The sequence below is a fragment of the Litchfieldia salsa genome, from assembly GCF_900104555.1.
GTDB classification, from domain to species: domain Bacteria; phylum Bacillota; class Bacilli; order Bacillales; family Bacillaceae_L; genus Litchfieldia; species Litchfieldia salsa.
Genome location: NZ_FNJU01000003.1, coordinates 343,943 through 459,285, shown reverse-complemented (window position 1 = coordinate 459,285; position 115,343 = coordinate 343,943). Strand labels below are relative to the sequence as shown.

General features: G+C 34.0%; 126 protein-coding genes and 1 other annotated feature (1 of these 127 cut by a window edge). Of the genes, 88 read left to right on the top strand and 38 right to left on the bottom strand.

Annotation, left to right across the window (positions count from 1 at the left end; all coding sequences use genetic code 11):
- Positions 1-257: 257 nt before the first annotated feature.
- Positions 258-2,906 (bottom strand): EAL domain-containing protein, encoded by a 2,649-nt coding sequence (locus BLQ56_RS09260; protein ID WP_090852681.1) that lies wholly within the window; start codon positions 2,904-2,906, stop codon positions 258-260.
- Between the two features lie 166 nt (positions 2,907-3,072).
- Entirely contained in the window at positions 3,073-3,210 is a 138-nt protein-coding gene (gene sspL, locus BLQ56_RS09255; RefSeq protein WP_090852678.1) for a small, acid-soluble spore protein L, read from the bottom strand.
- 99 nt (positions 3,211-3,309) lie between these two features.
- On the opposite strand from sspL, the gene BLQ56_RS09250 reads away from it, so the two are divergent.
- The 3 genes from BLQ56_RS09250 (at position 3,310) to BLQ56_RS09240 (ending at position 4,745) form a co-directional block, all read left to right on the top strand.
- Positions 3,310-3,765, top strand: coding sequence for a divergent PAP2 family protein (locus BLQ56_RS09250; RefSeq protein WP_090852676.1), 456 nt, complete (start codon positions 3,310-3,312; stop codon positions 3,763-3,765).
- 59 nt (positions 3,766-3,824) lie between these two features.
- Positions 3,825-4,109: a DUF6123 family protein gene (locus tag BLQ56_RS09245; RefSeq protein ID WP_090852982.1), complete on the top strand. Its 285-nt coding sequence runs from the start codon at positions 3,825-3,827 to the stop codon at positions 4,107-4,109.
- Positions 4,110-4,223: 114 nt separating this feature from the next.
- Positions 4,224-4,745, top strand: a complete 522-nt coding sequence (locus BLQ56_RS09240; protein ID WP_090852673.1) for a CBO0543 family protein — start codon at positions 4,224-4,226, stop codon at positions 4,743-4,745.
- Positions 4,746-4,782: 37 nt separating this feature from the next.
- Here BLQ56_RS09240 and BLQ56_RS09235 read toward each other — a convergent pair whose 3' ends face one another.
- Together BLQ56_RS09235 and BLQ56_RS09230 are read right to left on the bottom strand one after the other, a co-directional pair.
- Positions 4,783-5,715, bottom strand: coding sequence for a DMT family transporter (locus BLQ56_RS09235; protein ID WP_090852670.1), 933 nt, complete (start codon positions 5,713-5,715; stop codon positions 4,783-4,785).
- Between the two features lie 16 nt (positions 5,716-5,731).
- Entirely contained in the window at positions 5,732-6,121 is a 390-nt protein-coding gene (locus BLQ56_RS09230; protein ID WP_090852667.1) for a reverse transcriptase-like protein, read from the bottom strand.
- Between the two features lie 176 nt (positions 6,122-6,297).
- Between BLQ56_RS09230 and BLQ56_RS09225 the strand changes: the two genes are divergently transcribed.
- The 4 genes from BLQ56_RS09225 to BLQ56_RS09210 all read left to right on the top strand — a co-directional run bounded on the left by BLQ56_RS09225 (position 6,298) and on the right by BLQ56_RS09210 (position 9,976).
- Complete coding sequence (locus BLQ56_RS09225) at positions 6,298-6,960, top strand: ribonuclease H family protein (protein WP_090852664.1); 663 nt, start codon at positions 6,298-6,300, stop codon at positions 6,958-6,960.
- 68 nt (positions 6,961-7,028) lie between these two features.
- A complete protein-coding gene (locus BLQ56_RS09220; protein WP_090852661.1) occupies positions 7,029-7,205 on the top strand; it encodes a zinc-finger domain-containing protein in 177 nt (58 codons plus the stop codon).
- 158 nt (positions 7,206-7,363) lie between these two features.
- On the top strand, positions 7,364-7,627 hold the full coding sequence (locus tag BLQ56_RS09215) for a hypothetical protein (protein ID WP_090852659.1): 264 nt from the start codon (positions 7,364-7,366) through the stop codon (positions 7,625-7,627).
- Between the two features lie 165 nt (positions 7,628-7,792).
- The gene (locus BLQ56_RS09210; RefSeq protein WP_090852656.1) at positions 7,793-9,976 is read left to right on the top strand and encodes a DNA topoisomerase III; all 2,184 of its coding nucleotides are present in this window, start codon (positions 7,793-7,795) and stop codon (positions 9,974-9,976) included.
- Between the two features lie 32 nt (positions 9,977-10,008).
- On the opposite strand, the gene BLQ56_RS23450 is transcribed toward BLQ56_RS09210, so the two are convergent.
- On the bottom strand, positions 10,009-10,164 hold the full coding sequence (locus BLQ56_RS23450) for a hypothetical protein (protein WP_175490246.1): 156 nt from the start codon (positions 10,162-10,164) through the stop codon (positions 10,009-10,011).
- A gap of 341 nt (positions 10,165-10,505) precedes the next feature.
- Complete coding sequence (metA, locus tag BLQ56_RS09205) at positions 10,506-11,414, bottom strand: homoserine O-acetyltransferase MetA (RefSeq protein WP_090852654.1); 909 nt, start codon at positions 11,412-11,414, stop codon at positions 10,506-10,508.
- Between the two features lie 229 nt (positions 11,415-11,643).
- On the opposite strand from metA, the gene BLQ56_RS09200 reads away from it, so the two are divergent.
- The 5 genes from BLQ56_RS09200 to BLQ56_RS09180 all read left to right on the top strand — a co-directional run bounded on the left by BLQ56_RS09200 (position 11,644) and on the right by BLQ56_RS09180 (position 19,019).
- Entirely contained in the window at positions 11,644-13,332 is a 1,689-nt protein-coding gene (locus BLQ56_RS09200) for a formate--tetrahydrofolate ligase (RefSeq protein WP_090852651.1), read from the top strand.
- The gene (locus BLQ56_RS09195; protein ID WP_090852648.1) at positions 13,332-13,859 is read left to right on the top strand and encodes a hypothetical protein; all 528 of its coding nucleotides are present in this window, start codon (positions 13,332-13,334) and stop codon (positions 13,857-13,859) included. Before BLQ56_RS09200 ends, BLQ56_RS09195 begins: the two co-directional genes overlap by 1 nt.
- Before the next feature lie 191 nt (positions 13,860-14,050).
- Positions 14,051-16,303, top strand: coding sequence for an SH3 domain-containing protein (locus BLQ56_RS09190; RefSeq protein WP_090852646.1), 2,253 nt, complete (start codon positions 14,051-14,053; stop codon positions 16,301-16,303).
- A gap of 185 nt (positions 16,304-16,488) precedes the next feature.
- Positions 16,489-17,139 carry an HD domain-containing protein gene (locus tag BLQ56_RS09185; RefSeq protein ID WP_090852644.1) on the top strand — a complete coding sequence of 217 codons (651 nt, stop codon included), beginning with the start codon at positions 16,489-16,491 and terminating at the stop codon, positions 17,137-17,139.
- Positions 17,136-19,019, top strand: a complete 1,884-nt coding sequence (locus tag BLQ56_RS09180) for an ABC-F family ATP-binding cassette domain-containing protein (RefSeq protein ID WP_090852641.1) — start codon at positions 17,136-17,138, stop codon at positions 19,017-19,019. The genes BLQ56_RS09185 and BLQ56_RS09180 overlap by 4 nt, the downstream gene beginning before the upstream one ends.
- Before the next feature lie 73 nt (positions 19,020-19,092).
- On the opposite strand, the gene BLQ56_RS09175 is transcribed toward BLQ56_RS09180, so the two are convergent.
- Positions 19,093-20,178, bottom strand: a complete 1,086-nt coding sequence (locus tag BLQ56_RS09175; protein ID WP_090852640.1) for a C40 family peptidase — start codon at positions 20,176-20,178, stop codon at positions 19,093-19,095.
- Positions 20,179-20,384: 206 nt separating this feature from the next.
- On the opposite strand from BLQ56_RS09175, the gene BLQ56_RS09170 reads away from it, so the two are divergent.
- From BLQ56_RS09170 to BLQ56_RS09130, 8 genes are all read left to right on the top strand, one after another.
- Entirely contained in the window at positions 20,385-21,503 is a 1,119-nt protein-coding gene (locus BLQ56_RS09170; protein WP_090852637.1) for a conserved virulence factor C family protein, read from the top strand.
- Between the two features lie 21 nt (positions 21,504-21,524).
- Positions 21,525-21,959, top strand: a complete 435-nt coding sequence (locus tag BLQ56_RS09165) for a BrxA/BrxB family bacilliredoxin (protein WP_090852634.1) — start codon at positions 21,525-21,527, stop codon at positions 21,957-21,959.
- Between the two features lie 58 nt (positions 21,960-22,017).
- Positions 22,018-22,797 carry a class I SAM-dependent methyltransferase gene (locus tag BLQ56_RS09160; protein WP_090852630.1) on the top strand — a complete coding sequence of 260 codons (780 nt, stop codon included), beginning with the start codon at positions 22,018-22,020 and terminating at the stop codon, positions 22,795-22,797.
- A gap of 551 nt (positions 22,798-23,348) precedes the next feature.
- Positions 23,349-23,951: a YpjP family protein gene (locus BLQ56_RS09155; RefSeq protein ID WP_090852627.1), complete on the top strand. Its 603-nt coding sequence runs from the start codon at positions 23,349-23,351 to the stop codon at positions 23,949-23,951.
- Positions 23,952-24,002: 51 nt separating this feature from the next.
- The gene (locus BLQ56_RS09150) at positions 24,003-24,509 is read left to right on the top strand and encodes a phosphatidylglycerophosphatase A family protein (protein ID WP_090852979.1); all 507 of its coding nucleotides are present in this window, start codon (positions 24,003-24,005) and stop codon (positions 24,507-24,509) included.
- A 480-nt stretch (positions 24,510-24,989) separates the two neighbouring features.
- On the top strand, positions 24,990-25,718 hold the full coding sequence (locus tag BLQ56_RS09140) for an anthrax toxin lethal factor-related metalloendopeptidase (RefSeq protein ID WP_090852621.1): 729 nt from the start codon (positions 24,990-24,992) through the stop codon (positions 25,716-25,718).
- 128 nt (positions 25,719-25,846) lie between these two features.
- Positions 25,847-26,641 (top strand): thymidylate synthase, encoded by a 795-nt coding sequence (gene thyA, locus BLQ56_RS09135; RefSeq protein ID WP_090852619.1) that lies wholly within the window; start codon positions 25,847-25,849, stop codon positions 26,639-26,641.
- Positions 26,642-26,672: 31 nt separating this feature from the next.
- A complete protein-coding gene (locus BLQ56_RS09130) occupies positions 26,673-27,158 on the top strand; it encodes a dihydrofolate reductase (RefSeq protein WP_090852617.1) in 486 nt (161 codons plus the stop codon).
- Positions 27,159-27,238: 80 nt separating this feature from the next.
- Here BLQ56_RS09130 and trhA read toward each other — a convergent pair whose 3' ends face one another.
- Both trhA and BLQ56_RS09120 read right to left on the bottom strand, forming a co-directional pair.
- Positions 27,239-27,874 (bottom strand): PAQR family membrane homeostasis protein TrhA, encoded by a 636-nt coding sequence (gene trhA / locus BLQ56_RS09125; protein ID WP_090852616.1) that lies wholly within the window; start codon positions 27,872-27,874, stop codon positions 27,239-27,241.
- A gap of 151 nt (positions 27,875-28,025) precedes the next feature.
- Positions 28,026-28,250, bottom strand: a complete 225-nt coding sequence (locus BLQ56_RS09120) for a hypothetical protein (RefSeq protein WP_090852613.1) — start codon at positions 28,248-28,250, stop codon at positions 28,026-28,028.
- A 243-nt stretch (positions 28,251-28,493) separates the two neighbouring features.
- On the opposite strand from BLQ56_RS09120, the gene ilvA reads away from it, so the two are divergent.
- Positions 28,494-29,765 (top strand): threonine ammonia-lyase IlvA, encoded by a 1,272-nt coding sequence (gene ilvA / locus BLQ56_RS09115; protein WP_090852610.1) that lies wholly within the window; start codon positions 28,494-28,496, stop codon positions 29,763-29,765.
- 191 nt (positions 29,766-29,956) lie between these two features.
- Complete coding sequence (locus tag BLQ56_RS09110) at positions 29,957-30,817, top strand: DegV family protein (protein WP_090852607.1); 861 nt, start codon at positions 29,957-29,959, stop codon at positions 30,815-30,817.
- Positions 30,818-30,912: 95 nt separating this feature from the next.
- On the opposite strand, the gene BLQ56_RS09105 is transcribed toward BLQ56_RS09110, so the two are convergent.
- On the bottom strand, positions 30,913-31,197 hold the full coding sequence (locus tag BLQ56_RS09105) for a hypothetical protein (RefSeq protein ID WP_090852604.1): 285 nt from the start codon (positions 31,195-31,197) through the stop codon (positions 30,913-30,915).
- Between the two features lie 23 nt (positions 31,198-31,220).
- Positions 31,221-32,444 carry an MFS transporter gene (locus BLQ56_RS09100; protein WP_238457230.1) on the bottom strand — a complete coding sequence of 408 codons (1,224 nt, stop codon included), beginning with the start codon at positions 32,442-32,444 and terminating at the stop codon, positions 31,221-31,223.
- A gap of 238 nt (positions 32,445-32,682) precedes the next feature.
- Here BLQ56_RS09100 and BLQ56_RS09095 point away from each other — a divergent pair, with 238 nt between their 5' ends.
- Genes BLQ56_RS09095 through cysC form a run of 5 tightly spaced genes read left to right on the top strand, consistent with a single transcriptional unit; the run spans position 32,683 to position 36,520 of the window.
- Entirely contained in the window at positions 32,683-33,453 is a 771-nt protein-coding gene (locus tag BLQ56_RS09095) for a phosphosulfolactate synthase (RefSeq protein WP_090852598.1), read from the top strand.
- Positions 33,435-33,977: a histidine phosphatase family protein gene (locus tag BLQ56_RS09090; protein WP_090852595.1), complete on the top strand. Its 543-nt coding sequence runs from the start codon at positions 33,435-33,437 to the stop codon at positions 33,975-33,977. The genes BLQ56_RS09095 and BLQ56_RS09090 overlap by 19 nt, the downstream gene beginning before the upstream one ends.
- Positions 33,978-34,010: 33 nt before the next feature.
- A complete protein-coding gene (locus tag BLQ56_RS09085; RefSeq protein ID WP_090852592.1) occupies positions 34,011-34,724 on the top strand; it encodes a phosphoadenylyl-sulfate reductase in 714 nt (237 codons plus the stop codon).
- 29 nt (positions 34,725-34,753) lie between these two features.
- Positions 34,754-35,902, top strand: a complete 1,149-nt coding sequence (sat, locus tag BLQ56_RS09080) for a sulfate adenylyltransferase (RefSeq protein WP_238457224.1) — start codon at positions 34,754-34,756, stop codon at positions 35,900-35,902.
- Positions 35,903-35,914: 12 nt separating this feature from the next.
- Positions 35,915-36,520: an adenylyl-sulfate kinase gene (cysC, locus tag BLQ56_RS09075; protein ID WP_090852586.1), complete on the top strand. Its 606-nt coding sequence runs from the start codon at positions 35,915-35,917 to the stop codon at positions 36,518-36,520.
- Positions 36,521-36,534: 14 nt separating this feature from the next.
- Here cysC and BLQ56_RS09070 read toward each other — a convergent pair whose 3' ends face one another.
- Positions 36,535-37,155, bottom strand: a complete 621-nt coding sequence (locus tag BLQ56_RS09070) for a YitT family protein (protein ID WP_338011846.1) — start codon at positions 37,153-37,155, stop codon at positions 36,535-36,537.
- Positions 37,156-37,365: 210 nt separating this feature from the next.
- Here BLQ56_RS09070 and BLQ56_RS09065 point away from each other — a divergent pair, with 210 nt between their 5' ends.
- Positions 37,366-37,920 carry an SCO family protein gene (locus BLQ56_RS09065; RefSeq protein ID WP_090852583.1) on the top strand — a complete coding sequence of 185 codons (555 nt, stop codon included), beginning with the start codon at positions 37,366-37,368 and terminating at the stop codon, positions 37,918-37,920.
- A gap of 64 nt (positions 37,921-37,984) precedes the next feature.
- On the opposite strand, the gene BLQ56_RS23445 is transcribed toward BLQ56_RS09065, so the two are convergent.
- Complete coding sequence (locus tag BLQ56_RS23445; RefSeq protein ID WP_175490245.1) at positions 37,985-38,143, bottom strand: hypothetical protein; 159 nt, start codon at positions 38,141-38,143, stop codon at positions 37,985-37,987.
- A gap of 16 nt (positions 38,144-38,159) precedes the next feature.
- Entirely contained in the window at positions 38,160-39,263 is a 1,104-nt protein-coding gene (locus BLQ56_RS09060; RefSeq protein WP_090852577.1) for an MGDG synthase family glycosyltransferase, read from the bottom strand.
- A 152-nt stretch (positions 39,264-39,415) separates the two neighbouring features.
- Here BLQ56_RS09060 and BLQ56_RS09055 point away from each other — a divergent pair, with 152 nt between their 5' ends.
- From BLQ56_RS09055 to BLQ56_RS09040, 4 genes are all read left to right on the top strand, one after another.
- On the top strand, positions 39,416-39,985 hold the full coding sequence (locus BLQ56_RS09055) for a YkoP family protein (RefSeq protein ID WP_238457223.1): 570 nt from the start codon (positions 39,416-39,418) through the stop codon (positions 39,983-39,985).
- Positions 39,986-40,059: 74 nt separating this feature from the next.
- A complete protein-coding gene (locus BLQ56_RS09050) occupies positions 40,060-40,935 on the top strand; it encodes a metallophosphoesterase (protein WP_090852574.1) in 876 nt (291 codons plus the stop codon).
- Between the two features lie 114 nt (positions 40,936-41,049).
- Positions 41,050-41,829 (top strand): GDSL-type esterase/lipase family protein, encoded by a 780-nt coding sequence (locus BLQ56_RS09045; RefSeq protein ID WP_175490244.1) that lies wholly within the window; start codon positions 41,050-41,052, stop codon positions 41,827-41,829.
- A gap of 27 nt (positions 41,830-41,856) precedes the next feature.
- Complete coding sequence (locus BLQ56_RS09040) at positions 41,857-42,441, top strand: YpmS family protein (protein WP_175490243.1); 585 nt, start codon at positions 41,857-41,859, stop codon at positions 42,439-42,441.
- An 88-nt stretch (positions 42,442-42,529) separates the two neighbouring features.
- On the opposite strand, the gene BLQ56_RS23440 is transcribed toward BLQ56_RS09040, so the two are convergent.
- Complete coding sequence (locus tag BLQ56_RS23440; protein WP_175490242.1) at positions 42,530-42,679, bottom strand: hypothetical protein; 150 nt, start codon at positions 42,677-42,679, stop codon at positions 42,530-42,532.
- Positions 42,680-42,722: 43 nt separating this feature from the next.
- Positions 42,723-42,965 carry a DNA alkylation repair protein gene (locus BLQ56_RS09035; RefSeq protein ID WP_090852566.1) on the bottom strand — a complete coding sequence of 81 codons (243 nt, stop codon included), beginning with the start codon at positions 42,963-42,965 and terminating at the stop codon, positions 42,723-42,725.
- A 199-nt stretch (positions 42,966-43,164) separates the two neighbouring features.
- Here BLQ56_RS09035 and BLQ56_RS09030 point away from each other — a divergent pair, with 199 nt between their 5' ends.
- The 10 genes from BLQ56_RS09030 (at position 43,165) to BLQ56_RS08985 (ending at position 52,743) form a co-directional block, all read left to right on the top strand.
- Positions 43,165-44,088 carry a glycerophosphodiester phosphodiesterase family protein gene (locus BLQ56_RS09030; protein ID WP_175490241.1) on the top strand — a complete coding sequence of 308 codons (924 nt, stop codon included), beginning with the start codon at positions 43,165-43,167 and terminating at the stop codon, positions 44,086-44,088.
- A 125-nt stretch (positions 44,089-44,213) separates the two neighbouring features.
- Positions 44,214-44,702, top strand: a complete 489-nt coding sequence (msrA, locus tag BLQ56_RS09025; protein ID WP_238457229.1) for a peptide-methionine (S)-S-oxide reductase MsrA — start codon at positions 44,214-44,216, stop codon at positions 44,700-44,702.
- Positions 44,699-45,118, top strand: coding sequence for a peptide-methionine (R)-S-oxide reductase MsrB (gene msrB / locus BLQ56_RS09020; RefSeq protein WP_090852558.1), 420 nt, complete (start codon positions 44,699-44,701; stop codon positions 45,116-45,118). The genes msrA and msrB overlap by 4 nt, the downstream gene beginning before the upstream one ends.
- A gap of 311 nt (positions 45,119-45,429) precedes the next feature.
- Positions 45,430-45,630 carry a cold-shock protein CspD gene (cspD, locus tag BLQ56_RS09015; protein ID WP_090852555.1) on the top strand — a complete coding sequence of 67 codons (201 nt, stop codon included), beginning with the start codon at positions 45,430-45,432 and terminating at the stop codon, positions 45,628-45,630.
- A 251-nt stretch (positions 45,631-45,881) separates the two neighbouring features.
- Positions 45,882-47,357 (top strand): NAD(P)/FAD-dependent oxidoreductase, encoded by a 1,476-nt coding sequence (locus tag BLQ56_RS09010; RefSeq protein ID WP_090852552.1) that lies wholly within the window; start codon positions 45,882-45,884, stop codon positions 47,355-47,357.
- A gap of 127 nt (positions 47,358-47,484) precedes the next feature.
- Complete coding sequence (locus tag BLQ56_RS09005) at positions 47,485-48,396, top strand: NAD(P)/FAD-dependent oxidoreductase (protein WP_090852549.1); 912 nt, start codon at positions 47,485-47,487, stop codon at positions 48,394-48,396.
- A 184-nt stretch (positions 48,397-48,580) separates the two neighbouring features.
- Positions 48,581-48,808, top strand: a complete 228-nt coding sequence (locus tag BLQ56_RS09000) for a hypothetical protein (protein ID WP_090852546.1) — start codon at positions 48,581-48,583, stop codon at positions 48,806-48,808.
- Positions 48,809-48,822: 14 nt separating this feature from the next.
- Entirely contained in the window at positions 48,823-49,944 is a 1,122-nt protein-coding gene (locus BLQ56_RS08995) for a GerAB/ArcD/ProY family transporter (protein WP_090852543.1), read from the top strand.
- The gene (locus BLQ56_RS08990; protein WP_090852540.1) at positions 49,937-51,535 is read left to right on the top strand and encodes a spore germination protein; all 1,599 of its coding nucleotides are present in this window, start codon (positions 49,937-49,939) and stop codon (positions 51,533-51,535) included. The genes BLQ56_RS08995 and BLQ56_RS08990 overlap by 8 nt, the downstream gene beginning before the upstream one ends.
- Complete coding sequence (locus tag BLQ56_RS08985; RefSeq protein ID WP_090852538.1) at positions 51,532-52,743, top strand: Ger(x)C family spore germination protein; 1,212 nt, start codon at positions 51,532-51,534, stop codon at positions 52,741-52,743. Before BLQ56_RS08990 ends, BLQ56_RS08985 begins: the two co-directional genes overlap by 4 nt.
- 98 nt (positions 52,744-52,841) lie before the next feature.
- On the opposite strand, the gene BLQ56_RS08980 is transcribed toward BLQ56_RS08985, so the two are convergent.
- From BLQ56_RS08980 to BLQ56_RS08970, 3 genes are read right to left on the bottom strand one after another with little or no spacing between them, the layout of a single operon-like run.
- Entirely contained in the window at positions 52,842-53,654 is an 813-nt protein-coding gene (locus tag BLQ56_RS08980) for a HipA family kinase (RefSeq protein ID WP_090852535.1), read from the bottom strand.
- Positions 53,651-54,754, bottom strand: coding sequence for a glycosyltransferase (locus tag BLQ56_RS08975; RefSeq protein ID WP_090852532.1), 1,104 nt, complete (start codon positions 54,752-54,754; stop codon positions 53,651-53,653). Before BLQ56_RS08975 ends, BLQ56_RS08980 begins: the two co-directional genes overlap by 4 nt.
- Before the next feature lie 3 nt (positions 54,755-54,757).
- Positions 54,758-55,210: an NUDIX hydrolase gene (locus BLQ56_RS08970; protein ID WP_090852530.1), complete on the bottom strand. Its 453-nt coding sequence runs from the start codon at positions 55,208-55,210 to the stop codon at positions 54,758-54,760.
- A 284-nt stretch (positions 55,211-55,494) separates the two neighbouring features.
- Here BLQ56_RS08970 and BLQ56_RS08965 point away from each other — a divergent pair, with 284 nt between their 5' ends.
- The 4 genes from BLQ56_RS08965 to BLQ56_RS08950 all read left to right on the top strand — a co-directional run bounded on the left by BLQ56_RS08965 (position 55,495) and on the right by BLQ56_RS08950 (position 58,685).
- Positions 55,495-56,091: a hypothetical protein gene (locus BLQ56_RS08965; RefSeq protein WP_090852526.1), complete on the top strand. Its 597-nt coding sequence runs from the start codon at positions 55,495-55,497 to the stop codon at positions 56,089-56,091.
- 160 nt (positions 56,092-56,251) lie between these two features.
- Positions 56,252-57,313 carry a M42 family metallopeptidase gene (locus BLQ56_RS08960; RefSeq protein WP_090852523.1) on the top strand — a complete coding sequence of 354 codons (1,062 nt, stop codon included), beginning with the start codon at positions 56,252-56,254 and terminating at the stop codon, positions 57,311-57,313.
- 266 nt (positions 57,314-57,579) lie between these two features.
- Positions 57,580-57,801, top strand: coding sequence for a YozE family protein (locus BLQ56_RS08955; protein WP_090852520.1), 222 nt, complete (start codon positions 57,580-57,582; stop codon positions 57,799-57,801).
- A gap of 176 nt (positions 57,802-57,977) precedes the next feature.
- A complete protein-coding gene (locus BLQ56_RS08950; RefSeq protein ID WP_090852517.1) occupies positions 57,978-58,685 on the top strand; it encodes a hypothetical protein in 708 nt (235 codons plus the stop codon).
- 4 nt (positions 58,686-58,689) lie between these two features.
- On the opposite strand, the gene BLQ56_RS23435 is transcribed toward BLQ56_RS08950, so the two are convergent.
- The gene (locus tag BLQ56_RS23435) at positions 58,690-58,863 is read right to left on the bottom strand and encodes a hypothetical protein (protein WP_175490240.1); all 174 of its coding nucleotides are present in this window, start codon (positions 58,861-58,863) and stop codon (positions 58,690-58,692) included.
- A gap of 177 nt (positions 58,864-59,040) precedes the next feature.
- On the opposite strand from BLQ56_RS23435, the gene BLQ56_RS08945 reads away from it, so the two are divergent.
- Positions 59,041-59,223: a YozD family protein gene (locus BLQ56_RS08945; RefSeq protein ID WP_090852514.1), complete on the top strand. Its 183-nt coding sequence runs from the start codon at positions 59,041-59,043 to the stop codon at positions 59,221-59,223.
- A 157-nt stretch (positions 59,224-59,380) separates the two neighbouring features.
- Here the strand turns inward: BLQ56_RS08945 and BLQ56_RS08940 are convergent, their stop codons facing one another.
- The 4 genes from BLQ56_RS08940 to BLQ56_RS24045 all read right to left on the bottom strand — a co-directional run bounded on the left by BLQ56_RS08940 (position 59,381) and on the right by BLQ56_RS24045 (position 61,790).
- A complete protein-coding gene (locus BLQ56_RS08940) occupies positions 59,381-60,478 on the bottom strand; it encodes a DUF2515 family protein (protein WP_175490239.1) in 1,098 nt (365 codons plus the stop codon).
- A gap of 25 nt (positions 60,479-60,503) precedes the next feature.
- Entirely contained in the window at positions 60,504-61,325 is an 822-nt protein-coding gene (locus tag BLQ56_RS08935) for a glycerophosphodiester phosphodiesterase (RefSeq protein ID WP_090852508.1), read from the bottom strand.
- 192 nt (positions 61,326-61,517) lie between these two features.
- Entirely contained in the window at positions 61,518-61,640 is a 123-nt protein-coding gene (locus BLQ56_RS08930; protein WP_090852504.1) for a hypothetical protein, read from the bottom strand.
- Between the two features lie 24 nt (positions 61,641-61,664).
- Positions 61,665-61,790 (bottom strand): hypothetical protein, encoded by a 126-nt coding sequence (locus BLQ56_RS24045; RefSeq protein ID WP_274380216.1) that lies wholly within the window; start codon positions 61,788-61,790, stop codon positions 61,665-61,667.
- Positions 61,791-61,960: 170 nt separating this feature from the next.
- On the opposite strand from BLQ56_RS24045, the gene deoD reads away from it, so the two are divergent.
- Both deoD and BLQ56_RS08920 read left to right on the top strand, forming a co-directional pair.
- The gene (gene deoD / locus BLQ56_RS08925) at positions 61,961-62,665 is read left to right on the top strand and encodes a purine-nucleoside phosphorylase (RefSeq protein ID WP_090852500.1); all 705 of its coding nucleotides are present in this window, start codon (positions 61,961-61,963) and stop codon (positions 62,663-62,665) included.
- 139 nt (positions 62,666-62,804) lie between these two features.
- Positions 62,805-63,680 carry a M15 family metallopeptidase gene (locus BLQ56_RS08920; RefSeq protein WP_386756484.1) on the top strand — a complete coding sequence of 292 codons (876 nt, stop codon included), beginning with the start codon at positions 62,805-62,807 and terminating at the stop codon, positions 63,678-63,680.
- Between the two features lie 266 nt (positions 63,681-63,946).
- Here BLQ56_RS08920 and BLQ56_RS08915 read toward each other — a convergent pair whose 3' ends face one another.
- The gene (locus BLQ56_RS08915; protein WP_090852494.1) at positions 63,947-64,660 is read right to left on the bottom strand and encodes a class I SAM-dependent methyltransferase; all 714 of its coding nucleotides are present in this window, start codon (positions 64,658-64,660) and stop codon (positions 63,947-63,949) included.
- Positions 64,661-64,871: 211 nt separating this feature from the next.
- Between BLQ56_RS08915 and BLQ56_RS08910 the strand changes: the two genes are divergently transcribed.
- The 6 genes from BLQ56_RS08910 (at position 64,872) to BLQ56_RS08885 (ending at position 69,845) form a co-directional block, all read left to right on the top strand.
- The gene (locus tag BLQ56_RS08910) at positions 64,872-66,026 is read left to right on the top strand and encodes an MFS transporter (RefSeq protein WP_090852492.1); all 1,155 of its coding nucleotides are present in this window, start codon (positions 64,872-64,874) and stop codon (positions 66,024-66,026) included.
- 15 nt (positions 66,027-66,041) lie between these two features.
- Entirely contained in the window at positions 66,042-68,165 is a 2,124-nt protein-coding gene (fdhF, locus tag BLQ56_RS08905) for a formate dehydrogenase subunit alpha (protein WP_090852490.1), read from the top strand.
- Between the two features lie 23 nt (positions 68,166-68,188).
- Positions 68,189-68,731 (top strand): 4Fe-4S dicluster domain-containing protein, encoded by a 543-nt coding sequence (locus tag BLQ56_RS08900; protein WP_090852487.1) that lies wholly within the window; start codon positions 68,189-68,191, stop codon positions 68,729-68,731.
- 42 nt (positions 68,732-68,773) lie between these two features.
- Complete coding sequence (locus tag BLQ56_RS08895; protein ID WP_090852484.1) at positions 68,774-69,307, top strand: Rieske 2Fe-2S domain-containing protein; 534 nt, start codon at positions 68,774-68,776, stop codon at positions 69,305-69,307.
- Complete coding sequence (locus BLQ56_RS08890; RefSeq protein ID WP_090852481.1) at positions 69,300-69,503, top strand: hypothetical protein; 204 nt, start codon at positions 69,300-69,302, stop codon at positions 69,501-69,503. The genes BLQ56_RS08895 and BLQ56_RS08890 overlap by 8 nt, the downstream gene beginning before the upstream one ends.
- 102 nt (positions 69,504-69,605) lie before the next feature.
- The gene (locus BLQ56_RS08885) at positions 69,606-69,845 is read left to right on the top strand and encodes a hypothetical protein (RefSeq protein WP_090852478.1); all 240 of its coding nucleotides are present in this window, start codon (positions 69,606-69,608) and stop codon (positions 69,843-69,845) included.
- A gap of 45 nt (positions 69,846-69,890) precedes the next feature.
- On the opposite strand, the gene BLQ56_RS08880 is transcribed toward BLQ56_RS08885, so the two are convergent.
- Entirely contained in the window at positions 69,891-70,439 is a 549-nt protein-coding gene (locus BLQ56_RS08880) for a hypothetical protein (protein ID WP_090852475.1), read from the bottom strand.
- Between the two features lie 136 nt (positions 70,440-70,575).
- Between BLQ56_RS08880 and BLQ56_RS08875 the strand changes: the two genes are divergently transcribed.
- A complete protein-coding gene (locus BLQ56_RS08875; RefSeq protein WP_090852473.1) occupies positions 70,576-71,388 on the top strand; it encodes an Fpg/Nei family DNA glycosylase in 813 nt (270 codons plus the stop codon).
- Positions 71,389-71,468: 80 nt separating this feature from the next.
- Positions 71,469-71,735, top strand: coding sequence for a phosphocarrier protein HPr (locus BLQ56_RS08870; RefSeq protein WP_090852470.1), 267 nt, complete (start codon positions 71,469-71,471; stop codon positions 71,733-71,735).
- A 157-nt stretch (positions 71,736-71,892) separates the two neighbouring features.
- On the opposite strand, the gene BLQ56_RS08865 is transcribed toward BLQ56_RS08870, so the two are convergent.
- Positions 71,893-72,120, bottom strand: coding sequence for a hypothetical protein (locus tag BLQ56_RS08865; protein WP_090852467.1), 228 nt, complete (start codon positions 72,118-72,120; stop codon positions 71,893-71,895).
- 160 nt (positions 72,121-72,280) lie between these two features.
- Between BLQ56_RS08865 and BLQ56_RS08860 the strand changes: the two genes are divergently transcribed.
- The 7 genes from BLQ56_RS08860 to BLQ56_RS08830 all read left to right on the top strand — a co-directional run bounded on the left by BLQ56_RS08860 (position 72,281) and on the right by BLQ56_RS08830 (position 76,433).
- Entirely contained in the window at positions 72,281-72,625 is a 345-nt protein-coding gene (locus BLQ56_RS08860; RefSeq protein WP_386756479.1) for a YojF family protein, read from the top strand.
- 14 nt (positions 72,626-72,639) lie between these two features.
- A complete protein-coding gene (bshB2, locus tag BLQ56_RS08855; RefSeq protein WP_090852464.1) occupies positions 72,640-73,296 on the top strand; it encodes a bacillithiol biosynthesis deacetylase BshB2 in 657 nt (218 codons plus the stop codon).
- A gap of 88 nt (positions 73,297-73,384) precedes the next feature.
- On the top strand, positions 73,385-74,209 hold the full coding sequence (locus BLQ56_RS08850) for a TerC family protein (protein ID WP_090852461.1): 825 nt from the start codon (positions 73,385-73,387) through the stop codon (positions 74,207-74,209).
- A gap of 43 nt (positions 74,210-74,252) precedes the next feature.
- A complete protein-coding gene (locus BLQ56_RS08845; protein ID WP_090852458.1) occupies positions 74,253-74,522 on the top strand; it encodes a hypothetical protein in 270 nt (89 codons plus the stop codon).
- A 106-nt stretch (positions 74,523-74,628) separates the two neighbouring features.
- Positions 74,629-74,814: a hypothetical protein gene (locus BLQ56_RS08840; RefSeq protein ID WP_090852455.1), complete on the top strand. Its 186-nt coding sequence runs from the start codon at positions 74,629-74,631 to the stop codon at positions 74,812-74,814.
- Between the two features lie 125 nt (positions 74,815-74,939).
- Positions 74,940-75,572, top strand: a complete 633-nt coding sequence (locus BLQ56_RS08835; protein WP_090852452.1) for a TVP38/TMEM64 family protein — start codon at positions 74,940-74,942, stop codon at positions 75,570-75,572.
- 27 nt (positions 75,573-75,599) lie between these two features.
- Positions 75,600-76,433, top strand: coding sequence for a deoxyribonuclease IV (locus tag BLQ56_RS08830; RefSeq protein ID WP_238457222.1), 834 nt, complete (start codon positions 75,600-75,602; stop codon positions 76,431-76,433).
- Between the two features lie 23 nt (positions 76,434-76,456).
- Here the strand turns inward: BLQ56_RS08830 and BLQ56_RS08825 are convergent, their stop codons facing one another.
- Positions 76,457-77,836: an MATE family efflux transporter gene (locus tag BLQ56_RS08825; RefSeq protein WP_090852447.1), complete on the bottom strand. Its 1,380-nt coding sequence runs from the start codon at positions 77,834-77,836 to the stop codon at positions 76,457-76,459.
- Between the two features lie 148 nt (positions 77,837-77,984).
- Between BLQ56_RS08825 and BLQ56_RS08820 the strand changes: the two genes are divergently transcribed.
- The 6 genes from BLQ56_RS08820 (at position 77,985) to BLQ56_RS08795 (ending at position 85,911) form a co-directional block, all read left to right on the top strand.
- Positions 77,985-79,217: an MFS transporter gene (locus BLQ56_RS08820; protein ID WP_090852444.1), complete on the top strand. Its 1,233-nt coding sequence runs from the start codon at positions 77,985-77,987 to the stop codon at positions 79,215-79,217.
- 97 nt (positions 79,218-79,314) lie between these two features.
- Positions 79,315-80,568, top strand: coding sequence for a DHH family phosphoesterase (locus BLQ56_RS08815; RefSeq protein WP_090852441.1), 1,254 nt, complete (start codon positions 79,315-79,317; stop codon positions 80,566-80,568).
- A gap of 262 nt (positions 80,569-80,830) precedes the next feature.
- The gene (locus BLQ56_RS08810; RefSeq protein WP_238457228.1) at positions 80,831-81,673 is read left to right on the top strand and encodes an AAA family ATPase; all 843 of its coding nucleotides are present in this window, start codon (positions 80,831-80,833) and stop codon (positions 81,671-81,673) included.
- Between the two features lie 17 nt (positions 81,674-81,690).
- Entirely contained in the window at positions 81,691-83,604 is a 1,914-nt protein-coding gene (locus BLQ56_RS08805) for a vWA domain-containing protein (protein ID WP_090852435.1), read from the top strand.
- A gap of 152 nt (positions 83,605-83,756) precedes the next feature.
- Complete coding sequence (locus tag BLQ56_RS08800; protein WP_090852430.1) at positions 83,757-84,167, top strand: hypothetical protein; 411 nt, start codon at positions 83,757-83,759, stop codon at positions 84,165-84,167.
- Between the two features lie 118 nt (positions 84,168-84,285).
- A complete protein-coding gene (locus tag BLQ56_RS08795; RefSeq protein ID WP_090852427.1) occupies positions 84,286-85,911 on the top strand; it encodes a thiamine pyrophosphate-binding protein in 1,626 nt (541 codons plus the stop codon).
- 20 nt (positions 85,912-85,931) lie between these two features.
- Here BLQ56_RS08795 and BLQ56_RS08790 read toward each other — a convergent pair whose 3' ends face one another.
- A complete protein-coding gene (locus tag BLQ56_RS08790; protein WP_090852424.1) occupies positions 85,932-86,384 on the bottom strand; it encodes a PNPOx family protein in 453 nt (150 codons plus the stop codon).
- 158 nt (positions 86,385-86,542) lie between these two features.
- On the opposite strand from BLQ56_RS08790, the gene BLQ56_RS08785 reads away from it, so the two are divergent.
- Positions 86,543-86,740, top strand: a complete 198-nt coding sequence (locus tag BLQ56_RS08785; RefSeq protein WP_090852421.1) for a DUF6501 family protein — start codon at positions 86,543-86,545, stop codon at positions 86,738-86,740.
- Between the two features lie 41 nt (positions 86,741-86,781).
- Here the strand turns inward: BLQ56_RS08785 and BLQ56_RS08780 are convergent, their stop codons facing one another.
- On the bottom strand, positions 86,782-87,462 hold the full coding sequence (locus BLQ56_RS08780) for a hypothetical protein (protein ID WP_090852419.1): 681 nt from the start codon (positions 87,460-87,462) through the stop codon (positions 86,782-86,784).
- Between the two features lie 144 nt (positions 87,463-87,606).
- Between BLQ56_RS08780 and BLQ56_RS08775 the strand changes: the two genes are divergently transcribed.
- Positions 87,607-88,698: a nitric oxide synthase oxygenase gene (locus BLQ56_RS08775; protein ID WP_274380215.1), complete on the top strand. Its 1,092-nt coding sequence runs from the start codon at positions 87,607-87,609 to the stop codon at positions 88,696-88,698.
- 168 nt (positions 88,699-88,866) lie between these two features.
- On the top strand, positions 88,867-89,070 hold the full coding sequence (locus tag BLQ56_RS08770; protein WP_090852415.1) for a cold-shock protein: 204 nt from the start codon (positions 88,867-88,869) through the stop codon (positions 89,068-89,070).
- 70 nt (positions 89,071-89,140) lie between these two features.
- On the opposite strand, the gene BLQ56_RS08765 is transcribed toward BLQ56_RS08770, so the two are convergent.
- On the bottom strand, positions 89,141-89,584 hold the full coding sequence (locus BLQ56_RS08765; RefSeq protein WP_090852414.1) for a cupredoxin domain-containing protein: 444 nt from the start codon (positions 89,582-89,584) through the stop codon (positions 89,141-89,143).
- Positions 89,585-89,752: 168 nt separating this feature from the next.
- On the opposite strand from BLQ56_RS08765, the gene BLQ56_RS08760 reads away from it, so the two are divergent.
- A complete protein-coding gene (locus BLQ56_RS08760) occupies positions 89,753-90,922 on the top strand; it encodes an LL-diaminopimelate aminotransferase (protein ID WP_274380214.1) in 1,170 nt (389 codons plus the stop codon).
- A gap of 46 nt (positions 90,923-90,968) precedes the next feature.
- Here the strand turns inward: BLQ56_RS08760 and pepF are convergent, their stop codons facing one another.
- The 3 genes from pepF to BLQ56_RS08745 all read right to left on the bottom strand — a co-directional run bounded on the left by pepF (position 90,969) and on the right by BLQ56_RS08745 (position 95,203).
- Positions 90,969-92,786, bottom strand: a complete 1,818-nt coding sequence (gene pepF, locus BLQ56_RS08755) for an oligoendopeptidase F (RefSeq protein ID WP_090852413.1) — start codon at positions 92,784-92,786, stop codon at positions 90,969-90,971.
- Positions 92,787-92,922: 136 nt separating this feature from the next.
- Positions 92,923-94,233, bottom strand: coding sequence for an MFS transporter (locus BLQ56_RS08750; RefSeq protein ID WP_090852410.1), 1,311 nt, complete (start codon positions 94,231-94,233; stop codon positions 92,923-92,925).
- 190 nt (positions 94,234-94,423) lie between these two features.
- Positions 94,424-95,203, bottom strand: a complete 780-nt coding sequence (locus BLQ56_RS08745; RefSeq protein WP_090852407.1) for a coiled-coil domain-containing protein — start codon at positions 95,201-95,203, stop codon at positions 94,424-94,426.
- Between the two features lie 161 nt (positions 95,204-95,364).
- On the opposite strand from BLQ56_RS08745, the gene BLQ56_RS08740 reads away from it, so the two are divergent.
- The 10 genes from BLQ56_RS08740 to BLQ56_RS08695 all read left to right on the top strand — a co-directional run bounded on the left by BLQ56_RS08740 (position 95,365) and on the right by BLQ56_RS08695 (position 106,861).
- Positions 95,365-96,051, top strand: a complete 687-nt coding sequence (locus tag BLQ56_RS08740) for a hypothetical protein (protein ID WP_090852405.1) — start codon at positions 95,365-95,367, stop codon at positions 96,049-96,051.
- Positions 96,052-96,105: 54 nt separating this feature from the next.
- Entirely contained in the window at positions 96,106-96,402 is a 297-nt protein-coding gene (locus tag BLQ56_RS08735; RefSeq protein WP_090852402.1) for a hypothetical protein, read from the top strand.
- Between the two features lie 139 nt (positions 96,403-96,541).
- Complete coding sequence (gene ade / locus BLQ56_RS08730) at positions 96,542-98,287, top strand: adenine deaminase (protein ID WP_090852399.1); 1,746 nt, start codon at positions 96,542-96,544, stop codon at positions 98,285-98,287.
- Positions 98,288-98,793: 506 nt separating this feature from the next.
- Positions 98,794-100,140 (top strand): 5'-deoxyadenosine deaminase, encoded by a 1,347-nt coding sequence (locus BLQ56_RS08725; protein ID WP_090852396.1) that lies wholly within the window; start codon positions 98,794-98,796, stop codon positions 100,138-100,140.
- Positions 100,141-100,198: 58 nt separating this feature from the next.
- The gene (locus tag BLQ56_RS08720; protein ID WP_090852393.1) at positions 100,199-101,218 is read left to right on the top strand and encodes an XdhC family protein; all 1,020 of its coding nucleotides are present in this window, start codon (positions 100,199-100,201) and stop codon (positions 101,216-101,218) included.
- Positions 101,215-101,868 carry a nucleotidyltransferase family protein gene (locus BLQ56_RS08715; RefSeq protein ID WP_090852389.1) on the top strand — a complete coding sequence of 218 codons (654 nt, stop codon included), beginning with the start codon at positions 101,215-101,217 and terminating at the stop codon, positions 101,866-101,868. Before BLQ56_RS08720 ends, BLQ56_RS08715 begins: the two co-directional genes overlap by 4 nt.
- A gap of 24 nt (positions 101,869-101,892) precedes the next feature.
- Positions 101,893-102,762, top strand: coding sequence for an FAD binding domain-containing protein (locus BLQ56_RS08710; protein WP_090852387.1), 870 nt, complete (start codon positions 101,893-101,895; stop codon positions 102,760-102,762).
- Positions 102,763-102,767: 5 nt separating this feature from the next.
- A complete protein-coding gene (gene pucD, locus BLQ56_RS08705; RefSeq protein WP_090852384.1) occupies positions 102,768-105,083 on the top strand; it encodes a xanthine dehydrogenase subunit D in 2,316 nt (771 codons plus the stop codon).
- A gap of 28 nt (positions 105,084-105,111) precedes the next feature.
- Positions 105,112-105,567: a (2Fe-2S)-binding protein gene (locus BLQ56_RS08700; RefSeq protein WP_090852963.1), complete on the top strand. Its 456-nt coding sequence runs from the start codon at positions 105,112-105,114 to the stop codon at positions 105,565-105,567.
- 214 nt (positions 105,568-105,781) lie between these two features.
- Positions 105,782-106,861 carry a branched-chain amino acid aminotransferase gene (locus BLQ56_RS08695; protein ID WP_090852381.1) on the top strand — a complete coding sequence of 360 codons (1,080 nt, stop codon included), beginning with the start codon at positions 105,782-105,784 and terminating at the stop codon, positions 106,859-106,861.
- A gap of 214 nt (positions 106,862-107,075) precedes the next feature.
- Here BLQ56_RS08695 and BLQ56_RS08690 read toward each other — a convergent pair whose 3' ends face one another.
- Entirely contained in the window at positions 107,076-107,933 is an 858-nt protein-coding gene (locus BLQ56_RS08690) for a dimethylarginine dimethylaminohydrolase family protein (RefSeq protein ID WP_090852378.1), read from the bottom strand.
- Between the two features lie 144 nt (positions 107,934-108,077).
- Positions 108,078-108,288: a binding site (T-box leader), on the top strand.
- A gap of 56 nt (positions 108,289-108,344) precedes the next feature.
- On the opposite strand from BLQ56_RS08690, the gene proB reads away from it, so the two are divergent.
- The 3 genes from proB (at position 108,345) to BLQ56_RS08675 (ending at position 111,489) form a co-directional block, all read left to right on the top strand.
- Positions 108,345-109,460: a glutamate 5-kinase gene (proB, locus tag BLQ56_RS08685; RefSeq protein ID WP_090852374.1), complete on the top strand. Its 1,116-nt coding sequence runs from the start codon at positions 108,345-108,347 to the stop codon at positions 109,458-109,460.
- On the top strand, positions 109,453-110,700 hold the full coding sequence (locus tag BLQ56_RS08680; protein WP_090852371.1) for a glutamate-5-semialdehyde dehydrogenase: 1,248 nt from the start codon (positions 109,453-109,455) through the stop codon (positions 110,698-110,700). Before proB ends, BLQ56_RS08680 begins: the two co-directional genes overlap by 8 nt.
- 114 nt (positions 110,701-110,814) lie before the next feature.
- The gene (locus BLQ56_RS08675) at positions 110,815-111,489 is read left to right on the top strand and encodes an NAD(P)H-dependent oxidoreductase (RefSeq protein ID WP_090852368.1); all 675 of its coding nucleotides are present in this window, start codon (positions 110,815-110,817) and stop codon (positions 111,487-111,489) included.
- Positions 111,490-111,649: 160 nt separating this feature from the next.
- Here BLQ56_RS08675 and BLQ56_RS08670 read toward each other — a convergent pair whose 3' ends face one another.
- Complete coding sequence (locus BLQ56_RS08670) at positions 111,650-112,594, bottom strand: 3'-5' exonuclease (RefSeq protein WP_090852364.1); 945 nt, start codon at positions 112,592-112,594, stop codon at positions 111,650-111,652.
- A 134-nt stretch (positions 112,595-112,728) separates the two neighbouring features.
- Here BLQ56_RS08670 and BLQ56_RS08665 point away from each other — a divergent pair, with 134 nt between their 5' ends.
- A complete protein-coding gene (locus BLQ56_RS08665; protein WP_090852361.1) occupies positions 112,729-113,352 on the top strand; it encodes a hypothetical protein in 624 nt (207 codons plus the stop codon).
- Positions 113,353-113,415: 63 nt separating this feature from the next.
- On the opposite strand, the gene BLQ56_RS08660 is transcribed toward BLQ56_RS08665, so the two are convergent.
- The gene (locus BLQ56_RS08660; RefSeq protein ID WP_090852358.1) at positions 113,416-114,135 is read right to left on the bottom strand and encodes a 3'-5' exonuclease; all 720 of its coding nucleotides are present in this window, start codon (positions 114,133-114,135) and stop codon (positions 113,416-113,418) included.
- Positions 114,136-115,343, bottom strand: the 3' portion of a protein-coding gene (locus BLQ56_RS08655) for a DUF294 nucleotidyltransferase-like domain-containing protein (RefSeq protein WP_090852355.1). Its footprint extends 706 nt past the window's final position; the window shows 1,208 of its 1,914 coding nt (coding positions 707-1,914); its start codon lies beyond the right edge, outside the window; its stop codon occupies positions 114,136-114,138.

The window sequence follows — 115,343 nt, the reverse complement described above, 5'->3', positions numbered from 1 at the left end:
AGACTGTCAGAAAGAAATTTAGACAGTCTTTTTTATATGATTATTTCATATAGATTGGTGCTTTTAAAGCCGCAGGCTGAATACACTTCGCGTCCGGCGGGTGACCAGTGAGCCTCCTCGTCGCTATCTGCTCCTGCGGGGTCTCACTTTGGCCACTGATCCCGCAGGAGTCTACGTGTATTCAGCCTGCTTGTAACTACAATGTTATATGTCTATAACAAAAAACTTTGATAAGACAGTCTTTTTATATTTATTCCTTATTCTAAAAAACAATCATTTTTTAATAATAGTTCCTCTATTTCCTTTGAACTAACTGGTTTGCCAAAATAATAACCTTGCATTCTGTAACATCCCATTTTTTGTAATGATAATAATTGATTACTAGTTTCAACACCTTCAGCAATAATATCAAGTTTAAGATTCTTAGCAAGTGTGATGATTGTATCGATAATGGCATTGTTCGTTTCAACACCTAAGTGGTTCACAAACTCACGCGGTATTTTCAACTCATTTAATGGCAAATTAGACAAGTATGATAATGAAGAATGCCCAGTCCCAAAATCATCAATTGAAATACGGACTCCAATCTGCTGCAACTCTTTTAATTTATCAATTGTTTTATTAATATGATTCATCGCAACAGCTTCTGTTATTTCGAGTAGAAGAAATTCTGAGTTAAAACCAGTTTCTTTGATAACGTCTCTTACCATCTGAACTAATTTAGGTGATTGAAATTGCTTAGGTGAAATGTTTACTGAAATGGTCAAATCTTCAAATCCAAGATCATGTAATTTCTTTCCCTGAGTACATGCTTGTCTTAGAACCCACTCTCCAATGGGTAATATTAAATTGGTTTCTTCAGCAATAGTAATGAAATGTCCGGGACCTAACATCCCTAAATGAGGATGATTCCAGCGGACTAAAGCCTCTAAACCATATATCTTATGATTACTAGATTCAATTTGTGGTTGATAGTATAGTACAAACTCTTCATTTTTTATTGCATGATGAAGTGCACTTTCAATCAATAGTTGATTTGCGGAATCTTGTTCCATTCCAATTTGATAGAAGCTGTATTGATTTTTGCCATTCATCTTAGAAAAATACATAGCCAAATCAGCCTTTTTCATTAAGCTAACCGCAGTATCATGGTCACCTGAATAAAAAGATATTCCGATACTTGGTGTAGTTAAAAAACTATGTCCTTTAATATGGTAAGGATCGTTTAAAGTTAGCATCATTTCATCCATAATTTGAATAATCTCTTTGTGGTTTTTAACGTTCTTTAATAATAGAGTAAATTCATCTCCACCTTGTCTTGCAATAATATCTTTTTTTCTAACAATCGAAAATAGTCTATCAGCAATTGCTTTAAGTAGTTGATCACCAGCATCATGACCAAGGCTATCGTTAATCATTTTAAAACGATCAAAATCGATAAATATAACGGCTAAACCACTTCCGTTCTTTTTTGAGTCGACAATTTCTTTTTCTAAAGAGTCCTCAAAAAATGCCCGATTATGTAAGCCTGTCAGAGAGTCATGGTAAGCTAAGTAGTGAATTTTTTCAGTGTTCTTTTTTAATTCGGTGATGTCTTTGAAAACTCCAAACACCCCAACTACTGTTCCATCTATATACATCGGAATATACGTTACATGTATATAGATGGTCTCCCTTAATTTATCTTTTAGAATCACTTCAAAATTTTGATGCAAACCTTTTTTAGTCTTTAAAAAGTGCCTATTTATTAAATCTCTATCTACTGAAAATAAATTCTCTAAATGTTGACCAATCAGTAAATTTGAAGAAGTATCCATTATCTTGCAAAATTTATTGTTAATACTTGTCAATTGACCATCTAAATTCAAGGAAATAACCGCATCAGGATGATTATCAAATAAGGATTGATATCTTTGTTTACTCTCGTTTAAATGTGTTAAGAGTTGACGATTATTCAGGATAATTATAACTTGTCTTAACATCACCAAAAAGATAGAAAGAAAACCACCAATTGTAAGAACCGTATGTTCACGATCAAACAAAATAATATAAGAAATTAAGGCTAATGAACTAATGTAAGGAAAGGATATCTTTAGAGCATTAATTTTCTTTGAAAAGCTGAATGCTGTTTGAAAGGACACTGTTTGTTCTGCACTTATACCAGAGTAGCCAATTAATAATACTGCAAATGTAAACAAGGGATCTATAAGACTTTCTGCATGATACATATCATTTAGTATAAGATAGAAAAATGAAGAATCAGCAAATGATTGAATAACAATACCACTAAGAATGATAATTAATCCTTTTTTAAACGCTATTCCATTTACACCAAAAATGACAGCCAACACGATAAAAAACAGAAATAAATCACCTATTGGATAACTTAATGAAATGAAAAGGAAGAAGCCAGTTAAAGTGGGATCTGTTATCATTTGTTCGAGTATAAAATAATAGCTAAAAGTTGATAATACAACCATAATTATTAAAATTTCAAAAATAAATTGAATAATTTTAAAGAATTGTTTTCCATTAAAATAGTAAATTGAAAAAGCGAGTAAATAAAAGAACATTTGAAACATATAAAATATATCAGCATAACTTGGAAAAGGAACTTCAATAAGTCGATAACTTTCATAATTCATCCAAATGAGTTCTGCAATGAGATAACTCAAAGTCCCTAAAGATAGTTGTAACCAAAAAACAGCTTCTTTTTGATTGTTAATCCTGCTCTTATAAGTTTGATATATCCACAAAGTTGATACTAGTGCACCTATAATTGAAAGCAGGTTCCCGCTTATTTTAATTAGGCGGACTTCGTGATTTCCAAAGAGAATAATTAAATAATAGAATAGAATATAAATAATGATAAAAGCTAGTGCACTTTGATGTTTTCTCTTTTTCATAGATAATACCTCATTTCACAATAACAAGATAAAAAGTTAGTATAAGGAACCATTGCTTTTATATTATTATATATTAACAAGAGTCAAATTTCGACAAAATTCGCAATCTTGTTAAATCAATCGAGATCATTTACTTTATGGACAAAACAAGAGGGAAAATCCCTCCTTATTTTGTATTCATTTTCTTCGCGCGTTCCTCTAATTTACTTTTTGGATTTTCAGTTAATTCGGCATCCTGACCATAACCTTGAGGATTAACCCCAGGAGCCTTTACTCCACGGTTTTTACCTTGATGTTTTGCCATTTTTAATCACCTCCATTTATTATTCTTTCCATCAATTGTAGTTATATGTTAAGAATAGAAAGCTAATAATACTTGGAAACTATAGTAGAGGTGAAATTTATGAACAAAGCTGTTTATACTGCATTAGTAACTATAGGGCTTGCTCAATTTGTTAAAATTCCAATAAAGAAAGTGAAAACTGGGCAATGGGATTGGGGCACTTTTGTAGAGACAGGTGGAATGCCGAGTTCGCATTCTGCTGGAGTTTCATCTTTGGCTACTTATGTTGCTCTTAAACGAGGAGTCCCAACGATTGATTTTGCGTTATCAACTGTGTTTGGCTTAATTGTAATGTACGATGCGCAAGGTATTAGAAGGCAAGCTGGAGAGATTACCTTAAAGGTCAATGAATTAGATGAGCAAGTAGAAAGACTAAAAGGTAAGGATGATGATCACTTTCATGATCGGAAAGAGAAGAACCTAAAAGAAATGCTAGGACATCAGCCAGAGGAAGTTATTGGGGGAGCACTTTTTGGAATGGCAACAGGTGCACTTGGATACTTCTTAACGAAATAGTCATAGTCATTCGACAAAAAATACGTTAAACTAAAAGTAAGAGTATTTATTTGAGGATGATGACGACATTGTTTAAATCTGTAACAACTGTAGAGCAATATATTGAACACTTAACTTCTAAAGGGTTTACTCTTGGAGAAGATGCACTTGGATTTATCTCGTTTGGCCAGCATTATACAAGTGCTTCTGACGAATTAGTAAATGTAGCAGTGGAAATTACATTAAAAGCACAAAAAGAATTTGATGGTAGTTTCTTTGTATCTTTACTAGAAATATTTAGTGAAAAAAAAGTGATTACGCGAAAAGCAGCAATAGAGCTAGCGCAACTAAGGAATATCATATAAATAAAGCACACTAAGGAAATTACTTAGTGTGCTTTACTTTTATTGCTCTAAATAGGAATAATAAGGAACTTGACAAGGGATATTATAGACAAGACCACTAAGGGGAATATATTTATGCATATCCTTTTATCTATTATTATGATCGCAATCTTATGGAAGTCAGGATTGTGGCGTGATTGGCAAAAATATCATACAGTCATGCTGTATTTTGTAATGGGAAATCTATTATATAATTTTCTTACAGCAAATTATTTTTTGTGGAGATTAGATGCGGACTTTATTAGCAACCATACATTAACAGAAATGCTGTATACATTTATTATCTTTCCAATAACAACGTTATTATTTATGGGTAATTATCCGGTAGGAAAACGAAAAATTCTTTTACATTATCTGTGGTATATTAGTTGGTATGTATTTGTGGAATGGATTTTTTCTAAAGCAGGTTATATCGAGTACCAATATGGTTGGAACATTTTATGGTCAGCTTTTTTTGATTGTTTTATGTTCCCAATGTTACGTTTATTCTATAAGAAACCAATAATAGCATATCTTATATCGATTGTTATTGGAGCTTTCTTCCTTTGGTGGTTTAAGGTGCCAGTACATATCCCCGTCGAGGAAAGAGGGAAGTAATTGTTGATATTTAACAAAAGAGAATTAGGAATATCTCCTAGCTCTCTTTTGTTTTCATATCGTATTTTAGATTAGAATTATGACTCCGAAGTTTTTGAGGGAGTTCTGCCAGAATCATTCCACCTAGTATAAACAAACAGCCAAATAAAGCAGTTATTGATAAACGTTCATTTGCTGCTACAAAACCTGTTAAAGCTGCAAAGACAGGTTCCATTGCAAAGATTAAAGCTACTCTTGTAGGTGTGGTGTATTTTTGGAATTTAGTTTGAATAAAGAATGCAATCGCGGTTGCAAAAAGTGACGTAATAATCAGTGCAAATAGTACCTCGTTTTTTGTAATCACATCTACCTGAAAAACGACCTGCCAATTTTCAAAAAAGAAAGCAGAACCGAAACATAGTATAGAGACAGTGAAAATTTGGGTTACCGTCAACATTAAAGTTGAGTATAAAGAACTGAATTTTCCAGTAAAAATAATATGTAATGCAAACGATATAGCACAGAAGAATACGAGAACATCACCTTGATTTACACCAAATGTATCACCAACTGTTAAGAAATACAGACCAACTGTAGCAATAAATACACCAATTACTGCATTTGGTTTGGGCTTTTGCTTTAATATAAGATATGCAAATAGTGGAACAAGTACTACGCTTAAACCTGTAATAAAACCGGCCTTTGATGATGTCGTATATAAAAGACCAAAAGTTTGCAAAGCATATCCACCAAATAACCATAAACCCATGATTATGCCTGAGAAAAGCAGGCCTTTGTTAAAATTTCCTAACTCTTTTTGTTTAAACAAAACCAGCCATCCAAATAAGATTAATCCAGCTAAGAAAAAGCGAACACCGTTAAAAGTCATCGGTTCTAAAAAGGAGATAGCATTTTGGACTATTACAAATGTCGATCCCCAAATAAATGCAACACATAATAAACTAAACTCTGGAATCAATTTTTTTTTCATTAAACTTCCTCTATCTTTATTTATTTCGAACGATTGCTTCTCTAGCTAATTCATCAGCAACCTTATTTTGACTACTAGGTATCCATTTTATGAAAAAGAGATCTAATTTCTTTGATAAGTCTAGTGCTTTTTCTAGAAGAGGAGCATACCGTTTGTTTTTAACATATTCTTTTTCCATTGCACGATCAACTAACTGAGAATCTGTTCGAAAAGATACAATATTGTATTTTTTATCAATACAAATTTCTAATGCTTTGATCAGAGAGTGATACTCTGCTTCATGGTTACTCATTTCACCAAGTGGGAAAGTGTGTTTTTCGACAATGCCGTTTCCTTTAATAAATACCCCAGCCCCTGATGGCCCAGGATCTCCTGCGCTTGCACCATCAATATATACCTCAATCACCTTTATTTCCTCCTTCACAAAACTATAAGTAGTTTACCACACATAGGGAGTAGGAACCAATCTCAAATAGGAATAGTCAATAAATTTATGATAGTAAAGTATATTTCTCATTTATATAGTAGTATATTGGGAAGAAATAATGGAAAAATGAAGATAACAACTTAGGAGGTAATCAGATGAAAGTATGGATTGAATGGAATTATAAAAGTCCAAAAAACCCAGAGATACTACTTACATCAGAAATTATGCCTGCAACAGAGGCATTAAGAATTTCAGATGATTTTGAAAAAACAGGAAGAGTAAAAGAAATTTTCTTTTATGATGAACAGCATACAAAGTGGAACAAAAAAGAACTTATAAGATTATTAAAAGAGGTAGAGACAGAACCACATGATATTGTTGCCTATTTTGATGGGGGGTTTGATCTTCAAACCAATAAAGCGGGTCTTGGTACAGCAATTTATTACACCCAAAACAATCGAGACTACAGGGTGAGAGCCAACGAGGTATTTAATGAGTTAGAAACTAATAATGAGGCAGAATATGCAGCTTTTTGGTTTATGTTATTAACGTTAGAAGAGATAGGTGTGAAAAATATAGGTGTAGAATTTAAAGGAGATTCACAAGTGGTGTTAAACCAGCTCTCTGGTGAGTGGCCTTGTTTCGAGGATACTTTAAATAAGTGGTTAGATCGAATAGAGGAAAAAATGAAGCATTTAGGTATACACCCCACATACAGTCCAATTGGAAGAAAGCTAAATGGAGAAAGTGATAAGTTAGCAACACAAGCTCTTGAAGGTACTGTCGTATCAAGCAAAATTGAAATAAATGGTAAGTGACTAAGCTATTTCTCATAAGATTAAAAAACAGAAAAGAAAATGAACGAGGTACAGGAGATGGTGTAAGCATGAATAGAAAGAAGTTAATAGAGGAGGTTGGTGAAATACTCGACACCTATTGTAAGGATTGCTTTTTGAAAGCTCAAAATCGAAAAGAATTCGGGAAGGCTTATGCTCAAACATTCTGTATAAATAAATGTACAGTTGGTGAAACATTAAAAGAATATGGAAAGCGATTGTCTTAAGTGAAAAATAGAGAGGCTGATTTAGTTTCAGCCTCACTGAGTATTGGCCAAGTCATGATTCATTGAAGTAACTCAATTTACCTCAACATGTTTTTAGGACTATCTTCATATAATCTAGAAGGATGTATTAAAAATAACTTGTTTTGGGGGGAATCGAGATGCTTCGTCATATAATAAATGGATTTGAAGTTATTATAAGAAGTGCACATAGACTATCTTTAAATCATCTGGAGAAGGAAGAGGTTTACAGAAAAGTACTTAGTGTTGGAAGCGAACTGTTGGACAGGAAGAATGACGCACAATTTATTTTAAGTGATCAAAGTGGTTCTAGTATTATACTAGATATAAAGCATGGTGAAATCGTCGTGATTACGATTGAGTCTATAATAGATGACCAAAATTGTATACTTATTGATGGATAAGTGAAAAAGTGCAGAGAATTATGTATCATTATTGATCCTTCACTTCTGGAAAACGACTCTAAAATTAAATTATTGTCCTTTAACAGATCGTTTGAAATGAAGTATAATAGATTGATTAATAGAGAAGGGGTTCCTTCTCTTATATGAATTTGATGGGGGATTAACTTGAAGGTAATTATCGCTGAAAAGCCTGATCAAGCTTCAAAGCTTGCGTCACCTTTTAAACACAAAAAGAAACAAGGATATATTGAAATATTACCCACTGACCTTTTTCCAGCAGGCGCGTATGTGACTTGGGCAATTGGCCATATATGTGAACTACTCTCTCCGGAAGACTATAACCCTCAATGGAAAAAATGGACTTTACAAACACTTCCAATTATTCCAGAGCAATTTCGCTATCGTGTTAGCAAATCAAAGTCAAAGCAATTCCAAGTGATCAAACAATTGTTAGTAAATCGTGAAGTAAGAGAAATTATACATGCCGGGGATGCAGGACGCGAAGGAGAACTTATTATCCGAACAATTATAGAAACTGCAAACATTAAAAAACCATTAAAAAGATTATGGATTTCCTCGTTGACTGAAAATGCAGTTGTTAAAGGGTTCAACAGTTTACTTGATGAAACAGAAACTAGAAACCTATTCTATGAGGCTCGGTCAAGAGCGTGTGCTGATTGGATTGTAGGAATGAATGCTTCACGAGTGTACACTTTATTACTACAACAACAGGGTTTCTCTGACGTTTTTTCAGTAGGCAGAGTTCAAACACCGACCTTAGCTTTAATTGTAAAAAGAGAAAAAGAAATAGCGAATTTTAAATCAGACCCATTCTGGGAGGTTTTTGCTACCTTCAATATAGACGGGAAAAAATATGAAGGAAAATGGCATAAAGGACAGGAATCTAGAGTGATGGATCAACAAATGGCAGAGAAAATTGCTGCCTTTTGTCAAGGTAAAGATGCAAGGGTCTGTAATTTAGATAAAGAAAGGAAAGAATATCAGCCACCATATTTGTTCAATCTATCTAGCTTACAAGCAACAGCAAATCGTTTATTCAAGTATTCTCCAAAAAAGACTTTGGATATTGCACAAGGACTTTATACAAAAGGTTTTATTTCTTATCCTCGTTCTGATTCAAGCTTTTTAACAAAAGAAGAAGCAAATATGATTCCTGAAATTTTTTCGAAGCTAAGTTTGCAGGAAGCTTTCCAAAAGTATTTACCTGCACCAATACCTTCAATTATGAATAATCGTCGGTATGTAAATGAAAAAAAAGTAACAGATCACTATGCAATCATCCCTACGGAACAAGTACCAATAACAAGCCATTTAAGTGGAGATGAACAAAAAATATACGATTTAATTGCACGTAGACTTATAGCTGCTCATTATGATGTGGCTATCTTTGACTATACGACAGTAACAACACTAGTTGATGAAAGAGCGGAATTTATATCAAAAGGAAAGCAGAAGATTCAAGATGGATGGAGAAAAGTTTTATTTGATGATCAAGATAAAAAGGATAAAGATGTAATTTTGCCAATCCTTATAAATGATGAGAAAGGTGCTGTACAACAAGTAAAAGTGAAAGAAGGAAAAACACAGGCACCGAATCGTTATACAGAAGGTCAATTAATTACGTTAATGAAAACAGCTGGAAAACATCTAAATAATGAAGAATTAGAGAAAGTACTAATGAAAACTGAGGGTTTAGGTACTGAAGCCACAAGGGCTGGCATTATTACGTTGTTAAAGCAGAGAAGCTATATAGATGTAAAACAAAACAAAGTATTTGCAACAGATAAAGCGATATTACTCATTGAAGCAATTGGTGAAAAAATACTATCTTCACCTGAAATGACAGCAAAGTGGGAGCAAAGGTTAAGTGAAATTGGGAAAGGAAAGACACCCCATGAAGTATTCATTGACCAAACAAGGAAGCTTTCCCATAAAATAGTTCAAGATGCAGTTGGACAAGCTACAACATGGGATTTTAAGCATATCGAATTTGAACCAACCAGCTCACTTAAATATAAGCAGGGAGTAGAAGTTGGAAAGTGTTTATTATGTGGAGGACAGGTAGTGGATAAGGGGAAGGTGTATGGCTGTGCTAATTACAGAAAGACAAAATGTGGGTTTATTATTTCAAAACGAATACTTGGTAAAAGTATTTCACAAGCTCAAGTGAAGAAACTATTAATTGAGGGCAAAACGGATCTGATAAAGGGATTTAAAAAAGGAGAAAAAACATTTATTGCTTCACTTCAGTGGAACCACATTGAGCAAAAAGTGTCATTTGTATTTTCAAATGACACTCAAACGAAGCAGGAAAGTCCATCTTCATAAACAGAGTTGGAGAGATTTCCGTCTAGTTAAATTTAATCGTGTAATTCCGTCTTATCTTTCTGATTCTTGTTTCGTTTGTTGCCTTTACTATTATCACCACTTAAATGTTCACTAGAGAATTCTGCATAGTAGTTCCCTTTTTTGGGAGAACTTTGATTACTGTTACCATTGTTGATTTTTTTGGTCATATTATAAACTCCTTTTACTAAAAATAGTCTTATCTTGTTCATATTTAGTGTTGATTTTAAACTGATATTTATACGTTCTTTTAAATGCAAAAAACTACTGTAAACTTACAGTAGTTTTTTACAATGCTGTTTTCGTAAAAATTGTTGCTTAAAGCCGCAGGCTGAATACACTCCGCGTCCGGCGGGTGACCAGTGAGCCTCCTCGTCGCTTAAGGCTCCTGTGGGGTCTCACTTTGGCCACTGGTCCCGCAGGAGTCTACGTGTATTCAGCCTGCTAGGAACACTATTTTATGTTTTATGTCTATAACAACAATCTTTGAGAAGACAGGTTTTACAATTTATCAGCCCCAAATATATGGTGTTTCCTGATAGACATAATAATTTAGCCAGTTAGAGAATAATAAATTTGCATGTGATCTCCATGTATGCCTTGGCTCTTGCAAGGGGTCGTCATTTGGAAAGTAATTAACAGGAAGGGTGATATCCAATCCTTTATTTTGATCTCTAACGTATTCCTCTTGCAAAGTAGTACAGTCATATTCCGGGTGGCCAGTTAAGAAAATTCTTTTTCCATCTTTAGATGATACTAGACAGACACCGGCTTCATCTGAAATGGATAGTAATTGCAATTCCTCTACTGCTTGCACTTCCTCAAGAGAAATAGTTGTATGTCTTGAATGGGGCGCTAAATAATAATCATCGAAGCCTCGAACTAAATTTATATTGCTCTCTATTAACCTATGTTGAAAAATTCCTGCGCATTTTGACGGTAGTTCATATTTATTAATGCCGTAATGGTGAAACAAGCCTGCTTGTGCACCCCAACATATATGTAGTGTTGAAGTAACATTTGATTTTGTCCACTCCATCACCTTCTCTAATTCCTTCCAGTATGTTACTTCGTTAAATGCAAGATGTTCAATTGGTGCACCAGTAATGATCATTCCATCAAACTTTCGATGTCTTATCGCCGAAAAAGTTGTATAGAAAGCCTCTAAGTGATTTTTATTTGTCGTTTTAGCTTCATGAGTTTCAGGACAGATAAAAGTTACATTCACTTGTAGAGGAGAATTCCCTAATAACCTCAATAGTTGAGTTTCAGTTTTTTCTTTTTCTGGCATAATATTAAATATCAATATATTTAATGGTCGGATATCTTGACGATATGCTTGATCCTCATCCATAACGAAAATATTTTCTTTCTCTAATATATTTTTTGCAGGTAAATTATGAGGAATATTTATTGGCACTTTGTCCGCCCCCTTTTAAATATTGGATAAAAATTTTACTTAAAGTGTCTTAACTATTATAGAAAGTATTTTACTATTAATCAATTAGTGAGATTTAAAATATTCTAATAATGCAATCTTTTTTAAAAGCTCTGAAAATCTTTTGTGAAAAAATTGAGGCATTTGTTGTACAATATGGAATGTGAGTTACTAAACATATCCTAACATATAGTTCAGGAGGTATTTATAAATGAAAGTACATAAAGAAGTTAAATCTGATATTGAAATTGCACAAAATGCTAAGATACTACCTATTATTAATATTGCCAAATCAATCGGAATTGAAAAGGTAGATATTGAACCATATGGACATTATAAAGCAAAACTAAGCCTTGATATTTTAAAAAAATTAGAGAATAAACAAAATGGGAAGGTCATCCTTGTGACTGCTGTTAATCCAACTCCAGCGGGTGAAGGCAAATCAACGGTTACTGTTGGCTTAGGACAGGCTTTAGCAAGACTAGACAAAAAGGCGATTATTGCTATGCGTGAGCCTTCTCTTGGACCAACGATGGGTGTAAAAGGAGGGGCAACAGGTGGGGGATATTCACAGGTAATTCCAATGGAAGACATAAATCTTCATTTCACAGGGGATATTCACGCAATAACGACTGCCAACAATGCTCTTTCAGCAATGATTGATAATCATATATACCAAGGAAATGAACTAGAAATTGATGTCAGACGAATTGTGTGGAAAAGAGTAGTAGATTTAAATGATCGTGCCCTTAGGAATGTCATTATTGGTTTAGGAGGTGCCGTCCAAGGAGTACCGCGAGAGGATGGTTTCGATATCACAGTTGCTTCTGAAATCATGGCAATTTTTTGTTTAGCTTCAGATTTACAAAATTTAAAGCATAGGTTGTCTAAAATTGTCGTAGGATATAATTTTAAGAAAGAGCCAATAACAGTTGGGGATTTAGGTGTAGAGGGTTCCTTAACCTTATTATTAAAAGATGCGATTAAACCTAACCTTGTACAGACACTAGAACACACTCCTGCTATTATACATGGTGGGCCGTTTGCTAATATCGCTCATGGTTGTAATAGTGTGCTAGCCACAAAGATGGCTGCAAAACTTGGAGATTATGTTGTTACTGAGGCTGGATTTGGCGCAGACCTAGGAGCGGAAAAGTTCCTTAATATCAAAACACAATCAGCAGAAATTCATCCTTCAGCAGTTGTCATTGTTGCAACAATTAGAGCTCTAAAGATGCATGGTGGAGTAGAAAAACAAGAACTCAACACAGAAAATGTGAATGCACTTACTAGTGGCCTGAAAAATTTACAGAAGCATATAGAAACGATTGAGGAGTTTGGTATTCCTTTTGTAGTGGCAATTAACCGGTTTATTACAGATACGGATAGTGAAGTAATGGCTATTAAAAAGTGGTGCGAAGAACGCAAGTATCCTGTTGCTTTAACCGAAGTATGGGAAAAAGGTGGTGAGGGGGGTATTGATTTAGCTCAAAAGTTGTTAAATGTAATTGAACATGAAAAAAACACATTTAAACCACTTTATAAAAATAAACAGGTTATAGAAGAAAAGATTGAAACAATCGCAAGGAAAGTGTATGGAGCAAGTGGTGTAGAGTTCTCATCGAAGGCGAAAAAACAATTGGTAGAGATAGAAGCTAATGGATGGGGAGAGCTTCCTATATGTATGGCAAAAACGCAATATTCCTTATCAGATAACCCGAAGTTACTTGGAAGACCAGAGAATTTCACTATTACCATCCGAGAGTTGCGTCCAAAAATTGGAGCGGGGTTTATTGTTGCTCTTACAGGTGATGTTATGACAATGCCTGGATTACCAAAGGTGCCAGCTGCGCTGAAAATGGATGTCGATTTATCTGGTCAGGCAGTAGGTTTGTTTTAATGATGTTTGATCCAACGGTATTTGATAACATAAAAGTAGTTATTGAAGGAGCTATTTACGATCTCGATTTGAAGGGTGAACTGGAAGTAGTTGATCGAAAAGACATAATCGATTTGGCTTCATTAAAACGTGAATATCAGGTTTCAATTAAAAACAACTTTGACCAACGTACAATTGAAGGAATAATCACCTTATCAATGGACATTAAAAATCTTTCTGCAGAACTTTTAAGAAAAGATCAATTAGCTGGTTGCATGATTAAAATTCAATTTAATACTACCATTCTAGAATATAATATTACATGTAAAAAGATCGAACAAAAACTCAAGGGAATTTGGGGAGATTATCGCCCTATCAACCAGGAATTATCATTTATGTATGGTGAAGAAAACAAGCAATCTTTTCGAAACATTATTACGATAGAATTTGATAAGCTTATTAGTGAGGAGCATATTGACGATTTACTAGAAATGATTCCTTATATAAATGAAACACTTAATGTATTAAGCGAGATTATTCCAAATTAGTGATGAACGGTACTCATTGAGTATCGTTTTTTATTTTGCCCTTTGTGTACCCTTTTATGCAAAAAAACTCATTATCTTCCATTTTATTTAAATTATTACTCTTATAAAGTAGTAAATTATGTTAAAATTTAAACCATATTAGTAGAAAATGTAAAACTAAGTATTAATTTGGAAAAAATGAGGAGATTTTGATGAAAAAAGTTATTATCCCAACTCTATGTTTTGCAGTGTTATCAACTATTGCTTTTGAAGAAACCATCCAAGCATCTACTGTAGTTAAAGCCACCAATAATAGTAAAATAAATACAAATATAAAAGCTGTTGACATAAAATCTGGTTCTAATCTTAACTTACGTGAAGAACCTTCAATACACTCTCAAATCTTAACAAAACTAAAAAGAGGAAAAGCTGTTAATGTTTATGAGGAATCAAATGGATGGGCAAAAGTGTCCGTAGATGGAAAGGTCGGTTACTTAAGTACGGATTTTCTTACTTTGCTACCAACAAACAAAGTACAGAGTAGCTCTGAATCTACTTTCACAAAATATGTAAATGTTAATGCTGGTTCACATTTAAACGTACGTCATAACCCAACCACTGATTCGAAAATAGTGTCAAAATTATCAAATAATACAATTGTAAATGTTCTAATAGAAAATAATGGGTGGGCAAAGATCAAGTTAGAAAATGGTGTAGAAGGTTTTGTTAGTACACAATACCTTCAAGACAAAAAAACAGTTGATTCGATACCTGAAAAGGATGTAAATATTAGGTCTACTAAGCGTGTAAATGTTTCCTCAAATTCTAGTTTAAATGTTAGAAATAGTCCTACAACTAATAGTTCTATCATCTTTAAGTTGAAAAAGGGTAAAGAGGTAGAGGTTTACTCTGAATCAAAAGGTTGGTCAAAAATTAAGGTTGATGGTGTAGAAGGTTATGTTAGTTCCCAATATCTGGAGGGTGTTAAAATCAATTCTACAATACCTGAAGTTAATAAGAAAATCATTAAATATGTAAATACAGATTCAAATTCGCGTCTTAATGTTCGTTCGAGTCCATCGAATAATGCTTCCATTACGCATAAACTTAAGAGAGGAGTAGAACTACAAATTATTTCGGAATCTAATGGATGGGCAAAAATTCAACTAAGTGGGAAGATCGGCTATGTTAGTAGTCATTACCTAACTAGTAAATCGGATAAAACACAAGAAGTCCCACAAGTTCATAGCGAGAGTGGAAAAGTAGAGGATCAGATTACTACTAGTAAATTTGTAAATGTAGAACAGGGCTCTAGCTTAAAAATGCGTGTAAATCCTTCAACTTCTGCCTCTGTAATCGTGAAAATTGCTAGAGGAGTTAGAGTTGAGGTGCTATCTGAATTAAATGGATGGGCAAAGGTCAATGTATATAATTTCGAGGGTTATGTTAAATCTGAATTTCTGTCATTAACAAAACCTGTATCAATAAGAGAGTCACAAGCATCTCCAAAAGAAAGTAATCATGGTATTTTGAATGGTACAATTGTAAGGAATATTATAAATTATGACTTCTCATTAGAACAATTAACAAATTTACAGATGAAAGTTAATCCTAAAACCGATAAAAAATATCCAGCCTTTATCAGAGAAGATGCCCTCGTATTAAACAATGATGAACTGCCATCATTCGGAACAGTAAACGGTAATAGTTGGAATGTTAGAAGTGGGGCAGGGACTAGTTATAAGGTTATTGGTCAAGTTAAAAATAATCAATCTCTACAAATTCTATCAGAAATGACAGGTCAAGACGGCTATACTTGGTATGAGATTCAAATTGGTAACACATGGAATGATGCACACATTGAGGATGTGAAGTATTTTCTTAATCCAGATCATTTTAGTTCCCATCCGATAGAATCTTTGCAATTCCTAAAACTTTCTGAAACGACGCATTTAAATATAAACGAGGTAAATGATAGAATTCTAAATGGTAGAGGTATTTTAGCAGGACAAGCAGAGACATTTATTGCTGCTGGAGAGATGTATGGAATTAACGAAATATATTTAATTTCTCATGCTTTACTCGAATCCGGAAATGGTCATTCACAGTTAGCTAATGGTGTGTCTATAAATGGAAGAAAAGTATATAATATGTTTGGTATTGGTGCAAATGATGGTAATGCATTATTAAGTGGTGCTGAGTATGCTTACAAGGCTGGTTGGTTTACACCAGAGGCTGCCATTATTGGTGGTGCAGAATTTATTGCTCGAGGATATATTGATGCAGGACAAGATACAATCTACAAAATGAGATGGAATCCAGCAGGTGCAATTACTAATGGTTATGCGCTACATCAGTATGCGACAGATATAGGATGGGCTTCGAAGCAAGTAAATCAAATCTATAAATTATATAGTCTTTTAGATGCGTACAAGATGACATTAGAAATTCCACAATATAAATAATTTTCTAAGAAAAGCCATGCAATACGTTATTGCATGGCTTATTTTCATGATTTTATTGAACCAGATACTATATTTCTTAGGGATAATTTGAATATTTTGCACACTCGTTTTGTTACAAATATATTCAATTACACAATGATACCTTAAATAGTGTAAAATATTTATATTAGAGGGGTGACGATATCTTGGTAGAAAATCATCAGATTATAAGGCGGACTGAAGAATTTGTACATAATCTGTTAAAGAGTGAAAACAGTGGTCATGATTGGTGGCATATCCATCGCGTTCGTTTAACAGCAATTGAAATAGGAAGATTGGAAAATGCAGATTTATTCATTGTTGAAATGTCAGCACTACTTCATGATGTTGCGGATGAAAAGCTAAACGAATCTGAAGAAGCTGGAATTAAAAAAGTTAATGATTGGTTAGACCATATACTACTGGAAAGAACGATTAGTGATAAAATCATCGATATCATATGCACAATCTCTTATAAGGGTGGCAACCAGCCTCCTGTAAAAACGTTGGAAGGGAAAATTGTTCAGGATGCTGATCGATTAGATGCGATTGGTGCAATTGGTATTGCAAGAACTTTTGCTTATGCAGGTGCAAAAGGAGATCTAATTTATGATCCTGAATTACCATATAGACATGAGCTTTCCAAAGAAGAATATCGCTCTGGTCAGTCAACAGCGATTAATCACTTTTATGAGAAGTTACTAAAGCTTTCCTCAACATTAAATACATTAACAGCAAAACAAATTGCTGTAACAAGACATGAATTTATGAACCAATATCTAGATCAATTTTTTAAAGAATGGAATGGGCAGCTATGAAACTTCTAAATGTTGAAAACATATCTAAAAGTTATACAGAAAAGAGATTATTTGATCAGATTTCTTTCAGTATCACTAATAATGAGCGAATCGGTATTATCGGTATAAATGGTACAGGGAAATCTACACTACTCAAAGTGATTGCTGGGATTGAGGAGTTAGATTCAGGTCAAATCACTAATTCGAAGGATTATACGATCACTTATTTAGCACAGCAACCTGAATTTATTGAAAATAATACGGTCCTTGAGCAAGTTTTCCATGGAGAAACACCATTGATTAAGGTTCTCAAGGAATATGAAGAGATGATGTTTCTACTTGAGAACACAGCAACCACTGATAAGATACAAAGTGAATTATATGCTGTACAACAAAAAATGGATGTTATGAATGCATGGGAAGCTAATTCGAATGCAAAGGCTGTTTTAACTAAACTTGGAATTCATGATTTTTCTGCGCGTGTAGGAGAATTATCCGGTGGTCAAAAGAAGCGAATTGCACTTGCACAAAGTTTAATTCAAACCCCCGATTTACTTATTTTAGATGAACCAACAAACCATTTAGACTTTGAAACGATAACTTGGCTTGAAGATTATTTATCTAAGTATAATGGAGCCTTACTTCTAGTAACACATGACCGGTATTTTCTTGACCGTGTTTCGAACCGAATCCTTGAGATTGATAAGGGCCAAATATACAGTTACCAAGGTAATTATGCTGCTTTTTTAGAAGCTAAAGCTATGAGAATGGAACAAGAACTTGCTTCTGAACAAAAACTTCAAAATCTGTATCGCAAGGAACTAGCTTGGATGCGTCGCGGTGCAAAGGCAAGAACCACAAAGCAAAAAGCGAGAATACAACGCTTTGAAGAGATTGAAGACAAATCGCAGGTTTCCCAATCTGAGAAACTAGACCTTTCGCTAAGTGGAAGTAGACTGGGTAAAAAGGTATTCGAATTAAATCATATTTCAAAAAGTTTTGATGAAAAATGTTTAATTAATGATTTTACCTATATTGTTAAACCTAAGGATCGAATTGGAATTGTAGGGAAGAACGGAAGTGGTAAGTCCACTTTATTAAATATACTTGTAGAAGAAATTAATATTGATAGTGGTCATATTGAAATTGGACAAACTGTTAAGATAGGGTATTATACACAGGAAAATAAAGACATGGATTTAAGTAAGCGAATGATTGAGTATATTAAAGAAAGTGCAGAGGCGATTCATACGAATGATGGAAAGTTAGTGTCTGCTGCTCAAATGCTTGAGCGTTTCTTATTTCCAATGAATAGTCATGGAACACCTATTCATAAACTTTCTGGTGGGGAACGAAGACGGCTCTATTTATTAAAAATACTTATGACCGAACCTAACGTCCTATTAATGGATGAACCAACAAATGATTTAGATACAGAGACATTAACAGTCCTTGAAGATTATCTTGATGATTTTCCAGGGGTGGTTATAACCGTTTCCCATGACCGCTATTTTCTTGATAAAGTGGTCGATCAATTATTGGTATTCGGTGAAAATGGTACAATTAATGGCTATATTGGATTATATTCAGAATATCTTGAACAAGCAATGATCAAACAGGATGAACCTGTGAAGAAAGAAATTCCTCAAGTTCCAATTAAGGAAGAAAAGTCGAAGAAAAAAAAGTTATCTTATAATGAACAACGCGAATGGGATGAAATTGAGGATAAAATCGCTGCTCAAGAAGACGTATGTAATAAATTATTACAGGAAATTGATCTTGCGGGTAGTGATTATCAAAAAGCTCAGAGATTAACATTAGAACATGAGCAAGAGAATAAAGTCCTTGAGCAATTAATGGACCGATGGACAGAATTATCTGACATTGTTGAAAGTATGTAAGTTAAGTATGAAAAATAGGCACCTATGGCTAAAATAGATCTATTTTAACCATAGATGCTATTTATATTTAGTGTTATTTATACTGAACTATTCTTTTTGCGCCTAAATATCGGTCTTGCCAATACGACATACTCATATTGGTAACGGTTACACCACGACTAGACTCTGAGTGTATAAATTTGCCATCACCTATGTAAATACCAGCATGTGAAGGTCCTTTTGTATAAGTTTGAAAGAAAACTAAATCACCTACGCTTAATTTTTCAACAGATGTTCCTATATTCCAAATTTCATTAACTGTTCGAGGAATATTAACATTTTTTTGTGAGAATACATATTTTAAGAATCCACTACAGTCAAAACCACCAGGACTCGAACCACCCCAAACATACGGTGTGCCAACATGTTGTATAGCAACCGAGATAATAGTCGAATCTACAGAATAATTTTGTTCCTTTGGAACGGGTTTTTCCTGTGCTTGACTATTACTATTTGAAGTCGTTACAGACATAGTGGAGGTTGAATTTGATTCTCCTTGTCTCTTACTTGCACTAGCAATTGTGTTAATTCTAATGCCTTTCACATTTTTATTCTTGAGTAAATGATGAGTGGTTTCGTCTGTTGCTGTTGCAGTCAAATCTAGTTTGTGCTTTTCTTGATATGATAAAACACTTTTCTCTGTTAATTTCCCAAAAATCCCGTCAATTGGACCATGATAATAACCTAGTCTTTGAAGCCTTGTTTGTAATTGTTCAACCTCTGGTCCTTCGTCTCCGATAGAAAGTATTTCGGGTTTTGGTTTCGTTAAGACATCATTGAGTACTGAAAGTGTTTCTGAACCAGCTACCCCATCAATATTGAGTTTATGTGCTTGTTGAAATTTACGAACGGCTTCTTGTGTGTTTGGACCATAATACCCATCAATTTGTTCAAAATAAAAATTGATTTTCATGAGCTCTAATTGAAGAATTCTAACACTGTGCCCTGTATGACCATACCTTAGTGTACTTTCCGTATCGAAGAAATTATCATAATAGTTTTTAGGTGATAGTTCAGTCTGACTCGTTGCTCCAGTCATTTCTGGAGTTGCAAAAAAGAGACCTGCAGCGGCAACTGATGTAACTAGTAGAGTCTCTTTCGTACGTATGGGCATTCTCATATGATGTATCCTCCTTGGTGAAGAAATAAAATGTAAATCTTTAAATCATATTTCTTAAAAGAAATATTATTCCAATTATTAAAATGTGACAGTTTTATAATTAAAAAAGCACTTTCAAGCGCTAAGATGGAATCATGATTATACCTATGTTAAAATTTATGGATAACTCAAGCTAATTTAGATAGCCATGTTAATAGGAGGACCAAATGAAGATAGTTTCGATTGAACCAACTCCAAGTCCAAATACAATGAAAATTACTTTAAGTAATGAATTACCATTTGGGCAGAGTAATAATTATAAAAGAGATCAAATGGAAGAGGCTCCACCCGTCATTAAGGAAATACTGAAAATAGAAGGGGTAAAAGGGGTTTATCATGTGGCAGACTTTTTAGCAATCGAACGAAATGCTAAATACGATTGGGCAGACATTTTAGCTCAAGTAAGAAAATCCTTTGGGGAGGAAGTTTTCGAATCAGGAACTGAAAAGACTCTTAATGAACATTTCGGCGAAGTGAAAGTGCTTGTCCAAATGTTTAAAGGAATACCAATGCAAGTAAAACTTGTTGATGGAAATGAAGAGCAAAGGGTTGGATTACCAGAACAATTTGCAAAAGCTTCGCTTGAAGCACAGTCATTTTCTACAAATGTTGTAATGGAAAGAGCTTGGCAGGACCAAGGTGTACGCTATGGTTCTTTAAAGGAAATCAGTCAAGAGGTTGTAGAAGAATTATCAGCAGCATATCCAAAGGAAAGACTGGATCGATTAGTTGAAAGCACAAAAAATCAAGAGGCTAGTACAGTAAAAAGATTGACAAGATATAAAGTAACAGAAGAAATGTTGGATAACCCGGAATGGACAAAACGCTATGCTGCTCTCGAACAAATGGACCCAACAGAAGAAGAAATTAACATATTGTCCAAGGCTTTACATGATGAGAAGGCTTCTATTCGAAGACTTGCAACTGTCTACTTGGGTATGATTGAATCTAAGAAAGTACTACCACTATTATATGAGGCTTTAGTGGATAAGTCGGTAACAGTACGAAGAACTGCAGGAGATTGTTTATCTGATATTGGAGATGCAGATGCTATACAACCAATGGTTGCTGCATTAAATGATGCAAATAAGCTTGTTAGATGGAGAGCTGCAATGTTCTTGTATGAAGTAGGAGATGAAAGTGCACTCGATCCACTTAAGAGAGCTCAAGACGATCCGGAATTTGAAGTAAGTATGCAAATTAAACTTGCGATTGAACGTATCGAAGGTGGAGAAGAAGCAAAGGGCTCAGTGTGGAAGCAAATGACAGAAAGTAGAAAATCGTAACTATAACTAGGAGGTATAAAGATGTCAATGGCATATGAGGAATATATGAAACAAGTAGTAGTACCGATGAGACAAGAATTAGTCAATGCTGGATTTGTAGAGTTAACAACTGAAACTCAAGTTGAAGAATTTATGGAAACAGTAAGTGGTACCACTTTGGTTGTTGTAAACTCTGTTTGTGGATGTGCAGCTGGATTGGCTAGACCTGCGGCAACTCAAGCAGTTATCAATTCAGAGAAACAACCTAATCAACTGGTTACTGTATTTGCAGGGCAAGATAAAGAGGCTACGGCAAAAATGAGAGAATATTTCACCGGTTTGGAACCATCTTCACCATCCATGGCGCTATTAAATGGTAAAGAGGTTGTTCATTTTATTCCCCGACATGAGATAGAATCTTTTCCTATGGAACATATAATGGATAATTTATTGCAAGCATTTAAACAATATTGTTAAAACTTATCGAGGGTGTCTTATGGCATCCTTTTTCAATTGAGAGGAAGTAAATCGAATTATGATTGTAACGACAGCAGGCAGGACAAGCCCTGATATGATTAAATATGCAGAAGTTATTGCAAATGATCTTTGTGTTCCATTTAGGGGTAGAAAGAAGCAATCAGTTGAAGAAATACAAAAAATACTGAATGATGACATAATGGTTGTTGGTAAAAATAGGATAGAGATTCATATGAAAAGTAATAGTGAACCGCTTTTTTTTCACCCTAATTCAGCAATGTTTCGAATAAAGCGTATATCTAAAGGTGATCATGATCCTTTCCTTAAAATTACTGATCTTTCAAATGGGGATACGTTATTAGATTGTACATTAGGTCTAGGTTCAGACAGTATTGTTGCATCATATGCAGTGGGAAATACAGGGGGAGTGGTAGGTTTAGAAGCAAATCGTTATGTAGCTTATGTGGTTTCAAAGGGTTTAAAGGAATGGGATAGTGGAAATAAAGGCATGAATGATGCGATGAGTCGAATTAGGGTGTTTAACAAAGACCATTTAAATTTTATGCAAGAATGCGATGATAATAGCTTTGATGTGGTCTATTTTGATCCTATGTTTGAAGAAGGCATATTTGAATCTAATGGAATTAAAGGATTGAATAATCTTGCTATGAAATCAGGTATCACTGCTTCCGTCATAAAAGAAGCAAAAAGAGTAGCAAGAAAACGAATTGTCTTGAAGGACCACTGGAAAAGTCAAAGCTTTCAAGATCTTGGATTTGAGGTCGTGAAAAGAAAATCAGCGAAATTTCACTACGGAAGTATCAGTTTAACTAAATAGAAAGAGAAAAGTCCCAAACTGGTATATTTGGGACTTTTCTCTATGTTGACTGAGCAACGCGCTTGCGCTTTTCTTGGTGTCTAGCTCCAGCGCCTAGCCCCTCGGGGTCATAAGTCAAATCACTTCAGAAATCAAGATTTCCTGCGTGATTCGCCTTATGCCTGTCGGGGCTGAACAAGGCGCTTCCGCTTTTCTTGGTGTCTAGCTCCAGGCGCCATCGGCTCGGGGTCATAAGCCGATAAGCGGGTGCCTTGCGCTTTTCTATTAGTCAGCAAAGTTCAAGAAAATCATGTAACCTAATGTAATGAAGCTGATTGCAATATAAAGAGTATCCATTAAAAAACCACCTTTTCTATGTAAGTACGTTTAATACTATCATAACAAATTGTGAACACTTTATGAATAAATTATTCACGAATGAAACCTTTATATGATTATATACGTAATATAATGTGTTTAAAAATAATTTTTTACTATTTTAATAGTCAAAACTTTTAAATATGGTAGAATAATATTAAAACATTTCACGTGTAATTGAAAGGGAGAGTATGATGCATAAATGGTTTAGAAAAGCATTGGTTGTTTCATTTTCAGTCCTTACCCTTGGTATGATTGCTCCACCCCCTGCTCTTACCATGCAGGACTTAAAATCAGATGAAACGTCAAAACGAAATACATTTGACCAAAACCCCACTAGTAATTACTATTCTATAGATTCGATTGCTACACTTCAAAAAGAAATTGATAAAAGAGAACAATTCATCAATTATGCAATCATACAGGCTGAACAACAATCTTTTCAAAAATTCGGCTCTAAAATTACACCAATTATTGAAGAGGAATTTAATCAACAAATTTTCCCTAAAATCCAAGAAGCTATTTTAGCATTTGCTAAAGCTTATCCTGAAGAAACTTTACATAACTTGGAGATCACCGAAAATCCAAGTGGAGGAATAAGTGAGAAAATTTTTCATATTTATGATAAAACAACCAAAAAGGATCTTTTAAGGTTTCACGTGAGAAGAGATCAACCACCTAATGAGGGTCATTGGTTTAATTTTCATTACCATACTTATCATGACCAATTTCAATCCCATCATGAGTTGGGCGCAATCTTTTGGGATAGAAACACGCCTCCACAATGGCTAAGTTAAAATGTAGACAGGAGTGTGAGACATTTGACTAGAAGTTACTCTTTGGATGAAATGATTATCGAAGTGAAAAAAATGCTAGTAAGTCGCGGTGTTGAAATAATTGATATTGCGAAAATTGTGTTAAAGCTACAAGAAAAATACATTCCGACAATTTCCATTGAAGAATGTATTCATAATGTGGAACGAGTATTAGAGAAAAGAGAAATAATCCATGCGGTCTTAACCGGTCTTTCTTTGGATATTTTAGCCGAAAAAAAAATGTTACCACAGCCGTTACAACATTTAGTCGAAACGGATGAACCTTTATACGGAATTGATGAAATCATTCCATTATCAATTGTAAATGTGTATGGTTCAATTGGTTTAACAAATTTCGGGTATCTTGATAAGGAAAAATTTGGGATTATTAGGGAGTTAGATGAACATGATGGTCAACATGTTCACACGTTTTTAGATGATATTGTTTGTGCATTGGCGGCTGCGGCAGCTAGTCGAATTGCACACAGAGATAAAGATGTAAAAGAAGGTAGAGTAAAAGCATTTGTTTCTGAATTGTAACGGACAGGGCTTTTCAATCGGTTATAAATCCGGTTGATAAGCCTTTTTTCTTACTCATATTTAACCAACCAATCAAAAATTAATGTTATAAATTTATAAAGTAATATAAAACAGAGATAAGTAATAATCCCAATAAAAATAATTAGGTGACTTTTTTGTATATATGAATGAATAATCATTGTTAAGATAAAGGAAATAGTAATTAAATCAGCGTAAATAATACTCTGACAACTTGACACCTCCCTTGCCTCCAACAGAGTACGTTCAGTTTCTTCATCACAGTTTCTGAAATTCAACATTTTTCCTCACCCTAATTTTGTAGCATGGAATAATTTATGAATAAATGTAAAAATTGGTGAATTGTCTTATTAAACCTTTTAGTCTATGTGAAATGTTATAATATTTTCAACATTAAGTTTAATGTTTTCTAAGACTAGTAGATTTTATGAGATTAAACAACTGAGACTGAGGAAGGTATTTATGAATAAAAAGTTATTAGTTCTTCTTCTAATTCTTATCCTTCTTTTGCCAATGGATAAACAAAACCATGGAGATGCTTCCATTCATGGAATTCCTTTAAAAGAATTTATATCTCTTACTATTTTTACTTCAAAACAGATCATTCCTAATTACAACCTCTTGCAAGAGCTAATTTTTTTGCCTGATAATGAGTTTAATGAAACCGAAGTAATGAATATAATTGAGAGAATAAGCCGAATTGACCGTAAAATATTACAAGCACTTGTATGGGAGAATATTCAAATTAGTCTCTTCACAGGACAATTAACAGACCAACCTTCAGCATCCCATCTTAAGGGTATGAAACCTAGGGGCTATAGTGAACATGGTCCGGGTTGGGATGATGTTCCAGGTATTGGAGGAGGTCGGTCAGTTCTAGTGAAAATTGGTCATAGTCACAAAGGAAAAGGACATGGTTCTGAGAACTTAGAACTTCATGAGATTGCTCATACAGTGGATCAGAAGATATTAAATAGGATTAGATACGATGAAGAATTCCAACAAATATGGAGAAAAGAAGCATCGAAGATGTTTCCAAACAATAGCTACTTTATCATTTATTCAGAGGAATATTTTGCAGAATCATTTGTATACTACTTTTTATCGAATGATACGCGTGAGACACTTAAGAAAAACGCCCCCTTAACATACTCATACTTTAACCAGAAGTTCTCTGAAATAAGTAACTAAACTTTTTTCGACATTTATTAAGGAAATAGCTTGATTTTTGTATTTTTATCGTTGAAAATTATATAATGCGAATTTCGATGCATCGATTATTTTTCTTGAAATTAATCACTCAATGGGGGTACCAAATTATGCAGCAATATAAAGACTTGTTAAATGACATTCTACAAAATGGTGTGAAAAAAGAAGACCGAACAGGTACTGGGACACTTTCAGTATTTGGTAGACAGCTTCGTTTTGACTTACAGGAAGGATTTCCACTAGTTACAACAAAAAAACTCCATATCAAATCAATCTTACATGAATTACTTTGGTTTTTAAAAGGTGAGACAAACATCAAGTACCTTAAAGATCATGGTGTTTCAATTTGGGATGAGTGGGCAGACGAAAGCGGAGAACTTGGTCCAGTCTATGGATCTCAATGGAGAAAATGGGAAACAAAGAATGGTGAATTTGTTGATCAAATTGAAAATGTAATTAATCAAATCAAAACAAATCCTGACTCTAGAAGATTAATTGTCAATGCTTGGAACGTTGGGGAAGTCGATCAAATGAAGTTACCTCCATGTCATTATGCATTTCAATTCTATGTAGCTGATGGAAAATTATCATTGATGTGGCAACAACGTTCGGTCGATACTTTCCTAGGACTTCCGTTTAATATCGCAAGTTATGCTTATTTAACATATATGGTAGCACAACAGTGTGACCTTGAAGTAGGAGAGTTAGTTTTTACTGGTGGAGATGTGCATCTTTATCTTAATCACTTAGAACAGGCGAAACTTCAACTAACAAGGGAGCCGAGAGATTTACCGCAACTTATTATTAAGAGAAAACCAGAGTCAATTTTCGATTATAACTTTGAAGATTTTGAAATTATTAATTATAATCCTCATCCACATATTAAAGGGGCAGTTTCTGTATAAAACTTCATTATTAAGGAAATGGGGTAAATGTATGATTTCATTACTTGTAGCAATGGACAAAAATAAGCTTATTGGAAAAGATAATGACCTACCATGGAGGCTACCCGCGGATTTAGCTTACTTCAAAAATCTAACAATGGGTCACCCTATTGTAATGGGTAGAAAAACATATGAATCAATCGGGCGGCCTTTACCAGGACGAGAGAATATTATCATTACTCGTAACCTTTCTTACGCTGTAGAAGGTTGTGAGGTGATTAATTCTACCGAAGAAATCATAGAGCTTAGTAAAACTAAGAAGGAAATATTTGTTATTGGTGGTTCAGAGATCTTTAAAGAAATATTACCTTTCGTCGACAAATTGTATATTACAGAAATAGAAGAAGAGTTTGAGGGGGATACCTTTTTTCCGAATTTTAACTTAGAAAATTGGGACTTGAAAACTAGAGAAAAAGGGATCAAAGATGAGAAGAATCCCTATGAGTACTATTTCTGCTTGTATGAAAAAAAGAAGTAACTAATAAAAAAAGAGACTTCCCAAAAGCCATCATTGATAGGCACTAATGGGACAGTCTCTTTTTTTTAGATTAACGTTTTTTAAACGAGATATAGGACTGAGAAAAAATGAGTAATTGAAGCTGCAAGAACAAATAGATGCCAAATTGCGTGGTGAAATTTGAATCCTCTCCATACGTAGAAAATCGCACCAATTGTATATAGAATCCCACCAGTAACTAATAAAGCAATGCCTGTTGGGTGTACATTTTCAACTAAATTTCCCCAAGCAAATACGATTAACCAACCTAATACAATATATAGAAGTGTTGATACATGCAGAAACTTTTTTACAAAGAAGGCTTTGAAAATAGTTCCTCCTATTGCAAGTCCCCAAACTGTTCCAAATAGAGTCCATCCTAACCATCCATTGACAGCTATAAACATAAAAGGAGTATAGGTCCCTGCAATAAAGAAATAAATCGCAGAGTGATCAAAAATCTCGAATAAGTCTTTTACTTTCCCTGGTGGGAAAGCATGAACAAGAGTAGAGCACAAGTATAGGAGAACCATTGTTACTCCAAATAAAGTAAAGCTTACAACATGCCAAGCAGTACCATGAATTGATGAATGAACAATTAGAATAACAAGAGCTGCTATACTTAAAAGTACACCAATACCATGAATGATTGCATTTGCAATTTCCTCACCTTTAGTGAAAACATGTGTATTTGCCATTTAATCACATTCTTTCTCTTAAATAATCATTTAATACTTATCCATTTAGAATGAATAAGATGTAATTACTTATTTATTATATCATATGGCTTCAAGTTGAGCTTAACATTTAGTCTCACATGAATATTAAAAAATGAATATTTTGTGAAATTTATTTGCCGTAGTTTTCAATCTCTTGCATGAAATTTTCAAATGCTTCTGGATCACGGAAATCTTCTTGTGACCAATTGGACTTGACCCATTTGATTAATTCCATTGGCTCATTAAAAACTTCCCCACTCGTATCTGCTTTCCTAATCATATAGCGACCATTATCCTCGTCGATTGTCACTTCACAAGGGTAAGCACTATCATAGGCTAATAAACTATATTCCATTTTCTTCACCCTTTCAGCATTAGTTTTGATAATTGTATTCTGTTCCATATGATCAATTGTATACAAAAAGTTAGAGATTAAATGATATGTATTTACGGGTAAGAATTTAATATAAATGAGAAATGAAAAAAATTTGAAAATTTTATATATTCGACTTAAATTCATGTTATAATTTACAAATTAAATAAAACTGCATTGCAGTAATAGCTTAAAAACATTTTGAAAGGATTTGGGTGGAATTTTATGACTCAACAAGTAAAACAAACGTCTGTAAAAGTACAGGTTGAAGATATCATTAGAGCTAATCAAACTGTAAAAGACGTTGTAAGCCACACACCTTTACAGAGAAATGAATTATTATCTGAAAGATATGAGTGTAATTTATTATTAAAACGTGAAGATTTACAAGTCGTCCGTTCCTTTAAAATAAGAGGTGCCTACAATAGAATCAAAAACATCCCTACAGAAGAGCTAGTAAATGGAGTTGTTTGTGCAAGTGCCGGAAACCATGCTCAAGGTGTAGCTTATTCTTGCAGAACATTAAAGATTAAAGGGAAAATATTTATGCCATCAACTACACCAAGACAAAAAGTGTCTCAGGTTGAGTTATTTGGTCGGGAATATGTTGAAATAATTCTAGTAGGCGATACTTTTGATGATTCTTATATAGAAGCACTTAAGTGTAGTGAAGAAGAAAAGAGTTCGTTTATTCATCCTTTTGATGACCACGATGTTATTGCAGGACAAGGAACCGTTGCTGTTGAAATTCTTAATGATTGTGAAGAACCAATCGATTTTGTCTTTGCTAGTATCGGTGGAGGAGGTCTCATCTCTGGGGTTAGTACTTATATGAAGAGTATTTCTCCTTTAACTAAGATTATTGGGGTTGAACCTGCTGGTGCTCCGAGTATGAAGAGTTCACTTAAACAAGGCGAATTGATCAGCTTAGATCATATTGATAAATTCGTAGATGGTGCTGCAGTTAAAACTGTTGGAGAGAAAACGTATGAGATTTGTCGGAATGTTTTGGATGATATTCTGCTAGTTCCAGAAGGAAAAGTTTGTACGACAATTCTAGAGTTATATAACGAAAATGCTATTGTTGCAGAACCAGCAGGCGCGTTACCGATAGCTGCATTGGATTTTTATAAAGATGAAATACGAGGGAAAACGGTTGTTTGTATTGTGAGTGGTGGTAATAACGACATAGGTAGAATGCAAGAAATTAAGGAAAGATCGATGATATACGAAGGTCTCCAATATTATTTTATTGTAAATTTCCCTCAAAGAGCAGGTGCATTAAGGGAATTTCTGGACGAGGTTTTAGGACCAACAGATGATATCACTCGTTTTGAATATACAAAAAAGAATAACAAAGATAAAGGTCCTGCATTGGTTGGAATAGAGCTAAAAAAACGTGAAGACTATAGTCAACTTATTCAAAGATTAGTTAAAAAAGGATTTAAATATACTGAAGTGAACAAAGAAAGTATCTTATTTAATTTGCTAATTTAATTTATAAGGCGGAAGACTACGCACCCGCCTACATATAATTGATCTATTATCAAGACTTATCCTGGTCTAGGCTTTGGGTAAGTCTTTTTTTTACTCTTTACTACAAGTTCTTTTTTGGTAGAAAGTTTAAATTTTAATATTTTATAGTATAATGATAGTAAAAAGGCATACTTAGGTAGGGAAGTGGATTTATGAGTAAGGTGAAAATTGTAACTGATTCGACTTCGGATTTATCTCTAGACTTAGCAAAATCATTAAATATAGAGATTGTACCTTTATCTATAACGATTGATAATCAGACCTATTTAGATCGAGTAGACATATCACCGAAAGAATTTATTGAAAAGATGAAGAATAGTGAAGAGTTACCAAAAAGTTCTCAACCAGCTGTTGGTCAGTTCGTTGAAGTTTATGACAGACTAGGGCAGGATGGAAGTGAGATTATTTCAATACATATGACCAGTGGTATGAGTGGAACTGTAAGTTCTGCTGAAAGTGCAGCACAAATCACTGAAACAAAAGTTACGGTGATTGATTCCAAATTTATATCTAAAGCGTTAAGTTATCAAGTGCTTGAGGCTAATAGAATGGCTGAAGATGGTTTTTCAAGTAGAGAAATTATTAAAAAAATCGATGAGATACGAGATAATACTTATTTATTCGTAGTAGTTGATAAGTTGGACAACCTTGTTAAAGGTGGTCGTATTGGTAGAGGGAAAGCGATGATAGGATCACTATTAAATATTAAGCCTATTGCTTCATTAGCTGACGGGGTTTATACTCCGACTGCGAAGGTGCGAAGTCAATCACAAATTGTAAAGTATTTAACTAATCAATTCTCCGAAGATACAAAAGGAAAAGTGATTAAAGCCGTAAGTATTGTACATGCCGAGGCTTATGAACTTGCATCAAAAGTAAAAGAATCGATCTTCGATTTAACTGGGTTTAATGATATAACAATTGAGTATACTACACCGGTAATCAGCACCCATACTGGGGAAGGTGCAATTGGCTTTATGTATTTTGCAGAAGGTGATAACAGTCAAAAGTAACCCAAGGTACTTTTGTTATTAGCCACTATAGAAAGATTGCTTTTTTACTTTTTAATAACATGCTATGGCTGTCAACAATGTGACAGCCATAAGCACTACTTTTCGCTTTTGGAATCCCCAATTTCAAGCTTTTTTCCACCGATTGAAATATAAGAGTATACATCTAATTCAGGTTTCGCCTTTGACATCCCTTGTATATAAGGTTTTATAAGGTCTTTAAAATCCTCACTAACACCTTCTTCTTCACATAGGCCATAAACATACATTTTTTTCTCATCAATCAGGAACGTAACATAGCCAATTGCTTTCTCATTTTGGTTAATTACATTTATAATTTGATATTCTTGTGTCATTAATTCTGGTGATAAAAAGATTTGCACCTTGATTTTCCTCCTTAAAACGACTAAGTAAGTTGTAATTTATTAAAGAGAGAATCCTTAGTATTCTCACTTGGTTTTTTCTTTTTAACGTGAATTAAAGCCATACAAAGCAATCCAACAACTAAGGTCAATGATGCTGTGATTAAGAACATCCCTGTTCGAGACCAGGCCATTAGCCAACCGAAAATAGGAGGTCCAACTGCCACTCCTAGAAATCGTACAGACCCATAAAGAGAAGTCACAAACCCTCTTTTTGATGCATCTACAGACCCTGTAATTAGACTATTTATGCATGGTAATACTAAACCTGTACCGACGCTACTTATGACTAAGATGGCAATGAATGGGACAAGTGACTCAAAAAAGATTAAGGTTGAAAAAGATATTGTCATAAAGCCTAAACCAAATATAATTAACTTTTTCATTAAAGGCATATTCTTCCCAATCTTACTCCCGGTAAAATAGGAGGTTGTTGTCATAAATAGTAAAGGAATTGCAAGAATTGCTCCTTTTATTAAACCGTCAATTTTATGTACGGTTTCGAGAATGTCTGAAAGATAGAATAAAATCCCAAATAAAGTAAATAAACAGGTTGCTCCTGCTAAGTAAGCGGTAAACAGCCATCTTCCTTCGTTTTTAAAGACTGTTATGAGTCCCTTGAAGTATTTTCCGAAAGGAGGCGGTTCTTTTTTTTGGTTCTTTTCTTTTACAAAAAACATTGTAAGTAGGATAGAACCTAAGCAAAAAATAGGAAATGCATAAAATGCAGCATACCAAAATAGCAAGGCCAATAATGAACCGATTATAGGTGATATGACTTTTCCAAACCCATTAGATGCTTCAACGAGTCCTAGAACTTTACTTTGTTGTCCGCCCTTATATAAATCTCCTGTCAAAGCCATAGCGATGGGGGCGGTACCAGCAGCACCAATACCTTGCATGACCCTTCCTACCATGATCCACATAAATGGATTTGAAAACCAAGATGCGGCCATTCCAGCTAATAAGCCACCTACACCATAGAGTGTGAGGGCTGGTACTATTATTGCTTTTCTAGAAAATCTGTCTGAAAGATACCCCAAAATCGGAATTGAAATGGCGGCTGCGACTGAAAATACAGTAATCACTAAACTTACTTGAAATTGACTAATTCCAAGTTCTTTTTGCATTTGCGGTAAAATTGGGATTAACATTGAATTACCTAGTACAAGGATCAGGGGAATTGAGCCAATCGCTACTATTGTCATTCCTGTATTTTTTTGACTGGACAAGTAACTTGCAACTCCTTATACACAAATTTAATACATTTGTATCTTTCCGTTATTGTCTTCCGTCTATACCTCGTTAAAAATCATCTTCTGTTGTAAATTTTGTAAGTTAAAGTTAACAATTGTTTTATTTTTTATTAAAAAAGCCTATTCTATACACCCTTTCCTAGTAGATGAATAACATATGAACTGTAAAGCAAAGGAGGCGCTTATCACGATGGAGTTTTTGGACTTACCAAATAGAACCTTGAAAAATCGATTGTATGGAATAACTTCAATCGCAGATTTTGGAACTCCGATAGGGGAATTAAGAAACATATTAAATGACTTTCACCAATTTATTGATATTGCAAAGATCGGTATAGGTTGCGCATATGTTACACCAAATATTGAAGAAAAAATCAAATTATATAAGGAATATAATATCAAACCTTACTTTGGAGGAACATTATTCGAAAAATGTTACTACCAACAAAGATTGGATGAATATGTAAGTAAATTGAAGATACTGGGAATTGAATGGATTGAAGTCTCCAATGGAACTTTAGACATTTCCCTTAAAGAAAGACTTACATTAATAAATAAACTAAAAAAAGAATTTTATGTTCTTGGTGAAGTAGGATCAAAGGATGCAGAAAAAGATCTTCCTATATCAGAATGGAAGGATGAAATTAATCTTTTATTAGATGCTGGATGTAAATATGTGATTACTGAAGGTAGAGACTCTGGAACAGCTGGTATTTATGATAGGAATGGTAAGGTTAAGGATAAATTAATAGAAGAAATGACCAAAAATGTTGATATAAATAGAGTGATCTTTGAAGCTCCAACACCAAAAAATCAAATGTTCTTTATTAACTCATTTGGTGCTAATGTGAATTTAGGCAATGTAAAACTTCAAGATGCTCTTGTTTTAGAAGCACAAAGAAGAGGATTACGTAGTGAAACATTTTATTTGGAGGATATTCAATGCAAATCGCCGTTATAAGGCACTTGCCTACAGAATGGAATCAAAAAGGGGTACTTCAAGGAAGTCGAAATATCCCTATTTTGCCATTAACAAGCGAAAACCAATATGAAATCGATCAAAATAGGAAGAAGTTAAGCCAGGTTGAACCTGCAGACATTGTTTTAACTAGTTCTTTGATTCGTACCCAGGAAACTGCTGAAAATTATGGGTATACTTCATTTAAAATTGAACCTCTATTGGATGAATTGAATTTTGGTGAATATGAAGGGGTGCCAAAATCTACTCTCTTAAATGACTATCCCGTATTATGGACTGAGGAACCTAAAAAGTTGACCTTGGGAGAATCTTTAATCGATTTTGAAAAGAGAGTTCTTCGTTTTATAGAGGTATATAACGACTATTCGAATGTCATAGTCTTTGGCCACGGCTCATGGATAAGAGCTCTTATTTCGATTAAAACGGTCGGGAGTATTAATTCGATGAATAAAGTAAAGGTCAAAAATAATGATCTTATTCTACTTGATTTTCCACCGCTAAGATGAATTTTAACCTTCAAAGGAAGGAGTGCTTTTTGTTTGAGTGAATTAATTACATTTAATACATGGCAAGAGGAAGAAGTCTCTAATTTAAACCAATCAGTTAAAGACTATTTTCAACTGTTGAAATGGACATATACAACATATGGTGATGAGGATGTTGTATATGCTTGTAGTTTTGGAGCAGAAGGAATGGTGTTAATTGATTTAATATATAAAGTAAAAAAAGATGCTAGAATAGTGTTCCTTGATACAGGGTTACATTTTAAAGAAACCTATAAATTAATCGATCAAGTTAAGAGCAGATATCCAAAACTGAAAATTGAGTTAAAAAAACCGAATTTAACCCTACTAGAACAAAAGAATCAATATGGTGATGAACTTTGGAAAAGTAGACCAGATCTTTGTTGCCAAATAAGAAAAGTAGAACCATTAAAAGAAGTATTATCTGATAATTTGGCATGGGTATCGGGGTTAAGAAAAGATCAATCACCAGCTCGAAAACATTTGCAATTTATCAATAAAGACGAAAAATTTAAACTGGTAAAGATTTGTCCCCTTATTGAATGGACTTGGGACGACGTATGGACATATATTCACTTGAACAACTTACCTTATAATGAATTACATGACAAGAATTACCCGAGTATTGGCTGTGAACCTTGTACACAACCTGTTTTTGATGATAATCTACGCGGGGGAAGATGGTCAAATCATGAAAAAACAGAATGTGGTTTGCATCTTGATAAGTAAAAACTTGAAATTATGAGGAGGTAATGAATGTGACAATAAGTAAACCGCATGGCGGAAGTCTGGTTAACAGAATAAATGAGAGATATAAATTAAAACCAGGGTTACAGCAAATAGAATTAGATGAGATGGCCTTAAGTGATCTTGAATTAATCGCTATTGGAGCATATAGTCCATTAACTGGTTTCTTAGGAAAAAAGGATTATGAAGCAGTTCTAGGGAAAATGAAATTATCAACAGGGGAAGCTTGGTCCATTCCAATTACATTACCTGTCAATGAAATGGTTGCAAAAAATATAGAACTTGGAGATGAAGTACATCTTGTTAAAAATGATGTAATTTATGGGGCATTGACAGTAACAGAAAAATATACTCCAAACAAAGAAATCGAAGCTTTTAAAGTATATCAAACAACTGATAAAGCACACCCGGGTGTCCAAAAATTATATGAGCGAGAGAATGTTTATTTGGCAGGTCCCATTACATTAGTAAAAAGACCAATTAAATCTAAATTCGAGAAATACTATTTAGATCCTAAGCAGACAAGAAGTGTTTTCAACCGATTGGGTTGGAAAACAATCGTTGGTTTCCAAACGAGAAATCCAGTTCATAGAGCACATGAATATATTCAAAAAACTGCTTTAGAAACCGTTGATGGACTATTCTTAAATCCTCTTGTTGGTGAAACGAAACAAGATGATATTCCTAGTGATATAAGAATGGAGAGTTATTTAGTACTTTTAAAAAAGTATTATCCAAGAGACAGAGTATTTCTGTCAGTTTTTCCGGCGGCAATGAGATATGCAGGCCCACGAGAAGCTATTTTCCATGCGATTGTTAGAAAAAACTATGGCTGTACACATTTTATTGTTGGAAGAGATCATGCTGGTGTTGGGAATTACTATGGAACATATGATGCGCAAAAAATCTTTAGTTCATTTTCGGAAAATGAGCTAGGTATCACACCATTATTCTTTGAACATAGTTTTTATTGCTCGAAATGTGAAAATATGGCTTCAGCTAAAACATGTCCACATGATAAAGAAGATCATGTTATATTATCAGGAACAAAAGTCAGAGAAATGTTAAAGAAAGGTCTGGTCCCTCCAAAGGAATTTAGTCGAGCAGAAGTGGTTGAAGTCCTCATAAAAGGGATGCAAAAAACCTATACAAAGATTTAAAGGGTGAAAATCATGAATATAAAAGAAAATATTATTTGGCACAAATCAACAGTCACGAAAGTTGATCGACACCGTTTGAACAATCATAGGAGCTGTGTCCTTTGGTTCACAGGATTATCAGGCTCAGGAAAATCAACCTTAGCAAATGCAATTGATAAAAAATTATATGATTTAAGTGTCAGAAGCTATGTGCTCGACGGAGACAATATTAGACAGGGTCTTAACAAAGGACTTGGTTTTAATAATGATGATCGTAAAGAAAATATACGCAGAATTGGTGAAGTATCTAAGTTATTCGTTGATGGCGGAATGATCGTATCGACGGCATTTATTTCCCCATTTCAAGAAGATAGGGAAACAGTTAGAACAATGTTTAACAATGATGAGTTTATTGAAATCTATGTTAAATGTCCTCTAAATATATGTGAAACTAGAGATCCTAAAGGACTATACAAGAAGGCTAGAAATGGTGAGATTCAACATTTCACTGGAATTGGTTCTCCTTATGAAGAACCTGATTCCCCAGAATTAGTCATCGAAACTGATAAACATAGTCTTAAAGATTCAGTGAATCTAATCATTAATTACCTTATTGATTGTGGTTTATTATGTATCTAATCAGGTAATGTCTTTTATTTTTTCCTCCAGCCAAAACTGTGACTTGCAAATGAAGGAACAGTAAAATGATAAATAAAATCAATAATATTGGTTGAAATTGACTGACAAATGATTGCATACATCACAATTCTTATGTCTACAACAGTAGCTGTAAATAAAAAGATCAAAAAGTTCATCCACAACATTACTCTCCCGGGTGGCCACTGGTATTTATTCGCAATCATTAGAGCGGGTATTACCATGCCACCACTTGATGCTCCATTTCTAATAAGCAAGCCAACACCTATACCGAAAAGAATACTGCCAACTAAAATATCAATGAAGAATATCCTATCATAAGAGAGTATCCCGGAAGTAATCATACTAACAGTTACCGAGGTGATTGTTACTGATAACATCGTTCTTAGTGTCCATGTATATCCAAAATATTGTAATGCCAATATTAAAAAGGCGAAGTTTACAATCCAAAGGGAAAACCCTAATGGTATATGAAACCAATGATTTAGGATAATGGCTAATCCAGCGGCACCACCAGAAGGAATGTTATGTGGAAAGAGAAAAATAGACATAGCAATTCCTTGAAGTATTGCCCCCACAAATATCAATACGAGATTCAGCATAGGTTTGGTCATCATTTTTGTTTGACCTCTTGTTCTATGCTGCACCAGTCACTTTTTGAATTCAATTTATATCCCTCCAATGCATTCCTTGTCCATTATATGAATACAAGATAGGAGATATGTTATCGTTTGGAATCAATGTTGCTAGCATCTTTAGCTTTTAATTACTGCTTAGTTCTGATAAAATCCATAGTAAATGTAAATAGTAGGAGTTGTATCATTATAATGAAAAAATATATTATGTATACTCTTTTTTTGTGCTTGATCTTTCTTTCAGCATGTAATTCAAAGTCACAAGAATATCAAATGAATTTCACGTTCACAGATCAATCTGGAAATGAATTTAGCTCAGATGATTTAGAAGGCAAGGTATGGTTGGCTAATTTCATTTTCACTAATTGTGACACTGTTTGCCCGCCGATGACAGCCCATATGGCAAAACTACAACAAATGTTGGCAGACGAAGGGGTAGAGGCCGAGATTGTTTCGTTTTCAGTCGATCCCAAAACAGATACACCTGAAGTATTGACTGAATTTGCAAGCAAATTTGATGCGGATTTCAGTAATTGGCACTTTTTAACTGGTTATACTCAGGAGGAAATTGAATCTTTTGCAAAAGAAGAATTTGCAACACTAGTTTCTAAGCCAGAAAATCAAGTACAAGTTATGCATGGAACATCATTTTATATCATAGATCAAAATGGAGAAGTGGTCGACAGCTATAGTGGAGTCGAGGATACTCCTTATGATGAAATAGTTAAAAAAATAAAAACTTTATAATTAAAATGAAAAACCAATAATCATTAATTGTTTAAATTAAAGAGATTACTGGTTTTTCTTAGGTTCAGTCATCATTACTCCCAATTACACCATCAACAACAATCATTTCTAATTCATTCCAAAAAAAGTCTTTTCCGAAATAGGTTTCACATTCCAACATTTCATTTAAATCATTGTTCTCCTCTGAAACTTTGTGGTTTGAATGCTCCGGTTTTTTTTGCATGTATTGACTTCCTTTCTTATGAATATAAGATTTCTTTAAGTATAGATTCTAAAGATTGTTTTTCTAGGGTGTCTTGAAATTGTTTTAAATTGTTTGAAAATGTCCGCAAGCCTTGATGTTCTCGAAAGAATTCATAAATTCCTTCCTCAATACTATCCATCTCTTTCCAATGATCAAATTTAAAAACAAGTTGATAAGAACTCAATTCATTAAGGTTAATTTTTTCTTGACCTGGTAAAGTATGGTAAATTAAGGCTGGGATCCCTTTAGTCAAACATTCACTTATAGTAATACCACCAGGTTTGGTAATAACCACATCTGTATTTTCATAAATTTTATTCATTTCTTTTCTATTTGTAATATAACCATAAGCTTTGATTTTTTTATTACCAAGTTTCCTTATCGTTTCAAAAAGCTTTTTATTTTTTCCACATAAAACTGTAAATGTCATATTCTTACTATTTACCAATTTAGGTAATAACTCATCAATCACTCCTACCCCTAGACTTCCTCCCATCACTGTACAATTTCTTAAGGACCTTTTTTCTTTTATCTTTTTATGAAAGGCTGGATGTGTTGGAATGCCTGTAACAAAGATTCTAGTTTTATCAATTCCTTTTTCAAGAAGATGCGTCCTTAAAGAAGAGTGAGAAACAAAATGATAGTCAATATGGCTAGTGCCCCAGAAACTGTGAATGAAATAATCTGTATATACATTGATTACCGGTGTGTCAATCAGTTTATCGTGTTTTAGTTTATTTAACATATAAGAAGGTAAAGCGTGTGAACAAACAATTAAATCTGGTTTAATTTCTCGAATTAACCTTTTTACAAAGGGTAAGAATAGAAATTCATATAAGTGATAATGCTTGTCCTTTTCTAAGTTATCACAAACTAATTTATGGTAAATCCAGTGATATGTTTTCGGAAATGAATGGATCCATTTAATATAAATTTTTGATATCATTCTTTCTACTCTTCCATAGCTATAATTTAGAATATCGACTTTTTCACATTTTATTGATTGATCCATTTTTGAAATAATTTCTGTAAGGGCATCAGCTACTTGATGATGGCCTGAAGGGATTTGTAAAAAAGGCATAAATAGTACCTTTTTCATTAAGATTCTCCTTTTTGAAGTAATAATTATATTTTCAGTTGCAATTGATTAATTTATACTCCCTATAATTCCCTTAAATAATCTAATCGAAAAAATAGATACTTTTAATATCTAGGCTTTCAAAAGTGATTAAGTAAAGGGGTAACAACAAAATGATGGTAAAGATGAGATTATATTTCATTTCTATCTGGACAATTCTTGACCCTATCTATTATTTCTTTACAAGGCTACATTATCTTAATGGGGAAGGAATGGAGCAACCCATTTTTCGTATAAGGTTAACCCGGTATAAAGGACTACCGTTGAAACTTTCTGATGGAACAGTTGTCAATAGAAATGATTTAATGATTAAAATACATTTACATAATGTAAAGTTACTTAAAGAGCTTCATAACATTGAGAGTGAAACGAAAAAAGCCAGACTCATCTATAAAAAAGTACTTGAAGGATTGCCAGATCTAGCCAGTCATCTTAAAAGCCACCCTCGTTATAATGAAATGAAAGGAATCATAGGAATATCGATGCTTAACAAAGGGTGTGAGAGATTAGGTTTTGAAACCTTTTTTATAAATAATAAATGGTATTGTCTTTTAAAACGAATTGTATTTATACCGATGTATCTATTAACAGTAAATCGAATTACAACCAATTCACTATATCGTCCACCAAAATATTTAGTCATGTCAAAAGATGTATTGATAGCTAAGTACAACAAACAGTAGCAAAGCAATATCCATCGATTACCACTGTCATTTCTCCTCTAATTATTTATAATGAGAAAGAGGAGGGATGTACTATGTACACTTCAGTAATTCTAATCGTTCTTTTTATCTTTTCATATATGATTTATATTGCTAATAAAAATACAAAAAATGTTAAAATAAATAGAGTAAGTATAAATACAGAACATCATACGGAATTTATTAAGCCTAGATTATTAACGATTCTTCATCTTTCAGACTTACATCTTGAGAATATATCAATCACTCCGAATGAATTATATCAACTTTTAAGAGATGAAAAAATTGACTTAATTGCATTAACAGGTGACTTTCTTGACCGCAAAAGAAGCATTCCTAAACTAATTCCTTATTTAAATATTTTAAAAAAGTTAGCACCTACACATGGGACATATGCTGTATTTGGTAATCATGATTATGTGCTGAAAGGTAAAAATTTTGAATCGTTAAGAAAAACTTTAGAGGAACATTCATGTAAGACAATGCAAAATGAACATATTAGATTACCAATTGGTGATTCAATTTTAAATATTATTGGAATTGACGATGCAAGCACGAAGAGAAGTAATCTGGAGGCTTCATATAACAATTTAAAACAAGGCTACAATCTTGTTTTAACTCATGATCCAAATATAGTGCTAAATATGAAGAAATATCCTTTTGATTATTTATTATCAGGGCATTTTCATGGTGGTCAAATTCATTGGCCTAAGCCTTACCATCTGGCGAAAATGGGGAAATTAGCAAGGTTAAATATCATTAAAGGTTTACATTATCAAGATGGAAAACCCTATTATATTAGTGAGGGATTAGGACAGACTGGTGTGAATATCAGAGTTGGTAGTAATCCTGAAATTACAATTCACCAAGTTAATTTGACTGCTGCAAATCATATTGAATATACTAAAATGATTAAGAAAACTGGCACCTAATGGTGTCTTTTTTTGATTAATGAAATGAATACTCAAAAAAACTTGTGCTATAATACTATAAAATTAGCTATAGATTGGTTATAGATTGTCAGAATGGTAGGTGACATTATTAAAATGGTACGAATATTCATCATATTCACTGTATTGCTTTTAACCGCTTGTTCTACACAAACTTCAAATAATAATTTCTCAAGGAATGTTTATCATAACGTACTTTTGTTAAAAAAGGATAATGTACCTTCATCTTTTTTTCCAAAGGAAATGGAAATACTCTCTATTGGTGATTCATTAACAGAGGGGGTAGGTGATATAACTAATAATGGGGGTTATACATCATTTTTAAAGCGACATATACAAGGAAGAAATGATATAAGTTCTGTGGAAATTTTTAATTTTGGAGTTGAAGGGCACACTTCTAATGATCTGCTTCAACGAATAAAGAATGACATTCCTACTGAGGTTATTGTTAATTCGGATACTATTATCATTACAATTGGTGGAAATGATATCATGCAAGTGGTCCAGAATAATTTCATGAATTTAACGTATGAACCATTTAATGTTGAACGGAATAATTATGAGCAGCGCTTAAAGCAAATTATCGAAAAAATCAAAAGCATAAATGAAGATTCTCAAATTTATGTCGTTGGGCTTTATAATCCATTTATTCATATCGGTGATATTTTTGGTGATATTGAAAGAGTAATCACAGAATGGAATAAGGTTACACAAGAAGTATTACTGCAATATGATGATACAACTTTTGTTGAGATTGAAGATATTTTTAAGAACAGCAACGAAATCTTATTATATAGTGACGATTTTCATCCGAATACACGTGGCTATGAGTTAATTAGTCAACGAATCCATGAGTATTTGGATCAAGCGAACTAATTGGTTTCGTAAGTAAGGGGTATGATTATGAAAATCAGCTGGAAAAAATTATTTTTAGGAACTATGATTATAAATTCAATGATTATCGGTACATTTATTTTATTTCTCTTCATACCTGAGAAGAAAACTGAGGATTATAATAATTATAGTGAAATTAGTAGTATCAACGATATAGATTTAACAGTTGTCACGAATAAGAAAGACTTAACAAAATTAATCAATCATTATTTAGAAGCTGAGTTTAAAGATCAAATCTTGAACTATAAAGTATTACTTACTGAAAAAGTCATGCTAATAGGATCAATACCTGCATTTGGAAAGGAGATTGATCTTGTTATGACATTTGAACCTATTCCTCAAAAAAATGGTGATTTACTATTAGAACAGGAGTCAATCTCTGTTGGAAATGTTCAATTACCAGTATCATTTGTACTTAGATATATTAGTGACAATTATGCCCTTCCAGGCTGGATAACGATTGATGCTGCGGAGCAATCTGTCTACGCATCAATCACTGATTTACAACTGAAGAGTGATGTAAATGTAAGGGTTGAAACATTCAACTTGAAAAATGATGATATTAGTTTTAGTTTGATTGTCCCAGTTGAATGAGGTAGAATACGATAACTATTTTTAAAAAACAAATAACCAGTACATCGCTTTAAATGGGGTACTGGTTTTTAATGATTACATATTAGTCTTACCCTCTATTTCCACCACTACTACTATTCATTCCTCCGCCATTCCCAGTCGATTCATTCGGTTTCGGTGTATCATTGTTTTCAGCTTGGCAAGCTCCTAATAATAAAATAGATGAAAATATAATAATTAATCTTTTTAACTTTAGCAAATTCATTCACTCCTCTTTTATTATTGAATGATGGAATATGTTCTTATTGGTGGTTTTGGGCCCTTTTTATAAATGAGATCTCATCTTCTACTAACCCACATACCCCACATTGAACCTTATAACTAGGACCACGATATGGCATATGTAATGGACCAATATCTTCTCCGAATTCTTCTAAAATATCTCCTGTTACTTTATCAACTTTTACTGCTTTTGCAACTTGTTGAATAATATTGAATCTTGTTCGATTGGTTTTGCAGTTTGGACATAAATACGCGTTGGACAATGGATTCACCTCCCTTATTTACTATTCCCTAAATCCTATTAATTTATGATGTAACTTGAAAGTAGTAGTTGTTTGTCATAATGCCTTTTTTCTTTCATATTCATAATGTTACATGTTACATAAACTGTGAATTGATATGGACATAATATTTAGCGATTACGACATAATAGACTTAAACTATACTGAATGGAGTCAGAGCATGAAGATTAATCATCGTGTTGGTTTATTTTTACCTTTGCATCGCTTATTGGTAGTATTATTTTTTATAGGTGCTCTGTTTTATATCTTGCAACTTATTCCTGTAAATAAGCAAAGAGAAACGACTTTTAATAAATCTAATGAGACTCCACTAGTTATTGCACACAGGGGTGGGGCAGGAATTGCACCTGAGAATACTTTATACGCCTTTAAAATGGCAGAACGATTGGGCGTTGATGCAATCGAATTAGACGTAAGAATGTCCAAGGATAAAGAGTTAATTGTGATTCATGATGAAACGGTTGACCGAACAACAGATGGAACTGGTCTTGTATCTAATTTGACATTAGATCAACTAAAAGAATTCGACGCGGGTTATCGTCTAAAAATGGAAAAGAGAGGTTATCCTTTTCGAAATCGTGGAATTCAAATACCAACACTTGAAGAAGTGTTTCAGGAAATAAAACATACCTCGTTTGTTATTGAAATAAAAGATACTAATCCAAAAGTCGAGAAAAAGGTTGCCAAATTAATAAAAAAGTATAAATTAAAAAAGAAAGTAATTGTCGGTTCCTTTAATGATGAAAGTATTAAACGTTTCGCCAACAGCACAGAGGGAAAAGTACCTATTGGAACTGGAGCTGAAACTCTTAAATTTTATGTGTTTCTTCATAAACTCCATTTAGATAGAATCTATCCATTAAAGCGGAACGCAGTCCAGATTCCAGTAAAGGCTGGGCATATTGATCTAGCAACTGAAAGATTAGTTAATACAATGCGTGAACGAAATATCGCGATTCACTACTGGACCATTAATGATGAAAAAACAATGAAAGAACTGATTAAATTAAATGTGGATGGAATAATCACGGATTTCCCCAATAAAATGTTACAGCTTATTAATAAAGATGTAGAAGAACTATAAACGAAGCAAAATGATTGGATTGTAAACGTATGAGAATTATAATAGATATACAAGGTATTAAAAAGGAGTGAGTGAAATTGACAAACCTACAACTGGCTACCTTTGCTGGAGGGTGTTTTTGGTGCATGGTAAAACCTTTTGATGAAATGCCTGGTATTCATAAGGTTGTTTCAGGTTATACTGGTGGCTGGAAAGAACACCCAAGCTATGAAGAGGTATGTTCCGAAACAACTGGGCATTTTGAAGCTGTACAAATTACATATAATCCAGATTTATTCCCATACACTGAGCTTCTTAGCCTGTATTGGCAACAAATTGACCCTACTGATGCAGGTGGCCAGTTTTATGATAGAGGTGGGTCTTATAAGACAGCTATTTTCTATCATAATGATGACCAAAAACAACTCGCAGAAGAATCGAAGAAGGAATTAAGTGAGAGCGGCAGATTTTCTAGTCCAATTGCAACCCAAATTTTAGCTGCATCACCCTTTTATGAAGCAGAGGAATATCATCAACACTATTATAAAAAAAATCCTGCCCATTATAATCGGTATAGTATTGGATCAGGGAGAGCAGGTTTCATTGAAAAACATTGGAGGGACGTCAATAGATGAAGACAAACAAAGAAGATTTAACACCGATGCAATATAAAGTTACGCAAGAAAATGGGACAGAACCTCCTTTTCAAAATGAGTTTTGGAATCATGAAGCAGAAGGTATTTATGTTGATATTGTTTCTGGGAAACCGCTGTTTAGTTCTAAAGATAAATATGATGCAGGTTGTGGTTGGCCAAGTTTTACTAAACCTATTGAAGAAGAAGAGGTTGTTGAAAAAAAAGATGTTAGTCATGGTATGATCCGAACAGAGGTACGAAGTAAAGAAGCCGATTCACATCTTGGTCATGTATTTGATGATGGGCCAGGTCCTTCAGGGTTAAGATATTGTATTAATTCTGCTGCACTGCGTTTTATATCAAAGGAAAAACTTGAAGAAGAAGGATATGGGCAATTTCTTCACTTATTTAAATAAAAACATAGGCTAATGGGTCCAGAATTTTGGGCTTATTAGTTTTTTTAATCTTCATCAAACGGCAGGAGAGATACAATGTAACCGATTACTTTTTTGAGTTACCTGGTTGACTCTTCCAATCATGAATGATATGATTAATACGACCGTTTACTACGTTTAGCTTAAAGATAGATAGAATGAAAACGTTTCTTTTGTGTAGCTTATTACATAACAAGTACGTGAATGTATGTATCAAATTATGCGAGTGGTGGAACTGGTTAATTTTTTGAATGCACAAATGAATTGTGTGTTAATTTTAGGAGGCAAAATTCATGCAAAATGGTAAAGTGAAATGGTTTAACAGTGAAAAAGGTTTCGGATTTATCGAAGTAGAAGGCGGAGATGATGTATTCGTACATTTCTCAGCAATCCAAGGAGAAGGTTTTAAATCTCTAGATGAAGGTCAAGAAGTTTCTTTTGAAATCGTTGATGGGAACCGTGGACCACAAGCAGCTAACGTTACAAAATTATAATTAATAGCAAAACCATATAAAAAAAGCAGTCCAATTTTTTGGACTGCTTTTTCATATTTTTATAGATTTCCTTCATATATCTAAAGTAATTCTTATGAAAACCAAGGTTTAACTTTTCAAAACACGAACATTATAATAACTTATATTATAAATGTTCGTAAAAAGTATTGACTAGCATATTTCAATTTGTTATATTAACCAAGGGTTAAAAATGAAGTACTAGTTTATTAGATTTGTATGGGGGAATAATTATGAAACAATCTTATGATGTTATTGTTGTTGGTGCTGGTCCAGCAGGAATCTTCACTTGTTACGAACTTACACTAAAAATGCCATATGCAAATATTTTATTAATAGATAAAGGTCATGACATTTATAAGAGACATTGTCCTATTCTTCAAAAGAAGATTGAAAAATGTCCACCTGCAGCAGGAAGGAAAGAATTCGCAGGGTGTCTTCCAGCTTGTTCAATTACGAATGGTTTTGGTGGTGCTGGAGCATATTCTGATGGAAAGTTTAATATAACGAGTGAATTTGGTGGGTGGATGACGGATTATTTATCTAATTCCGATGTTGTTGAATTAATAAGATATGTAGACAGCATTAATTTAGAGCATGGAGCGACAGAATCAATTACTGACCCTTTAACAGAACAGGTTCGTGATATTGAGAGACGTGGATATGCTGCAGGTTTGAAATTACTTAGAGCACAAGTAAGGCATTTAGGCACAGAACAAAACCTAGAAATCTTAAAGAGCATCTATGAATATTTAGCTCAAAAAATAGATATGAAGTATAAAGCAGAAGTAGAGGATATCATTACTGAAAAAGTGAATGGTCAGCATAAAATCATTGGAATTGAGTTAAAATCTGGGGAAAAGTTAACTGCAGAAAAAGTAGTTGTTTCCCCAGGAAGAGATGGTTCCACCTGGTTGTCTAAAATACTTAAGAAGAGACGTCTAGGTATGATCAATAATCAAGTAGATATCGGTGTTAGGGTTGAGACTTCAAATATCGTTATGGAGGAAATTAACGAACATTTATATGAGGGGAAATTTATATATAACACATCTGTTGGTACTCAGGTTCGCACATTTTGCAGCAATCCTGCTGGTCATGTAGTTGTCGAAAATCACTCTGGGATTATGCTTGCTAATGGTCATGCATATAAAGATCCTAAATTAGGTAGTAACAATACAAATTTCGCTCTTCTAGTTTCACATAAATTTGCTGATCCGTTTGACAAGCCAAACGAATATGCTCATGAAGTTTCTAAGCTTGCAAACAGCCTTTCTAATGGAGGATTGATTGTACAGAAATATGGCGATATTCTTACAGGAAGACGTTCAACAGAAAAAAGAATAAAAGAGGGGTTTTTAGAACCAACACTAAAAGAGGCTGTCCCTGGTGATTTAGGGTTAGTACTTCCATATAATACGATGAAAAGTTTAATTGAAATGACAGAGGCATTAAACCAAGTGTCCCCTGGATTAGCATCAGAACATACATTATTTTATGGTGTAGAAGCGAAGTTTTATTCTGCTAGACCTAAATTAAACGATAAATTCGAAACGGAAATCTCGGGTCTTTATGTTGGCGGGGATGGTGCAGGAATTACTCGCGGACTAGCACAAGCAAGTGCATGTGGTGTATGGATTGCCAGAGACATCATCAAGACAATTAATCAAGAACAAAAAACAATTGATAGACAACAAGTAACTATTTAAGAGGGCTTATGCTCTCTTTTTAGTCTTTTATCGTAAAAATAATCAAGCTTCAGCAGTCTAATATTGTATATCCCTATTTTCTTTTACAGAAGATAAACACATGGTATTAACTAAAAGAGGTGTTTGTATGGAAACAACATATGATTGTATTGTGATTGGTGGAGGAATTGCCGGACTTCAAGCAAGTATTCAACTTGGAAGATATCAGCATAAAACTACAGTAATTGACTCGAATCATGGTAGATCTACATTATGCCGAAACTATCACAATATATTAGGCTGGCCCAATGGTGTGAGTGGTGAAACACTTAGAAGTCTTGGTAGAATGCAGGCTGAGAGCTATGGGGTTAATTTTTTAGCAGATACGGTAACAGCTATCAAGGATCAAAAAGACTTTCTTGAAGTTTCTTGTGAATCAGGGAGGGTTTATAAAGCTAAGAAAGTTTTATTAGCAACTGGTGTAATGGATCGATTACCAGAGATCACTCATATCCTACCTTGTTTAGGCTTATCTATTTATGTTTGTCCAGATTGTGATGGCTATGAAGTGATAAATAAGAGGACTGTAGTTTTAGGTTCCGGCTCAACCGGTGCTAACTTAGCAATTACTTTACTACAATGGACCAATTCTGTAACTTACATAAATCATGATGGAGTTGAAATTAATCAAGAGCTCAAGGAAACCTTAGCAAATAAGGAGATAGAATATATCAACGAACCTATTGAAAGTGTACAACCATCAGAAAACCCAAAAGAGATTGAAAGTGTAACATTGGTCTCAGGTAAAGTAATTAATGCTGAAAAAGGCTTTATTGGCTTTGGGGGAAATAAAGTCAAAACTGATTTGGTTAAAGAACTTTCAGTTGAAAGAATGGAAAACAAGCATATTATTGTGGATTCAAGAACAAAACGAACGAGTCACCCTAGAATTTGGGCTGCTGGTGATATAGCCGTACACTCCGAGCAAGTAACAATCGCCATGGGTGATGGAATGCAAGCCGCTATCTGGATACACAAAAGTTTGTTAAAAGAGGGGTAGTCTTCATACAGAACTTTTAAATCTACCTTCTATTGGGTGTGAAACCTTTTCACGCCTTTTTGTGCTACTTAAATAGGAATAAAGCTGAAGATTTTTCTAGATAGGATTAAAACACATAATACCTTTGGAAGATGGTAATAATTTTAGTAAGAGGGATTTGTTGGATGAAAGGGTTGAGTAACTCTTGGTCACAGTTTCATTTTTATTTATTATTAGTATTTTAACTGTTATTTTAGGAATGATTGATAGTTATTTTTATGAGATTAGCTTATTACAGGCTCTTATGCAAAATATAGTTCCAGAGGCAGAAACTAGACGTTATCTTGTAAGTTACTTTGCTTTTTCAGGATTAGTATATTCAATATTTGTAGATTATCGTTTAAGGAAAAACAAGAAATTGGAACAAGATTGAGTGAGGTATAAAAAATGATACCGAAGTTAACAGAAAAAATCTCTCTATGGCAACTGTTCATCTTGATATTTGTATTTGAGATGGGTAGTGCAGTTGTTGTTGGAATAGGAAATGATGCCAAGCAGGATGCATGGATTGCAATCTTATTATCAACAGGAATTGGAATAGCTATGATTATCTTATATAATTTTATGTTAAAAAAACGAGAAGGTTGTAACCTTTTTGAAATTTTAGAATTTTGCTTTGGAAAGTATGTAAGTAAAGTTTTTTCTATTCTGTACATAATTTATTTCTTTTATATAGCTTCGAGGATTTTAAGAGATTTTGGGGAATTAATCGTTTCAACTATTTTTGAAATAACACCGATCGAAATACTATCGATTACAATCATGTTGGTTATCGTCTATATGCTATATTTGGGAATCGAAGTACTAGGTAGAACATCTGAAATATTCTTACCATATGTATTTTCATTTATTGTACTTGTGGGCTTCTTCATTCTTTTTTCAGGAGAAATGGAATTTGATAACTTATTCCCGATTATGGCAGATGGATTTGGGCCTGTTTTGAAAGCCATTTTCCCTAGTTTAATGACTTTTCCCTTCGGAGAGTTAATCACATTTATGGTCATTATCCCTTATGTATCAAATTTTAAATATGCAAATAAGGTAAGTATCTTTTCTGTAGCATTTTCAGGGTTTATGTTAGCGTTCACTTCGATTATTTTAATTACGACACTAGGCCCTGAAATGAAGACCAGAGCAACATTTCCATTATTATCTGCTGCCCGTGAAATCTCATTGCTGCGTTTTATCGAACGTGTTGATTTGGTCATTGTCTTTGTAGTGATGTTTGGAATTATTGTGAAGGTTAGTATTTTCTTCTTTGCAGGTCTGAAAGGGCTAGAACATGTTTTTTCAATTCCATACCGTATGTTTATCTTTCCCATTGGGACGATTATTGCCTTTACATCTATTACAGTTTCCCATAATTTTGCGGAACATATTGAAGAGGGACTAGTGTTTGTTCCTTTTTACCTTCATATCCCATTTCAATATATATTTCCGATGCTAATTCTTCCTATTTTACTATGGAAGACAAGACGAAAAGATAAGAAGGTGGGGACTGATGAATAACCGAGGAAGTTTATTTAAACGTAGAAAAAATAAACATAGCAACAAGTCAACAGATGAAGAATTAGTTACTAACGATAAACATGAGGAACTATCTTTCAGTATTGAGGAAAATAAAGAGAAAATTAAAAAATCCTTTGGAAATCCTATGGATTTTAAAATTGAGGAAATTACTCTAACTGAAACAAAAGGATTCGTTTGTTATTTAGATACAATGGTAGGTAAAGATAAAGTAACCGACCAAATTTATAAGCCATTAGACCAAGTTAATGAAAATGGTGATGTAAAAATAACTGAAGAAACCATTGAACAATTTCGAAAAGATTTTTTTTCAGGATTAACCTTTGCCTATTGTAAGAATTTACATGAAGTTGTATGGAATATCTTATCAGGTTTTGTTGTCATCATGATTGATGGTGTAAGTACAGCTATCGCATTTGAAGTAGTTAATGAAGATAGAAGATCGATTGAAGAGCCATCAACTCAAACCATTATTAGAGGTCCAAAAGAAGGTTTTACAGAGCTTTTATCAACGAATATTAGCTTAATTAGAAGAAGATTAAAAAACAAAAACCTTCAATTTGAACGATATATCCTTGGCAAGGACACAAGAACAGCTGTAGCAATTGGTTATATCAACGGAATCACAAATGAGGATATTCTTGGAGAAGTAAGAAAGAGAATCAATCAAATTGATGCAGCACTAATACTGGACTCAGGAAATATTGAGGAGTATATTGTTGACAAAACCTTTACACCATTTCCATTAACTTATAGTACTGAAAGACCTGATAGCATTACCGCCCAACTTGTCGAAGGAAAGATTGCGATCATTGTTGATGGAAGTCCTTTCATTCTTGCTGTACCAACAGTATTCACGGATTTCTTCCAGTCATCAGAGGATTTTTATCAACCCTTTTTCATGTCAACTTTTATTAGGTTACTCCGTTATATGTCATTCATGATAGCGCTTGTTTTACCCTCATTATATGTTGCGATTACAACGTTTCATCATGAATTACTTCCAACAGAATTATTAATTAGTGTACAAGCTCAACGGGAGGGAGTTCCATTTCCTGCAGTTGTTGAAATTTTCATAATGGAGCTTACCTTTGAAGTGTTAAGAGAGGCGGGGATAAGAATGCCAAGAGCCGTTGGTCAAACCGTCTCGATTGTAGGTGCATTGGTATTAGGACAAGCAGCAGTTGAAGCAGGACTTGTATCAAACGTTCTGGTTATCATCGTTGCATTTACAGCCATTGCTAGCTTTGTTTCGCCCATTTATAATTTTTCAATTGCAACAAGATTGTTAAGGTTTGTGTTAATTTTGGCTGCTGCATTTTTGGGCTTATATGGTGTGCTTCTTGGCCTTGTATTGATGGTTATACATCTGACTAGCCTTCGTTCATTTGGTATTCCTTACTTAACACCTGTGGCTCCTCTTCTCATGGAAGATCAGCAGGATGTATTTCTCCGACTACCAATTTGGGCAAACAAGAAAAGACCTTCTTACTTAAAAACAAAAGCACCTGTTAAGAAGAAACATGCTGACAACCCTTCACCTCCAAAACCGAAGGAAGGTGGATCTACATGAAGAAGAGAATATTCCTTTTAAATAGCTTATTTTTGTTGTTTTTAACAGGCTGTTGGGACAGTGTGGAATTAAATGAAGTTTCTATTGTAAGTGGGATGGCTATTGAAAAAGGGAAGGAGAAGAAATTTAAGTTATCAGTTGAAGTTATTAACGCATCCGAGTTCGCACATGGCGGTGGAATGGGAGATACACCTGGAATCGTTTATAGTTTGGAAGGTGATTCGATATCAGAATTATCGGATAAAATGAATAAAGGGTTCGTCAGAAAGTTAATTTATTCCCATACACGAGTAGTAATTATTGATGAAAAAATTGCTAAAGAAGGAATTGTAAGCTTTTTTGATTTTTTAGAAAGAAGTGGTGAGATACGAAATGATTTTAATATTATTGTGGCAAAAGGAGTTAAAGCTTCCGACATCATTAAAACAGTCTATCCAGTTCGTAAAAGTCCTTCATTAAAAATTCATTATCAAGCAGAAACGTTTTTCGAAGAATGGGGGGGAGACCCTCATTTGAGACTTACCGACTTTATCGAAGGATTTGTTTCGAAAGGAAGACATCCAGTTGCTGCTGCAGTGACGATAGAAGGAAATCCTGAAAAAGGCTATAGTACAGAAAATAATAAAAAAACGGATTTAGATGCTCAAGTTGTGTTTGAAGGAATGGCTGTGTTCAAAAATGATTCTTTATTAGGATTTTTAGATATAGAAGATACACGTAACTTTCTCTGGGTAAGGGAATTAGAAAAAACAACGGTTACAGTCCCTTGTTCTGAGAAAGAAGAAGATAAAAATAAATATATCGATTTGAAGATTACCCACTCGAAACCCGAAAGAAAGGTCAATTATGAAGGAGATACTCCAGTAATTAATGTTGAAATTAAAGCGGAGGCTAATTTACAAGGTACACAATGTGGAATGTTACTAACAGAAATGAGCACGTATAAAGAACATGAAAAAAGCTTATCGAAATTTATTGAAGAAGAAATTAAAGAAACCATCGAAAAAGTTCAGGATAAATACGGTGTTGATATATTTGGGTTTGGTGAAGACTTAAAACGGAGCGATTATAAAAAGTTTAAAGAAGTAGAAGATAAGTGGGATGAGGAATTTTCTAGAGCGGTTATTAATGTTGAAGCTAAGGCATTTATAAGAAGATCGGGAATTAGAAATGACAGCTTTATAACCGAGATGGAAAAGAAGGAGTGATTTACTCCTTTTTTTATTTGGTGGTAGTTGGCACCACCCAGTATTAATATCCGAGTGGTGCCAGGCACCTTGTTATTGGTCAGCTTGACATTATTCCATTATAGTGTGTTGCGATAAATAGCTATTTTTTCAAGAATATTAGGTAGCTCATCTTTTTGTTTTAATAAAAATATATAGAGAGATTCTCGGTCTTCAGTGTTTACGTCCCATTCTTGGGGGATTGATTGAATAACTTCATAGATTAAGTTATTTGGCATATTAACTATTTTCTTTGCAAACGATGATAGTTCATTGTCATCATGGAGATTACTATATACCCATTTATAAAAAGGCCAATGGAAATTATATTCCGGCATTTGACTAAGCGTTTGAGCAGACCATTGATAACGACCTGGAAAACATCTTCCATGATCAATCATATGGACATAATAACCTCCCTCAACGAGAGGTTCAAATAGGACATTCATTGTTCCTCGGTCACTGTTGTTTACCCATTGGTCAAATACAGTGATTCCGGCAAGCATGTCTCGATTTTTTATTTCAGACTTTGATGGTGGATCTTGTCTTACATCCTCGAACACGAGCGTATTCTCAATATAGATACAAGCATATTGATATCCAGAAAGATAATTATTTTTATTAGATTTTAATTCAGGCGTATTTTCGATAAACTCTTTTGAGATGTAAACAATCTCAAAGGGGATCACTGGAAGAGAGAAAAGTGTTGCTAGTTTACCTATTATATATTCATTGACAACTTCTCTTCCCCTGTCTTTCTTAGTAGCGTTCCACTTAACAACATATTTCTTGCCATCGTTAAAGAGGATCACATGTGCTGTTCCACCTCTTAATGTTTGTATATATTGAACTGGAACTTTTGTATGGTTCTTCGATTCGTTTTCTACTGTCATTCGTCATTTCCACCTCTTCCATCATATTTATTCGTTATTAAGCCATATAACCTCTGCTGTTCCAAGGTTTGTTTTTTTATATCGAATTTTTCTTCAATAACCTTTCTTGCCATTTTTGTGTAATCTTCCCATACACCTGGATTGTTTAAAAAGTATTTAATACCTTGAGCAAGAGATATATAATCTTTTTCAGGTACTAGAAAACCCGTTCTTTTATGGTCAATTAATTCAGGAATTCCACCGTGATAGGTGGATATTACCGGTAATCCGCTTGCCATCGCTTCTTTTAATGCATTAGGAATTCCTTCGACATCCCCATCTAAACCTGTTTCACTTGAAAGGCAAAATAGGTGAGAGTTTCTTAATTCTTTGGATACTTGCCCAGAATCCAACGCTCCCTTAAGAAAAACGCAGTCATTTAATTGATATTCGTTGATACAATTTAAAATCTTTTCTTCTTCTTTACCTGTTCCAATAATAGTAAGAGTTGCTCTTGGGTATTCTTGGTGAATCAAGTTGAATGCCTTTATAAGTGTAAGGAATCCCTTCTTCTCGACAAGTCGGGCAACGGATATAATTCTGATTTCACCTTCATTAGGTATGGAACGTTGAGTAAATGGATATAGATTCAGATCAAGACCACCATATAATACATGGATTTTATTTTCTGGAAATCCTAGTTTTTTTAACTCCTCCGCCAGAAACTGACATACAGCAAAATAACCTGCTCCATGTTGGATTAAAGAATCATAACGTTTCTTATTTTTGAGAAATCTCTTTTCAGTTTGGGTAGAAGAATCACGTCCTCGAAAATGAACAATCAAAGGAATATCATACTTAGTAGCAATTGGAAGTATACTCTTAGAATGTTTACCTTGATGAGCGTGTATAGCAACTACATTTTGTTTATCAAAAAAGGCTTTAAGGTCTTGAATATCACTTAAATTATAATAATCGTTAAACTGATATTGAGTATTATTGTGATTGGAGAATGGGCCTATAACTATTGCACGATATTGGCTCAGTCCGACGATTTGATTGTACATAAACTCTTGGTTTATTTTAATGGGTTCTTCAATATAAAAAGCAACAGTCTCCATAAATTAATTCACATCCTTTCCTTTATAACACTGAAGTATCTCTTTATCTCGTGTACTTAAAGCCTTGGGAAGTGATTCCCAATCGAAAAATTCAACCTGTTGAGTTTCTATTCCATCCGGTTTTAAAGATCCTCCTAGTATGTTCTTAGTTGTGTATGCGATGGTAACAGGATAGTATTCGTCCTCGTTAGGAAGTTTGGTGAAAAAATTCTTCCCAGAAAAAACTCCAAGTAATTGAAGATTATTAATATTCATCCCTGCTTCCTCAGAAATCTCTCTAATTCCAGCTTCTTCAGCAGTTTCTCCCATCTCTATAAATCCACCTGGTATTTTCCACATACCATCGCTTTGTACCATTAACAAGCGCTTGTGTTGATCAAGGACGATTACTGCAACTCCAGTTAAAATGAGAGGTCTAGTTCCTACAAGTTTACGTAAATCTTCAATGTATCCCATCTGATTACCTCCTTTCCTGAGAACTCTCTAAATCTATTGAAATTCTTCTTTGGAAGATTTTTCATTTTACATTACATGCGAATGTATAAGTATCGGAAACGGACAACCACCCTAAACATTTACATAAATTTAATAAATGTGCTAAATTCATTTATTACGGAATTTCAAAGTATATAGTGTTTAGCCATTTTATTGAAAGAGTGCTACTAGTCCAAAACATTTAGTTAAACACTTCATAATATAGAAATATGCTTTTTCAAGTATAAGAAGGGAGGGTATTGATAATGGAAGACTATAAGTTGATCACAGTTCAACGAAAAGAAGAGAATGGAGAAAAGAAGTTAATTATTCACAATCCAACTGATCTAAAACTGATCGGAGAAGGAAGTCAAGGTGCCGTTTTTCAACTTAGCGAAGATTGCTGCGTAAAAATTTATGTTAATCCAAATGCCGCATTAAAAGAAGGAAATGCACTTGACAGAGCAAAGGGTCTCAATATTGTTCCTAAGTTATATGAGGTGGGTACGAATTATGTAATAATGGAATATTTAAGAGGTCCTAATTTAAAAAGTCATTTAAAAAAAATGAAAGAAATCACCCCATCTATCACCAAACAAATCATAATGATCCGAAAAGAGTTAAAAAGAATTGGATTTACTAGAATTAAAACGTCAATTGGCCATTTCATTTTAACAGACGGGAATATTCTGAAGGCTATTGATCATTCAGATGGACTAACGATGAATGACCCACATAATCCTAAAATGTTTTTAGATTTAAAGAAATTAGGTTTACTTGAACAATTCTTAGAACAAGCAAAAGGAATTGACATGGAATCATATGAAGAATGGAGTAAACATATTAATTTTAGGGATTTATAAGCTAAAATAGAGCACAGTACAAAATGAAAAGCAACGCCAGAGAGCCGTTGCTTTTCGTTGATTTCAGTATAGTTTTTGCGAAAAAGGATCTTTTTCATTATACTTAATCTGTGTAACCTATTAACCTGCTAAAGTTAAAATAGAAAGAGGAAGTGCATATATGTTCAATTTATTAAAATCCTTAACAAGTCTACATGGACCAAGTGGTTATGAGCAGCCAGTCTCATATTTTATAAAAGATTACATAAAAGAATTGGTTGATGAAGTAACTATTGATTCAATTGGAAATGTGATTGCTACTAGTAAAGGAAATAAGCCAGGGCCAAAGATGATAGTAACAGCACATATGGATGAAATAGGGTTTATAGTAAAAAAGATAGAAAATAATGGATTATTACGCTTTGAAAAGCTAGGTGGACACGACGATCGGATTTTACTTGCTCAAAAAGTTAAGGTTCGAACAAGTTCTGGTGAATTGCTCGGTGTGATTGGAACAATGTCTGCACATTTTGTGAAATTTGATGACCCTTCAAAAGTGAGAAAACATCAACAGTTATATATTGATATTGGTGCAAAGTCTAAGGAGGATGCCATTTCTCTAGGTGTTCAAATTGGCTCCCCAATCACATGGGCTACTGAATTAGAAATACTCGGAAACGAAAGAACTGGTCGAATAGTTGGAAAAGGTTTGGACGACAGAGCTGGGTGTGCTGTTATTATTAGTCTCTTAGAAGAGCTAAAGAATAAAGATTTTTCTGCTGAAATCGTGGCATTATTTACAGTTCAAGAAGAAGTTGGATTAAGAGGTGCCCAAGTTGCTGCAAGAGGTATAGATGCTGATGTAGCGATTGCAATTGATACAACTGCAGTAAGTGATACACCTGAAGAAACAATGGACCAAACATTACTTTTAGGTGGTGGAACTGGAATTAAAATCATTGATTTTAGTTTAATTGCTCATCCAGCAGTAAAAGATACATTAGTAACAATTGCCCAAGAGAAAGATATTCGGTTTCAGTATGAAGTATTTCCAGGGATAGGTACTGATGGGGGGGCGGTTTCACTTAGCAATAAGGGAATACCAACTGGTGTTCTATCCATACCTTCAAGATATGCACATTCACCCGTTGAAGTAATTGATTTAGAAGATCTTCACGCAACAGTACAACTGCTAACTTCATTTGTGAAAGATTTAAATGAAGAAGCTAGCTTTAAATTTTAGGTTCTTTTCACAAAATATTGTTGCTATTTGACTAGGTTAGGTTGATTTGCACTCCAGGTATGTGCTTTCCGCGGGGCAGGTGATGAGCCTCCTCGTCGCCAAGCTCCTGTGGGGTCTCATCCTTCCTGCGCATCCCGCAGGAGTCACATACCTTCCGTTCCAATCAACGAGCTCTCCAAAATTAAACAAGCCTTAAAACAACAATCTTTTAGAAAAGAGACAAATTTTAAGAGCAATTATTTACTTAGTCTAAAAGGAGTAATTAGATGAGGAAATCATTTTATCATTATATGCTAAGGTATCGAAATGAAAAGGGGAAAGATGACTTAAGTAAATTTGCCAATAATTTGTATCTTGATCACGGCTTTCCAAAAAATATTTATGATTATCATGAAATTAGTACTTATTTAGAATTCAATGGCCATTATCTAGATACAATGACAATCTTTGATCATGCATGGGAGTTATATCAGAACGATCAAGAATAATGCTCTACTAAAAAATATATAATTCTAAACAAAATGGTTGACTTAAGTCAACCTATTTTGTTTTGGTCATTACTTTTTTAAACTGAAAATATAATAAGAAATAATTAGCGTTTTCTTTATGTTTGCATATAATATCATACCACCTTTAATAGAATGATATGAAGGAGGACAGCCGGATGGATGAAAATAAAAAGGAACCACGATTTAAAGTAGGCGATATTGTTGTCATCACACAATATGGAACCGTGGGTACCGTTACTGACATTGAAAAAGTTGATAATCATTATTTTTATAAGGTAAACCATGGACAGCATTTTTACCTTGAATCCAGTCTCAATTCAATTTCAACCTATCAAGGTGGTGAAATTGAAATAGAACAGCTAGAGGTTCAATTTCAATATTATTTTGGAGACTTAGTATTTGTAAAGGGATATGGTGAAGCTATTTTTAAAATTGTTGGAATACGTACAGAAATATGGAGATATAAAGAAGGTTCGTTTGAAGAGATTGTTTACGAGTTATCTAGACTTTCAGATGGTGAATGGCTGGAAGCATCGGAAGAAGAGCTCATTCTTATTGCAGATAGTGAAAACGCAGAGATTTTTCTTCAGAAGCTTACACTGTATTATCTGATAAAAAAAGAAAAAAAGAGTATGGAGTTGCATGCCATCATGGACATGTCGAAAAAAACGGAAAAAGAAATAATAAAATTACAAAAAGAAAAAGAGGAAATTGTTGATGGTTTATTAGATGTGTATAATGACTATAAATATTTATATGAAGTGTTTGGTGATGACAAATATAAAAAGGTTATGGATTTAGCTTTAAAGAATCTTGATAAGTATATACAAAATCACTATTCACTAGATGGAAATAAAGAATGATCAATTAAAATATCCAACTAAAAAGATAAAAAAATAAAGGGATTGCGATAACCATACATGTCGTAAATAAACCATTTGTTATTTTTTTAAGCCAAAGATCAAATAATGGTCCATCTATTAGATCTAAGGTTTTCTTTGTTTGTTTTGAGTGCTGCAGCTCCAATAATCCACGATTCATATTCTTAAATACCTCCTGTTTGTCCAATTTTTATCATTTTATGTATCTAAACTTCTTTTATGACAAGACTTTATAATTAATTAAACGTTACATATTGAAAGTCACTAGGATTAAGAAAAACAACTAGCATATCTAATTCGATTCGAACATAAATCTTTATTAAAGGGGGACGATATTGTGAAAGAAATTGAGGTTGTTATTGATACTGAAGAAATTGCCGAGTTCTTTTACAATGAACTCATTAAAAGAGGTTATGTTCCTGAGGAAGGGGAATTGGACGATTTAGCCGATATCACCTTCGACTATTTACTTGAGAAATGTATTATTGATGAAGAGGAATCTGAGTCTGAGATTGAATAACAAAAGAGCTATTCTATAAGAACTTGAGGCTGTTTCAAAATTCAAATGAGTATCACACTCCCTAAGATAACTTGTTGTTATATTAATTTTTATGACAAGTTATCTTAGATTTTGTGGTCTAGCTTCAATTGGGACAGCCGTAAGAAACTTGTTTATGTTAATTTAAGAAATCAACAAGACTTTCAATTGAGTAAAGAGTTATTAGCTTACTCATATAATCATCCGTTATATCGTATTTGTTTAAAGTAGGAAGTGATTCAAGAGCTTGGTAAATAGAATCATTATGAAACCAATCTGAATGGTCATTATATTTATGATTAAAATTTGACCAAGCATGAGATAAGATTGGACTATGAATTTTTTTACTCGAAGAATTGGATTGTTTAGAAAAAATGCTTGAATAATAATCTGCTCTTGAACCAGTATGTGGTGTATTTGTGGCAAAAGTATATGCTCCTTCTCTTACTTTTTTTATATAAAAAAGGATAGAGTATAAACACTTACCCATGTTGATTCTCTCATTTAATGAAGTGAAATCTTTTACCGTAGAACCAGCAAGCTTAAGATATTTGTCCTTTTTTAAAACAAAAGGGAACAAAACCATGGTGAATCCAAATAATTCTTGCAATTTAAATTGGATAGAGTCAATAACCCCCTTAAATAAAGGATTAGTCATAACTCGTTGTTCAATATAATTTTGCTCATTAATAATTAAAGCGACGGTTAGAAGGTTAGAGTTATTTGTTGAATAGAAATGGTTCCATACAGGAAGCATGAATGATGAGACGTGTAGAGCATTTAACAAATGAAAATATGACTTTTTCTTGTTCTTGCTATATTCATATAATAATAGTTGTGGGAATGCATCATTAAATATAAGAGCATTTGAACGTTCAAGAAAGTTGAAGAAGTTTATCTTCTCTTTTTCAGGGATCAATTCACCGATTATTTCACCTTTAATATCCGTCATATTATATCCTGCATTTCTAGATACCATATGAGCTAGGAATGACCAATGCACTTCAGGATTTCTTTGATAATACTTTAAATAGGCTTCTGTTCGAGTAAGGTTATTAATATTTAAGTTGGCTGTTTTATCTCTAATGGAGTGAACAATTTCCTTCTCTTCTCCTACTAAGAGACTAGGGCCCACATCCTGATCAATCTGCTCATTTAATTGTTGCTTTAGCTTTAGTAATTCATCAGAATTTATAATCTTTCTTAATTTCTTTTTTTTGAAAAATAAACAACACAAAAATGTTACCTCCAGTCTTGTTCTATTAATATATTTTCTGTAGTTTAAATATGATTTCAGGGTAGTCTACTATTGCTCCATCAATACCAAGGTGAAGTAAATACGTTAAATCTCGAAGTTCATTGACAGTCCATGCATAAATTTTTAAATTTAGTTGATGTGCTTGCAAAACGATGTGTCTTGTAATGTATCTTTTTTGCATATTAATAAAGTCTATATCCTTTTCCACTTTTAGTAATTTTCGATAGTTAATCATTCGATTAATAAGGAGCCCGACATCAATTAAAGGTAAATGTTTTTTCAAAGAACGGAGTGAACTAAGGTCAAAGGACTGAACTTTTATACTAGGGTTTTGTTCTGAAAACAGTGAATAATTATTAATGGCATCTGATACCTTTTTTTCTATGCCAGGATATAATGATGGATTCTTAAGCTCAACTAAGAGCCCAACCTTATCGCCATAAACATTTAGAATTTCTTTAAAAGTGGGTATTCTTTCTCCTCTAAATTCCTCACCAAACCAACTTCCAGCATCTAAAGATTTAATTTGACTTAAAGTAAGATCTTTTACAAAGCCTTTTCCATTAGTTGTTCGATTAACTTTTGGGTCATGGATGATTACAAGGTGGTTATCTTTCGTCATTTGAACATCTAATTCAAGGTAATCTACATCCATCTCTATCGCTTTGTCGAAAGCTGCGAATGTATTTTCAGGGGCATAGCCAGAGGCACCACGGTGGGCAATACTTAAGATTTTACTATTAACTTCTTTTACATTTACATAGAAGGGGATCGTACTAAAAATAAATAACATTAAAATAGAAAGGTACAAGACTTGCTCTCGCATATATCAAATCGCTCCCTTTCTTATGGGTATAATTTATCATATGCAGGAAGATTGCTTTATGCACAATAAGATATGTGCAAGGAGCCCGTTTTTCGTCTTTATGACCCTCGCTTATGAGACTATATCTACACTTTCCTATAGAGCAAAAAAAGACTATCCAATATGGATAGCCCTCTCTTATTAGCGTTATCATTATTTCTTTCTTCTGGCAGCAGATTCTTCTTTAGCATGTGCTTCTTCTTCAGCCACAATATCCTTCATCGGAATATGATTATTCTTCTTTTGGGTTAAGCGTTCTCGGTGTTTTTTACCCATCTATTATCTTCCTTTCAATCCTTTTTATGATTCCTGTTTATTCTTTTGGTTTGAATTAGGCAAATGACCGCCTTTTCTTGAACTTGGATTTGTTTCATTTGCATATTCCACAGCTTGTTGTAATTTTTTACTCATTTTTTCCTTTGACATGAGAGAAATCCTCCTTCATTTTTGATACATTTGTATTATCTCCAAGCTTTATTATATAATGTTTAAAAATAAGAGACTTTTTCTTAGTTTATTTGAAACTGAATAAATTTAATGGTATATTTTTTGTTTAGAGGGCTTGTCCCTTTTATAGAAAGAGGAGGAATAAAATTTTGAGTGTACATATTGAAGCAAAACCTAATGAAATTGCAGAAACTATTTTACTGCCTGGAGATCCTCTAAGGGCAAAATATATCGCAGAGACTTTTCTTGAAAATACTACTTGCTATAATAATGTAAGAGGAATGTTAGGGTTTACTGGTACATATAAAGGCGAACGCATTTCTGTTCAAGGTACAGGTATGGGTGTACCCTCCATTTCAATTTATGTGAATGAGCTTATAAATAGCTATAATGTTCAAAATTTAATTCGTGTTGGTACGTGTGGTGCCATTCAAAAGGATGTTAAAGTAAGAGACGTAATTTTAGCGATGACGTCTTCTACAGATTCTCAAATGAATCGTTTAACATTTGGTGGTGTAGATTATGCACCAACAGCATCTTTTGATTTACTAAAAAAAGCGTATGATACTGGTGTTAAAAAAGGGTTGAACTTAAAGGTTGGTAGCGTATTTACTGCTGATCAATTTTACAACGATAATGCAGAATTAGAAAAGTGGGCTTCATATGGGATTCTTGCAGTTGAAATGGAAACAACCGCATTGTACACATTAGCATCAAAATTTAATCGTAAAGCTCTTTCTGTACTGACTGTAAGTGATCATATTTTAACTGGTGAAGAAACTACGTCAGAAGAAAGACAACTGACATTTAATGATATGATTGAAGTAGCTTTAGATGCAGCGATTATGAAATAAACTTCAAAAAATGAATTATTTGCTTCACCCAATTACAGGTGAAGCATTTTCTTTTATACCTTGACTAGAAACTTCCCAGCTGAAATTGAATGAAAACAAAACAGTGATATGGTTTATAAATAACCACCAAAAATTGAAGGTGAAAGAGATGTTAAAAAGGATTACTTACGCTTTATTATTAAATATTACTTTGATTATTATCTTATCAGGGTGCAATCAATTCGATTTAAGTCAATTAATAGAACAGCGTACAGCAGACGAGACTCAAATTAAAAATGAGCAAACAAAAAAAGTAGATGAAATCGGAAAGAATGGCCAAGAAGATTCTAATACCGGAGACGTTAATGATGATTTTAGTGAAAATGAATGGGTATTAGAAGAAGAGTATTTCAATCAAGTTGAGATAAGTGATGGTCTTTCAGTCATTCTAAATCCAGAAAATATTCTTTCATTAGTCAATAAGGAGCATACTTTACCAAGCGTCTATATTCCACCAGATTTAGTTAAACCAAATGTTCCATTTTCATTTGGAGATTTAGATGTTCCTAAACGGTATTTAAGAGTAGAAGCAGGGGAAGCACTCGAAAATCTGTTTATGGGTGCTAAAAAAGATTCAATTCAACTATTCGCTGTTTCAGGTTATCGGTCATATGTTACACAAGAAGCGATTTATCAAGCGCAAATCAGAAAAACAGGTGAGGAAGAACTAGCGAATCAAACGGTTGCAATTCCAGGTCAAAGTGAACATCAGACTGGACTAGCAATTGATGTTAGTAGTCATAGCGCCCAATTACGGTTAGTTGAGAGCTTCGGTGAAACGGAAGAGGGAAGATGGGTTCAAGAACATGCTCATGAATATGGCTTTATTGTTCGCTATCCGAAAGGTAAAGAAGAGATAACTGGTTATCAATATGAGCCATGGCACCTAAGATATGTTGGTGTAGAAATCGCCACTCAAATTTTTACAAATAACCTAACGCTTGAGGAGTTCTTTGGAAAAGTGAAGAAGTTATAAACTTAGAGAAAAAAGCAATTTCTCTAAGTTTTTTTTATGCTACTTTTTTCACATTTTAAGATTACTATGTTTTTTTTCTGACAAAAGTGGTATGATTTCATTGAGGAGTGATAATGTGAAACGAAAAAAATCTATTAGTGAATTAGTTATACAGTTAAGAAAAAGTGGGATCAATGCTAGTCTATGCAAACCTAGGGAAACCGTAACAAACAAAAAAATATATTGTAATAATTACACACAGATTAAACTTACAGTTCAAAGTTAATCTAAATAATACAACGATAAATTCGAAATCCAAGCTTATGCTTATACTTATTTGTCAATTCTTCATGTTGATCAAAAATCTTTACATAACTTTGGGGGATTCCTTGCGATAATTGAAATTCCGTATTATTAAATTCTTCTTCAAGATTGGTTAATAGTGAGTCTGCTTTTCGAATAGAAACGTTTGTAAAACCAGAATCTATAAAAAGTTGTTTCCATTCTTCTTCAGCCAAAATCTTTTTAACTCCGTAAAACTTTTTTATTTCTTCCATTTCAAGAGTGGAAAGATTTTCTTCATTTGTCATTTCAATAGCAATTAATACTCCATCATTAGTTAAAACACGTTTTATTTCACCTAGGGATTTTTCACAATCTGTAAATGATAACACTGATTCTGATAATACATAATCAAACTGATGGTTTTTAAAAGAGAGGTTCTCTGCATCTTCTTGCGATAATTGTAGTGTATATCCAAGTGTCTGGAACCTTTTTTTTGCTTTGTTAATCATGATGGGATGTTTATCAATAGCAGTTACTTCACATTGATATTTACTAATTAAGTGGGCTGCAGTTTGCCCAGTCCCACAACCGATATCTAGTACTTTTGCATTCACAGAAAATCCTTCTTCCTGAAGGATTTTTTTTGTTAAAGGGAACCCTCCTGGATGTGCCCCCCCCACCCCAAATAGAGCCAAGAATTCTAAGTAATCATTCATGATGTCACCTCTTATAAATCGTATCCATCCATCTTATGTTTAATTGTTAATCTTGTGATTTTCAATTAATTTATCCATTCACAAAATCGACAAATCTCGCTGTGACGAACTTCACAGTGCCAGTAATAGTAGTCATTTACAATAATAATAACAAATGATTATTGAAGTGATGAGAATCGAAAACGTCAAATGACTAACTGGAGTGAAAGATATGAAACAACTTGATCGTTCTTTTTATTCAAAAACAAGTATGTATGCTTTTTTTGTAACACTTTTATTATTCCTTTCAATGTGGATAAGTACGGACCGCTTTACAGATATCGATATGGCGTTGTTGGGGTATATGGTTTCGTCCTATATCTTTGCAATTGGATTAACTGTAAGACTTTGTTCCTTTCTTCTTAGACCCGCCACAGCAGAGATTATTAAAAGAAGTATTATAAACCTTAAGAACAAAGAGAGAACAAAAAGAAACATATTATCAATTATTAAAACCCTTATTGATAACATTGTTTTACAGAAATTTATTTTTAAGAGGGGTATCTATAGAGGAGTCCAACATATTCTTATCGCTTGGGGTTGTATTGGTTCCTTTGCAATAACATTTGGACTGACCTTTGGATGGATGAGATTTAATCTTATAGATCCTGAAACTTACCAAATTATCGTATTTAATATACCGACCGTAAAGATGGCAGCACATGGATTAATTGCAGAACTGACATATAACGGATTAAATATTACTGCGTTAATGGTTATGGTTGGAGTATGTATGGCCCTTGCGAGAAGAATTTTTAATCAGGATGTAAAGGTTACTCAGAGAGCTGAATTTGATTTGTTACCACTTTATATCTTATTAGCAGTTACAGTATCTGGATTATTACTAACGGTTTCTTATCACTTTTTAGGTGGTTGGATGCATCATTACTTGACACTTGTCCATCAAGTTACCGTTGTTATTATGCTGATATATTTCCCTTATGGGAAGCTCTTTCATTTACCGGTGAGACCACTTGCTACTGCTGTTCCTATGAACTATCAGGAAGTAGTTAAAATGGATACTCGTTCTTGTCAAAAGTGTGGAACGACTTATAGTAACGATGACCAAATTGCTGATGTGAAGCAAATTCTACATTTACAAAACTTTGATCTTAAAATGGATGATGGCAGCTATCTAGCTGACTATTGTCCATCTTGTCGAAGACGAATTCGTGTGATGAAGCAAATGAATATGGAATCAGTTCAGGGGAATCCATATGAACCTATTAGGACCTTGAACGATATTCATCAATCGGGTTTTGGAAAAAAACGTTCAGAAGAATATTATAATTTACCCAAAAATGATAACGAGAAGATCTTGAAGTAAAAGGGGAGAACGAATATGAGTCAGTATCTAGTTAAAAATGGGGTTAAAAACTTAATTAAACCAGGCGAAAAACTTATTACAACCCATTGTTGTTATTGTGGAATGCAATGTGGAATGCATATTCGAGTAAACGAAAAGAGTGGAAAGGTTGTTGGTGTAGAACCACGTTATGATTGGCCAGTTACTCTTGGGAAAATGTGTCCCAAAGGGGTAACAGCATATCAAACAGTTGAGCATAAAGAGCGTATTCTTAAGCCGCTAATCAAGAAAAATGGAAAGTTTGTTGAGTCAAGTTGGGAAGAAGCCCTAGATGTTATCGAAGTAAATTTCAAGAGATTACAAAAAGAACATGGAAAAGATTCTGTCTCGGTATTTGGTGGAGTTTCAATGACCAATGAAAAATGTTATCTAGTAGGAAAATATGCTCGAGTGGCTCTCGGAACAAGATTTATAGATTATAATGGACGATTTTGTATGAGTTCAGCTGCAGGAGGGGCACTTAAAACCCTTGGAATTGATAGAGGGTCAACCTTACCCTGGACAGAGCTAGAGCACTCAGATTGCTTTTTTATAGCAGGTTCAAACACAGCAGAGTGTCATCCTACAAGTATCCAATGGTTTTGGAAAGCTAAGGACAAAGGCGCGAAATTAATCGTTGCTGACCCAAGGGAAACACCAACAGCTCGTGTTGCAGATGTTCACTTAGATTTAAAGCCTGGAACAGATTCAGCACTAGCAAATGGAATTTTACACTTGCTTGTAAAAGAAGGCTATGTTGATGAAGAGTATGTCAAAGAACGTTGTAATAACTATGAGGAGTTAATAAAATCTGTTGAAATATGGACACCTGAATATACATCACAAATAACTGGTGTAGCTCCTTGGAAAATCACAAAAGCAGCGCATATTTACGGAATGTCACAACGCTCGGTTGTCATGTTTGCTCGTGGAGCAGAGCAACAATCCAAGGGAGTAGATAATGTTGCACTTTATACCTCAATGGCTTTATTAAGAGGACAGATCGGTAAGTTTGCTTCAGGTGTTGCAACTTTCACTGGACAAGGGAATGGGCAAGGTGGACGTGAACATGGACAAAAATCTGATTTGCTTCCAGGCTATAGAAAAATAACAGACCCTGAAGCAGTTGAATACGTTTCCAGTGTTTGGGGAATTGATCCAAAGGATATGCCAAAACCTGGGGTATCTGCATATGAAATGTTTGATGAGATTCAAAATGGTTCAATAAGAGCGATGCATGTAATTTGTAGCAATCCTGCTGTGTCTGCACCGAACGTTGAGTATATATGGAAGGGTTTTGAAAAACTAGATTTTATGGTTGTTAGTGACTTTTTTATGTCAGAAACAGCAGAGTTTGCGGATGTTGTATTACCAGCAACATCATGGGCCGAAGATGAAGGAACGACGACAAATTTAGAAGGAAGAGTTATTAGAATTCGAAAGGTGAGAGAACCATTAGGGGAATCAAAAACAGATTGGGAAATAATTTGTGAAATTGCTAAACGAATGGGGAAAGAGTCCTATTTTCCATATAAGAATGCTAGAGAAATATTTGAAGAGTTCAGAATTGCGACAAAAGGTGGAAAGGCTGATTACTCAGGTATAACCTGGGAGCGAATTGATAAGGAAGATGGCGTGTTTTGGCCATGTCCTTCTGAGGATCATCCTGGTACACCTACAATGTTTAAAGAGAAATTTGGAACCCCTGATGGCAAAGCTAACTTAGCTGTTGTTGATTGGAAGGAACCGGGCGAGACAGTATCAAATGATTTTCCACATATATTAACAACTGGACGTGTTGTTTTCCATTATTTATCTGGAAGTCAAACTCGCCGTGTTGATTTCCTAATGGAGCAGTGTCCATTACCATATGTCGAAATGCATCCTGAGCTTGCAAGTCAATATAATCTATCAAATGGGGAAGAGATTAAGTTAATCACTAGACGTTCAAGCATGACTCTTGAAGTGAAACTAACAAAGGCAATTAGAAAGGATACTGTGTTTGTACCCTACCATTGGGGGAAAGAGCTATCGGTTAATAAGCTTACAAACCCAAGTTTAGACCCAACATCCAGAATGCCTGAATTTAAAGTGTGCGCAGTAAGAATTGAGAAGGTTTAAACGACGAAGAGGAGGGCAAAAACGTGAATAAAATCATGTATTTAGAATTTGAAAGGTGTATTGGTTGCCGATCCTGTCAAGCAGCATGTAGGGAATGTGGAGATCATGATGCTAAGGAAAGAAATTATGTAGAATACGTGGACTTTATGGAAAGTCGCCAAACATTTCCAATGCTTTGTATGCAATGTAAGGACCCTGCATGTGCAAGAGTCTGCCCAGCGAATGCGATTCAAATTACTGAAGAGGGAGTAGTCCTTTCTGCAATGGAAGAAAAATGCATTGGATGCCGTAATTGTACATTTGGATGTCCATTTGGTATTCCTAAGTTCGATTTCGAAGAGAATAAAATGTATAAATGTGATATGTGCTATGATCGTTCAAAACATGATATTGCTCCAATGTGTGCGTCTGTTTGTCCAAGTGATGCGATAAGATTTATTGATTTTGATGAAATGCAGTCTCTAAGAAGAAAAAGAACTCAAATGAACTTGGTTGAGGGGAAGAAACCTCAAGAAGGAAATAAGTGGCAGTATGTTCCTGAGTTCTTTGGTGTATATTCTGATTAACAATTGTCTGCTCATGTACGTAAAAAAGAAGGAGGACATGAGATGAGTAATAAAGAGAAATTAGGTCGTAATCGAAAAGATTCGAATGATGACATGGTTAATTTAGTTGATAATATAGAGCGTCAAAATGACTTGAAATATAATCGTCGTTCATTTTTAAAAACAGCAGTTGCAGCGTCTGTAACATTAGGTGTTGCAACCTTACCTTTTTCGATTAAAGCAATGTTAAATGATGGTGAAGAAGAACAAGTGAAAGTGAAAATAGCAAAGTTATCTGATGTTGCAAAAGGGGAGTCTATCAATTTTAATTACCCAACAGATCAAGAACCAGCTATTTTAGTTCATACGAAAGATGGAGAATTGAAAGCTTATAATAATAAGTGCACACATCTCCAATGTCCGGTATTTTACGAGAAGGAACAAGATATCCTTCTTTGTCCATGCCATCGTGGATTTTTTGATGTAAAAAGTGGCCACCCAGTAGCTGGTCCTCCACAAAGAGAGTTACCATTAATTCAAACAGAGGTCATTAATGACGTGATTTATGCGGTTGGAAGGAAAATACGCCATGGATAAAAAAATCTGTTGGATCATTATCTTTTTTACGATTGCTGTCAATGTAGTGATGTTACAGTTTACGATAGAATCCTACTTTGGTTTGGAATACGAACATGTGTTTAAATACACCGTAATCGGACTAATTTCATCCATATTTGCGATCATAACGTATTTGTATTGGCGAAAACTTGAGTATAACGAAAATAATAAATAGCATTACCATAAGTTGTTCCTTTTAAAAAGTGAACAGCTTTTTATATAAAAAGGTATATATACTTAAGACAAGCTTATGATATCAATAAAAAGGAGTGGTAGCATGAATCATGAAATGGACTATGACAGAGATGATCAACGAGAAGATGTATTGTCTGATGATCCTTTGAAGAACTTTTTAAAAATGTCTTGTGAAACTGAAACGGAGTTAATGAGGAGCTATCTAATAACAGCAGAACGTATACATGATAATGAAGATTTAAAACTAAGACTTCGTAACTTTGCTGAAGGAAACGCAAAGCGGACCAGGCAGCTAATAGATGAAATCAGTCGTTTGATGTAAGAAAGAGAGGAAAGGGAAAGCTCCTAATCCTCTCTTTACATTTACTCACCAACGCTCACTTGGAAAGATAATAAGATGATCATCTTTAAATGTTTTTTCACCAAATAAGGTTATTAATGTACACTCATTAATGTGAAATTGGCCCGTTTCTGATAGTTCAAATTTATAGTCCACCAACAAGCCAGATGAAATTTCTTCATTTTCTTTATTTAAAATACTGACATTATTACCCTCTAAAGTACGATACTTTGCTTTGTTAATAAAAACGATCCACTCATTCCAATTGTTATAAATATAGACTGGTGATTGATTTTCTAGAAAGCCAAGTAAACTATTCTGATCATCTATTTCACCTTCACTAATCATACTGATTTGATGTACAACTTGGTGGATAAGCATATATTCTTCAAATGATAAGCTTTCAGAAAATAAAAAGGTCAAATCATTATTTAACAGCTCTATAGTTGATATTTCTTGGCTTTTATAATTATTTATTGAATATATATCTTTTTTCTTTATGGTCACGTGTTCTAATGTTTGCAAGTGAACATCGATATTAGACATGTTCTTACAATGAATGATTGCTGAAAGCATATGATTCAACTCCTTCTACTGTAATCATAACACCTCAATAAATAGTGGTAAGTGACTATTTTCACAGAGAAGCCAAAAAGATTAGTACATGATAAAAAAAATTTTGTTTATGATAAAGATAAATGGAGGTGTGCTAATGCCAGAACTCCCAGAAATGGAAACATATAAAAAATTATTGTCGGAAAGAGTAATTAATAAACAAATAACTAAGGTTTTGATTAATCGGGAAAAATCAATTAATGTAGAACCAAGCTTATTCACACAAGAAGTACTAAATAGAAAAATAAATAGCATTGAGCGAAGAGGAAAGTATTTGATTTTCCATTTAGACAGCGGCAAGTGCTTTCTTTTGCATCTCATGTTAGGTGGACTTATGTATGTTGGAAAGACAGAAGATGATAGTCCTGCTCGAACAAAACAAATAATCATTCATTTTAATGAAGAACATTTAAGCTTTATTGGTTTGCGTCTTGGATATTTACATTTACATTCATATAAGGAAATAAATGAACTTCTAGATAAATTAGGTCCCAATCCATTATCACCTCAATTCACAATTAATGAATTTACAGGTTTAACAAGACAAAGAAGAGGGATATTAAAAACTACGCTGCAAAATCAGGCATTTCTAGCAGGAATTGGTAATTGTTATACAGACGAAATATGTTTTGAGGCACGATTATTACCTACTAGAAAGCTTAATGAATTAAGTGATGAGGAAACGAATCGATTATTTTCGTCAATAAAAAATGTTCTAAATTTCGCTATTGATTCTGGAGGATATATAGAATTACCTTTATTTACAGGTGACCAACTCACTGGTGGCTATAATTCTTTATGCAAAGTATATGACCGGAATGGTGAAAACTGTGAGAGGTGCGGAGTATTAATCATTAAAGAAAGTATATCGTCAAAAAAGACATATTATTGTTCTAATTGCCAAAAATAAAAATAAAGAATATACTTGCTTAATAAGTTGTTTATTTCGTAATATTAAGTAGAATATAAAAAAAGAAAAGAGGAATCAATATGGCTGAAAAAACATTTAAGATAATTAGTGATTCTGGCTTACACGCTAGACCGGCTACTATGTTAGTTAATAAGGCTGGGCAATTTCAATCAGATATTTCTTTAACATTTAATGGTAGAACTGTGAATTTAAAATCAATTATGGGTGTTATGTCTTTGGGTGTCCCTAAAGGATCTAATATTGTGATCACTGCTGAAGGCAATGATTCAGATGATGCACTTGTAGCATTAGAGGGTGTTTTAAAATCTGAGGGTCTTGGGGAATAAGACAATTTGTTATTCTTAAGCCCATCATGTTAAGCGCTTTATACATAAAAGCATAACAAACAAGTAAAAAAGGGATGACTTTCTTAATTTTACTGATTTCATCTAAAATCAGTAATTTGCAGATTGTCATCTCTTTTTAATAATAAAAATTTTAGTTTCAGGCGGTATCTTCTTGTTCAATTATGACTGTTGGTATGATTAATGCACCAGTGCGAATTAATGATAAAAACTGTAATCTCGGGAAAACACCTCGACTTCTTGCATCCTCCATTTCAATTCTTACAGTTGAATCATTAAAATCAATCACTTTTAATGTTTTTGCATTACAAAAGTTTGGGATGAACTTTTTGGTTAGTTCAAACTCCATATTTTGTTTAAGTTCCATATTTCTACCTCCATTACTAATAATTACCTTTACTTTTACCTTAACTGGACAGAATATACAATACTAGAAAAATTTTTTGACTTTCAAGTTCTTTTCGTAGCAGTTTTTCGCTAAAAACTATAGAATTGGTTAAAGAACAATGTAAATGGAGGCAAGACTATTGAAAACTATTATGATTAATGATGTACAAACCTGTCTTGACGAACGAATAAATGAAGAACTATACCTTCATTTAGAAACAACAAATGGTGCATATGCTGCACATAATGATGAAACAAAAATGAACGTTGGAGCATATATAAGGAACACGATTATTAAATTTTCTTTAGGGAAAATAACAGGTATAGGACCATATAGAGTGGGTCTTAAGACTGAATTAGGGTGGGTTTATGCAGAGGGTCTTACCGACTACCATGTTGATGAAGATGGAAGACTTCTATTGGCAGGACATGATTCAGAGGGTCGCCTTGCAGTCGCTTTACAATTGAGTAAAAATCCATTCTGAAAGGGAGAATGAAAATGAAAGAACATATACTAGTTGTATTTCCTCATCCAGATGATGAAGCATTTGGTACAGCGGGTTTACTTGCCTTAAAGACACAAGAGGGAATACCTATTACATATGCATGTGCTACATTAGGTGAAATGGGTAGGAACATGGGAAAACCTTTTTTTGCTAACAGAGAAACTCTTCCCGCAATCAGACGTAAAGAACTACAAGACGCATGTGATGTATTAGGTATTAAGGACTTAAGGTTATTAGGCCTTCGTGATAAAACGTTGGAATTTGAAGACCTTGAGAACTTGTCAAATCGAATTGAAGAAATTATAAATGAAATAAACCCTTCACTAGTTATTACCTTCTATCCAGGTTATGCTGTACATCCTGATCATGATGCATGTGGGGAAGCAACAATAAACGCTGTTCATCGTCTACCAAAAGATCGCAGACCTCCAATCTATTGTAAAGCTTTTTCAAAAGATACAGTTAAGGACTTAGGAGAACCAGACATCGTATTTGACGTTTCTGAGGTTTTTAGTACAAAAATCGCAGCAATTGCTGCGCACAAGTCTCAAACTGAAGGTTTGATTAAAAGTTTAAATGATAAGATTCATGATATAAATGATGAAGCTTTAAAGTGGTTGATGGAGGAAGGATATTATATCTATAAGTAAATTTTTACTACCTTTATCTTGTATGATAAAGGTTATTTTATTTTATAAATTGTAAAAGATAAGAAAAGCATGATAAGGAGGTTTTCTTGTGGATGTTGGAATGTTGCTGGAATATGGATGGGTTCTTTTAGTCCTTATTGCACTTGAAGGAATGCTAGCAGCTGACAATGCTTTAGTTATGGCGATTATGGTTAAGCACTTACCTGACGACCAAAGAAAAAAAGCATTATTTTATGGACTAGCAGGCGCTTTTGTCTTTAGATTTGGTTCATTATTTGTCATTTCATTTTTAGTTGATGTATGGCAAGTACAAGCCATCGGAGCAGTTTATCTTATTTTCATCTCATTAAATCATATCATAAAAAAGTTTGTTTTAAAGAAAGATTCACATCATGATGAAGCTATAGGTACGAATAAAAAACAATCAGGATTTTGGATGACAGTCTTAAAAGTTGAATTAGCAGACATTGCGTTTGCAGTCGATTCTATCTTAGCTGCTGTAGCACTGGCAGTAACTTTACCATATGCGCCTATTCCAAACATAGGTGGGATGAACGGTGGACACTTTTTGGTCATACTGACAGGAGGAATAATCGGTTTAATAATTATGCGTTTTGCAGCGACCTATTTTGTGAAATTGCTACACAGAAAGCCAGGATTAGAAACGGCAGCATTTTTAATTGTTGGTTGGGTAGGAGTTAAGTTAGCGGTGTATACACTAGCACATCCTTCATTAGGTATTTTGTATGAAGGATTTCCAAAGCTCCCAGCATGGAAAATTACTTTCTGGATTGTTTTAGTTTCTATTGCTATCGGTGGTTGGTTCCTTAGTAAAGATCAAGGACCACTTCCTACAAGCGAGGAAACTGAAGAAGCACTAAAGAGAGAAGAGGAATTACTTAAACAGCGTTAAGGGATACAACTGTATCCCTTAATGTTAGTTTGGAGGAAGTGCTTTGGGTAGGAATTATGATCGTCTGCTTTTTGAATATAAGAAATTATGGAATAATAGGGCACTTGTTGGTAATGATAGTCAAGCGATTCTATTCCTAACGATTGAACGAGATTTAAGGGATGAATTAACCCATCCAAGGGTTCGTAAACAACCTCTAGAAAAGTTTTACCTTGCAATAAAAAGAATAAATGAATCAATAATAGAAGACAAAGATAAATCCGCTCTCATTCAGATTTATATTAATCTCTTAGAAAAGACACAAAATGGTTAAATATTTACTTGAACTTGTAGTTGGTTTTCTTATATAATCTATTATTGTAACATTTGGCTCATTAAAATATCTCAGGATAGGATTCTAATACCGAGGGGGTATTTTTATGAAGATGAACTTATATATGGAAATCTCAGTTATACTAATTTTAATCGTTGGTTTTTCAGTTGCCTATTCGATGCTAAAGGAAGCTCATAAAAAACATATAAAAATCTTTAGCGTTTCTTTTATAAGTGGTATCTCTTTAATGTTAATTTGGCGTACATTTCACTTATTTTCGTATTTCAATTAATTAAATCCTGTATTTGAGCCAAAAGAGCGATTCAATATATCGCTCTTTTTTATTGACCCTAAAATAAATAAATATTAATAATTTTGGGATACTAATAACTAATTATATATACATGAGGTAGAGAGATGAAAAAGTGGATATTCATTGTTATTCTGTATTTCGGATTATTTTTATTACTCAAACAGTATTATAATGAATTTCTTGATTGGATTAATCATAGTACTTATGAACAATTAGCGTGGATGTTTTTCATTTCTATCCTTCTTTCTATCTTTCCGATAATACCTTTTACGTTGTTTGCCGGACTTATGGGGGCAAAATACGGTCTAGTATTAGGTTCATTAGTTAATTGGGTAGGTTCGGTATCAGGTGCTCTAATGATTTATTTGATTGCCAAGTACTCGGTGAAATCATCAATTGAAATATATCTAGCAAAATACCCAAAGCTTGTGAATTTACACATCTTAATTAAGGAGAACGCATTTATTACTCTTCTTTTTGCTCGTCTTATACCTATCTTACCACCCCCAGTTATTACAATATATTCAGGAATAAGTAGAATCCATATAGGTATTTATGTATTAGCAACAATGATTGGTAAAATTCCATCTATGATTCTGTATGCTTATATTGGAAATCAAGTATTGCTTTCTTATAAGATGATTATCTTAGCGCTATTAATTTACAGTTTATTTCTATTCATTGTATTTTTAAATTATCGAAGATGGATGAATAAAAGAACTATTCAACATAGATAAGATTACATAAGCTTAGAAGTTGGTGAGATGATGAGAATAGGTGCACATTTAAGCATACGAAATGGTTACTATCAAGCTGCAGTCACTGCGAAGAGTATAGGGGCGGGTATTTATCAGTATTTTCCGAAAAATCCAAGAAGTTTGTCTGTAAAGGCCTATGATAAGTCAGACACAAGTGCTTGTGCTGAGTTTTGTAAGAAACATAACATCGATAGTGTTGCCCATACCCCATATCCGACCAATTTGTCTGTTGTGGGTGAAGAGAGAGAGCATGTAGTTTTGTCATTACTAAATGATTTAGAAATTGCGGAAGCTTGTAACTCATTTGGTGTAGTTGTCCATTTTGGGGTCTTAAAAACCACGAAAGATCCTCTTGAAGGGTATTTGCGAATGATTGAAACACTCAACCAAGTTTGTAGTAAATGGAATGGGAATTGCTTACTTTTGATCGAAAATAATGCTGGTAAAAGTGGTCCAGAGGGAACTACACTAGAAGAACTTGTTCAAATCAGAAAGTTAGTTGATTACCCTGAAAAAATAGGCTTTTGTTTTGATACATGTCACGGATTTGCAAGTGGTGTGTGGAACGGAGAAAATTGGCTTGAGCTTGAAGAAAAAGGAGCCACACTTCATTATTTTGAGCATCTAAAAGTAGTACATTTAAATAACTCAATGTATCCTACTGGTGCAATGAAGGACAGACATGCAAACATTCATAAAGGACATATTACCTATCATCAGATGAAAACATTCATCAATTCTGCGGTAGTGAAAAGTATACCAATGGTGCTAGAAACACCCTCAACAAATGATTTTACACATAAAGATGAGATAGCATTGATTAATAATGATTACTGTTAATACGACTTAAAAAAGAAGAGGGATTATCCTCTTCTTTTTTCACTTGGTAGAGCATTATTTTCTGTGTACCGTTTTTGTAAAATAACGAGCCTAATCGACAAGCAGATGGCGCCAGCTGCAAGTCCAGCAATTAGTCCAATCCAATATCCGAAAGCACCTAATGATGAGAAAGTCGCTAGCACATATCCAGCCGGTAATCCAATTATCCAGTAGGATATAAAGGACATATACAAGGTGGCATTAACATCTTTATAACCACGTAAAGCACCTTGGATAGGAGCTTGGATTGCATCAGATAGTTGGAAAAATATGGCATATATTAAAAAGTGTTGTGTTAAAATCAATACATCCAAATCAGTAGTATATAGACTCGCCACTTGCACCTTATACAAATAGATAAATCCTGAACTAATGACTGAGATTATAACAGCAACAATAATTCCCATAAAGCTGTATACTTTTGCATCATAATACCGTTTTGAACCAACTTCATAACCGACTACAATTGTTAAAGCCATAGATACACTCAACGGTATCATATATAAAAAAGATGCAAAATTAAGGGCTGCCTGATGCGATGCAATTGTGACAGTATCAAACGAGCTCATCAGTAAGGTTACTGCAGCAAAAATACTCGTTTCAAAGAAAATGGAAAAACCGATAGGAACCCCAATTTTCAAGATTTCTTTCCATCTTGCAAGCGAGAAACGGTGTAAAGTACTGAATATACCATACGTTTTAAAAGGAGTTAACTTATGTATGATTAAAACTGCAAATGCAGTTATACACCAGTAAGTAATAGCAGTTGCGTAACCCGCTCCCACCCCGCCTAAGTTCGGGAATCCAAATTTACCGAAAATGAGTAAATAATTAAACAAAGCATTGATTGGTAATGCTATCAATGTAATGATCATCGTGATTCTGGTTTGAGCGAGTGCATCCATAAAAGCGCGAAGGACAGTATAAACAAACAAAGGAATAATACCAAGGGATAATCCAATTAGATAGTGCTTTGCAATATATTCAACCTCAGGAGCTAGTTTCATATAATCCAAAATAGGGTTTAAGAACAGAGCTCCGACGCCTACGACAACAATTGAAATGATGATAGCTAAATAAATCCCTTGGACAACTGAATGAGGGACGTCTTTCGTCTTCTTGCCTCCGATTAAATGGGCTACTATAGGTGTAATTGCTAATAATATTCCACTTAATCCTGTAAACACTGGAACCCATAGACTTGATCCGATAGCTACACCTGCAAGGTCATTCGCACTAGCCCGACCAGACATCATAACATCGAAGAAATTCATAGCAAATAATCCAAGCTGAGTTATTAAGATTGGAACTAAGATTTTAAAGAATAATAATCCTTTTTGATTTAAAGAAAAAGTTTGATTCATCATGTAGACCTCATATACTTAATTTTGTATAACTTAAAAATTATATCATATTACTAGGTTACCTAGCTATTTCGAGTGGCGAAAAGTTTTAAATGTTGATATGATTAAACTGCAAATTGACAATTAAAGAACGGAGACAACACACACTATGTGGAAAAACAGGAATGTATGGATTATTTTGTTGGGCGAGTTCGTAGCTGGCCTAGGATTATGGGTTGGAATTATTGGGAATTTAGAATTCATGCAAAAATATGTTCCTTCTGACTTTCATAAATCTCTAATTCTATTCGCAGGCTTATTAGCGGGAGTAATGGTTGGACCACTTGCTGGTAGGTTAATAGATTCGGTAAGTAAAAAGAAAGTATTATTATATGCTGGACTTGGACGAATGCTAAGTGTTAGTTTTATGTTTTTTGCTATTTATTATGGGGAAATTTTTTGGATGGTTTTATTTATGATAGCTTTACAATTGTCAGCTGCGTTTTATTTTCCAGCATTGCAATCTGTCATACCTTTAGTAGTAAAGGACAATGACTTATTACAAATGAATGGAATCCACATGAACGTGTCAACAATTGCTCGTGTCTTAGGAACTGCCATTGCAGGAGCGATGTTAGTAGTAATGAGTTTAAACACACTTTATTTACTATCAATGGTAGCATATGGATTGTTATTTTTATCAACTTATCTTCTAACGATTACAGAAGATGATAAAGAAGATAAAGGGAAACAAAAAAATCGTAACAAAAAATCCGGGTTTACTGACATCATTCCCATTATTAGAAATATTCCAATTGCTATGATGGCTCTTATTTTAACTTGTGTACCATTATTATTTATAGGTGGAATTAACTTAATGGTTATTAATATAAGTGAGTTACAAGGTGATCCTACTATTAAAGGGTTATTATATGCAGCAGAAGGTATTTGTTTTATGGCTGGTACTTTTTTAGTTAAGCGAATTTCTGAAGGTAGGAACGAAGTGAAATTAATGTTGGTATTTGCCTTTGTTATTGCAATTGCAGAACTATTATTATTCTTTGGTGATTCAAAAATGATGTCACTCATTTCATTTGGTCTTTTGGGAGTAGGATTGGGATGTTTCTTTCCTATTGCAGCAACCATCTTTCAGACTAGAATTCCCAAAGAATACCACGGAAGATTTTTTTCATTTCGTAACATGCTAGACCGTGTTCTTTTTCAAATTGTATTATTAGGTACTGGCTTATTTTTAGATACAATTGGTCTTCAGAAAATGGTACTCGTCTTTGGAGGGCTATCGCTTTTAATTGTAGTGATCTTTGGGGTAAGATATATAAGGACGCCTTTTGTAGAAGAAACTGAGGAAAATGAAAAGGACGGACTTGTTAGTGCTAAATGATAAAAAGGACGCAATGTCCTTTTCTTTTTTTGCATGCTTTTTAGTATTAAAAATTCACAACAAATAAAGAATATAAGTGAAGGGAGCGAGTTTAAATATGATTATGTTATTTACTGATAGTGATTTAGACGGTTTAGGCTGCGGACTATTAGCTAAGCTGGCATTTGGTGAAAAAGTTAATGTAGCTTACTGTTCTTATCGTAATTTAAATGAGCGTGTATCAAGATTTATTGGAAATCAAGAGAATAAAAATGCAAAAGTATACATAACAGATCTGGCCGTAAATAAAGATGTTGAAAAAAAGTTAGAAAAACGATATAAGAATCAATCCCATGTGCAAATGATTGATCACCATGTAACAGCCATGCATTTTAATGAATATGATTGGGGATTTGTTAAACCAGAATATGATTCTGGTAAGAAAACATCAGCAACTTCGTTGTATTATGAATTCTTAGTCGAAAAAGAAATGATTACTTCAACAAAGGCGCTTGATGAGTTTGTAGAACTTGTAAGGCAATATGATACATGGGAATGGGAAGTAAACGAAAATAAGGATGCAAAGAGGTTAAATGATTTGTTCTTCATTCTTGGTATAGAACATTTCGAAAAAGAAATGTTAGAGCGTGTAAAGAATGCTGAAGGGTTTTCTTTATCAGAAAAAGAGGAACTCATCTTAGATTTAGAAGATAAAAAAATCGAACGTTATATTTTTTCTAAGAATAGACAAATGACTCAAATCTTTGTTGATGAGTATTGTGTTGGAATAATTCATGCTGAACAGTATTTATCAGAACTAGGAAATGCACTTGCAAAGCTGAATCCACACATAGACCTTATTGCTATGGTAAACGTGGGGACAAAGAAGATCGGATTCAGGACTATTTATGATGATGTTGATGTCTCTAAGTTCGCCCAAAAATATGGTGGTGGAGGTCATCCGAAAGCATCAGGTTGTTCATTGGATGAAGGGAATTTTGATGTCTTTGTTAAAGATGTGTTTCCTTTATCATCTATTAAGATTGATGCTCCTAAAAATGAATTAAATATTCGCGAATTAAAAAATGGTTCGTTCTATACAAATAAAACAGATGATCAATCCTTTGTATTCTTTGATGAAAAAGTTGAAAGTTGGAAAGTGTACCATAATAAACAATTTTCAGATCAAAAATTTGATTCATATGAAGAAGCTGAAAAGTATATTAAAAGACACTATTCAACCGGGTTAGCTTTTGATAATGATTTGGTCCGCTTTTTAGCTGAGATGCTAGACAAGAAAGAGCAGGAGATTAGATCTGACATTAACTCAAATAGAGAGTCTGTCGTTAACAAATTGATTTTACAGGCATAATAGTTGATAAACAATGAGACTGTCCTAAGAGCATCAGCAATTACCAGTGAGACAAGGTATTGTACATGCACAAAGGACAGCCTCATTTATTTTATCTTTTAAATTAAAAAAATAGGTGCTTGAGTAAAAATTTTGCTTGAAGGTTACTTCTCTTGTAGAATATTAGAGTGACAAAAAAAAAAGGGCAGATTTATCCTGAAAGGACTTACTATAGATGAATTTAAATATAGATAGCTTACAATTACCAACGAAAATTAAAGAAATGATAGAAGACCGCAAAGCAAAGTTTGAAAACGGGGATGATGAATATTTAATTGGTTCAGGTGGTTATACAGCCTCAACAACAACAATCTTTGCTGATGCAATAATTGCTTTATCGCTAGGGAAAAATGTGTTGTTGAAAGGTCCTACCGGTTCAGGCAAGACTAAATTAGCTGAGACACTTTCCAGCATTTTCTCACAACCAATGTACAGTATCAATTGTTCAGTTGACTTAGACGCAGAAGCACTTTTAGGCTTTAAGACAATTAATGATCAGGCTGGGAAGACTTCGATCGAGTTTGTTCCAGGACCTGTAATTCACGCGATGAATAAAGGTTATTTATTATATATTGATGAAATTAACATGGCAAAACCTGAAACACTACCGATTTTAAATGGAGTTTTAGATTATCGTAAAATGATCACAAACCCTTTTACTGGTGAAGTTGTAAAAGCATCAAGCGAATTTGGTGTTGTTGCTGCAATTAATGAAGGGTATGTAGGAACGGTTCCGCTAAATGAAGCATTAAAAAATAGATTTATTGTAATAGATGTCCCATATATTCAAGGAGAAACATTGAAAAATGTTTTACTAAATCAATCCATACTTGATGATGAGGACCTTATTGATCAATTTGTTAGGTTATCAAGTGACTTAATCATGTTAGTTAAAAATGGTCATATTTCAGAAGAGGCGGCATCTATTCGCGCCCTAATTGATACTTGTGACTTAGCAGCATACATGCCACCGGTTAGAGCAATTAAGAGAGGGATTGTAGAAAAGCTCGAAGATGATAGAGAAAAGGCCGCAATTGAAAATGTAGCAGAAACGTTATTTGACTAGAGGTAGGTGTTAGGTAAATGAGATTTATTCAATTTAATGATAAAAAGGTCGATTCCTTTTTATTTATGCAGTTATCAGACCTAGCGAAAACCTTATCAAAAGAAGAACTAGTAGAAGTGGAATTTGGATATAAATCTTATTATGATCCACTAGATTTAAAAATAATTCTAAGCCACTTTTGGGATAACCGACAATATGCCGAGAAGGTTCATGGACTTAAAAGTGATGTGTATTTAAGAAGTATCGGTAGTAAAAATCATACTGATTTTCGAGAAATTTCATCGTTTCTTACTTTTACAAAAAAGACATCGATTCCTAGTTTCGCCAAACAAATGTTTATGATTATCGAAGATTTAAGACTTGAAGAACTATGTAAGAAAGAAAGGCCTGGTACAAAAGCCATTTTTTCTACGAGAAATAACGTTTATCGGAAATATTTTACTGACCAACTGAACGTAAATATAAAAAGTGTTCATACTGATGCTTTATTCAACTCAATTTATCTTCTATTGACTTCGACGTCACCTCTAGAGGATATGCCTATCATTAATGATGAACTCAATTTACTAAACCCATTCCTCCGTAATGAGATAAGTAAGGCTTATGAAACAAAGTCAACGACAGATGTTGTGAAAATATGTAAGACGATTATAGAAGTACTTGATGAAATATTAGAGAAAGATATGCTGAATATTTACTTTCATTTACCAGAATTAGCTTATGATGATCTCGATTTGATAGATATGAACGATCTTAAACGAAAAAAGAAACTAAGAAATGATGATCGTTTGGATGAGGTGGCTAAAGGTGATGAAGATGTTCATCAAGATGAGTTACCCACTTGGCATCAAGAAACAAGTAAACCTACTAAAAGCTTCCTACAATTCGATTTGGAGCAAGGTTCACAAACAAATATAGTAGGTGAGAGTGCAAGAGAAGGTGATGCAGGAGACCAGGCTTTAGGAATGGTGCAGGGGTCTTCAAAGAAAAGTAAGCATAATGATTTCTCAAAGATAGAAGCAATGGAAGCTCAAACTGAAGCACCTGAAGGAAATACTGATAGTAGATACGGTAAAGAAAATAAGTTTGCTGTTCCTGTTTTCCTGCAGTCAAAAGTCCCAAGTAGTATAGATTATGAAACGTATCTAGCAAATAGAGCGAAAATCTCACCATATCAAAAGAAGCTTAAACAGATTATACTTAAAACACTAGAACATAAGAAAATCTTACCTAGAACGAATCTACAATACGGTCGGTTAAGTAAACGTCTGATTCCGCTGTTTATCGAAGATAATCCACGTATGTTTTATAAAAAAGATGAGACATCACCAGAGATTGATGCTGTATTTAGTCTGTTAGTCGATTGTTCTGCATCTATGTTTGATAAGATGGATCAAACAAAGCTTGGTATTACACTATTTCATGAAGCACTAAAATCAGTTAGAGTTCCTCACAAAATCTCAGGTTTTTGGGAAGATACCAATGATGCTACTGAAACCAAACAACCAAACTATTTCTACAATACCATTGGTTTTGAGCAATCTTTATTACCCCAAAGTGGTCCAGAAATTATGCAACTAGTCCCTGAGGAAGACAATAGAGATGGCTATTCAATAAGAATGATGACGGAAGAACTAGTTAAACGAAGAACAGAGAAGCAGAAATTCTTGCTCGTATTCTCAGATGGAGAACCTGCAGCTTTTGGTTATGAACAAAACGGCATTGTTGATACCCATGAAGCTGTAATAGAGGCAAGAAAACAGGGGGTTGAAGTCTTAAATGTCTTCTTAGCAAATGGTGAAATAGATGAAGGACAAAAGAAGACAATACAAAATATTTACGGTAAATATAGTATTCTTGTACAAGATATTGATGAGTTACCTGAGATACTCTTCCCATTACTTAAAAAATTACTGTTAAAAAGTATATGATCAAAAAGACCTAGTGACTATAGTGAAAGTATAGTCACTAGGTCTTTATTTCATTATATTGAGGTTATTAATGAACTTATCAATTAATTCGTAGTATGAATAATTCCGATCCATCATATGATGAATTATGCTTATGTTTGGAGGGAGATAATATGGTGTTAGAAAAAAGAACTTTTCAGGATACTCTTACCATTTCCGAAAAAATGGTCGCCAGATATTTTCATTTAAGTGAGTTAGAAAGAGAAATTGAGAAGGAGATGAAAGAACTAAAAAAAGTATTTCATCTTTATTTCGATGAAACAAGTGGAACTAATCAAAAAGCTGAATTTACATTAGGTGATTATAAATTACAAAGACAAATTCGGTTGTCTGAAAACTACGATGATGAAAAAACAGTAACAAGGTTAGAAGAAAGAAATTTAAAAGATTGTATACAAATTCAAAAAAAGCCTGATATTCAAAAAATTGAAGCTGCTATAACTTTAGGGTTAATAGATTCAAAAGAAGTAGAAGATTGTAAAATTAAAAAAATCTCAAAAGCCATATCCGTTAAAAGAATATAGGTTTATAAAAGACAAAACTCTTTTTCGGGTTTGTCTATTTTTTTTGCTATTGATTGGGAATAATAACTCTGTTTTAAATGACAAGAATTATAACTTGTGTGAGGGAGGAAGAAGAGAAGTGTCAAAATCAGAGAATACAGTAGCAAAGCTTATTCTGCAACAATTAGAAGCATGGGGGGTTAAACGAATATATGGTGTTGTTGGAGATGCGATCTTAGGGTTAATGGATGAGTTAAATCAACAGAAGGCTATCCAATTTATCGCAGTTAAACACGAATCTGTTGCGGGAATGATGGCTTCTGCAGAAGCGAAACTGACAGGTAAAATAGGTGTCTGCACCTCAACCATGGGGCCAGGGGTTGCTAATTTATTAAATGGCCTCGGTGATGCACATATGGATAAAGCACCAGTACTTGCAATCACAGGACAAGCACCCACCAATAAAATTGGAACAGATTATAAACAATATATAGATCAACAAGAGCTAGTCAAACCTTTTGCAAGCTTCACCTCATTAGTAAGTCATCCAGATGCTATCACCGATTTACTTATAAAAGCGATGCATACATCATTATCAAATGGATCTGTTTCACACTTATCGGTACCAAAAGATCTATTCACTAGCATTTCAAATGCAAAAGTAAGAGAACAACCTACTTTTGTAAGAGGGATGTCAACAATACAGGAGGATCAGCTCGTCGATGTAATAAAAGAAATGAAAGAGGCAAAATCTCCGATTATTTTAGCTGGTATTGGTGCGAAAAACTCGGTTGATTTAGTTGATCAGCTTTCAACTAAATGGGGAGCAGGAATATTAGTTAGTCTAGGTGCAAAAGGATATTTTGATGATTCTATACAATTACTAATGGGTGGAATTGGTCAAGGTGGTAATCCCTATGCAGAGGATTTGTTTAAGAGTGCAGATGTGGTTTTAGTAGTGGGGGACACATGGTGGCCTGAAGGTTACGTTCCTAAAGATGTGACAGTCATTCAAATAGATCAAGCTGAAGTAAATATTGGTAAAGAAATACCTACAAAATATGGTGTCGTTGGTGGAGCATCAGAAATCCTTACTCATTTACTTAAGAGTATCCCAAGTGAGCAAGAGGACTCAAAGTGGATCTCTCAAGTAGTTGATATAAAAAATAAATGGGAGAAGGAGAACGATGAAGAACGAAATAATCAAGATGTGCCGATTCACCCTTCAAGGATTGTTAAATCAATAGAGGAAGTGATTGAAAAGGACGCGATTTTGTCGATCGACACTGGAGATGTAACCGTTTGGATGAATCGTAATTTCAAGCCTACAAATCAGCAATTTCTCTTTTCTGGAAAATGGAGAACGATGGGCTATGGTTTACCTGGTGCGCTTGCAGCTAAGTTATGTTATCCTGAAAAACAAGTTCTAGCAATTGTAGGTGATGGTGGAATTGAAATGGTATTAGCTGATTTACTAACGGCAACAAGATATGAATTAAACATAACAGTTATTGTATTTAATAATCACGCATTACAAATGGAAAGAGATAAGATGATTGTTGGAGGATACGCACAAGAGGGAGTAGATTTAACAAATCCAGATTTTGTTAAAATAGCTCAGGCATGTGGTTTAAAAGCATATAGAATATCAGATAATCAACAATTGAAGCATATTCTGGTTGAAGCAGTAAACGAGAATTCACCTACTTTAGTCACTATAGACACAGCCGCAATTGTTCATCCTGAAACAAAAGAGTCAAAATAAAATAAGGGGAAATATTCCCCTTATTTTTCGTTAAGCATTTCATAAACTTCAGCATCTAATTTCTTTGCAAGATCTTCATTGTATGTTTTTACGTAGTCAGGTTCTACAGTAACTTTTCCACCATAGAAAATAATATCTTCAACAGATTCAACTTGAACAGTCACTACACGATATTTCATTGTCTTTTCAATGATATCTGAAACAGTTGCTTGACCCTTAATAGAAAAACAGCTTCCTGCCCCAGTTACACCAAGTGTGATTTCAGGATTCTGTTGAATGTTTGAAACGCTTGTTCCTTTATGACCAAGAGCAAACTTGATTACTTCACCACCAGGGTGTGCCACAAGCCATGAAACAATACTTAAATGTGGTTTATTTGTTTCGGCATCCATCGTTACTAAAGAAACAATCTTTTCACCTTGTAGCAAATCTACAAGTTCTTGACTTAGTTTATCTTGATTTGTTTTACTCAAAATAAAATCCTCCTCTAACTTCCTTAAGAAGTTTTGTCTTGTAAAATAAAGTATATACTACAAAGTATTCGAAATAAAACGATAGGCTCAAAAAACACTTAACTATTTTGTTTAATTGAGCTAAAATAATACATATTCAAGAAAAAGAGGTGTTATTAATGATTCATCAAACATGGACCGAAAGCAAAACAATTAAACATGTAAAATGTATACATACGAATGCAGAAAAATATATGGTGGACAGGGCATTAACTGCAGGAAAAATCTACGAGTTGAAAAATGAAACAGACGAATTTTACTTCATTATCGACAACACCGGAAAAATCGGTGGGTATTATAAAAATTATTTTGAGTGATAAAAAAGAGTAGTCCAAGGTTTGGGCTACTCTTTTTCACATTAATTTACTTTGGTATTTAAATATTCTGAGACTAATTCACTGATATATGAAGCCTCTTCTTCTTTAAAGTACAATAATACTTGCTCTTCTGTTTCTTCATCATTTTCTTTTGCAATTGTATTCCGGTAGATCACTCCATCACCTGTTTCTTGATCAATACCGAGTTTATAGTAAATTGAATAATTAGCACTTACGTCTGGACTGTTATCTTCAATATGAATATATTTATCGTTTGTAATCCATTCAATGTGATCTTCATCTTCTGGAAAAAATGCTTCGTCACTATCATCTATGATCTCATCTTCGTACAAATCATCAGATAGTTCATCATCAAACTCGTCAATAAATTCACCACTTAGTTCATCAATCTCATCAAGATAATCATGGAATGAAGCGTGAATGAAGCTTAACATTTGATCCAAGTTGCCAAAAAGTACTTTAGCATGTAACTCTGCTTCATCATCATAATGGTATGAATAAAACTCTTGATTGATTGGGTCGAAAAATATGTAACAAAACTCATCAATCTCTTCATCTGTTTGAACAGAAAAATTAAATGAAGGATGTTGTTCGGTAGGATCTGTATCAAATAGTATTTCTACCTCATCAAATCCCTCACATAAATCTGGTAAGCTAATTCTAACAGCGTTCTCCATGCGGCCAAACCACTCAAGACTCATTTATGAGCACCTCACTTTTATAGTATCACTTTGTATTGTTGCCAAACTAATATAAAGTTAATCGTTGAAAATTGTATCCATTTTTACTCTTCACAGTATTTTGGTATGATTAGATAGCTATAGGTAGTTTAGGAGGTAGTAAAATTGTTATCAAATAATGAGTTATTCGCAAAGGCAGAGGCCTTTATTATGATATACTTTGATGAAATGCAAAAATCTTATGCTGAGATGAAAGAAAGACTAAAACAAATAGATATAGAAATTAGTGAAACTGGTACGTATGTACATACCTTTGAAGAACTTGAGCATGGGGCACGAATGGCATGGAGAAATAGCAATCGCTGTATAGGTCGATTATTTTGGAATTCACTTACTGTCTTTGATAAAAGGAATATAGACAATGAGGATGATGCTTTTCTTGCGATTTGTGAGCATATAGACTTTGCGACTAATGAAGGAAAGATACGCCCAACAATAACGATATTTCGACAACAAGGCACACAGGAAGAAAGTACTTATATTTGGAATCATCAATTAATTAGGTATGCAGGCTATGACACGGAGTTTGGCATTGTAGGGGACCCTTCAAGTATAGCTTTTACAAAAAAGTGCGAAGAACTCGGTTGGATGGGTAAGAGAACAAATTTTGATATCCTTCCAATTATTCTCAATGTAAACGGAAGGGCTCCTAGATTATTTGAACTTCCTGAACATTTAGTAAGTGAAGTTTTGATTACACATCCTGAATATGATTGGTTTAAGGACCTTGGTGTTAGTTGGTATGCAGTTCCATTTATTTCTGATATGGAACTTGAAATTGGTGGAATACGTTATAGTGCAGCTCCATTTAATGGCTGGTATATGGGTACAGAGATTGGATCAAGAAACCTCGCAGATTCAAGTAGGTATAACTTACTACCTACCATTGCGGAACATATGGGAATTGATATGAAAACGAATGCATCATTATGGAAAGACAAAGCATTACTTGAATTAAATGTAGCCGTATTACATTCTTATAAACAAGCTGGAATAAGTATAGTTGACCATCATACAGCCGCACAACAGTTTTCACATTTTGAACAGAAGGAAAAGGAAGCAGAAAGAAAGCTGACAGGGGATTGGGCTTGGTTGATACCGCCAATGTCTCCAGCGGCAACACATATTTTTCATACTAAATATGCTAATAAAATTAATGTTCCAAATTATTTTTATCGAACAGTTCATTTATATTAATCCCGTTAAAATGATAAAATCTAGAGAGTGAATTTGACTTTTTAGGTGTTGTTATAGTAACATAAATATAGATAACAACAAATTCTGGAATCATTCACTGATTATAAAGAGTTAATCGTACCACACTCTTTATGATTTGTGATTTTTTCATTTAGGAGTGATCATTTTATGGCATTTGGAAGAAAACCTGAAGTCGAAATTATCAAAGAAGATATCAAAGTTTGGGAATGTAGTTCAGATGACTGTAACTGTTGGGTTCGCGATAACTTTAAGAGCAGTGCTGAGGAACCTACGTGTCCGATCTGTCATTCTGAAATGTCTGCTACTACCAAGAGTTTACAGGCCATTCAAAATCATGCCACAGCTAAATAATCACTCTTTTCTGAGCAAATAAGAGACATATCCGATTTGGATCATGTCTCTTATTTGATTTACTTAAAAATCAATCTACAACGATATATGCAATCATCGGCCCATTTGATTGTGGATCTTGGTGAGCCTCGCATATCAATCGATACACACCTTCTTCTTCAAATTTAACTGTAATAATTGTTTCTTCACCTTTCTTTACAACACCCTTAATATCAGTACCCTCTATATAGAATGGGTGCTCATGACCGTTAACACCATAGATATTAATTGTAACTTCTTCTCCTTGGGGAACGGTAATAGAACCTGGATCCCAACGATATGATTCTATTTTCTTACCATCTTCTGTTTTGGATTTAAATTCACCAGTCACCATGTGAATATTATATTTACTTTTCTCAGCCTGAGAAACGGTCTGAATGGTTTCTAGATTAAGAAAGAGCCCACCAGCTACAATTAGAGCAAACAACACTATTCCAAAATAAGCCCATTTTTTTCGTACAAAAATTAATTTCATACTCAACCTCCTGTCCTATTTTTCTTGTCTATCTACTATATGCTTTAGCATCTAAAGAACTTGTCTATAGTTTGGATTTTTTTAAAAAAAGATGTTTCTCGTTATTAATTACAGGTATTTAAATGATAAAATAACTAAGTAGTCTATTAACAATGAGGTGTCTATAAATTGGAAATACATTTTTCGGAGAAGATGGATCGCTTTCGTTTAGGCGTTTTTAATGAATTAGCTCACATGAAAGAACAAATGAGAAGGAAAGGCATTGACCTAATTGATTTAAGTATAGGGAGTCCAGACTTACCACCGCCTCTGTTTATTCGCAAGGAGTTGGAGGTAGCTATTAAAATACCTACTAATTATGAATATTCAATAACGGGAATTACACCATTTAAGGAGGCTATTAGTACTTATTATAAGGAAAACCACTCTGTAGATATTGAACCTAATGAAGAAATACTAGTGTTGATGGGTTCGCAAGATGGGCTGGTTCACCTTCCAATGGTCTTAACTAATCCTGGAGATATTATCCTAGTACCTGACCCCGGTTACACCGCCTATGAGGCAGGGATTGCGATGGCTGATGCAGTCGCCTATCCAATGCCATTAAAAAAAGAGAACAATTATTTACCTGACCTTTTTGAAATACCTGAAGACATTGCTAGAAAAGCAAAGATGATGATTCTAAATTATCCGGGAAATCCTATTCCAGCATTAGCTACTCAGGATTTCTTTGAGGAAGTAATACAGTTTGCAAAGAAACATAATATCGTAGTTTTACATGATTTTGCTTATTCTGAACTTTACTATACGGAGCATAAACCAATTAGTTTTATGTCAATAGATGGTGCGAAGGATGTTGGGGTGGAATTTAACTCACTATCAAAAAGCTATAATATGGCTGGTTGTAGAGTAGGATTTGCAGTAGGTAATAGTAGAGTGTTATCTGGCTTGAACACACTAAAGTCTAATTTAGACTATGGTGTATTCCTGCCCATACAACAAGCAGGAATGAAAGCATTATTAGACAATAGTAATTTTAGTAATGAGCTTAGATCTATTTATAGAGGTCGAAGAGACACTTTAGTAGAAGGTCTTCAAAAAATTGGCTGGGAGGTCGAAATTCCTGATGCGTCAATGTTCGTGTGGGCTAAAGTGCCAAGTACATATAGTTCCATAAGTTTTACCTTTGAATTAATAGAAAAAACAGGGGTCGTTGTCACGCCTGGAAATGCATTTGGAGCGCAAGGGGAAGGGTATGTTCGGATTGCCCTTGTTAAACCTGAAGAGATACTAAATAAAGCAATTGAAAACATAAGTAAATCTGGCATGTTTATGTAGAAAAAACCGACACTTAACTTCTTTGAGTGTCGGTTTTATTATGATTTTAATTAAAGCTTCTTTCTAGTTCGTCTATTAAACTGCCGACATATGAAACAGCTTTTCTAATTGCATCAGGCTCTGACATATCAACTCCTGCATACTTCATTAAGTCTAAAGGCTTCTTAGTACCTCCAGCCTTTAATACTTCTATCCAACGATCAATCACAGGCTGACCATCTTCTTTAATCAATTCTGAAACAGCAGTAGATGCAGTTAGTCCAGCTGAATATGTATATGGGTATAATCCCATATAATAATGAGGTTGACGCATCCAAGTAAGGGAAGCACCTTCATCAATAAGTACAGAATCACCCCAGAATGTTGATAGTACTTCATGTTTTTGCGCAGAAAAGGAAGCTGCTGTTAGTGGTTTGCCTTCTTCAGCAAGTTTGTATACCCTCCGTTGAAATTCACCTTCAAGTAAGTGAGTAACAAAATTATGATAATAAGTTCCTAATAGCTGCAATAATACCCAACGTTTCATTTGTGGGTCAGTTGTTTTTGCTAATATATGTTCTCCAAGTAGTAATTCATTCATTGTGGAAGGAGCTTCAATAAAATATGTTGATGGGCGAGTATTGAAAATTCGCTGATGGCTATTAGCTAAATAGAAATGACCAGCGTGTCCTAGTTCATGTGCAAGTATAAAAGCACCTCTCATTGTGTCTGTCCAGGTTATTAATATATAGGGATGTGAACCATATGGACTAGCACAAAATGCACCTGTTGATTTTCCAACATTCTCGGCAAGGTCTACCCAACGCTCATTTAACCCTTTTTTCATTATTTCTACATATTCTTCTCCCATAATTTCCAACGATTCAAGAATAATTTCACTAGCTTCTTCATAGCTAGTTTTTGGATTGAAATCTGGATCTAACGGAGCTTTCAAATCAGAAAAATGAAGTTCATCTATTCCAAGTACACGTTTTTTTAATTTCGCAAATCTTCTCATATGTGGAGCAAGTTCATTATATATAATATCAATTTGATTGTTATACATTTCCTCTGATACTTGTTGGGAGTGTAATAACATTTCAGTTACTGATTTATAATTTCTTAATTTTGAAAGAGTAACTTGTTTTTTTACTTCAGTAGCATAAATAGAAGCAAATGTATTTTTATAATTCTTCAAAGAAGTTGTAAACGCATCGTAAGCATTTCTCCGTAAAGTGATATCAGGAGATAATTCATAGCGGTCCTCGAAAAGTGCAAAGGAAAGTGGTAATTCTTTACCTTTACTATCTAAGAAAGAATTGAAAGACATATCTGCTGCCTTACTATTTTGATAGATCATATATGGTGAAGCATGAACTTCTCCAAGTGCAGCTAAAGCTTCTTCTGTTTCAGGAGAAAGTGTATAAGCTTTTTTTTCTAATAATTCCTCTAAATAAACTTGAAATACCTTTAACTCTTCATTTATTATTATGTAATTTTTAATTGTTTCTTCCGGCAAAGTTAAAATCTCAGATTCAATAAATGAAAGCTCAGCATTAATCCTTGAAAGTACTGATGAAACTTTTGAAGAATCTGCTTGATTTTCTGGATTTGTTGCATCTTCTGCATATCTTAGACTTGCGTATGTTGAAACAAGAACAATCCTTTTTTGCAATTCTTCACGCGATAATAAGCAATTTAATAATTTTGATGAATCTTCATGAAGAGAGCCTTTAAATTTTGTAACTAATGAAACATCTCTTTGAACTGAATCCAACTCTTGTTGCCATTCAGTTGGACCTTCAAATAGGTCTTCTAATTTCCATTTTAGGTGAGAGGGAACTTCAGTTCTAAGTGTCAATTTACTTTTATTAGATATTTTCATTAAGCGTACTTCCTTCCTAAAATTAATATTTCGTAAAGCTAAATATTTACTATTATAAATGATTAAATGAATTTTGAATATAATAAATTTATAGAAAAACAAAAGAAAAAGGCAGAAGAATGTCTGCCTTTTCCTTTTAAGCTACTTTATTGTTGGACTTGAATTCAGTGACTTCAGCTTTTTTACTTTGATAATAATACCAATTTAAGATAAATGAGATGATATAAAATCCAATAAAGAAATACAATGCGTTGATTGGACTACCTGTATTTTCTGCTGACCAACCCAGTAATTTGGGAATTAGGAAAGAACCGTAAGCCGCGAATGCAGCAGTAAAACCAAGAACTGGTGCAGCTTCTTTGGCTGGGAAAATGAAAGGAATCATTTGGAATGTAGATCCTGAACCTATACCAGCAGCTAAAAATAAAATCATAAATGAAATAATAAAACCTGCGAATTGTTGTTGAAGTGTAAAATAGATGACTGACAGGGCACCAATTCCCATCACTACGAACACAATGGCTGTGACTCTTTCACCACCGAATTTATCGGATATCCAACCACCCACAGGTCTGAATGCTGCTGCTAAGAATGCACCAAGGAAAGCGATTGGTACATACTGTGGAAATAAAGATTTAAGTAGTAATGGAAAAGCAGCAGAGTAACCGATAAATGAGCCGAATGTTGCCACATATAAAACGGTCATGATCCAAGTGTGTTTTCTCTTAACAATTACAAATTGTTCAGATACAGATTGTTTACTATTTGGGAGGTTATCCATTCCAAAGTATGCGATAACTGTCATAACTAGTATAGGGATTACCCAAATAAATGCTGCGTTTTGTAACCAGATTTGACTACCATCTGGAAGGATTTGTCCTTCACCACTTACAAACGCAAAGGTACCTGTTGTGATGATTAACGGTGTAACAAATTGTACAACTGAAACACCCATATTTCCTAACCCACCATTAATTCCAAGACCGGTCCCTTTTTCTTTCTTCGGAAAAAAGAAACTGATATTAGAAGAAGAAGAACAGAAATTCCCACCACCAAGTCCACAAAGAGCTGCTAGTAAGAGCATAACTGAATATGGAGTATCAGGATTCTGTACGGCCATTCCAATTCCTACCGCCGGAAATACAAGAACACCTGTTGCGAAAACTGTCCAGTTTCTTCCACCGAATTTTCCTACTCCAAATGTATAAACAAATCGCAATGTCGCACCAACAAGTCCGGGAATGGCTGCTAATGTAAATAATTGTTCTGGTGTAAACTGAAAGCCTATGTCATTTAATCTCACGGCTACCACTGACCAGATTTGCCAAACAATAAATGCAAGCATTAGAGAAGGAACTGAAATCCATAAGTTTCTTCTAGCATGTTTTTTTCCTTCTGTTTCCCAAAAATGAGGATCTTCAGGATTCCATTTTGTAATACGAGCCATCTAATATTCCTCCATCGTTATTAATCTTTAAAAAACTATAACCTAAATATCACATCATTTAATAAAAGCTGTTGTGACCTTAATCACAGTAATAAGACAGAAAGCTTAAAAAGGGTCATATGTACAAGAAATTGTAACTTTTACATCAAAAAAGCTAAACTCAGATGATGAGCTTAGCCTTAGATCAATTTTATTTAATTTCTTCTTTTTCTTTTTTCTCTTTATTATTTATAGTTAGTCGTTGTACAAAGTTAGGTTTTGAAAAGATACCATAAATAAAACTAGAAGTTAGCTTAAAATTGCTTTCCACCTTTTCAAGAAGTAGTGCAGCTCTTTCATAAACAATTGATTTCAAATGATCAAGTTGCCTTGATACTTTCTGGGTTAGTGCTTCTTGCTGATCCATTCTTTCCATAATCGTTTTGTGAAAAGCTTCTTGTAGCTCAAGTTTCTCGTTTAATAATTGGTACTGCTTCTCCTGTTGATTTAACTGATCCATCAATGTAGTATTTTGTTCACCAAAATGATCAAGTTTACTTGTGATTGATTGTGAATATTGATCTTGATATGTCAGTTGATCGATAATTGCTTGATTAATTAATCCTTCTTGATCAAGACTTTTCTCTAAGCTTGAATTAAATTCATTTACTTTTTCTAATCGAACAAGAATATTTTCGTAATTTTCGTCTTGTTTTTGAATCTTTTCTAATAATGGAACAATAAACTCTTCTTGTTTGAGTAGTTTATCTGTTAGTTCCTCTAAATATTCAATTTGTTCTTTTTTTGAATCGCTCACTGTCAGATTAATATCTCTAAGACCTATAGTTAATTCTTTATTTAAATGTTGTTGTTTTCTCCAAAGTTCATTTAAATAATTTAAATGATAAGTGCTTTGATTTGAACGAACATCCTGACTTAAACTCTGTTTATATAACTTAGGTTGGATTGGTTGATTATCGAAATTTGCCATCGTAACACTCCTTGTCGGGCAAAGTTGTATTTGCGAAATTTATATTAGTGTATGAATATGTGGAAGATATGTTTAACTGATATTAATAAAAAAAAGATTTTAAATTAAAAAAAAGGATTTAGGAGATAATAAAATCGAATACACCGAAAGGAAGGGATGTTATGTCATTAGAATGGTTTGACCGAGTAAGCGGAGAACTTCAAGATCATTTAGAGTCAATTTGTGATAAATATGATCAAGTCGGACACATGTCCATTGATCGCGGTGCAAAACATCCGAGAATAGAATTCTTTGTTGAAACAACAGATGATGGTGAACGAGACTATTTTTGTAGCCTCTTTTTCGATCCACATAATGAAGAATTTTATGTTGAATCTTATGACCTTGATTTACAACAAGAGTCAAGAGCAATCCTTTTAGATATAGAGGACATAGTTGATTGCGTACATGAGAGCTTCCACGAGTATATGAATGATGACGAAGATGATGAAGAGTATGAGTATTATCTAGAAACGACGGAAGACGACGATGATCTATACTTAGCTGATGATGATTCAGAAAATGAAACAGAAGTTTATCAAGAAATAGATGTGGAGTGGACAACTCCTGAAGTTACAGCATATAGTCATGAGGATGAAGTTGAGGTCACATATCAGTTTGGAATTGTTCAAGAAACAGGTGATGGTGTCCTCAGACGTGTTAACCGAGTTGTAACTACAGATGAAGATCTAATTGAGGATGAATCAAATTTCATTTTCAGCAAAGAAGAAGCAAGTACAATTATTGCTTTAATAGCAACACATATGGATTCTTTAAGTGATTTTGACTTTGATATGATTGACGGATAAAATAAAAGGAGGCTGATCTTTGAGATCAGTCTTCATTTAATTAGGGGGGAAACAATGACAGAAATTTCAAAACAAACTTATATAGTTATGGAAAGATACATCGAAAAGAACCGTCAAATAAATAAAGAAAATAGGGAAGTTATCTATTTATATGAAAATATGATAAAAACAGTTAATAAACAATTCGCTCTTACTAATGTTTTAGATATCTCTTATAAATCTAGTTCTACAAATTTCGGTGTTCTCTATTTACATACAAATCAAGGGTTATTCTCCTATCAATTGGATAGTGATCCAACAGACTTTATAAAAAAATATAATGAATTAAAGAGAAGTTTTTCTAAACGTTAAGGCTAATCCTCCGGATAGCTTTTTTATTTTGCTAGAATAATTAGAAAATTAGTTGAAAAATTGGGAGTTTTATTATATTGTTAAAAAAAATTATTTTCTGTTAAACGAATATGACAGAAGAATTCCTAGGAGGGATCGTATGACTGTATCGATAGAACAGATAAAAGAAAGAATCGAAGTAGCATCTAAACGGAAAAAAGCAGATTTAGTTATTAAAAACGGGAGAATTGTAGATGTGTTTAATCATCAAATCTATCAATTAGATATTGCCATAACCGGTGGAGTAATTGTTGGTGTAGGTGATTATGAGGGCTTAGAAATAATTGATGCTCAAAACAATTATGTATGCCCGTCCTTCATTGACAGTCATGTTCATATTGAGTCTTCGATGGTTCCACCACAAGAATTTGCTAAGGTTGTTATACCACACGGAGTAACAACTGTAATAGCTGACCCTCATGAAATTGCAAATGTTTCTGGCGTACAAGGAATTCAATACATGTTAGATTCCTCTGAGAAATTACCACTTAATGTTTATATGATGTTACCCTCTTGCGTACCTGCAACTCCTTTTGAAAACTCAGGAGCTATACTAAATGCTTCTGATTTAGAACCACTTTATTCAAACCCAAGAATCCTAGGCCTTGGTGAAGTCATGGATTTTCCATCTGTTGCTAATGCAGACGAAAGAATACTTCAGAAACTATATGATGCGCTCGTTAAAGGGAAGAAGATTGATGGACATGGTGCTGGTCTTAATCCAAACGCAATCAATATATATGCTGCTGTTGGGATTGGTACTGATCATGAAACAGTAAATGCAGTTGAGGCTTTAGACCGATTAAAAAAAGGGATGTATTTAATTATCCGACAAGGTTCAGTTGCAAAAGATTTACCCAACTTAATTGAAATTGTAACAGATAGGAATTCAAGAAGATGTCTATTTGGCACAGATGATAAGCACATTGATGATCTGATTCATGAAGGGAGTATTGATCATCATGTAAGATTAGCAATAGAACACGGGATACATCCTATTACGGCAATTCAAATAGCTTCATTAAATGCAGCGGAATGCTATGGATTAACCCAAAAGGGGGCAGTCGCACCCGGCTATGATGCAGATTTGTTAATTGTAAGTGATCTAGAAAAGTTAGAAATACAACAAGTATTTTCTGGTGGAAAACTAGTTGGAGATAAAGGGAAGTACCTATTTGAAACAGATGTTACTAATGTAACACCTTGCACATCCTTGTTAGAAAGCATCCGAGTTAGTGAAATTACGAAATACGACCTGGCACTAGAGATAGATAAAAATAAAAAAGCAAATATTATTGAAATCATTCCAAACAGTCTAGTTACGAATCATTTAATTGAAGAGGTGATAACCAGTCAAGGGTGTTTTCAAACTTCCACAGAAAAAGATCACCTAAAAATCGTGGTGATTGAGCGTCATTCTTCTAAAGACAATATTGGTCTAGGAATTGTCAAGGGGTTAAAAATTAAGAGTGGTGCTATTGCGACAACCATTGCTCATGATTCCCATAATTTAATTGCTGCAGGTGAAAATGATGAAGATCTTCTCCTTGCTATAGAAGAAATCAAGAAAATGCAGGGGGGCTTGGTTGTAGTGGAGAAAGGGGAAGTACTTGCATCACTACCGTTATCCATCTCTGGAATTCTTTCACAACATAGCTTTCATGAAGTGAATGAACAATTGGACTTAATAAATTCTGCTCTGTTGGAAATAGGTGCTTCTGATAAATTTAACCCGTTCCTAACGCTATCGTTCCTTGCATTACCAGTCATTCCAAATTTAAAATTGACTGACTTAGGACTCTTTGATGTTAATCAATTTAAGCATATTAAGGTTTCCATCGAATGATTATTCTTACTGAAAGGCTGTTTTCGTATAGATTGTTGCTTTTTAAAACCGCAGGCTGAATACACTCCGCGTCCAGCGGGTGACCAGTGAGCCTCCTCGTCGCATAGCTCCTGTGGGGTCTCACTTTGGCCACTGGTCCTGCAGGAGTCTACGTGTATTCAGTCAGCTTGTAACTACTATTTCGATATTATATGTCGAAAACAACTAATTTTAAGAAAACAGCCTACCGAAAAGAACGTTGCTTTGGGTTTTCCATTAAGCAACGTTCTTTTTCTATGAGAGAAAATGTAACATTTGCGCGGGTGGTCAAAATGTTATAGCGTAAATTAGAAGCAATATTGTTCTCTTTTTGTGTAGAACAACCAAAAACATTCTGTAATTTCATAATATATTACAATGACAAAAAATAGATATAGATTTAATATGTATATAAATCACATTGTATGTTATATTTTATGACACGAAAGATGTTTGCCAGTTGTATTTCTTAAAAGGGGATGTTATTCATGAGAATTTTGATAAAAAATGCAGAAATTATTACGATGAATGAAGGAAATGAAATCATTTATGGTGATTTGTTAATTGAAGACGACAAAATCTCGAAAATAGCACCTAATATATCAGAATTAGAATTAGATATTGATAAGATTATTAACGGCAAGGGAAAAACCGTGATTCCAGGCTTTGTTCATACACATATACATCTATGCCAAACTGTTTTTAGAGGTCAAGCAGATGATTTGGAATTAATGGATTGGCTAGCTAAGAAAATATGGCCACTTGAAGCTTCACATGATGAAGAGTCAATTTACTACTCAGCGATGCTAGGAATAGGAGAACTGATTCAAAGTGGAACAACTTCAATAATTGATATGGAGACAGTACACCATACAGACTCAGCCTTTAAAGCCATTGCAGAAACTGGTATAAGAGCCCTTTCAGGCAAAGTTATGATGGATGTCGGTGACTCTGTACCAAAGAAACTGATGGAAACAACTACAAGCTCGATTGAGGAAAGTGTTAGATTATTAGAAAAATGGAATAATTATGATAACGGAAGAATTAAGTATGCTTTTAGTCCAAGATTTGTCGTTTCTTGTAGCGAGGATTTACTTGTACAGGTTCGTGACTTGTCATATCAATACGATGTAAAGGTACACACTCATGCTTCAGAGAATCTAGGAGAAATTGAAATTGTCGAAAGAGAACGAGGAATGAGGAACATCGTTTATTTAGATCACATCGGATTAGCTAATCCTCGCTTAATATTAGCTCATTGTGTATGGCTAGATGAAGAAGAAAAACAAATTCTTAAGAATAAAGGAGTAAAAGTAAGTCACTGTCCTGGCTCTAACTTAAAGCTAGCTTCTGGTATTGCTGAAATTCCTGATTTATTAAACAGAGAAATCGAATTAAGCATTGGAGCTGATGGTGCACCTTGCAATAATAATTTAGATATGTTTCATGAAATGAGACTTGCAGCAGTTATTCAAAAGCCATTACATGGACCGACTGTCATGAACGCTAGACAAGTCTTAAGAATGGCAACAATCGGCGGAGCTAAGGCTATGGGACTAGAAAGCGAGATTGGAAGTTTAGAAGTCGGGAAAAAGGCTGATATTGCAATCTTGAATTTAAATGACTTTCATGTATATCCAAATGTTGATGTAGATCCAATTTCACGTGTTGTATATTCAGCAACACGAGCTGATGTAGAAACAACAATCATTAACGGTAAGATTGTGATGGAAAATAGAATAATGAAGACAATCCAGAAAGAATTTATATTGAATGAGTCTAATAAATCCATTAAACGTCTTTTAAAGAGAGCATCGTCACTAATCCACTCTTGAGGTGAGTCGATAAGCAACCAGACCTTTTAAAAATATAGAAGCTTGAAAGGAGGCTTTTATGAATTATTTATTTTCAGTATTAGATCAAATAGCAACTACCGATTCTAGCTACTTAGCAACGATTGTAAAAGTAGAGGGTTCATCTTATCAAAAAGAAGGAACATGTATGGTTTTTAATAAAGATGGAAGTTCAACTGGATTACTAAGTGGTGGATGCCTTGAAACAGATTTATACGAGCGGATAAAAATGCAACATCCTGCTTTTATCTCTTTTTCAAGTAATTATGATATGAGATCTGAGGATGATGTATCTTGGGGGCAAGGTGTTGGTTGTAACGGCTCGATTCGAGTAGTGGTTGAACGCTTAGATGAAACATTAAAACTAAATTTCTCAAGAGCTGTATATAAGTTAAATAATGGGAAAAAAGTTAGATTGATAAAGAAGTTGGATTTAGATTTCTCAGTAATTGATTATCTATTTATATGTGATGATGGTGATGCTTTTGGATCAAGTTCTAAACTAATGGCGGAGTTAAATTCATGTTATGAAAGAACATCTTTTACTTATAACCCATCAACTCACTTCTATTACTTCAATCAATTTTTCCTTCCTAAACCTAATCTCTATATTTTTGGAGCAGGGGCTGATGTTATTCCGCTTGTGAACCTTTCAACATCTTCTGGTTTTAATGTCACTGTTTGTGATTGGCGATCGGCATATTGCAATAGAGAGTATTTTCCAAGTGCAAACAAACTGATTATAGGAAACCCAATTAATATAGTACAGGAAACAAGTCCGAGTCGTAATGACTTGGTGGTTTTAATGACACATCATTATCAAAAGGACAAAGAGCTTATTGAAATACTTTTAAATAGAGAACTAGGATATTTGGGAATTTTAGGATCACTTGCTAGGTCAGAGCGTCTGTTGGAAAATTATCAAATTCCAACTTGGGTTCACTATCCAATTGGTATACCAATCAAGGCTAAAGACCCTTACGAAATATCCATTAGTATCCTCGCAGAACTAATTAACGTTAAAAATGAGATTTTAAATAAAGAGATGACAAACGTATGAGGGAGGGGGGCGTTGTTGGTATTTATTTAGCGGCAGGGAAAAGTTCAAGAATGGGTACACATAAGTTATCACTTCCATTCGGTAACATATCTTTGGGTAGTTTCGCACTACAAACTATTCTTTCTTCCCCTTTGAAATCCACCATTATTGTAACGAAAACTGAAGATAAACTAAATTGGATATCACCATCATTTTTAAGTGAGGAATTAGCTTTTAAGTGGAAAATCATTTCATCACCCAATTCTAATTTAGGTCAATCGGAATCTCTAAAAGCTGGATTAACGCAAGCAAGTTTTTTAAATGCTCAAGCTGTTATTATCTTCTTGGCTGACCAACCATTCGTTTCATCAATAATGATTCAAAAACTTTTTTGTGAGTATAAAGAGATTATTAGCGTTAAAGTTTTAGAGAAGAAGACAGATTTCATTGCGGCATCTATAAACGGAATAATAAAGCCGCCAATTATTTTTTTATCGCATTCATTCCCTAAATTATTTACACTTACCGGTGATCAAGGTGCACGTTCATTGATTAACAATGGTCAGTTAAAAGGAAAAATCATTTCATTTAATGACGAAAAATTATTCCTTGATGTTGATACGGAACATGATTATAATTTTGCGCTTTCTAATCTAACAGTGAAGAATTAATGCAATGAAAGAGAGAGGATTTGTATGAATAATACTAATATCTTATCGACAATACCCGACATTCACTTTCCCTCTTCAGTAAATGAATTAGGGGACTTAAATGCATTTGAATCAAATCGAACATTAATTGCAGGAGGCACACTTTTACAAGTTCATTGGGAAACAGGAAATCCAATTCCTTCGCAACTAACTAGTCTTGAGTTATTAGAAGGACTTCGACATATAAAAACAACAGAAAAAGGACTTGAAATCGGTGCACTTTCAACACTAGCAACTTGCGAAAAAGACCCATTGCTTAAAGAGCATGCTAGCATTTTGGTTGAAGCGTGTAAACATATAGCTTCTCCGTCTGTTCGAAATAGAGGAACAATCGGAGGGAATATCTGTAGTGGGAAAGGAGACTCAATTCCTGCGTTACTATCTCTTAAAGCCGACTTAAAATACTATAACGGAACAACATTTGAAACAATACCTCTTCAATTATGGTTAGATTCTCCAAACCTAAATCTAAAATATGTACTGACACATATCATCTTACCCATCAGAAGTAGCAATGAAAATCGTATCTCTTTTTTTCGAAAGATAGGAAGAAGAGAAGCTTTTACAGCGGCATTAGTGACTGTTGCAATCCATTGTTGTTTTGACGGGAAGGTATTCAAGGAATTAAATCTGTGTATCGGTGGCGGAGACCATTCAGCTCACAGATTAAAACTCAGTGAGTCTTTTATTAAAAATAAACTAAGAGAACAAAAAGATGTTCAAGAATTATATGACCTTATTTACAATGAGGTTGAAACTTACTCAGATGCTTTTGCTACAGCAGACTATCGTAAGAGGGTTACTTCAAATATCGTTTTAGCTTTTCTTGCAGACAACTTAAAAAAGAAAGGGTGAGTACAATGGAGTTGAATCGAGAATACGCTAAAGAACGTTGGCATAAACGACCAGACGGTGTTGACAAAGTTACCGGGAAATTAAAATACTTGACTGATTTGTCTTTTCCAGACATGCTTTACGGAAAAATCTTAAGAAGTAATTATGCACACGCAAAGATCATCTCCATTAATACAGAACATGCACAAAAAGTACCTGGTGTAAAGGCTGTTGTAACGGCTAAGGATGTACCAGGGCTTAACGGTTTTGGATTAATATTTCCTGATCAACCTGTATTTTGTGATGAGAAGATCTTATATGAAGGTGATGCTTTGGCAGCAGTTGCAGCTGTTTCTGATGAAATTGCGGCCCAAGCTATTAAATTAATTGAGGTTGTTTACGAACCTTTGACAGTATTAGATTCTCCAGAGAAAGCACTTTCTGATGAAGCCGAGAAACTTCATCAGGATGGAAATATCTTGCATCGTTCCTCATATACTACAACGAATCATTGTGAAATTCAAAAAGCTTTTGATTCTTGCTATAAAATAATTGAAGAAACTTATTATACACCAAGACAAATGCATGGGTATATGGAGACGGAAGGCGGTGTAGTTGTTCCTAATGAGGATGGAACCATAACTGTTTACGCAGCTACACAGCACGGGTTCAAAGATAGAATGCAGCTTTCACGAGTATTAAATATGGACGAAGAGAAAATCAGGGTCATTTCAAGTCCAATTGGAGGATCTTTTGGTGGGAAAGACGAACTAAATGTTCAACCATATGCATCCATACTAGCACTAGTTACGAATAAACCAGTCAAAATTCATCAAAAAAGAAAAGATTCAGTTGTTGCAGGTCTTAAGAGACATCCAATGAAGATTACAATGAAAACAGGAGTACTCTCTGACGGTAAAATCCTAGCACATCAAGTTAGGATTGTAGCAGATACTGGTGCATATGCTTCATTAGGTCCCGCAGTTTTAGACTTTGCTGTAGAACACTCCACTGGACCGTATATGATTGAATATGTAGATGTAGAAGGTGTATCTGTGTATACAAATAATGGTGTATCAGGAGAATTTCGGGGGTTCGGCGGAAACCAAGTAACATTCGCATTGGAATCACAATTAGATCGAATCGCTGAACAGTTGAATATGAGTCAAATTGACATTAGAAGACTGAATATTAGAAATGCGAACGATTTAGGTCCACTAGGGCAACGCATTGTCCCTAATAACGGAGCATTGGAAGTCTTAGAAGATATAAGTAACTCTTACTTATTAAAAAGAAACAACTCACCTTCTAGTCAATGGAAATCGAAGGGGACGGGAATTGCAATTACCATGCATGGTGGCGGTTTAGGGTTTGGGCGGCCAGATCCTTCAGGGGGGCGTTTATCTTTAAATAGAGAGGGTAAGATTGAAATTGCCTTTGGATTTGAAGAAGTAGGTCAAGGATTATTGTCATCTATCGAAATTATGTTAACTGAGCAACTAGGGTGTGAAAAGGAAGATATCTCTATTGTCATTGGTGATACAGGACTAGTGCCACCCTCTGGTTCTTCTACAGCTTCAAGAGCAACAAATATGGCATGGCAAGGAATTAAGAGAATGAAAGATCCTTGGGAAAAAGAGATTTTAAATGGCGCTGCTAAGATTCTAAGTGTAAAGCCCGAGGATTTAACCATAGGACCAAAAGGGATTTGGAATAAGTTAAATACTGAATTAATCGAGCCAATTATTACTTACAAGAAACTAGGAGAGCTTTTAAATGAGTTGCCAATCATAAATAGTAGATATGACTTTCCAACTACTCCTGACCCAGTTGTAGGTGGCCATTATTTGTACAGTTTTGGTGCAGTAGCTGTTGAAGTTGAGGTCGATATGATTACTGGAAAGATAAAAGTAGTAGAGCTAGAACACACGATTGCAGCTGGCCCAATTGTTAATCCAATGGGGTATTTAGGTCAAATTGAAGGCGGAGGCATAATGGCTTTAGGATTTACACTTATGGAAGATGCTTTGATGGAAGAAGGAAAGTACGTAACTAGAAATTTTGACACTTATATAATGCCTACGATTAAGGATATTCCACTAAATACAAAGGTAAATGCCATTGAAACTTTGATGGAGGGTGATGATTTAGGTCCTAGAGGTGTTGGAGAAATTGGTACGGTTGCTTTAGCACCTGCTATTGTCGCTGCCATTCATGACGCAACTGGGTACTGGGCTACAAAGTTACCTGTATCTCCTGAGGAAATACTGAGTTCAATCAACCCTATAAAAGCATTTCAGCTATTCTCTGATGTTGAAGGAGTTGGTATAAGTGGAAATTGAAAATCTCCATACACAAAAAGAGGGGAAAATGACAATATCATTCATTGTAAATGGAGACAAACACAGCTTAGAAGTTCCAGCAACATACCGTCTGGTAGATATCCTTCGGAAGGAATTATCTCTAACTGGTACGAAGGTTTCATGTGAAATAGGTCGTTGTGGTGCTTGTTCAGTATTGATGAATGGACAATTAGTAAATTCTTGTTTATTAATGGCTTATCAAATAAATAATTCTGAGATTGAAACAATAGAAAATTTGTCTAAAGAGGAGCTTCATCCCATTCAAAAAGCATTTCTTGAAGAAGGTGCTCTTCAATGTGGTTACTGTTCTCCAGGGATGGTAATGGCATTAAAGGCGTTGTTAACAGATAATAATCACCCAACAATTGATGAAGTAACAGATTCTTTATCCGGGAATCTATGTAGATGTACAGGGTATAACGGTATCATACGTGCGGTTCATCGTTATATTTCAAACTCATAATCACTTCTTGGATGAATGATAAATAAATGGTGAAAAAACACTTACTTTGGTGTTTTTTTTTGACATTCTATACCTATTATGTACAATGAAGGAATAATTCCGCTAATTCCCTGTGAATAAACAGAATAATTATAAATTTTTAAAAATATCTCTTTGTTTGTCATGAAAGAAGTATTATAGTAAGAATAACAACATAAAGGTAAGGAGTACTAAAATGACTGAACAAACAATTGAAATCAACTTAAGTAACAACAAAAAAGAAAAACCTAATCCAGATCAATTATCTTTTGGAAAGGTGTTTACTGATCATATGTTTACTGTCAGTTATTCAGAAGGAAAAGGCTGGCATGAACCAAAAGTTACGCCATATCAACCAATTACATTAGATCCTGCATCAATGGTGTTTCACTATGGACAAACTGTTTTTGAAGGGTTAAAGGCATACCTTGCTAACGATGGACGAATTCTGTTGTTTAGACCTAAGAAAAATCTAGAACGTTTAAATTTATCAAATCAACGATTATGTATACCTACAATTGATGAGGAGCTTGTCTTAAGTGGTTTAAAAAAATTGCTTGAAGTTGATAAAGAATGGATTCCTAATGCCCCAGGGACTTCTTTATATATCAGACCATTTATTATCCCGACAGAAGCATTTTTAGGGGTAGCTCCATCAAACCATTATCAATTTATGATTATCTTATCACCAGTTGGTTCTTACTATAAGGAAGGTATAAATCCTGTTAAGATTTACGTAGAAGATCAATATGTTCGGGCTGTTTCTGGAGGTACCGGTAAAGCGAAGACTGGTGGAAATTATGCGGCAAGCTTAAAAGCTCAAGAAGGAGCAACATCAAGAGGTTTCTCGCAAGTACTTTGGTTAGATGGGGTAGAAAAGAAGTATATTGAAGAAGTGGGTAGCATGAATATCTTCTTCAAGATTAATGGCGAAGTAGTTACACCGGCTTTAAATGAGAGTATTTTAGAAGGTGTTACACGTAATTCAGTTCTTCAATTACTGAAATACTGGGAAATACCTGTATCAGAAAGAAAAATCTCCATTGAAGAAGTTTTTGAAAGCTATTCAAAGGGGTTAGTAGAAGAAGCATTTGGCACAGGAACAGCAGCTGTTATTTCTCCTGTAGGAGAACTATCGTGGCGTGGTGAAAATATCGTGATAAACAATGGCGAAACTGGTACGATTGCCAAAAAGTTATATGATACATTAACTGGCATTCAAAAAGGAGACGTAACTGATTATTTTGATTGGACCATTTCTGTTGATGTAAAATAAAATAAGAAAAGCGCAAGCGCCTCGTTCAGCCCTGACAGGCATAAGGTGAATCACGCAGGAAATCTTGATTTCTGGAGTGATTTAACTTATGACCCCGAGGGGCTAGGCGCTGGAGTTAGACACTAAAACCAAGTTCGAAATTTTATGCTTTTCTTATCTTTAAATAAAGAATGTCCCAAAAGTCTCAAAGACACTAACGGGACATTCTCTATTTTTACTTTGATCGCAAAACAGGAAGTGTACAACATCTAAACGATCCGCCTGATTTGATAATTTCTGTGATATCTACTTCAAGGACATCAAAGCCTCTTTTCTCTAGTTCTTTATTAACTTTCTTATTAACTGGCAGGCTAAATAGTTTTTTATCACCAATTGAAAGAACATTAGTCCCAAGTGTAAATTGTTCCTCTTTTGTTACTTCTATTAATTCATAGCGATTTCTTAATATATTTGTCTCTTCTTCAGTAAAGGCTTCTGGATAGAATAATGCTTCATGATCTGAAATAATATTGAACACACAATCTAAATGTAGATACCTCTCTGTGAAGGGAACGGCAACTACCTCAAATTCAGGTAAAATTCTTTGTATATGCTCAATTGCATTTCGATTAGTGCGATTACTCTCTCCAATAAAAATGGTTTTTTGATCAATGATTACATCTCCACCCTCAACTCTGTCCCCGATTAAGTTGTAGTAAGAGATTTCTTCATCCTCCAACCATTTCTTTAGTATATCTTCTTCACCTTTTCTAATATCACTTGCCATTTCTGCAACGAAAATGGTTTGCCCTAAGGTGAAACCTATGTCCCGAGTAAACACTTGTTCAGGATATTTAGACAGAGATGGAAGAAGCACTACATCTACTCCTTGAGACTGTAGAGCCTTAACAAATATTTCATGTTGCTGCATCGCTTTTTCAATATGAATTCCTTCATTTTTAAAGTGCTTTTGGGTATCATTTATAACATCTCTTATTGACATGTATTGTGGTTGACAAAGAATTACTTGATGTAAAGAATCATATTCACTATGACAGATCGTTCTTTGTTTTTCGTTGACTCTGATTGACATAAATACCTCCATGAAACATGATGTTGAACTTAGTTTATCCAAAAGTATAGAACTAATGAAAAAAAATGACTTTTATTAGCGGTATAATAGCTGAAATAATCTTGACAATATCTCTATTTCTCGTCATACTATTAAAAAATAATCCAAAAATCAATGATGAGGACTAGTAAGTGATTCTTTATGTGAAAGAGAGTGAGGCTATTAGCTGAAAGGCTTCACCACAATAAAAACGCTGAACCTACCTTTGAGACCTATCTAATAATAGGCGTTACCCAACGTTAAATGGGGGAGAGTGGGATACATATGTATCCAACTAAGGTGGTACCACGGAAAGCAAGAGCCTTTCGTCCTTATTTATAGGGATGAAAGGCTTTTTTATTTAGTTTTTATGTACTTATGAGGAGAATGAAAATGGAGAAAAAGAGGGTTGTAGTCAAAATTGGAAGTAGTTCTTTAACGAACTCTAAAGGTGAAATTGATCAGCAAAAGATGATAGATCATATTCACGCTGTATCTACTTTGATAAGTAATGGGCATGAAGTTATTTTGGTTTCTTCTGGTGCTGTGGCAGCAGGATTTAAAAAATTAGGGTATCCTTCTAGACCAATAACACTGAAAGGCAAGCAGGCTGCTGCTGCAGTGGGGCAAAGTTTACTCATTCAATCATATATCGAAGGATTTACTAATTATCATATAACTCCCGCACAAGTACTACTTACTAGAGCTGACTTTTCAAAAAGAGAACGGTATAAAAATGCATTTGCCACGTTAACGGAGCTTTTAGAACGAAATATCCTACCTATTATAAATGAGAACGATACAGTCTCAGTTGAAGAACTAACGTTTGGTGATAACGATATGCTTTCCGCACTTGTGAGTGGTCTTGTTCATGCGGACTATCTTATTATCTTAACGGATGTAAATGGTCTATACGATGCTAATCCGAAAGTTAACCCTGAAGCAAAAAAGATTAATCATTTAAACGGGATAACTGAAGACCATTTGAAAGTCGCAGACGGTGTGGGTTCTAAGGTAGGGACTGGTGGGATGTACTCTAAAATGATTGCAGCGAAAACAGCCATATCACTAGGTGTCAAAGTATTCATAGGGAAAGGAAAAGGTCAGCAAAAGCTTTTAGATATGATTAATGGAAATGGTGATGGCACCTATATAACAACCGAAAAGTCCGCAACTATTAATACAAATAAGCAATGGATTGCATTTCACTCAGAGATCTCAGGTCGTATATTTATTGATTCTGGCGCACAAGAAGCCCTTTTACATGAGGGAAAAAGCCTTTTACCGGCTGGTATTTATAAAGTAGAAGGCAATTTTCAAAAAGGCGATATTGTTGAGGTTCACACAAAGAGTCACCTGGTGGGTAAGGGTGAAGTGTTTTATTCTTCAGACGAATTAGAACTGCTAATAAGGGAACGAACGCATTATATAAAATCAGCAAATTCTAAGGAAGTTATCCATCGGGACAAATGGGTAACTTCTACACAATGGGGGGCTCAATATGAGTGAAGTGAGAATTAAGGGATTAAAGGCAAAAACAGCAAGCTATTCATTGGTAAATGTAACAACTGATGAAAAAAATAAGGCGCTAAAAAAGATATCAGAACAATTATTGATTGATAAAGAAAGGATTATTATACAGAATCAAAAGGACCTTGAAGAGGGTAGAAAAAAAGGGATATCTGAAAGTATACTTGATAGAATCATGCTGAATGAGAAACGAATTGAAGATATGTCTAATGCAATAATTCAGTTAATTAAGCTTAAAGATCCTATTGGAGAAACTCTTGAGGTAATTAATAAGGAAAATGGGTTAAATATTTATAAAAATCGAGTTCCTATTGGTGTTATTGGCATGATTTATGAAGCAAGGCCGAATGTAACTGTTGATGCTGCGACATTGTCATTAAAAACAGGGAATTCAGTGATTTTAAGAGGAAGCTCCTCTGCTATTCATTCTAATAAAATCTTAGTCGCCACTATGCATAAGGCTCTTGAGCAGACAAATATTCCTCAAGATGCCATTCTACTTATAGAAGATACAAGTCGAGAGACAGCGAAGGATTTCTTTCATTTAAATGAATTTCTAGATGTTTTAATTCCTAGAGGTGGAAAAAATCTAATTGAAACCGTAATAAAAGAAGCAACTGTTCCAGTTATAGAAACAGGTGCGGGGAATTGTCATATATATATCGATGATAATGCCAACGTAGATATGGCTACTAATGTTGTCCTGAATGCAAAAACTCAAAGACCGTCTGTATGCAATGCAGTTGAAACATTATTAATCCACGAAAGATGGTTTGAAAATAATGGGAAACAAATTTTACAACAACTTGATGAGCATGGTGTAGAAATAATAGGGGATGAGCATGTTGTCAAGCTTCATCCAAATGCTAAGATCGCCACTGAAGATGATTTGTATATGGAGTATTTAGATTTAACCATTTGTATAAAGATAGTTAAATCATTAAGTGAAGCAATCACACATATTAATAAGTTCGGAACAAGACACTCTGAAGCAATTATTACTGAGAACAAAGATCATGCGAACAGCTTTTTAACAAATATAGATGCTGCAGCGGTTTATCATAATGCATCAACACGTTTCACAGATGGATTTGAATTTGGGTATGGTGCAGAGATCGGAATAAGCACTCAAAAATTACATGCGAGAGGACCGATGGGATTAAACGCACTCACTTCTACAAAATTCTTTATCTATGGAACAGGACAAATTCGAGAATGACGTTGTAGAGCTCATTTCTTGAATCAAACTTACCATAAATGTTATTACTATATATAGATGAATTTTAATCATACTTATAATTCATTAGTGTAATTTAAGAATGGAGAGATATAAATGGATTCAAATACCATGAAAAAGGAACAAATACTCGAAGCATTTAGGTTTAGACATGCAACCAAACAGTTTGACCCACAAAAAAAAATCAGTGATGATGACTTTTCTTTTATTTTAGAAACAGGTAGATTATCACCTAGTTCAATTGGTTTAGAGCCATGGAAGTTTCTAGTTATTGAAAATCAGGAGTTGAAGGATAAATTACAAAGTATATCATGGGGGGCACAAGGTCAACTTCCAACCGCAAGTCACTTTGTAATCATCCTAGCTAGAACGATAAAAGACGTTAAATATGATTCAGATTATATTAAAGACCATATGGTTAGAATTAAGAAATTTCCAGAAGAATTAATTGGCAAAATACAAGATAGGTATAAGACATTTCAGGAATCTGATTTCAATATACTTGATAACGAACGTACGACTTTTGATTGGTCGTGTAAGCAATGTTATATCGCACTTGGAAATATGATGACATCAGCAGCTCAGATAGGAATTGATTCTTGCCCAGTTGAAGGTTTTGATTATGATGCAGTCTCAGCATTACTTGAAGAGTATGACCTATTAGAAGACGGACACTTAAATGTAGCGGTGATGGTTGCTTTTGGTTACCGAGCAGATGAACCTAGACCTAAGACTAGAAAACCGATAGAAGAAGTTGTTAAATGGGTATAACTACATACCAAGTTTAATCAAGAGATAAAGACAACAAAGCCAACATTTAATTATTGGCTTTTTGTTTTTTAGAAGAAGAATAATTGTTGGGGGATTTGAGGGTTGTAAGGAAGTACCACTGAATTAGTATTGGCAACAATATGTACGAAGGAAGATGAATTCATCCTCGCTTCAATGATAAATATTCAATAGGTTGTTTAATATGCTCAGATAGTATAATAATTTTTGAAGAATGGTTTGAATGTTCTTGATATGCTAGTAATAATTCGTGATAAAACGCTACTAATCTCCTAATCAAATTAATATTCCTTTTTGAGAACATACCAGATCTGTTGCATATTACATTTTCATACTTCTCAACTAACTTGCGAGTCGCTCTTAATACCTTACTGAAATCTTTCATCGTATAGATATCCGATAAGTTGTACATAAATACACTCAATTCATTTAGTAATATTGTATTTAACATACTGTTTAGATCATCACTTGGTGTTAACTCATGATCTAATTCTATAAAAACAAATTGACGCAGCATGACTAAGTCAGTTTGAATCGGTTTAGAAAGAAATGCTAAATAAATTCGCAATGTATTATAAGCATCGAACATCGGATTATGCTTCGCTCCAATAAACTCTAATCCATATAGTAATAAAGCATTTTCAACTGAATACTGAGTTTTAGTAACACGTTTTGTGAAGATTTCTTGAAAATCCACATATCTTTTTTCAATCTTTTTGATTGTATTTCCTGATATTTGATGGAGTTCTGCATCTAATTTTAACCTTGACAAATCACTCTTTGACCAAGAAAAAAACCGGGTTTTCTTAATACCACCAATCCAATCAAGAAATTGTTCAAATACTTCCTTGAAATCTTGGGCTTCCTTTAAGTCTTCATCTACAATGCCCGTTAGTTTTTTACAAAAGGAAGAAAGCCCTTTGAAGTGAATTGGTTTAATATAACAATCGAAATAATCAATTGTTTCTGTTTCTATCTGATATTTGACAGCTCCTAATCGAATGCTTTCCATGCTTGAGAATGACATCCCTTTGTCAGAACAAAGCATTTCAAAATCAAAGAATACAAATTGTTTAACTTCCGCCATTATGAGACCTCCTTTCTAACAGGTAATTATAATTGAAGAGGTCATTCTTTTAAACAATCAATATATTCCAATGTAATTGATTTATATTTTAGTAGTATAGACTATGTGATGTAGAAAATGGAAAGGGTGATAAGATGAGTGGATCAAATTTAGTCTGGTATGCTAGTTACGGTTCTAATTTAGATCGAAACCGTTTCTTATGTTACATAGAAGGAGGTACACCTACGGGCTCCTCAAAAAAAGAAGTTGGATGTAGAGATAAAACACATCCTTTAATGGAGAAGGAGATTATTATACCCCACACTTTATACTTTGCAAAAAATGCCGACAGATGGAATAACGGTGGCGTAGCTTTTATTGGACACGGTATAAATAATGAAGAGAATACATTGGGTAGAATGTATTTAATTACCGATGAACAATTTAAAGATTTAGTGTGCCAAGAGAATAATCAGATTTCCATACACATGGATCTTGAAGAGGTGATAAAGGAACAATCCTCAACCTTTAGGAAATCTTGGTATGGACATATCGTTTATCTTGGTGAACAAGATCAACATCCTATTTTTACTTTTACATCTTATTGGGATCTTAGGGAGGTATGCTATCAAATTCCTTCTGATGAATATTTATCAACGATAATAAGAGGGATTAAAAGCACATATAAAATTTCAGACGAAGATTTACTCACCTATATAATGAGTAAGGAAGGAATTAAAGGTAAATTAAGTAAAGAACATATTGCAAATTTACTTTAAGTTTCATCATAACGCTAATGTATTCTAAAATACAGCCTAGCGTTATGATGCTTCTAATCCAACTTATAGATTATTTAAGGTTATTAGTTCTGTAAGTGAAGATGAGTTTTTTTTACATTCTTCTAATAGCTTTTCGAAAATCTCAGCAGTCATAATCGAATCGTTTAATGCATGGTGTCTTTTCCTTTGTTTAATATGATACTTTTTGATTAAGTGATCCAAGTAATTATTTTGGGAAGGATGTAGAGAATTCGCTAACGAATGAGAGTCAATACTTATAGGTGAAAAATAAGGTAAGTTCCAAGCCTTAATAGATGATCTTAAAAATGGGATATCAAAGGTAGCTGGGTGAGCGACCAAAATCGATTCTTCACTAAATTCTAGAAAGTCATATAAAATTTCAGGAAAATAACTACTTTGATTGAGCTCAGTATTTGTTAAACCGGTTAGTTGTTTTGTAAGTTTGGATACCTTACTAAGTGGTTTGACTAATTTATAAAAAGTATCTGCATAGATCACTTTATTATTTTTTATTTTTACCGCACCTATAGAAATAATTTCATCTCCTAATTCAGGGAAAAAACCAGTCGTTTCTAAATCAAACACTGTAAAAGTTTGTTTTGAAAAGTCCTCTTCATTACTGTTAATCAATACCCTATTATATTCGTCAATTTTTGCAGCGATTGGTTCCAAAGCTAGTTGTTTCTTAACTTTTTTGATCTTATGTTTAATTGTATATTGTTTCCAAAAATAGTATTCCAATATTTTTATATCTACTGGCATTTAGACACCTCTTGTTCGATTCAAGGTAATCTTTGTAGCCTGTTGCATTCTATTAGCAATTTGAATCGCTTCCTTTAGTTTCCATTTATCCTCTTTGGACAAATCTTGTATTTTAATTTCATTGGAAACAGGAAAACCATTTGATAGCTGTAAAATATTCTGCTTAAGCCGATAATGCTGAAGATAATGAAGAGCTGTCTTGGCATTTTCAACATCTCGAGGATGCATCGCTTTAATTTCTTTCAAGCGATGAAGTCTTTTTATCGTATTTACCTCTTCAATACCATATTTTATAGCGTATATTCGAACGGTATTTATGATTTGTATTAAGCCAATCTTTTTTATATCAATCTTTTTATTCTTTTGATTAAGGTTCATTAAACCTAGTGGACTTACTGGAATCTTCCATTTAAGAGAATCTTTGACAAGCATATATTGTAACAGATTTGAGCCTTTTACTTTCTCAGTAAGAAATGTCCGGATTTCTTCAGCAATTGAAAAATCTCCAAAAATTGGTCTGAAATCATAAAACATTGTAAAACTTTGAATTTCTTCCGCGTCTAATTCTTTTTTCCATGACGCAATTTCGTTTTTCCACTGATTTAATGATTTTCTCCATTTTAATTCTTTCGCCATAATTTTCCCTGTACATTCTGGGAAACCAACCTCATTTAAATAAGCATTCAGCTTAGTTGCAAAAGTTTGAAAATAATGATGGATGAACTGAGAGTTCTCCAAATGATCAAAGTTATCGATAATTAATCCATTATCTTGATCAGTACTGAAACCCTGTTCCGATCTTGCTTGACTACCCATCGTAATAAAACAGTAATTTACAGGTGGATTTCCATAACCTTCGTCTTTCATCTCAAGTTCAGTCAGTTTAATCAACTGTCGGTGAATCGTATCATTATGATTTGAAATAACCTCAGTTACATCGTAGGCTAGGCTTTCATTATCCAATAACTCGTTAATGAATGATTGAAACATAGCATCTCTGTTTGTACCTAACTCTTTTAATTCTTCAATTTTCTTAGTTGTTAGTACCCTGTAAGATAATTCAAGAAAATTTGAGTTATTCAAATTCAAAAATGAGCGGGGGGTGACCATACCAATAATTCTATTTTGGTTATATACTGGAATAATTTGTATGTAGTCGTATTTAAAGTATGCCAACGCTTCATACGTGAAAGTATCGTCATTTACTT

Excerpts from the sequence above, each read along its gene's own strand:
- BLQ56_RS09235 (WP_090852670.1), bottom strand. The coding sequence starts at position 5,715 with ATGAAAAAAAAATTGATTCCAGAGTTTAGTTTATTATGTGTTGCATTT.
- BLQ56_RS08675 (WP_090852368.1), top strand. The coding sequence starts at position 110,815 with ATGGATTCAAATACCATGAAAAAGGAACAAATACTCGAAGCATTTAGG.
- BLQ56_RS08975 (WP_090852532.1), bottom strand. The coding sequence starts at position 54,754 with ATGGAGACTGTTGCTTTTTATATTGAAGAACCCATTAAAATAAACCAA.
- BLQ56_RS08840 (WP_090852455.1), top strand. The coding sequence starts at position 74,629 with ATGAAGATGAACTTATATATGGAAATCTCAGTTATACTAATTTTAATC.
- BLQ56_RS09090 (WP_090852595.1), top strand. The coding sequence starts at position 33,435 with ATGCAAATCGCCGTTATAAGGCACTTGCCTACAGAATGGAATCAAAAA.
- BLQ56_RS09200 (WP_090852651.1), top strand. The coding sequence starts at position 11,644 with ATGAAAGTACATAAAGAAGTTAAATCTGATATTGAAATTGCACAAAAT.
- BLQ56_RS09050 (WP_090852574.1), top strand. The coding sequence starts at position 40,060 with ATGTACACTTCAGTAATTCTAATCGTTCTTTTTATCTTTTCATATATG.
- msrB (WP_090852558.1), top strand. The coding sequence starts at position 44,699 with ATGAAGACAAACAAAGAAGATTTAACACCGATGCAATATAAAGTTACG.
- BLQ56_RS09260 (WP_090852681.1), bottom strand. The coding sequence starts at position 2,906 with ATGAAAAAGAGAAAACATCAAAGTGCACTAGCTTTTATCATTATTTAT.
- BLQ56_RS09030 (WP_175490241.1), top strand. The coding sequence starts at position 43,165 with ATGAAGATTAATCATCGTGTTGGTTTATTTTTACCTTTGCATCGCTTA.
- BLQ56_RS09180 (WP_090852641.1), top strand. The coding sequence starts at position 17,136 with ATGAAACTTCTAAATGTTGAAAACATATCTAAAAGTTATACAGAAAAG.
- BLQ56_RS09040 (WP_175490243.1), top strand. The coding sequence starts at position 41,857 with ATGAAAATCAGCTGGAAAAAATTATTTTTAGGAACTATGATTATAAAT.
- BLQ56_RS08865 (WP_090852467.1), bottom strand. The coding sequence starts at position 72,120 with ATGGAACTTAAACAAAATATGGAGTTTGAACTAACCAAAAAGTTCATC.
- BLQ56_RS08915 (WP_090852494.1), bottom strand. The coding sequence starts at position 64,660 with ATGAATGATTACTTAGAATTCTTGGCTCTATTTGGGGTGGGGGGGGCA.
- BLQ56_RS09130 (WP_090852617.1), top strand. The coding sequence starts at position 26,673 with ATGATTTCATTACTTGTAGCAATGGACAAAAATAAGCTTATTGGAAAA.
- BLQ56_RS08805 (WP_090852435.1), top strand. The coding sequence starts at position 81,691 with ATGAGATTTATTCAATTTAATGATAAAAAGGTCGATTCCTTTTTATTT.
- BLQ56_RS09160 (WP_090852630.1), top strand. The coding sequence starts at position 22,018 with ATGATTGTAACGACAGCAGGCAGGACAAGCCCTGATATGATTAAATAT.
- cspD (WP_090852555.1), top strand. The coding sequence starts at position 45,430 with ATGCAAAATGGTAAAGTGAAATGGTTTAACAGTGAAAAAGGTTTCGGA.
- BLQ56_RS09150 (WP_090852979.1), top strand. The coding sequence starts at position 24,003 with ATGATTATCGAAGTGAAAAAAATGCTAGTAAGTCGCGGTGTTGAAATA.
- BLQ56_RS08820 (WP_090852444.1), top strand. The coding sequence starts at position 77,985 with ATGTGGAAAAACAGGAATGTATGGATTATTTTGTTGGGCGAGTTCGTA.
- BLQ56_RS08830 (WP_238457222.1), top strand. The coding sequence starts at position 75,600 with ATGATGAGAATAGGTGCACATTTAAGCATACGAAATGGTTACTATCAA.
- BLQ56_RS08680 (WP_090852371.1), top strand. The coding sequence starts at position 109,453 with ATGAGTGAAGTGAGAATTAAGGGATTAAAGGCAAAAACAGCAAGCTAT.
- BLQ56_RS08665 (WP_090852361.1), top strand. The coding sequence starts at position 112,729 with ATGAGTGGATCAAATTTAGTCTGGTATGCTAGTTACGGTTCTAATTTA.
- BLQ56_RS09010 (WP_090852552.1), top strand. The coding sequence starts at position 45,882 with ATGAAACAATCTTATGATGTTATTGTTGTTGGTGCTGGTCCAGCAGGA.
- BLQ56_RS09190 (WP_090852646.1), top strand. The coding sequence starts at position 14,051 with ATGAAAAAAGTTATTATCCCAACTCTATGTTTTGCAGTGTTATCAACT.
- BLQ56_RS08955 (WP_090852520.1), top strand. The coding sequence starts at position 57,580 with ATGAGGAAATCATTTTATCATTATATGCTAAGGTATCGAAATGAAAAG.
- BLQ56_RS09060 (WP_090852577.1), bottom strand. The coding sequence starts at position 39,263 with ATGAAAAAGGTACTATTTATGCCTTTTTTACAAATCCCTTCAGGCCAT.
- BLQ56_RS08740 (WP_090852405.1), top strand. The coding sequence starts at position 95,365 with ATGTCATTAGAATGGTTTGACCGAGTAAGCGGAGAACTTCAAGATCAT.
- BLQ56_RS09225 (WP_090852664.1), top strand. The coding sequence starts at position 6,298 with ATGAAAGTATGGATTGAATGGAATTATAAAAGTCCAAAAAACCCAGAG.
- BLQ56_RS09240 (WP_090852673.1), top strand. The coding sequence starts at position 4,224 with ATGCATATCCTTTTATCTATTATTATGATCGCAATCTTATGGAAGTCA.
- BLQ56_RS08780 (WP_090852419.1), bottom strand. The coding sequence starts at position 87,462 with ATGAGTCTTGAGTGGTTTGGCCGCATGGAGAACGCTGTTAGAATTAGC.
- msrA (WP_238457229.1), top strand. The coding sequence starts at position 44,214 with ATGGTAAAACCTTTTGATGAAATGCCTGGTATTCATAAGGTTGTTTCA.
- BLQ56_RS09165 (WP_090852634.1), top strand. The coding sequence starts at position 21,525 with ATGTCAATGGCATATGAGGAATATATGAAACAAGTAGTAGTACCGATG.
- BLQ56_RS09175 (WP_090852640.1), bottom strand. The coding sequence starts at position 20,178 with ATGAGAATGCCCATACGTACGAAAGAGACTCTACTAGTTACATCAGTT.
- BLQ56_RS08950 (WP_090852517.1), top strand. The coding sequence starts at position 57,978 with ATGGATGAAAATAAAAAGGAACCACGATTTAAAGTAGGCGATATTGTT.
- BLQ56_RS09095 (WP_090852598.1), top strand. The coding sequence starts at position 32,683 with ATGGAGTTTTTGGACTTACCAAATAGAACCTTGAAAAATCGATTGTAT.
- BLQ56_RS08835 (WP_090852452.1), top strand. The coding sequence starts at position 74,940 with ATGAAAAAGTGGATATTCATTGTTATTCTGTATTTCGGATTATTTTTA.
- BLQ56_RS08720 (WP_090852393.1), top strand. The coding sequence starts at position 100,199 with ATGAATTATTTATTTTCAGTATTAGATCAAATAGCAACTACCGATTCT.
- BLQ56_RS23450 (WP_175490246.1), bottom strand. The coding sequence starts at position 10,164 with ATGACCAAAAAAATCAACAATGGTAACAGTAATCAAAGTTCTCCCAAA.
- BLQ56_RS08800 (WP_090852430.1), top strand. The coding sequence starts at position 83,757 with ATGGTGTTAGAAAAAAGAACTTTTCAGGATACTCTTACCATTTCCGAA.
- BLQ56_RS08890 (WP_090852481.1), top strand. The coding sequence starts at position 69,300 with ATGGATAAAAAAATCTGTTGGATCATTATCTTTTTTACGATTGCTGTC.
- BLQ56_RS08930 (WP_090852504.1), bottom strand. The coding sequence starts at position 61,640 with ATGGGTAAAAAACACCGAGAACGCTTAACCCAAAAGAAGAATAATCAT.
- BLQ56_RS08875 (WP_090852473.1), top strand. The coding sequence starts at position 70,576 with ATGCCAGAACTCCCAGAAATGGAAACATATAAAAAATTATTGTCGGAA.
- BLQ56_RS09140 (WP_090852621.1), top strand. The coding sequence starts at position 24,990 with ATGAATAAAAAGTTATTAGTTCTTCTTCTAATTCTTATCCTTCTTTTG.
- trhA (WP_090852616.1), bottom strand. The coding sequence starts at position 27,874 with ATGGCAAATACACATGTTTTCACTAAAGGTGAGGAAATTGCAAATGCA.
- BLQ56_RS08995 (WP_090852543.1), top strand. The coding sequence starts at position 48,823 with ATGATACCGAAGTTAACAGAAAAAATCTCTCTATGGCAACTGTTCATC.
- BLQ56_RS08880 (WP_090852475.1), bottom strand. The coding sequence starts at position 70,439 with ATGCTTTCAGCAATCATTCATTGTAAGAACATGTCTAATATCGATGTT.
- BLQ56_RS08910 (WP_090852492.1), top strand. The coding sequence starts at position 64,872 with ATGAAACAACTTGATCGTTCTTTTTATTCAAAAACAAGTATGTATGCT.
- BLQ56_RS08695 (WP_090852381.1), top strand. The coding sequence starts at position 105,782 with ATGACTGAACAAACAATTGAAATCAACTTAAGTAACAACAAAAAAGAA.
- BLQ56_RS09220 (WP_090852661.1), top strand. The coding sequence starts at position 7,029 with ATGAATAGAAAGAAGTTAATAGAGGAGGTTGGTGAAATACTCGACACC.
- BLQ56_RS08985 (WP_090852538.1), top strand. The coding sequence starts at position 51,532 with ATGAAGAAGAGAATATTCCTTTTAAATAGCTTATTTTTGTTGTTTTTA.
- BLQ56_RS09070 (WP_338011846.1), bottom strand. The coding sequence starts at position 37,155 with ATGATGACCAAACCTATGCTGAATCTCGTATTGATATTTGTGGGGGCA.
- BLQ56_RS08725 (WP_090852396.1), top strand. The coding sequence starts at position 98,794 with ATGAGAATTTTGATAAAAAATGCAGAAATTATTACGATGAATGAAGGA.
- BLQ56_RS08885 (WP_090852478.1), top strand. The coding sequence starts at position 69,606 with ATGAATCATGAAATGGACTATGACAGAGATGATCAACGAGAAGATGTA.
- BLQ56_RS08990 (WP_090852540.1), top strand. The coding sequence starts at position 49,937 with ATGAATAACCGAGGAAGTTTATTTAAACGTAGAAAAAATAAACATAGC.
- BLQ56_RS09100 (WP_238457230.1), bottom strand. The coding sequence starts at position 32,444 with ATGACAATAGTAGCGATTGGCTCAATTCCCCTGATCCTTGTACTAGGT.
- BLQ56_RS08785 (WP_090852421.1), top strand. The coding sequence starts at position 86,543 with ATGATTCATCAAACATGGACCGAAAGCAAAACAATTAAACATGTAAAA.
- BLQ56_RS08735 (WP_090852402.1), top strand. The coding sequence starts at position 96,106 with ATGACAGAAATTTCAAAACAAACTTATATAGTTATGGAAAGATACATC.
- bshB2 (WP_090852464.1), top strand. The coding sequence starts at position 72,640 with ATGAAAGAACATATACTAGTTGTATTTCCTCATCCAGATGATGAAGCA.
- BLQ56_RS08670 (WP_090852364.1), bottom strand. The coding sequence starts at position 112,594 with ATGGCGGAAGTTAAACAATTTGTATTCTTTGATTTTGAAATGCTTTGT.
- BLQ56_RS08770 (WP_090852415.1), top strand. The coding sequence starts at position 88,867 with ATGGCATTTGGAAGAAAACCTGAAGTCGAAATTATCAAAGAAGATATC.
- BLQ56_RS08810 (WP_238457228.1), top strand. The coding sequence starts at position 80,831 with ATGATAGAAGACCGCAAAGCAAAGTTTGAAAACGGGGATGATGAATAT.
- BLQ56_RS09250 (WP_090852676.1), top strand. The coding sequence starts at position 3,310 with ATGAACAAAGCTGTTTATACTGCATTAGTAACTATAGGGCTTGCTCAA.
- BLQ56_RS09215 (WP_090852659.1), top strand. The coding sequence starts at position 7,364 with ATGCTTCGTCATATAATAAATGGATTTGAAGTTATTATAAGAAGTGCA.
- BLQ56_RS09155 (WP_090852627.1), top strand. The coding sequence starts at position 23,349 with ATGCATAAATGGTTTAGAAAAGCATTGGTTGTTTCATTTTCAGTCCTT.
- BLQ56_RS09055 (WP_238457223.1), top strand. The coding sequence starts at position 39,416 with ATGATGGTAAAGATGAGATTATATTTCATTTCTATCTGGACAATTCTT.
- BLQ56_RS23445 (WP_175490245.1), bottom strand. The coding sequence starts at position 38,143 with ATGCAAAAAAAACCGGAGCATTCAAACCACAAAGTTTCAGAGGAGAAC.
- BLQ56_RS08710 (WP_090852387.1), top strand. The coding sequence starts at position 101,893 with ATGAATAATACTAATATCTTATCGACAATACCCGACATTCACTTTCCC.
- BLQ56_RS08715 (WP_090852389.1), top strand. The coding sequence starts at position 101,215 with ATGAGGGAGGGGGGCGTTGTTGGTATTTATTTAGCGGCAGGGAAAAGT.
- BLQ56_RS23435 (WP_175490240.1), bottom strand. The coding sequence starts at position 58,863 with ATGAATCGTGGATTATTGGAGCTGCAGCACTCAAAACAAACAAAGAAA.
- BLQ56_RS08935 (WP_090852508.1), bottom strand. The coding sequence starts at position 61,325 with ATGCGAGAGCAAGTCTTGTACCTTTCTATTTTAATGTTATTTATTTTT.
- cysC (WP_090852586.1), top strand. The coding sequence starts at position 35,915 with ATGAATATAAAAGAAAATATTATTTGGCACAAATCAACAGTCACGAAA.
- BLQ56_RS08870 (WP_090852470.1), top strand. The coding sequence starts at position 71,469 with ATGGCTGAAAAAACATTTAAGATAATTAGTGATTCTGGCTTACACGCT.
- BLQ56_RS09120 (WP_090852613.1), bottom strand. The coding sequence starts at position 28,250 with ATGGAATATAGTTTATTAGCCTATGATAGTGCTTACCCTTGTGAAGTG.
- BLQ56_RS08965 (WP_090852526.1), top strand. The coding sequence starts at position 55,495 with ATGGAAGACTATAAGTTGATCACAGTTCAACGAAAAGAAGAGAATGGA.
- BLQ56_RS08660 (WP_090852358.1), bottom strand. The coding sequence starts at position 114,135 with ATGCCAGTAGATATAAAAATATTGGAATACTATTTTTGGAAACAATAT.
- BLQ56_RS08745 (WP_090852407.1), bottom strand. The coding sequence starts at position 95,203 with ATGGCAAATTTCGATAATCAACCAATCCAACCTAAGTTATATAAACAG.
- BLQ56_RS08825 (WP_090852447.1), bottom strand. The coding sequence starts at position 77,836 with ATGAATCAAACTTTTTCTTTAAATCAAAAAGGATTATTATTCTTTAAA.
- BLQ56_RS24045 (WP_274380216.1), bottom strand. The coding sequence starts at position 61,790 with ATGTCAAAGGAAAAAATGAGTAAAAAATTACAACAAGCTGTGGAATAT.
- BLQ56_RS08690 (WP_090852378.1), bottom strand. The coding sequence starts at position 107,933 with ATGTCAATCAGAGTCAACGAAAAACAAAGAACGATCTGTCATAGTGAA.
- BLQ56_RS09045 (WP_175490244.1), top strand. The coding sequence starts at position 41,050 with ATGGTACGAATATTCATCATATTCACTGTATTGCTTTTAACCGCTTGT.
- BLQ56_RS09195 (WP_090852648.1), top strand. The coding sequence starts at position 13,332 with ATGATGTTTGATCCAACGGTATTTGATAACATAAAAGTAGTTATTGAA.
- ilvA (WP_090852610.1), top strand. The coding sequence starts at position 28,494 with ATGACTCAACAAGTAAAACAAACGTCTGTAAAAGTACAGGTTGAAGAT.
- pucD (WP_090852384.1), top strand. The coding sequence starts at position 102,768 with ATGGAGTTGAATCGAGAATACGCTAAAGAACGTTGGCATAAACGACCA.
- BLQ56_RS08765 (WP_090852414.1), bottom strand. The coding sequence starts at position 89,584 with ATGAAATTAATTTTTGTACGAAAAAAATGGGCTTATTTTGGAATAGTG.
- BLQ56_RS08960 (WP_090852523.1), top strand. The coding sequence starts at position 56,252 with ATGTTCAATTTATTAAAATCCTTAACAAGTCTACATGGACCAAGTGGT.
- BLQ56_RS09005 (WP_090852549.1), top strand. The coding sequence starts at position 47,485 with ATGGAAACAACATATGATTGTATTGTGATTGGTGGAGGAATTGCCGGA.
- BLQ56_RS08700 (WP_090852963.1), top strand. The coding sequence starts at position 105,112 with ATGACAATATCATTCATTGTAAATGGAGACAAACACAGCTTAGAAGTT.
- BLQ56_RS09245 (WP_090852982.1), top strand. The coding sequence starts at position 3,825 with ATGACGACATTGTTTAAATCTGTAACAACTGTAGAGCAATATATTGAA.
- sspL (WP_090852678.1), bottom strand. The coding sequence starts at position 3,210 with ATGGCAAAACATCAAGGTAAAAACCGTGGAGTAAAGGCTCCTGGGGTT.
- proB (WP_090852374.1), top strand. The coding sequence starts at position 108,345 with ATGGAGAAAAAGAGGGTTGTAGTCAAAATTGGAAGTAGTTCTTTAACG.
- thyA (WP_090852619.1), top strand. The coding sequence starts at position 25,847 with ATGCAGCAATATAAAGACTTGTTAAATGACATTCTACAAAATGGTGTG.
- BLQ56_RS09170 (WP_090852637.1), top strand. The coding sequence starts at position 20,385 with ATGAAGATAGTTTCGATTGAACCAACTCCAAGTCCAAATACAATGAAA.
- BLQ56_RS08895 (WP_090852484.1), top strand. The coding sequence starts at position 68,774 with ATGAGTAATAAAGAGAAATTAGGTCGTAATCGAAAAGATTCGAATGAT.
- BLQ56_RS08750 (WP_090852410.1), bottom strand. The coding sequence starts at position 94,233 with ATGGCTCGTATTACAAAATGGAATCCTGAAGATCCTCATTTTTGGGAA.
- ade (WP_090852399.1), top strand. The coding sequence starts at position 96,542 with ATGACTGTATCGATAGAACAGATAAAAGAAAGAATCGAAGTAGCATCT.
- BLQ56_RS08970 (WP_090852530.1), bottom strand. The coding sequence starts at position 55,210 with ATGGGATACATTGAAGATTTACGTAAACTTGTAGGAACTAGACCTCTC.
- BLQ56_RS09110 (WP_090852607.1), top strand. The coding sequence starts at position 29,957 with ATGAGTAAGGTGAAAATTGTAACTGATTCGACTTCGGATTTATCTCTA.
- BLQ56_RS08980 (WP_090852535.1), bottom strand. The coding sequence starts at position 53,654 with ATGACAGTAGAAAACGAATCGAAGAACCATACAAAAGTTCCAGTTCAA.
- BLQ56_RS08815 (WP_090852441.1), top strand. The coding sequence starts at position 79,315 with ATGATTATGTTATTTACTGATAGTGATTTAGACGGTTTAGGCTGCGGA.
- fdhF (WP_090852490.1), top strand. The coding sequence starts at position 66,042 with ATGAGTCAGTATCTAGTTAAAAATGGGGTTAAAAACTTAATTAAACCA.
- BLQ56_RS09065 (WP_090852583.1), top strand. The coding sequence starts at position 37,366 with ATGAAAAAATATATTATGTATACTCTTTTTTTGTGCTTGATCTTTCTT.
- pepF (WP_090852413.1), bottom strand. The coding sequence starts at position 92,786 with ATGAAAATATCTAATAAAAGTAAATTGACACTTAGAACTGAAGTTCCC.